Genomic DNA, 111778 nt, shown 5'->3' with positions numbered 1-111778 from the left:
CGCCATCACGCCCAGCCTGTATAGCCTGGATGACTACGATTTTCGCAAGCCGCGCGCGCGGTTGCTGGAGGCCCGGCAAAATCCCGCCTCATTCGCGCAGGACAAAGCCGAGGTGTTCGACTGGCCCGGCCGTTATACCGATCACGCCCATGGCCAGTTTTACGTCAAGGTTCGCCAACAGGAGTTCGAAGCGCAGCATGAGCAGATGAGCGGCGAAGGCAATTCGCAGGGCATTGCGCCCGGCTATCGTTTTCAACTGACCCAGGCGCCGCGTATGGAAGACAACCGCACCTACCTGGTGGTCAGCGCACATTACTTCATGCAGGAGAACAGCTACACCAGCAACGATAACGATGTCGGCGAACAGCGAACCGAATTTCAGGTCGTTCCGGCGGATATCAATTGGCGCCCGGCGCGCACCACGCCCTGGCCGAAAACCCATGGCCCGCAAACTGCCGAAGTGGTGGGCCCGGAAGGCGAAAGCATCTGGACCGATAAATATGGCCGGGTGAAACTCAAATTCCGTTGGGATCGCCACGGCAGCGGCAACGAAACCAGCTCCTGCTGGGTGCGCGTCTCCAGCGCCTGGGCCGGCTGGAAATACGGCGGGATCCAGATCCCGCGCGTCGGTGAGGAAGTGGTGGTCGACTTTATCAACGGCGATCCGGATCGCCCCATCATCACCGGCCGCGTTTACAACGAAGACAGCATGCCACCGTGGGATCTGCCCGGCGACGCCACCAAAATGGGCTTTATGAGCCGCAGCAAAGGCGGCGGCGTCGACAACGCCAGCTTCCTGTTCCTGGAAGACTCGCCCGGCAACGAATCTTTCGACATGCACGCCGAACGCAACATGAACATGACGGTGGAGAACGACAAGAACGTCAATATTGACGGCAGTCGCACCACCACCATCGGTCGCCAGCAGGACGACACCGTCACCGGCGACGCCACGTTCCTGTACAAAGCGAAACGCACCACAACGGTCAATGGGCTGGAAACCGCCAACCTGAACGCTCACCAGACGGTGAACATCAAAGGCGGCCGCGACCTGACGATTATCGACGGCGGCGATAAAATCGACATCACCGGCAATCAGTCCTTCAAGCTCGACGGCGCGCAGACGCAAAACATTACGCAAACCCAGCATGTCACGGTGAAAGGCAACCAGACCCTCGACATTACCGAGGGGCAACAGACCAGCACCATCAAGCAAGGGCAGACGGTCAACATCACCTCCGGCGGGCAGCACACCACCATCACCGCCGGCGGGCAGGAATTGACGATTAAAGGCGGCGGCCAAACCGCCACCGTAACCGGGGATGTCACCGAGACCTACAAAAACGATCAGAGCACCACGATCACCGGCACGCTGACCATCAAGGCGAAAACGATCAATATCACCAGCGCGGACGGCGTATCGGTGCAAACTCCGAGCTGGAAAGATAACTGCCACGGCTTGAAATGGGTGGCGACCGGAGCCAACTTCGCCTTTTACGGTTCAAATCTTGCGTTGACAGGAGCCAGCCTGAAACACACGATGCTGGATATCTCGCACAACCCGCTGTCGATCAGCAAAACCAATTTCAAGCTCAGTAATGATCCCATGACGTTCACGCAGCTTGGCGCGCTGGTGACCAACGGTGCCTTACGATTGAGCACCAAGGCGCTGGCGATCTTCTTGTAAAGGGACTCCCATGTCGAAGGCCAAAAATGTTTTCACCGTTATCGGTTTGATTTTATTGGCTCCCATTCTCAGCCTGGTGGGCTTTTTCAAATTCATCACGGTCGATATCTGGGGTTATTTCAAACATATCGGTTCTTCCCTCAGCGTGATGGAGAACGGTATTTCCGCCTCAGGGCAAATCGTCAGCATTCGCCAGACCAACCTGTGGGACGGGAATCGGCCGGTCTGCGAAGTCGAAGTCAAGTACATCGCCCAAGATGGGAAAAACCATACGGCCGTGGCGAAAGGCCCGATCAGCGTCGTGGATCTGCCGCGTTATCAGCCGGGCCATTTCATCGCGATAAAGTACGATCCGAAGAATCCCAAAAAAGCGGTGATCGAAGAGCTTTCCCGGCTTTGAGCGAAAAGCATCCCTTCAATCACGCGATCCGATTTCAACGTTCCGTAAACGGCTTACCGTTCATCAGTTCGCGAAATCACCTTGCATAAGGAAGTGTCACGATGGGCACGTTCATTGCCTTTTCGACGCAGGACAGCCTCTGGGGACAAGTCCTGTTTACCTTCTTTGGCATCCTGGTTGGCTGCGTATTGCTCGCTGCGATCGGCAAAACCTTTTTGTCGGCCAACCGAGCGGCCACGTTGCCTGTGCGGCTGCTGATCTTTGTCGCGCTGATGCTGGCGCTCCTGAAATACAACCAGCAGGTGATGTCTGCGGTAAATGCCCCCGCAGAACTGATCGGATTGCTGATTTTTCCCGGCTTTTTGATGAGTTACCTGGGTGCGGCGCCCACCGGCAGACTGGCGCTGGCGATAGAGCTGCCCTGTTTTGCGGCGCTCGCCGCGCTGCTGATCCTGGGCACCAATGACATCGGCTTCTTTGCGCCCTATCACCTGGAGAGCGCCGGCCAATTGATCGCCAAGGCGATCGCCGCGGCGTTGTCCGTGGCCGCCGTGCTGCTGGCTCGTGGAATAAGCGGAAAGGACAACGCACTGTCCTCTTGATCATCCATTTCGAAGCGGGGCGCTCCCCGCATTGGCGATCGGCTCTGAACGCCGCATCGTTTTCTTCATCTGTTGTGACATAGCCTGATATCTATTAAACCGAAAAACGGATTGTTTTTGAGCAAGCAGCCTGGCTGCCGGCTGATATCCACAGGAAGCTTTACACACACAATGAAAGTCGTAAAACCTCTGCGCCTCAGCGCGCTTCATCGTCCCTTCTCTTGGCAAGGGCAAAACCATCTGGGCGTTTCCGTTTTGGCCTTGGCCGACATGGGGGCAGCCCCGCGCCTGCGTCCCGAACCGGAGTTGTGGCAGTTGGCCGCCGACGAACTCACGTTGAGCGGCGGCGTGCTCGATTTGGCTATCCCAAAAGCCTGCGCGGAGTTTCTCGCCACCGGCAATGCCTACACCCATCATCAACAAGACAAAACCGCTTGCGCCGTGAAGATCCAGCTTGATTCGCTGGAAAAAACGCTGGTGGTTTTCGGCGATCGCCATTGGATCAACGATCGTCCCTCTACTCCCCTCCCTTTTTCAGAAATGCGTCTGGACTGGCGCCGGGCTTACGGCGGCGCACAGTTCGCCGATAATCCGCACGGCATCGGCGCCACCCCAGAAACATTTCCGCAAGGCCGCATCCATCGTCTACCCAATGTTGAACCCCTGCAGGGGCGCCTTGCGTCTTCTCGGCAAAGCGCGCAACCGGCAAGCTTTGACGCGTTGGATATCACCTGGCCGCGCCGCTTCTCCCGCATCGGCAAAAACTACGACGCCGACTGGTTGAAAAACGGCTTTCCCGGCTTCGCCAACGATATCGACTGGCGCCTGTTCAACATGGCGGAAAGCGATCAGCAGTTTCCTCAACGCGACAGCTTGCCGCCCCGGGCCGCCTATCGGATTTGGAACATGCACCCTTCAGACCCGGTGCAGCAAGGGCATTTGCCGCCGTGGCGCGCACGCTGCTTCATCAACCGGCTGCGCGGCGGCGAAACGCATTTCGAAGAGATCGCGATGCGCCACACCACCGTCTGGTTCTTCCCCCATCGGGAACAGATGCTGCTGATTTATCAGGGCAGCACGCGCATCAATGAAGACGATGCGGCCGACGTGATGCAGCTGATGCCGGCCCTGGAAACCGAAGGCGAGCCCCGCTCCACCGCGCATTATCGGCAGGTATTGGCCCAGCGGCTGGATAAAGAACGGGGTGCTCTGCACGCTTTTCGTGAGCAAGAGTTGCTGCCGGAGGCGTGCATCGGCGCCTGGCTGGATACGGAAACGCCGACGCAGCAAAGCCCGATGGCGGAAAATATCGCCGCCTACGAGCACCAGCAACGCGAAGAGCATCGCCAGCGTCTGCTGCGCGAGGGGCAAGACATTGATGAACTTTTCCCGCACCCGTCGCAAGAGGCGCCGCCGAAGCTGGACCAGCTCGCCGAATTCGTCGAGCGTCTGGAAAGCCAGGCCGAGGCGCAGTATCAGGACATGCTCAAGCTGACGCAAGCCGAGGGTATCGATCCGCTCAATCCCGGTGGGGATCACGTGCCGCCATCCGGTGCGGAAAGCTACCAGCAGCAACGCGATCTGCTGTTCCAGGAGGCACGCCGGCATCCTGACGCATTTAGCGATAAACAGCGTGGGGAAAGCGAACGCGCGCTGCACCAAATGTATTTAATGTCGGCACAGGCGCAAAGCCCTGCACTGCGCCTGCGTGGCGATCTGGCGCAAATCATTCGCCAACGCGTCGCCGCCGCCATGCTGCGCGATAAGGATCTCAGCGGCCTGGATCTCACCGGCGCCGATCTGTCCGGCATGGATCTCTGCCAGGCTAACTTGCGCGGCGCTTTGCTGGAAAACGCCAATCTGCGCCAAACCCAATTGGTGGGTTGCGATCTTCGCGAGGCGATGTTGGCGCGCGCCGATCTCAGCGGCGCCGTCTTACAGCAGGCCGATTTGAGCCACGCCTCCTTAGCCCTGGCGAAATGTGAAGCGACGGATTTCGGCGGCGCGCAGTTGCACGAAACCAACATCCAGCAAACGTTGTTTCAACGCTGCGATTTCACTATGGCGTCGTTACGCGACTTGCTGGGGTACGAAACCCTGCTCGGGCAGTGTGACTTCAACCGCGCCACGCTGGCCAACATTACGCTGATGGAGCTGCAACTGGAGCAGCTGACATTCAGCCACGCCCGGCTCGACAAAGTCAGCTTCGTCAAATGCCGGCTGCTGGCGGTGAACTTCGATCGGGCGCGGCTAGAGAGCTGCGCCTGGGTTGATACCGAGACGCAAAGCCTCAGCTTCCGCGCCGCACGCCTCACCGCCTGCGCCTTCGCGGCAAAGACGCTGTTGCCGCAGGCGGATTTCAGCGACGCGACGCTGAACCAGTGCAATTTGCGCCAGATGCCGTTGCAGCGGGCTAATTTCAGCCGTGCGCGCCTCGACAACTGCGACCTGTCGGAAGCCCGGCTGAACGAGGCCGATTTCCGTCAGGCCAACGGCAGCGGCAGCCTGTTCATTCGCTGCGATCTGTCCAAGGCCAACCTGCGCGACGCCAATTTCATCGCGGCGATCCTGCAAAAATGCGTGCTGTCAGGCGCCGACCTGCAGGGCACCAATCTGTTCCGGGCCGATTTGTCGCAGTCGCAAGTGGATCAGGCGACCCGGCTCGACGGTGCCTATACCGCCAGGGTGAAAACCTTGCCTCGCCACAACGGGAAGGAAGTATGACGTCAAAACCTGAGCAGATACGCCAGCGCGTGAAACGCGGCGAGCTGATTGCCGGTGAGGATTTGCACGGCCTGTCATTCGCCGGTATGGATTTGGCCGGCGGCATGTTCAACGAACTGAACCTGAACGGCGTGAACTTCTCCGATTGCGATCTGCGCGACAGCGTCTTCAGCGATTGTCGGCTCGAACACGCTCAATTTGCGCGGGCGAACCTGAAGCAAACGGCCTTCAATCAGTGCGCCATGGCGGGCGGCCGCTTCAGCGAGAGCCATATCGAACTGACGATGTTCAACGACTGCCGGCTTGAACAGAGCGACTTTAGCCGGCTGTCGCTCAACCAAAGCCACTGGATGTCATGCCAATTGGCCGGCGCGAATTTTTCCGCCACTCAGCACGATCGCACCACCTTTTACGAAAGCCCGCTCGACGGCGCAGATTTAAGCCATACGAGGCTGTCACTTGTCACGTTATTTCGATTAAATCTATGTGAAACTAGGTTTGAAGGGGTTGATTTCGACCGCGTCACGTTTTTCGAATGTGATCATCGCGGCAAAAGTTACGCCGGGCAGCGTCTCATCGCCTGCCAGTTTACCGATAACCAACTGGACGACGTCGATTTCAGCCAGGCGACATTGCGTCAAAGCAACTTCAAGGGCGCTTCGCTGCTGCGCGCCAACCTGACGGGCGTGCAAGCGCAGCAGTCACTGTGGCTGGAGGCCAATCTGACCCACGCGCAGTGCCGCAACGGGCAGTTCGATCAGGCGATCTTCAGCGAAGCGACGCTGGACGCCGCCAACTTTAGCCAGGCGCGCCTGTATCAATGCGTGTTCCAGCGCAGCCGCGCGGCGCGCTGTGATTTCAGCGACAGCGACCTGACCTACGCCGACTTCTGTTACGCCGACATCGGCGCCGCCGATTTCCGGCGCGCGCGTTTTATGCGCACCCGCATGCACCGCGCCCACCAGCAGCAAACGCGCTGGGGCGATCGCAGCGGGATCCTCGAGCGCGACGAAGAACTGTACGCCGCCGAAACCTGGAGCGCACAGCGCCAGAGCCGAATCTGAATGCATTGACCACTTCACGAGGGGATCACCATGAGCGTTGCCAACACAACTCGCGCCGTCAACATCGCACCGCCCCAGCAGGCCGCCGGCCAGGTCGTCAACCTGTTGCCGGACGGCAGCCTGGTGGTGGAGTGCGAAGGCCGCGGCTGGCATTGCCGCCGGGCGGCGAGCTGCCTGCTGACGCCGGCCCTCGGCGATAACGTGCTGGTCGCCGGCTGCGGCCATCAGCTGTGGGCGATCGCCGTCCTTGAGCGCGCAGAGCCGCAAAGCGCGGCGCGGCTCTGCGTCGCAGGCGATCTGCACATTGAAACGCCGAACGGCTCTCTGTCGCTGCACGGCGCGCAGGCGCTGAACCTGAGCGGCGACGCCATGACGTTGCAAGCGAACAGCGGCGACTGCCACGTCGACAAGATGAAATACAGCGGCGAAGAGCTGTCGGCCTTCGTCAGCCTCAGCCGCCTGGTCGGCAAACGCTGCGAGTCGCTGTGGCATTCGGTCAGCCAGATCAGCCATTCGCTGTTCCGCAAAGTGCGCCAGACCGAGCACGTGCGCGCCGGGCAGCTGGATTACCAGGCGGAAGATTACGCCCGCATTCATGCGCGCAACACGCTGATTACCTCGAAAGACATCACCAAGCTGGATTCGGAACAAATCCACGTCGGATAACCTGCGGAGGCCTTTATGTTTGCCAACAGCCAAATGATCGGCGTGGACCTGGCGTTTCCCGACGTCTGTCTGACGCCAAGCCCGGCGCCGGTGCCCGTGCCTTACCCGGATATCGCCCTGGCGCCGACCGCCATCCCGAATGCGTTCAACATTCTGTTCGTCGGCACCCCGGCACACAACATGGCGACGGTGACGCCCCTGACCAACGGCGACAACCCCGGCGTGGCCACCGGCGTCGCTTCCGGCACGGTGATGGGGCCGTCCCGCCACCTGACCGGCGCCTTTACCGTGCTGCTCAAAGGCACCCCGGCCACCCGGTTGACCAGCCTCAGCCTGCAGAATTCCACCAACGCGCTCGGCATGCGCATCGTGCCGAGCCAATTAAAAGTGTTGCTGCTTGCGCCCTGATGACGGCGCCTTATTACACAGCCATTCAATCAAGAAAAAGAGGACATTGTGAAAACACGGATTACCCTGACGCTGCTGACCGCCCTGACGCTTGCCGGTTGCTCCACCCCGCCGCCACCGCCGCCGGCGCTCAATAACGACGCCATCGTCAGCAGTGAAGTCAATGGCGTCACGCTAAAGCACCGCGCCGCGGTGAGCGCGCCGAAACAGTTCAAGCCGATCGGTGAGGAATACCGCAGCCTGTACGCCGCCAGCATCATGAGCAGCCCCGATTATACCGGCACCGCCGTCGGCAGCCTGGACAACGCCGCCGCGTTCTACGCGCTGGGCGAAGTGGAAAACAACTGGCTGGCGATCTCCGCCATTCGTGGCGGCGACCTGGTGGGTTATATCCAGGCCAACGCCGGCGTGCCGGAAGCGCGCTACAAATCAACGCTGCGCAAAGATCTGCCGCGCCGCGCGCGCGCCGCCAAACAGGACTGCGTCAAAGTCGGCGGCGACAGCAAGGCGTGTAAAAACGCCGGCTCAGCCACCTGGATCCTCCAGTAGTCAGTACGCCTGCGGGCGACGAGATTCCCATGATGACGACCCCTATCGCTTCCCGCTGGTGCGGGATGCTATTTCTGCTGCTGGGCGCGTTGGCGCTCGGCGGTTGCATGTCTTCCGCCAAAAGCGTGCCGTCGCGCTACAGCCTGGTGTTCGATGCCGATCGCCAGGTCAACGCCGCCGCCGGCGCGCAACCGGCGCCGATAAAAATTCGCGTGCTGCTGCTGCGTTCGGATGCGGAATTCATGGATGCCGACTTCTTCAGTCTGCAAAACGACGCCAAAAGCGTGCTCGGCAATAGCCTGCTGGACAGCGATCAGTTCTTCCTGACGCCGGGCCAGACCGGCAAGACGCTCGGCGGGCAAAGCGCATTGGACGCACGTTACATCGGCGTGATCGCCGAGTATCAAAACCTGGACGGCAAGGCCTGGCGCATTTCGCTGCCGCTGCCGGAGCCCACCGAAACCAATTTCTACAAGGTATGGCAATTCTCGCCGGATGAGCTGGAAGCGCATATCGTCGCGGGCGTGAATGGCCTGCGCCCCGTAAAAAAGGTCGACTGATCTACCGCTGCGCTGAAGCGAAGTAACTATAGGTGTGATGATGAAAGATGCTCATAAGGTTGTCTGGACAGAGGGGATGTTTTTACGCCCTCACCATTTCCAGCAGGCGGAAAACTATCTCGAAGGCTATATGCGCAACTGGGGCCAGGCCCACAGCGGCTGTTTCTGGGGGTTCCTGACCCTGGATCTGGACCAAACGCTGCTGCGCCAGGGCAAGATTGCGCTCAACGCCGCCAGCGGCATCATGCCGGACGGCACGCCGTTTCGCTTTGCCGGTGCCCAGCAGGCGCCCGCGCCGCTGAGCATCGCCGAAAACAAGACCGGTGAAAACGTGGTGCTGGCCCTGCCGACTTACCGCGCAGGGCGTGAAGACGTGATCTTTCAGGAAAGCCCGGAAGCGCTGGCGCGCTATCTGGCCTACGAGAACGAAGTCGACGATCTCAACGCCGTCTCGGTGGGCAGCGCGGCGCTGCAGTTCGGCCGCCTGCGCCTGCGGCTGATGCTGGAGAGCGAGCTGAACGCCGAATGGACGGCGCTCGGCGTCACCCGCGTGCTGGAAAAGCGCGGCGACAACAGCCTGCGTCTCGATACGGCGCAAATCCCGCCGATGCTGAACTGTCAGAGCAACCCGGTACTGAAGACCTTCATCAACGATCTGCAGGGCCTGCTGCAACAGCGCAGCCAGCAGATGAGTCAACGCCTGCTGCAGCCGGGCCGCGGCGGCAGTTCCGAAATGGTCGATTTCATGCTGCTGCAGCTGATCAACCGCCATCTCGGTCAGGTGAGCCATGCCTACCACCTCGACCATCTGCACCCGGAGCGCCTGTTCGCCGATTGGCTGCAGTTCGCCACCGAACTCGCCGGCTTCTCGGCGCAGCGCACCCCGGAAGGCCGCCTGCCGGTGTACGACCACGACAACCTGGCGCTGTGCTTCGGTAAGCTGATGCTGTTGCTGCGTCAAGGATTGTCAGTGGTGCTGGAAGACAACGCCATTCAGCTGACGCTGGTCGAACGATCCCACGGGTTGAACGTCGCCACCGTGCAGGACACCAAAATGATGCGCGACTTCGGTTTCGTCTTGGCAGTGCGCGCCGACGTGGCCGCCGAGGTGTTGCTGACCCACTTCCCGGCGCAAATGAAGATCGCCCCGGTCACGCGCATCCGCGATCTGGTGCAGCTGCAGCTGCCGGGCATCGGTCTGCGCACCATGCCCGTCGCGCCGCGCCAGATCCCTTATCACGCCGGCTATACCTATTTCGAGCTGGAAAAAGGCGGCGACCTGTGGAGACAGATGGAAAAATCCAGCGCCTTCGCCCTGCACCTGGCCGGCGAATTCCCGGGGCTGGACATGGAATTTTGGGCGATTCGCAGCCATACGGACCGGTAACCTATGACTCAGGAAAATAGCATGGCGCCGGCGGCCAATCCGCTGGTGGACGCCGCCAACCCGCTGCTGAACGCCATTTCGCAGATCCGCCAGTCGGCCACGCACGCCAACCCGGCGCAGCTGCGCCAACAGCTGATCGACGAAATGCGCCGCTTCGAGATCCGCGGCCAACGCGCCAATCTGCCGTACGAAGTGATCATCGGCGCGCGTTATTGCCTGTGCACCGCGCTGGATGAAGCGGCGGCGCTGACCCCGTGGGGCAGCAACAGCGTGTGGTCCGGCAGCGGGCTGCTGGTGACCTTCCATAACGAAACCTGGGGCGGCGAAAAGTTTTTCCAGCTGCTGGCCAAGCTGTCGCAGAGTCCGCGTGAGCACATCAACCTGCTGGAACTGATCAATTATTGCCTGCTGCTGGGCTTTGAAGGCCGCTATCGGGTGATGGAAAACGGCCGTTCTCAGCTGGAAACCATGAAACAGCGCTTGCTGCAGCTGATCCGGACGGTGCGCGGCGGCTACGCCCCTCCCCTGTCGCCTCATGCGTTGGATCTGCCGGTACAGCAAAAACTGTGGCGCCCGCTGGTGCCGCTGTGGGCCTGCGTGGCGCTGACCGGCTTCCTGGCTTCGCTGCTGTTCATCGCCCTCAACTGGCGGCTGGGCGACAACACCAGCCCGGTGCTGGCGGCGATTTACCAAACCAATCTGCCGCAGGTGGCGATCGGTAACCCGGCGCCGGCCGCGCCGCCGACGCTGAGCCTGAAAAGCTTCCTGCGCAAAGAGATCGCCGAAGGGCTGGTGGTGGTGCGCGACGAAGCGCAGCAAAGCGTGGTGATCCTAAAAGGCGACGGGCTGTTCGACTCCGCCGCCACCACGGTGCGCGCCAACTATATCCCGGTCATCGACCGCATCGCCGCCGCCATGAACGGCGTCAGCGGCAAGATCCTGGTCACCGGCTACAGCGACAACCTGCCGATCCGCAGCGCCCGTTTCGCCTCCAACTGGGAGCTGTCGCTGGCGCGCGCCGAAGCGGTCAGCGCCCGCTTGCAAAAACACCTCGCCAACCCGCAGCGGGTCAAGGCCGAGGGCCGCGGCGAGAGCAACCCCGTCGCGCCGAACGATAACAAAGTGAACCGCGCGTTGAACCGCCGGGTAGAAATTACGCTGTTGGTCGCCCCGGAAAACACCCAGGCGGAAATCAACGGCTTGCCGCAAGGAACCGGAAAGTAATGCTCAGTACGTTATTCTCCATCATCACCAGCCGCCTGCTGTGGGGCTTTGTCGGCATTACCGCGCTGGCGTTCATCATCTGGATGATCGGCCCGCTGGTGGCCATCGGCGACTATCGCCCGCTGGAGCCGGAACTCAACCGCCAGATCGCCATTGGCGTCATCTACCTGATCTGGTTCCTGTGCCGCCTGATCCCGCGCCTCTACAGCGCCTGGTTCAACAGCCGCCTGCTGAGCAACCTGCGCGCCGCCGAAACGGTGCCGGCGGAAGACGGCAAGCCCGAGGTTAAACAAGACGATCAGCTGGCGCAGCGCTTCGACGAAGCGGCGCAGCTGCTGAAAAAGGCGCGCTTCGCCCCGGGCCAGGGCGACGGCAAACACCGCTGGATGACCCGCTTTAGCCGCCAATACCTGTACCAACTGCCGTGGTATGTGATCATCGGCGCGCCCGGCGCCGGCAAGACCACCGCGCTGGTCAATTCCGGCCTGCACTTCCCGCTCGCGGATCGCTTCGGCAAATCCGCGCTGCGCGGCGTGGGCGGCACCCGCAACTGCGACTGGTGGTTTACCAACGACGCCGTGTTGCTCGACACCGCCGGCCGCTACACCACCCAGGAAAGCCAGCGCGAAGAAGACGCCGGCGAATGGCAAAGCTTCGTCGCGCTGCTGAAAAAATATCGCACCCGCCAGCCAATCAACGGCGTGATGGTCACCATCAGCGTCGCCGATCTGCTGAGCGACAGCGCCGAAGCGCGCGCCGCCCAGGCCAGCGCGCTGCGCAAACGCCTGATCGAACTGCACGAACAGCTGGGCATTCACTTCCCGGTCTATGTGCTGGTGACCAAAACCGACCTGCTCAACGGCTTTATGGCCTATTTCGGCAGCTTCGACAAAGCGCAGCGCGACCAGATCTGGGGATTCACCTTCCCTTACGAACGCTCGCGGCAGCCGGACTTCAACCTGAACGCCGCCTTCGAACAGCAATATGCCCTGCTGCAACAACGGCTGGATGCGGCGCTGCCGGATACGCTGCTGATGGAGCACGACGCGCGCCAACGCGCCGAAAGCTATCTGTTCCCGCAGGAATTCGCCGCGCTGCGCCCGCTGCTCGGCCACTATCTGGAACAGGTGTTCGCCACCTCCAGTTTTGAAACCCGCTTTACCCCGCGCGGCATCTATTTCACCAGCGGCACCCAAGAGGGGCTGCCGTTCGACCGGGTGATGGGCGAACTGAACCGCTACCTGCAGCTGCCGACGGCCAACTCAGGGGCGCAGGCCAACGCGGCCTGGGACAGCGTGGGCCAGGAAACGCCGATCCCGGCGGCCAAGGGCCAGAGCTTCTTCCTGAAAGAGACGCTGGAATCGGTGATCTTCCAGGAGTCTGGGCTGGCGGGCAGCAACCGCTGGTGGGAATACCGCAACCGCGCCCTGCACTGGGCGGGTTACATCGCGCTGGCGGTGGTCCTGGCGGTGCTGGCGATGCTCTGGTTCACCAGCTACGGCAACAACAAGGCCTACCTGGCGGAAGTGGCCGCCAAGGTGCCCGGCGTCGAGCGCCAGGGGCAAAACCTGACGCAGGTGGGCAACGGCGACATGTTCTCGCTGCTGCCGTTCCTCAACAGCCTGCTGCACCTGCCGGACAGCCAGAACTTTTCGCTGGACGATCCGCCGTTCACTTACCGTATGGGGCTGTTCCGCGGCGATCAGGTCGGTGACGCCGGCAATGCCCTGTATCAAAAAGCGCTGAAAGAGCTGCTGCTGCCGCAGGTGGCGCAACAGATCGCCACCACGCTGCGCAACGATAACCACGGCGACGCGGACTTCAGCTATGAAGCTTTGAAGGCCTACCAGATGCTGTATCTGCCGAAGCAGTACGACGGCAAATTCCTGCGCGCCTGGGTGATGCTCAACCTGCAGCGCAACCTGCCGCAGGGCAGCACCCAAAAACAGCTGCAGCAGATCGAATGGCACCTGAGCCAACTGCTGGATGCGCAGATCCAGGCCTCGCCCTACGCCAAAGATGAACAGCTGGTGGCGCAGGCGCAGGCCGCCATCAATCGGGCGCCGCTGTCGCAGCGCGTCTATGGCCGCCTCAAGCGCTTGCTGCTGAAACAGACCGACATCAAGCCGGTCAGCCTGGTCGATTTGGCCGGCCCGCAGACCGAGCTGGCGTTCAGCCGCAAAAGCGGCAAACCGGTCACCGACGGCGTGCCGGGCCTGTTCACCTCGCAAGGGTACTGGAAAGCGTTCAACGACAACATCGATCCGGTGACCGATACCCTGCGCAAGGAAGACGTCTGGGTGTTGAACAGCCAGACGCCGGAGCAGAAGAGCGCCGATTTGACCAAGACCATCCGCCAGCTGTACATGCAGGATTTCATCAGCGCCTGGGATGAGCTGCTGGGGGATATCCAACTGGCCAACATCGGCAACCTGACCCAACGCATCAGCAGCGCGCGCCTGCTGTCAGGCAACCCGTCGCCGATGCGCAACCTGCTGGTCAACGTCAGCAAAAACGTTACCCTGCGCGACGAGAAAAGCGATGCCGATTCCCGCTCGCTGCTGGCCAAAACCGAAGACAGGCTGAATCAAAACGCCAACCGCACGCTGGAGGCGCTGTTCACCAACCGGCCGGCCAACGCCGACGGCGACGTGTCGGCCCAGCCGGAACAGCTGGTGATGGCGCACTTCGCGCCGCTGCTGGAGCTGGCGCAAAGCCAGGGCGAAGGCAATAAGGCGATCCCTTTCGACAGCGTGCTGAAACAGGTCGATGAGCTGTACAGCTACCTGACGGCGGTGCAAGGCGCGGCCAACAGCGGCATGTCGGCGCCGCCGAGCGACATCATCCCGCGCCTGCAGGCCGAGTCCGGCCGCTTGCCGGTGCCGTTCAAACAGATGCTGCTGTCGCTGGCGATCGGCGCCAGCAGCGACACCCAGCGCAAAGAGATGGAGAACGTGAAAAAACGCATCAGCTTCGAGGTCGGCAGCTTCTGTCGCCAGGCGATTGCCGGGCGTTATCCGCTGGTGGCCCGGGCGCGCCAGGAAGTGACGCCGGACGATTTGGCGCGCATGTTCGCGCCGAACAGCGGGCTGATGGACAGCTTCTTCCGCGACAACCTGCAGGGCAAGGTCGACACTACCCGCGCCAACTGGCGCTTTACCCCCGGCGTGGACGGCAAGACGCTGCCCGGCGGCGAAGGCATCCTGCGTTCGTTCCAGCAGGCGCAGCGCATCCGCGACGCCTTCTTCGCCAACGGTACCGCGACGCCCTCGTACCGCGTGACCGTGCGGCCGGTGCGGATGGATAACGACATCCTCAACCTGACGCTGGATATCGACGGGCAGCTGTTCAAATACAGCCACGGTCCGCAGGTGCCGCTGGTGGTCAGCTGGCCGGGCACCCGCAATACCAACCAGGTGCATCTGCAGCTGGCGCTGGCCAACGGCACCACCGCCAGCCTGGTGACCAGCGGGCCGTGGGCGCTGAACCGCCTGGTGGATATGGCGCAGTCTTCGGGCACCGGCGGCCTCGGCCGTCAGGCGACGTTCAATCTCGACGGCCACCGCGTCACGCTGGAGTTCACGCCCAACAGCATTCGCAATCCGTTCCAACTGCCGGCCTTCTCGTGCCCGTAGCCCCGAAAGGACATGACCATGAGCACTGATTCAAGCGCCCCGACGAGCATCGGCTGGTACGGCAAACTTCCTTCCGCCGGTGACTTCCTGCAACGCCGTTTGCCTGACCCGGTGATCAACAACTGGGCCCACTGGTTCCATAACGGGCTGGTGAATTTGCAGCGCGATGCGCAGGGGCCAAACGATCACCCGTTCAGCAACGCGCCGGTGTGGAACTTCGTGATCCCCGCCACGCTCGGCAGCCAGTACGTGCAGATGGGCTGCCTGTTGCCGGCGCGCGACCGCGTCGGGCGGCGTTACCCCATCTGCGCGCTGCGCCTGTTCAGCCAACAGGATTGGCGCCCGCAACAGCTGAACATGGCGGCGAGCTGGTACCAACAGCTCGGCCATACCCTGCTGAACGGCGTGCGCAACGGCTTCTCCGCCGAACAGATCGACCGCACGCTGCAGGCGATCCCGGCGCTGCCCAGCCCGCCGGCGGAAGCGGACTCCGAGATATTGTCGATTATCGGGTTCCAGCATCCGGACGTACCGGGCCTCGGCTGGCAACAGGCCGCCGACTGTTTCGATCCGGCGCAGTACACCAGCTTCTGGTGGACCAATCAGGCCGACGGACACCCGCTCTACACCCACGTGCACAGCGGCAACCTCACCGTGCAGCTGTTTTCACTGCTGTTCGAGCCCAACGGCTGGGCGCGCCCCGGCCGCGGCGGCCAGTACCCGCAAATGTTTGATTAACATCGCTCGTTGAAGGAAATTTTATGGCTATCGACACCGATACCCTGCTGGCCCCGGTTGACGCGGACACGCCCTGCGGCGACAACCTGGAATACGACGCTGACTTTCTGGCCATGGCGCGCGCCGCCACCGGCAAAGCCGAACAGCAATTCGGCAGCACCATCATTCCGGAAGAAGCGCCGGATTGGGTGCAGGTCGAGCGTCTCGCAAGCTCGCTGCTGGCGCGCACCAAAGACCTGCGCGTCATGCTGTATCTCACCCGCGCCTGGACCCAGCTGCGCGGATTGCCGGGCTATGCCGACGGGCTGACGCTGATCCACCAGGCGATACTCCGCTACTGGGATGCCCTGCAGCCGCCGCTGGAGTTCGACGGCGAGGCCGACCCGCTGTTTCGCATCAACGCGCTGGCCGACCTTGGCGACAAGGCCGCGCTGGCCGCCAGCGTGCGCGCCGCGCCGCTGCTGAAAAGCGCCGCCGGTGAAATCTCGTTGCGCGATGCCGGCGCCCTGCTCGACGGCAGCAAGCAAGAGTGCCCCAACTTTCCCGGCGGCCGCGCACGGCTGCAGGATGAGCTGGCGCAACAGGATCGCCCCGAAGGCGCGCTGGTGATGCACATCGCCAACACCCTGGCCGCCATACGCAGCGAAGTGACCCGCCATCTGGGTGAAAGCGCGCTGCCGGAAATGAGCGCGCTGACCAAGGTCTTTTCGTTGGTGGCGCTCGCCGGCCAGAGCGAGGCCCCGGCCGCCACCGAAGCGGACGCCACACAGGACACCGCCGCTGAGCAGCCACCGGCCGCCGTGCAGAGCGCCTCTGCCCCACTCAACTGGCGCAGCGCGCAGATCCAGTCGCGCGACGACGCTCAGCTGATGCTGGACAAGGTGAAAAACTATTTTCGTCTTCATGAGCCAAGCCACCCGGCGCCGCTGATGATCGATCGGGTCCAGCGACTGATTACGCTGGACTTTATGCAAATCGTCCGCGATTTGGCGCCCGATGGGCTTAACCAACTGGAGACCATTCTCGGTCGCCCCGACCACGAGGAGAACAGCTAGCCGCCGACTTTTGTTCTCTTGACGACACCCGATACCGTCTGCCCCTGCGCAGACCCGAATCAGAACCTGACTCTCCCAGCCGGACGAGGCGCGTTCCCAATCGCCATTAGATGGAGTAAATCATGTCAAACTCGAAATCCCGCAGCGGGCAGAAATTCATCGCCCGCAACCGCGCGCCGCGCGTACAGATTGAATACGATGTCGAAATTTATGGCGCAGAGCGCAAAATCCAGCTGCCGTTCGTGATGGGCGTGATGGCGGATCTGGTGGGGAAAGCGGTCGATCCGCAAGCCAGCGTGGAGGAGCGCAAGTTCATGGAAATCGACGTCGACAACTTCGACGAGCGCATGAAATCGCTGAAGCCGCGCGTCGCTTATCAGGTTGACAATACCCTGACCGGCGAAGGCAAGCTGAACATCGATCTGACCTTCGAAAGCATGGAAGACTTCTCCCCCGCCGCTATCGCCCGCAAGGTCGACGCGCTGGACAATCTGCTGGACGCCCGCACCCAGCTTTCCAACCTGCTGTCCTACATGGACGGTAAAAACGGCGCCGAGGAGCTGATCTCCAAGATCCTGCAAAACCCGGCGCTGCTGAAATCCCTGACCGACGCGCCGAAGCCGGCGGTTAACGATGACAACAACGAGCGTGAGGATTAATCGATGAGCAACTCGCCTCAGCAACAGAATGCGTTGCAAACCACCGAGACTTTTTCCAGCGATGAGTTCAGCGCGCTGTTGAACAAAGAGTTCCGGCCGAAGACCGATCAGGCCAAAGAAGCGGTCGAGAACGCGGTGAAAACGCTGGCGCAGCAGGCGCTGGAAAATACCGTCACCGTTTCTTCCGACGCCTACCGCACCATCCAGGCGCTGATCGCGGAAATCGACGAAAAGCTGTCGCAGCAGATCAACCAGATCATTCACCACGACGATTTCCAGAAGCTGGAAGGCGCGTGGCACGGCCTGCACTACCTGGTCAACAACTCTGAAACCGACGAGATGCTGAAGATCCGTTTCATGAGCATTTCCAAGCAGGAGTTGGGCCGCACGCTGAAGCGTTATAAAGGCGTGGGCTGGGATCAGAGCCCGATCTTCAAGAAAATCTACGAAGAAGAGTATGGCCAGTTCGGCGGCGAGCCGTTCGGCTGCCTGGTGGGCGACTACTACTTCGATCACAGCCCGCAGGACGTGGAGCTGCTGGGCGAAATGGCCAAGATCGGCGCCGCCTCGCACTGCCCGTTCATCGCCGGCACCGCGCCAAGCGTGATGCAGATGGAGTCCTGGCAGGAGCTCTCCAACCCGCGCGATCTGACCAAGATTTTCCAGAACACCGAGTACGCCGCCTGGCGCAGCCTGCGCGAATCGGAAGACGCGCGCTACCTGGGCCTGGTGATGCCGCGCTTCCTGGCGCGCCTGCCGTATGGCATCCGCACCAACCCGGTGGACGAGTTTGACTTCGAAGAAGATACCGACGGCGCGACCCACGGCAACTACACCTGGACCAACGCCGCCTACGCCATGGCCGCCAACATCAACCGTTCGTTCAAAGAGTTCGGCTGGTGCACCGCCATTCGCGGGGTGGAATCCGGCGGCGCGGTGGAAAACCTGCCGTGCCACACTTTCCCGAGCGACGACGGCGGCGTGGACATGAAGTGCCCGACCGAGATCGCCATCAGCGATCGCCGCGAAGCCGAGCTGGCCAAGAACGGCTTTATGCCGCTGGTGCACCGCAAAAACTCCGACTTCGCCGCCTTTATCGGCGCGCAGTCGCTGCAGAAGCCGGCGGAATACTACGACGCCGACGCCTCCGCCAACGCCCAGCTTTCTGCGCGCCTGCCGTACCTGTTCGCCTGCTGCCGCTTTGCGCATTACCTGAAGTGCATCGTGCGCGACAAAATTGGCTCCTTCCGCGAGCGCGACGATATGGAGCGCTGGCTGAACGACTGGATCATGAACTACGTGGACGGCGATCCGGCCAACTCCTCGCAGGAAACCAAGTCGCGCAAACCGCTGGCCGCGGCGGAAGTGCAGGTGGAAGAGATTGAAGACAACCCGGGCTATTACAGCGCCAAGTTCTTCCTGCGCCCGCACTACCAGCTGGAAGGCCTGACCGTCTCCCTGCGCCTGGTGTCGAAGCTGCCTTCGCTGAAACAAAACGACGCGTCCTGATGGACTGAAGTCAGGCCGCGATCGCGCGGCCTGGCTGATGTATCAACCTCATCGTCAGCCTATCGCAGAAAACCCGGATCGCATGTGGAACCAAGATAACGCGAAATAATTAAGCATTGAGCCATTAGCACTTAATAGTGGCTCGGTAACCCGTACCGATAGTTTTCGGTATTTAAGAAGGTGCATGGCACAAGGATATAAATTGGTAATGCATTACCACACTTGCAATTCCTGCTGCTATTACCTGAGTTTTTCAACGTAACGTTAATACTACTGTTAACCCTTAATAAAGAGTGAAGAAACTATGGCTATTGATATGTTCCTGAAAGTTGAAGGTGCCAGCGGCGAATCCAAAGATTCGAATCACAAAGGCTGGACCGACATTACTTCTTTCTCCTGGGGCGCTTCTCAACCGGGCAATATGGGCGTTGGCGGCGGCGGTGGCGCCGGTAAAGTGTGCTTCAACGATCTGCACGTCAACGCGCTGATCGACAAGTCAACCCCGGCCTTGCTGAAACACTGCTCAAGCGGCAAACACCTGACCAAGATTGAGCTGTCGGTTTGCAAGGCGGGCGGCACCCAGGTTGAATACGCAAAAATCACTCTGGAAGACGTGCTGGTCACCGCCGTGCAGTACACCGGTGCAGGCGGCGAAGACACCGTGGGCGTCACCTACTCCTTCCAGGCGGCGAAAGTGAAACAGCAGTACTGGGAGCAGAGCGACAAAGGCGGCAAAGGCGCCGAAAGCAGCGCAGGTTGGAACATCAAGGAAAACCGCGAAGCTTAATTTGTCTGCCCCCGGCTACGGCCGGGGGTTCATAACATGGATACAATGGAGAGTCAGGATGAAAAAACCTCTATTTGGACCCGCATGGATTCGTTTTTCTGAAGTCAATATCAATGTAAAAAAAGTGGGTGCATTGATTGGTGGAAAAGTAGAAAGCAATATTGAAAACGGTATTTTTGAAAATGCTTGTCCTATACGAATGAGTTATGTACTCAACTATACAGGCATACCAATTCCCTCTAACTCCGGTTATGCGACTGTGTCTGGTAAAGATAAAAAATGGTATCTTTATCGTGTTAACGATATGATTCTCTTTTTAGAAAAGAACTTCGGCAAGCCTGATATCACGGTGAAATCCCCTACCCCAGCTAAATTCTCAGGTAAAAAAGGGATAATGGTTATACAAGGAAATGGCTGGCGAAATGCCAGAGGACATGTCACATTATGGAACGGTGACATTTGCTCTGACTCTTGTCATTTCATGGGGGATCCTGAGAATGGATCTTTTGTTCCTGAAGTAGCATCACTTTGGATATTAAAATGAAGACTACCCACATCGCCCTTGCTCTTCTTCTCGTTTCTCCTATGTTGCTGGCGGAAGATATAAAAATAGAAAACTTACCTCAAAGCGAAATTTATGAAAATTGGCTGATTAGCCGCTGTATTGGGAAATCTACTGACTCAGAAAAAACCAAGCAAGATGCCTTCCGTTCCGCTTCCGCCTATTTAGAATTCAGTAAACTCCCCATGGATGCATTCGAACAAGGCGAAAAACTGGCTGAACAGTACGCAAATAAAAATAGTCAAGGCTCAGTTAAAGGAAGTTATCATACTTTAGATTGCCTTTCGCTGCAGAGTTCCAGTGAGGCTAAAGCCATCTTCGAACGTTACTCTAATTAATAATTAATATTGTAAGTTGCAATTTTATAAAACCATCAACTTAAGAAAATTAGAGTTTTATTAATTATTTTCACTGGGTATTCGCCATCAAGCATTGAGATACTCATGCGCTGGTTATGTATTACTCTGCACAAACCATACGGATTTTGGAGTGTTGAGATGAAAAAAATCCTTATCTCCTTTTTTTGTCTATATGCCACTTGTGCTATAGCGCAGAAAAATCAAGAAGAGTCGATTGAAAATTGGCCGCCGCAAGCGGCATACAGAAGCTATTTGCAAAACTACAAGGATATTGCTCTAACCTACTGCATTTCCGTCGCTTATAAGACATCACCAGAGGCTAGCAAAGATGCAATTGCCTCATCGAATGGTATCGATGCTTGGTCATACTATGCAATTCGTGATGAAGAATCCCCTATCATCAAGCTGACAAAGCAGTATTTGCAAAAGAATTACAATGCTAAGGATGGGAAAAGCCGCTTAGACTTAATGAAGTGCATGGATATGTACCATAGTGAAGAGCTTGATAAACTTGCGAAAGATTATGTACAGCGCCCTAATGATAATTGGGTGAAAGACAATCCGGACAGAGTAAATGAAAATCCTCCTCGGAAATAATCAGTGAAAAAAATCTCACTGACTGTGGCCATCGCCGCAACGTTGAACGTCAATGCAGCGACAGAAATTGACTATTCCCCTGCCGAGTACCTCAAAAACTACGCGCTTAGCGTTTGTATCGCCGAGGGGTACTCAGCCAAAGAAGTCAAAAACGATGCCGCCGCCGCTCGGGGTTACATGGAGTTCGGCGATTATTCTCTGGAGGCGCATACCGCCGTCAGGGCGCTGGCAAAAGAATTTCTGGCAAAGCCCTATGACAGCATGTCTGGGGAGCCGATGACGATGGCCAAGTACATTGATCTTGTACATAGCCAAGCGTTACAAGCCATCATCAAGAAGTACCAAGGGAAAGACGACAACTGATAATAAATACGCATCCTTACATATAATAAATGTTAGTTTAGAAAAATAGGAAAGGAATCCTGATGCAATACAAAACAAAAGCAGATCTGGATAGATCTGTCGATGAACTCAAAAAACTATCAAGAACGTTTTCACGACAGTATCTATACACCAACGAATCAAGAGCTAATTTCTCACTGGAAATAGACCAACTTATTCAGTTTGCACAAAGGGATATCAGTATACACTGCACATCCTACTCTGGAGCAATCAGTATAATTGAAGAGGAAATCAACAACCTCAAACAACAAGAATTCAACATTAATACAGGTAAAGCCAAGCTCTTTGTCGCAATAAAAAAAGAAAAAAGAGAAAGATTTTCAAACCTGGTGATGAAACAAGTTGGTTTTGTCAGCGGCGGCTCTCAGATATTTGCCGGAATCGGAACCTGTGCACTTTCTGCAGGCATGGCCTGCGGGGGCGTTGGCGTACCGTTAATGGCTCAAGGAGCAAATAATGTTTACGAAAGTGGCTATTATTTACTTTTCAGAAAAGATAAGATTGGCAGTATAAGAGAGGCATACCACTACGAGGAAACAAAACAGTGATCGATGACGTCACGCTTTCCACCTACTCTTACTCATTTGTGTTTTTATACTTTTTCCTGTCAGTCTTAGTATTTGTCGGGCTTTATCACCTAAAACAAAAAACCAACAATAAAAAATCCTATTCTCTTTTTGTGATGGCTACCATAGTGAATTTATTTGCAAGCATCATCCAGGGTTTAGTGTTTAACTATGGTTCTGAGATACTGGATCCAATGCTCAATATAAAATTTCAAGACTATGATGAGGTGTGGTACACCAGTATTATATTCGCCCTTACTTACCTGTCTCAATTACCAACTAATCTCTATTACAAAAGAAAGGCTAAGAATAATGCGAATAATAGCAATGACATCACCTGACATATACAGCCTCACGTTATTATATTGAAGTTTTCGACCATATAATGCGTTAACCCAAAAAATTAGTCACTCACATTCAAAGATCTCTCTTAGGAAAGAAATTAAGTCAAACTCATCCAGTTATCGAGTTCCACTGTCTGGCCATAAGATCTAATCAGCAGGAATGCCTTATGCGATTTTCCATTGTAAAAAATAAAAGCGGCCAGGTTCCGCCGCAGAGCAGTTGCGATTTTCTGCCGCCGGGCGGCACCATCGGCCGCAGCGTGGACAACAACCTGGTGCTGCCGGACGAAGAGCGCGCCATTTCCCGCCTGCAGGCGATCGTGCATATTTCCGCTGACGGCGAATGCCGCATCACCAACCGTGGCAACGTCACCCGCGTGCTGCTGAACGACATTCCGCTGGAGCGCGGCCGCCAGGTTGAACTGCAGGACGGCGACGTGCTCGGCATCGACGATTACCAGATCGAAGTCAGCGCACTGCAGCAACACGCCGCGCCGCAGGCTCAACCGGTGGCCAAGGTCGCCGCCGTTGCTGCGGCGGCAGCCCCTGTTGCCGCTGCCAAAGAACCATCCGCCGCGCCAATCCCCAACGAAATCTGGGACAGCCTGGTGGAAGAATTTACGCCGAACGCGCCGGCCGCCGTCACACCGCCGCCGATCGCCAATCCGGACAATCATCCGCTGCTGGATACCCCCGCTCGCGAGCTGAACCCGGCCGATCCGCTGGCGCAGCTGGCGGGCGATGTCGATCTGCGCCAACTGCAGCAACAGCAAACCGATCCGGCCGCCTTATTCAACACCGACTCCACTTTTGAGCGTGAGCATATCCTGGCCGATACCACCCCCAGCGCGCTGCTGGCGGAGCAGGCTGCGCCGCCGCGCCCGGCCCCCGCCGTCCAGAATGCGCAGCAACCGGAACAAGAGCTGGATCCGCTGGCGCTGTTCGGCGGCTCATCCGCGCCCGCTTCGCCAGAGACGCTGAACAGCAACGATCCGCTGGGGCTGTTGATGGGCGGCGCCGTGCCGCTGGCTCAGCCGGAAGAACCGGCACAACCGCCGTCCCCACCACCGGCGCCGATCGCCGCACAACCGCAAGCGCCGCGCCCTCAGCCGACGCCGCCGCCCGTGCAGAGACCCGAGCCGCAACCCCAACCCGCGCCGCAGTTCAGCCAGCAGGAACCGCCTGCGCAGCCGCCGCGTCCGCGCCAGGGCAACCGCCTGGGCATCGATCCGGTTGCCTACCAGTCCGCTCAGCGGCAGCACGCCGCCGCGCCGAATGGCGACACCTTGGAGGGGCCGCTGCTGACGGCGCTGCTGCAAGGCGTCGGTCTTGACGATCTGCAGCCGCAGCCACATTTCGACGAACAACAGATCCGCCTGGCCGGTCGCCTGCTGAGCCTGTTCTCGCAAGGCACCGTCGCCCTGCTCTCATCCCGCTCGATCCTCAAGCGCGGCGTGAAGGCGGAGATGACCATGATCCTCGACGAGGCCAACAACCCGTTCAAGCTGCTGCCTTCGGGCAAAACGGTGCTGATGCAGATGTTCGGCAGCCAGATGCCGGGCTTTATGCCGCCGGAACAGGCGGTGCGCGATGCGCTGATCGACCTGCAGGCGCACCAGCTGGGGATGATCGCCGGCATTCGCGCCATCATCGCCGCCATGCTGCAGTCGTTTAACCCGGAACGTCTCGAAGAAGAAGCGCGCAAGGAAGGCGTGGCGCCGCGTCTGTCGCTGCCCGCCAACCGCAAGGCCGCGCTGTGGGACTACTTTGTGAAGAACTATCAGCAAACCTCCGGCGAAATCGAGGACGATTTCCACACCCTGTTCGGCGAAGCCTTCCTGCACGCCTATGACGTTGAAGTGAATCAATACAAAGACTCACAGACCAAACCGGACGCGTAATGAATATCACCATAGCCTCTACCTCCAACCAGGGCGGCCGCGCCTCCAACCAGGATCAGACCGGCGAAGTGCTCGGCAACCGCGCCGCCTGCTTCGTGGTGTGCGACGGCATCGCCGGTTTTCCGGGCGGCGATATCGCCGCCAAACTGGCGCGCGACACCATTTTGCAAAACTTCGACGGCGAAAAGCACCTGAACGCCCAGAGCATTCGTCAGCACATCACCAGCGCCAACGCCGCCATCCACCAGCAGCAGCGGCAGTCGGACGAATACAGCAAGATGGGCACCACGCTGGTCAGTCTGTTTATCGATCGCGATTACCAGCTGGCCTACTGGGCGCACGCCGGCGACAGCCGCCTGTACCTGTTCCGCCGCGGCTACCTGCATGCCGTCACCACCGACCACAGCCTGATCCAACAGATGCAGGACGCCGGCTACCAGACCAACGGCATCAACAGCAACCTGCTGTATTTCGCGCTGGGGCTCAACGAAGAGCGCGACGCCACCTACAGTGACGTGCTGCAGCTGGAAGACGGCGACGTTTTCCTGCTGTGCACCGACGGCTTCTGGCACAGCTTCAGCCAGGCCGAACTGGAACAGTCGCTGCACATGGTCAACTCCCCCAGCGAGTGGATCGCCCTGATGCAGCAGGCATGGAAGAAAAACAATAACAGCGATAACTACAGCGCTATCGCCGTCTGGATTGGCTCACCGCAGGAAACCACCCTGCTGCATTCGCTGGCGGATGCGGAGCGGTTTCTGAGCCGCGACTGAGCAGCGCACATTCACAGCAAGGTTCACTATGAAATATTGGATGCCGGGGCTCGTCGCCCTGATGGCGGTGCCGACCGCGCAGGCGATGAACTATCGCCTGGTTTACTCCCCCAGCCAGAAGCTGGAAGTGTTTATCGATGACGTCAAAAACAGCAATCCGGCAAGCTGGTGCGGCAAAAGCATCCCGCTGCGTATCGTCTCGGCGCAAAGCCAGGATCCGACGGTGCTGAACGACTTTCTGCCGCGCGTCGGCAATCTGTTGGAAAAGCAGTGCCCGAAAGCCGGCCACCTGCCCTGGACGCTGACCGACAAGCGCGGAGAGAAACTGGCCAGCGGCGAAGCCGCCAAAGCGCGCGGCTGGAAACCGGTGGTCAAACAAGAGGCCTCCGAGCCGCCGGAAACCCCGCCGCAACCGGCGATCCCTGCGGCGGTGGCCGTGACTTCTCCGCAGGCGGACAGCGCGCCGGCTCAGCGTTTCAGCCTGCCGCAGGGCTGCCACTTCCGCACCTTCTGGCGTGACGAGGCCAACGGCGGCGCGCTGTTCATTCCCGCCGGCGCCGCGCTGCGCTGCGGCGAGGACGGCTGGCTGCAGGGCAACGGCGCGGTCACGCTGCAACAGGGCGGCCAAACCCTCTCGCCGACGCTGTGGTTCCTGCAAGGTTACCCGCTGGCGCAGGTTAACGGCGGCGATCGCGCGCTGACCGTCGTCAGCGCCAACGCCCAACGGCTCATTTTGGGCGGCAACCCGCAGGCGCCGGGCAGCTTCCTGCTGCTGAACTTCGAACCGAAGCTGCACGCCTGGGCGTTCAACGGTGAAGCGATCGTTGAAATGCCGCGTGTCGACGCCGCCGACGAGACCAAGATCAAACAGCGCGTGCAGCAGGCGCAAACCGCCTGGCAGCCGCTGCTGAGCGCCCCCGCCCCGCTGACCTTCAAGCTGGTGGAAAAGCTGGCCGCAGACCGGGTCGATCCCGCCAGCGGCAGCTACCTGTCGGTCAACGGCGCCACTCACTGATTATAAGGAAAGCCTGTGAAATCATTAGCAAGCATGCTGCAAGGCCAGTCGATCGCCGCGGCCATCACCGCCGTCGAAAACGATATCAAGGCGAAACCGGCGGATGCCGACCTGCGCGCCGCGCTGGTGCAACTGCTGTGTCTGAGCGGCAACTGGACGCGCGCCAACGCGCAGCTGAAATCCTGGCAGGCGCTGAAACCTATCGCCCAACCGACCACGCTGCTGCTGATGCAGTCAGTCAACGCCGAGCTGCAACGCCAGGCGGTGTTTGCCGGCACGGCCGCGCCGGCGCTGCTGCGGCAGGATCAGCCTTGGCTGAAACTGATGGTGCAGGCGCTGCATCAGGATGCGCAAGGGGCGGCCGAACAGGCCCAGGCGCTGCGTGATGAAGCGCTGGAGGCCGCTCCGGCCGGCGCCGGGCGGTTAACGCTGGCCGAAGGCGAACAAGAACGGCAGCTGCGTTTCGACTGGCTGACCGACGGTGACGGCCGCCTCGGGCCGGTATGCGAACTGGCGCTGAACGGCGTTTACTACTGGCTGCCGTTTGCCGACATCGCCGCGATCCAGTTCCAGGCGCCGCAGAGCGCCATCGACCTGGTGTGGAGCCATGCGCTGGTGCGCCTGACCGATGGCCGCGAACAGGTATGCCAACTGCCCGCCCGTTACCCGCTGGCAGAAGGCAGCGACGACGCGCTGCTGCTCGGCAAGCGCACCGAATGGCAACCGCTGGGCGACGGCACCCACTATGCGGGGCTGGGCCTGAAAACCTGGCTCAGCGAAAGCGATGAATTCCCACTGCACAGCCTGCGGCAGCTGAGCTTCGACGCGAGCGCCTGACCATGAACGATAAGCGCCCACCCCACTACGACGGCGGCGATCTGCGCCACCAGGGCTATCGCTATCGTCAGGACAGCGAACGCCTGACCTCGCGCGACAAAATGCAGCCGGTGCTGCTCGATATGCTGACCGACGACGAACCGCAGAAAAAGCAGGAGGCGCAGGTGCGCAACCTGGTGTCGCACAGCGAGCTGCGCCGCCGGGTATTGCGCGATCTGCAGTGGCTGTTCAACTGCGTCAACAGCGAATCCAATCTGGATCTCGGCGATTTTCCGCAGGTGCGGCGCTCCACCCTGAATTACGGCATCGCCTCGCTGGCGGGCAAGCGCATGTCGGACATCGAATGGCTCGACATTCAGCGCGCGCTGACCGAATCCATTCTCCATTTCGAGCCGCGCATTTTGCCCGAGGGGCTGCAGGTGCGCTGCATCTCGGATACCGGCTCGCTGGAGCTGCACAACGTGCTGTCGATCGAAATCAAGGGCCGCCTGTGGTGCGTGCCCTATCCGCTGGAGTTTCTGTTCCGTACCGACGTGGATCTGGAAAACGGCCACTTCGATCTGAAAGACATAGGGTAAGGCGATGGACAGTAAACTGTTAGATTATTACAACCGCGAGCTGGCCTATCTGCGTGAGATGGGCGCCGAGTTCGCCGAACAGTACCCGAAAGTCGCGGGCCGCCTCGGCATGCGCGGCATCGACGTGGCGGACCCTTATATCGAGCGCCTGATGGAAGGCTTCGCCTTCCTCACCTCGCGCGTGCAGCTGAAAATGGACGCCGAGTTCCCGCGCTTTTCTCAGCGCTTGCTGGAGATCATCTACCCCAACTACCTGTCGCCGACGCCGTCGATGGCGATCGCCGAGCTGCAGCCGGACAGCAGCAAAGGCGACATCAGCAACGGCTTCGTGGTGCCGCGCGGCACCATGATGGACAGCCAGACGCTGAAGAAAAGCGGCATCACCTGCAGTTACACCACGGCGCATGACGTCACGCTGCAGCCGGTGCGCATCGCCGGCGTCGAGCTGGGCGGCATTCCGGCCGATATCCCGCTGGCCTCGCTGGGGTTGCAGCACAGCGGCTGCGTCAGCGCGCTGCGCATTCGTCTTGAGTGCTACGAAAGTGTGACGCTCAACAACCTGCAGTTGGATCAATTGATGTTTTACCTGGCCGGGCCGGACATGCAGGCGCAGCAGTTGCTGGAGTTGCTGATGCAGCACAGCGTCGGGCTTGTCTGCCAAACGGTGGAGGCTCAGCCGCAGCGGCGGGCGCTGGCGTTGGACGGGCTGCGACAGGAGGGCTTCGCCGCCGATCAGGCGCTGCTGCCCAACGATCTGCGCAACTTCGAAGGCTACCGGCTGCTGCAGGAGTATTTCGCCTTCCCGGCGCGCTTCCAGTTCTTCAGCGTCAACGGCCTGCGTCCGCTGCTGCAGAGCGTGCGCGAAGGGAAAAAGGGGCTGCGCCAGTTCGAAATCGTGGTACTGCTGGATCGGCATGATGCCGCGCTGGAACGGGTGGTCGACGCCGCCCACCTGGCGCTGCACTGCACGCCGGTGATCAACCTGTTTCCGAAGGTCGCCGAACGCATCGCGATCAACGAAAAAAACCACGAATACCATCTGGTGGTCGACAATATCCGGCCGCTGGATTACGAAGTATTCTCAGTGCAGCGGCTCGGCGGCAGCGCCAGCGAAAAACGCTACGAGCAAGAGTTTCGGCCGTTTTACAGCACCCTGAGCGCGGACGACGGCAACTATGGCGCCTACTTCTCGCTGCGGCGCGAACAGCGCACGCTGTCGGAACACGCCCGCCGCTACGGCACCCGCACCGGTTATGCCGGTTCAGAAGTGTTCGTGTCGTTGGTGGACGAACGGCAATCGCCGTGGCACAGCGATCTGAAATACCTCACCGCCGACGTGCTGTGCACCAGCCGCGACCTGCCGTTGATGCTGTTGCAACAGGATCAGGGCAACTTCGTGATGCCCGATTCGATCCCGATCAAGCAGGTCTCGCTGCGCAAAGGCCCCACCCCGCCGCGCCCGGCGCTGGCCGAAGGGATGATCACCTGGCGGCTGATCAGCCAGCTGCAGCTGAACTACCTCAGCATGATGGACGGCGATCCGGAACAGGGCGCCGCCAGCCTGCGCCAGCTGCTGGGGCTGTACGGCAACCTGAGCGAGCCGGCGATCGCCAAACAGATCCAGGGCGTGCGCCACTGCAACCTGCGGCCGGTCTATCGGCGTGTGCCGGAGCCCGGCCCCATCGTATTCGCACGCGGCATCGCCATCGATCTGACGGTCGATGAACAGGCGTTCTCCGGCAACAGCCCTTACCTGCTCGGCAGCGTGTTGGAGCGCCTGTTCTCGCGCCTGGTGGCGATGAACACCTTCACCGAGATGACGCTCTCCAGCCAGCAGCGCGGCGAAATCGCCCACTGGCAGGCGCGCATGGGCAAAAGGACGCTGATATGAGCGCGGAAATGATCGCCACCGAACTGGCGCCGCCGCAGATCAACGCGCTGTATCGCCTGCCGGACGACTTCTGGCCGCGGCTGCGCAGCGCGCCTTACAAACACGATCTGTTTCAGCTGCTGCGGCGCATCGACGCCCAGGGCGGCCAACCCTACCTGCTGGGGCGCGCGCCGCTGCCGCGCCACGAGATGCTGCGCCTGGGCCAGGAGCCGTCGCTGTCGTTCGCGCCCTCCACGCTGGCGCAGGTGACGCCGCGCGCCAACGGCTCGCTGCACGACGTTTCGATCTTCAGTTTCGGCCTGTTCGGCCCCAACGGGCCGCTGCCGCTGCACCTGACCGAATACGTGCGCGAACGGGTGTATCACCATCAGGACACCACCCTGCTGGCGTTCACCAACCTGTTCCATCACCGCCTGACGCTGCTGTTTTACCGCGCCTGGGCCGACGCGCAGCCGACGGTATCGCTGGATCGCCCGGACAACCGGCGCTTCGACGAGTACCTGTCGAGCCTGATCGGCATCGGCCAGCCGGCGCAGCAAGAGCGCGACAGCATCAACGCCCACGCCAAGCATTTTATGGCCGGTCATCTGATTCGCCACAGCCGCGATCCGGAAGGCCTGAGCAAGATTTTGCAGCAGTATTTCAAGGTGCCGGTGCGCATCGTCGAAAACGTGCCGCACTGGCTGCGGGTAGAACCGCGCGAGCAGGCGCGGCTCAAGGCCGGACGCGGCGCGCCGCGGCTCGGCGAGTCGGCCTTTCTCGGCATCGCGGTGCGCGATATCCAGCACAAGTTCCGCATCGAGCTGGGGCCGATGCCGCAGCAGGACTATGACCGTTTCTTGCCGGGCGCCGATCTGTGCCGGCAACTGCGCGACTGGGTGCGCCAATATCTGGGCATCGAGTTCGTCTGGGAAGTGCGCCTGATCCTGGCGAAGGAACAGGCGCACGGCATCCAGCTCGGCGGCGCGCAGCGATTGGGCCTGAGCAGTTGGCTGGCCGACCATCGGCGACAGCGCGATCTCGACGATCTGATCTTCAGCCCTGAACCGCTGGAAAACCCGTTCTGACCCTATTTCGGCTGGCGCCCTGCGGCGCCAGGCCACCCTGAGACCTGAGGAAAACCATGTCTGAAATCAGCCGCTCGGTATTATTTGGCAAACTGGATAGCCTGTTATTCACCTCTCTGGAAAGTGCGACGGCGTTTTGCAAGCTGCGCGGTAACCCCTACGTCGAACTGGCGCACTGGCTGCATCAGCTGATGCAATCGCCGGACGGCGATCTGCAGCAGATCGTCCGCCACTTCGCGTTGGACGAGGCGCAGCTGGCGCGCGACATCGTCGAGGCGCTCGATCGCCTGCCGCGCGGCGCCAGCGCCATCTCCGATCTGTCCGAGCACATCGACAGCGCGGTAGAACGCGCCTGGGTCTATGGCTCATTGAAATTCGGCGCGGCGCGCATCCGCGGCGGCCACCTGCTGCTCGGCATTCTGAAAACCTACAGCCTGCGCCATCTGCTGAAGGCCATTTCCCCGCAGTTCGAGCGCATCAACGCCGATCTGTTGATGGAGCAGTTCGCCGCCATTACCGCTCACTCGGCGGAAAACGCCGAGGATGCGCCGGCGGAAAGCCGCGCCGAGAACGCATCCGGCGCGGCGCGCAGCGGTGAAAGCGTGCTGACGCAGTATGCCCAGGATCTGACCGCCAGAGCGCGCGACGGCGAGATCGACCCGGTGGCCGGCCGCGATGAAGAGATCCGGCAAATCATCGATATCCTGATGCGCCGCCGCCAGAACAACCCACTGCTGACCGGCGAGGCCGGCGTCGGCAAAACCGCGGTGGTGGAGGGCCTGGCGCTGCGCATCGTGGCTGGCGACGTGCCGCCGCAGCTGCGCGACGTGAAGCTGTGCCTGTTGGACATCGGCATGCTGCAGGCCGGCGCCGGCGTTAAGGGCGAGTTTGAAAAACGGCTGCAGGCTGTGATCGACGAAGTGCAGTCCAGCCCGACGCCAATCATCCTGTTTATCGACGAAATTCACACACTGATCGGCGCCGGCGGCGCCCAGGGCACCGGCGACGCCGCCAACCTGCTGAAACCGGCGCTGGCGCGCGGCCAACTGCGCACCATTGGCGCCACCACCTGGTCGGAATACAAGAAATACATCGAGAAAGACCCGGCGCTCACCCGCCGTTTCCAGGTGGTGCAGGTGCACGAACCGAGCGAAGACAAAGCGCTGCTGATGCTGCGCAGCACCGTCAGCCCGCTGGAGCAACACCACCGCGTGCTGCTGCTGGATGAAGCGGTGGATGCCGCGGTGCGGCTGTCCCATCGCTATATTCCGGCCCGCCAGTTGCCGGACAAGGCGGTGGCGCTGCTGGATACCGCCTGCGCGCGCGTGGCGGTCAGCCAACACGCCGAGCCCGCCCAGGTTGAAGACTGCCGCCATCGCATCGATGCGCTGCAGATCGAATTGGATATCGCCCGCCGCGAGGCCAAGGTCGGCATCGGCGATCCCCTGCGCCCGCAGGAGATTGAAGCTCAGCTGACCGCGCTGCGCCTGGAGCTCGAACAGCTGACCGAGCGCTGGCAGCAAGAGCTGACGCTGATCCAAGAGATCATCACGCTGCGCGCCCAGCTGCACCGGCAGGAAGCGGAGGAGCCTGCCGGCGAAGAAACGGAGGCGCGCCCTGATGCCGACGCGCTGCGCGCCCAACTGGGCGAACTGCAGCAGCAGCTGAGCGCGCTGCAGGGCGAAGCGCCGCTGATCTTCGCCGCCGTCGACGCCAACATCGTGGCGGCGGTGGTGGCCGACTGGACCGGCATCCCGCTGGGCCGCATGGTGAAAAACGAGATTGAAGCGGTGCTGCAACTCTCCGACACCCTGAACCAGCGCGTGATCGGCCAACGCCATGCGCTGGATCTGATCGCCCGCCGGGTGCGCACCTCACGGGCGCGGCTGGACGATCCGAACAAGCCGGTCGGGGTGTTCCTGCTGGCCGGGCCCTCCGGCGTCGGCAAAACCGAAACCGCGCTGGCGCTGGCGGAAACCCTGTACGGCGGCGAGCAGAACGTCATCACCATCAACATGAGCGAATTCCAGGAGTCGCACACCGTTTCGACGCTGAAAGGCGCGCCGCCCGGCTATGTCGGCTACGGCGAAGGCGGCGTGCTGACCGAGGCGGTGCGCCGCCGTCCTTACAGCGTGGTGCTGTTGGACGAGATCGAGAAAGCGCACCCGGACGTACATGAAATCTTCTTCCAGGTGTTCGACAAGGGCTGGATGGAGGACGGCGAAGGCCGCCATATCGATTTCCGCAACACCATCATCATTCTGACCTCCAACGTCGGCACCGATCTGATCGCCGGACTGTGCAGCGATCCGGAGCTGCTGCCGGAGCCGGAGGCGCTGAGCGGCGCGCTGCGCCAGCCGCTGCTGTCGGTGTTCCCGGCCGCCTTGCTCGGCCGCCTGCTGGTGGTGCCGTATTACCCGCTGACCGACGCCACGCTGGGCAACATCGTGCGCCTGCAGTTGGGCCGCATTCAGCGCCGCCTGGCGGAGAATCACGACATCGTCTGCACCTTCGACGACGCGGTCATCGAGCAGATCGTCAGCCGCTGCACCGAGGTGGAGTCCGGCGGCCGCATGGTCGACGCCATCCTGACCAACACCCTGCTGCCGCAGATCAGCCACACCCTGCTGACCGGCAGCGCCAACGACCAGCGCTATCGCCAGCTGCATATCGCGCTGCAGAACCACGAATTCATTTGTCAATTTCAGGCATAACGCCGCGGCCGCCGAGACGGCGGCCCTTTGAACACAGAGAGTCATCACTATGTCGGGAACCGGGATAACCAAACCGAATTCGAACAGCCTGCCGAGCGGCTATCGATTCAACGAATTCGAGATCCAGGAAGCGATCGGCGAAGGCGGCTTCGGCATCGTCTACCGCGCCTACGATCACCAACTGGAACGCACCATCGCCATCAAGGAGTACATGCCGACCTCGCTGGCGAAACGCAACGACGATCTCAGTATCGGGCTACGCGGCGAGCGCTTCGGCAAAACTTTCCAGGCCGGGCTGAACAGCTTTATTCAGGAGGCGCGTCTGCTGGCGCGCTTCTCGCACCCCGGCCTGCTGCACGTGTTGCGCTTCTGGGAAGAGAACGGCACCGCCTATATGGGCACCCAGTTTTACAGCGGCACCACGCTGAAAAACCTGCAGGCGCAGCAGCCGGAGAAAATCGACGAGGCGTGGATCCGTCGGCTGCTGCCGCCGCTGTTCAGCGCCATCAACACCATCCATCAGGAAGGTTATCTGCACCGCGACATTTCGCTGGATAATATCCAGATCCAGGAGAGCCAGCTGCCGGTGCTGCTGGACTTCGGGTCAGCGCGCAAAGAGATCGGCAACCTGTCGGACGAAACGGAGATCATGCTCAAACCGGGCTTCGCGCCGATCGAGCAGTACACCGAGAACAGCGACGGCGAACAGGGGCCGTGGACCGATATCTACGCGCTGGGCGCCGTGCTGCACACGCTGATCGTCGGTTCGCCGCCGCCGGTCAGCGTGGTGCGCAGCATCGAAGACAGCTACCAGCCGCTGACCGAGCGCCGCCCCGCCGGCTACTCGCCGGAGCTGCTGCGCACCGTCGATCGCGCGCTGGCGCTGAAGCCGGAAGACCGCCCGCAGACCATCGACGAAATGGCCGAGCTGTTGCACCTGCCGATCGCCGATGAAAACGAAATCATCAGCACCCCGGCCGCCGCGCCGGAGAACTTGCTGGTCGCCGCCAACCCGGCCGCCGCTGCGGCCGCCGCCGGCGCCGTTACCGCGCGCGGTACCCAATTCTCACGCCCGATGATGGCCGGCGCCGGGGTCGCCGCGCTGCTGGTGATCGGCGCGATCGCCTGGCTGAGCGGCGGCAAGGACGACGCCCAGGCCGTCGCTCAAAACAGCGAGGCGTCACCGGCGCAGAAAACCCTGACGGAGCAGGCGAGCGCGCCGCAAACCGCGCAGCCTGCGGCGGCGGAACCTGAAAAAGCGGCGCCGCCGGCGCAACCGGTGGCGTTGGTGTACTTCAAACTGCAACCGGGTGAGCAGGTCAGCCTCGACGGCAAGCCGCAGCAGGTGACGCCGGGCGAAAACGGCTTCGCCAGCCTGAACCTGGCGCCAGGCCGTTATCAGTTGGAGATCCGCCACAACGATCGGCTGCGCCGCCAACAGCTCAGCATCGACACCGCCGGCACCTGGCTGGTCAACCCGGCCACCGCCGGTTAATCCCGTTCTGAAACTCCGCCACGGCGGGGTTTTCCCTATTTCATGAGACTGACGAGCAACTGCCCCCTCATTGGCCGCGCGGCAAGGCCGCTGCAACGCCGGAGTATGCAGGGCATGACGTCAATCACAGAGGATGTTCTCATGTTGGATCGCATTATTGCGCACACGCCGCTGGGCCAGGAGCAACTGCTGTTCCGCTCGCTGGACGGCATCGAAGCGCTTTCCACTCCTTTCGACTTCTCTATTGAATTGCTGAGCACCGACGCGCGGCTCGATCGCAAAGCGCTGCTCGGCCAACCGCTGACGCTGGAGATCCCTACCCAGGGCTTTCTCAGCGCCCCGCGCTACCTGAACGGCAAGATCACCGCCATCGCCGTCAGCAGCGAAGAGATCGGCGGCACGCGCTACGCGGTGTATAACCTGCACGTGCAGCCGGATCTGTGGCCGATGACCAAAGACCGCAACTTCCGCATCTTCCAGGAACAGACGGTGCCGCAGATCGTCAAGACCCTGCTGGCGGAGCACAACGTGCAGCTGGAAGATCAGCTGACCGGCGACTATCGCCTGTGGGGCTACTGCGTGCAGTACAACGAAAGCAGCTTCAACTTCATCAGCCGCCTGATGGAGCTGGAGGGCATCTATTACTATTTCAAACACGAGATGGGCAAGCACACGCTGGTGCTCGGGGATGCGCCCCACCACCACCAGCCTTATCCCGGCTACGAGATGATCCCCTACCATCTGACGCCGTCCGGCGGCAGCACCAGCGAGGAAGGCATCAGCCAGTGGACATTGTCCGATCGCGTCACGCCGGGCATCTACAGCCTGGACGACTATGATTTTCGCAAACCGAACGCCTGGCTGTTCCAGGCGCGGCAGAACCCGGTCTCCCCCACGCCGGGGCAGATCGACGTTTACGACTGGCCAGGCCGCTATACCGAACATCAGCAGGGCGAGTTCTACGCCCGCGTGCGCCAGGAAGCCTGGCAGGCCGAACATCAGCAGATCCGAGGCACCGCCACCGCCATGGGCATTGCCCCCGGCAGTACCTTCACGCTGTATAACGCCCCGCATGCCGACGACAACCGCGAGTACCTGACGCTGCAGGCCAACTATCACCTGAAAGAGAACCGCTACGCCAGCGGCGACGATCAGAGTAGCGAACACCGTATCGACTTCACCGTGCTGCCGGCGGACGTGCCCTGGCACCCGCCGCAGCAGGCCAGCTGGCCGAAAACCCACGGGCCGCAGACCGCCCGGGTGGTCGGCCCGGCCGGCGAATCGATCTGGACCGATAAATACGGCCGCATCAAGGTGAAGTTCCACTGGGATCGCTTCGGGCCGAAAGACGACGGTAGCTCCTGCTGGGTGCGCGTCTCCAGCGCCTGGGCCGGCCAGGGCTACGGCGGTGTGCAGATCCCGCGCGTCAACGACGAAGTGGTGGTGGACTTTATCAACGGCGATCCGGATCGGCCGATCGTCACCGGGCGCGTCTATAACGAAGCCAGCATGCCGCCGTGGGCGCTGCCGGCCGCCGCCACCCAGATGGGCTTTATGAGCCGCACCAAGGACGGCACCGCCGACAACGCCAACGCCCTGCGTTTTGAAGACAAGGCCGGCGCCGAGCAGGTGTGGATCCAGGCGGAGCGCAACATGGACACCCAGGTGAAAAACGATGAAAGCCACACCATCGCTAACGACCACACGCATCTGGTGGGCGGTAACCAGATCAAACGGGTGGTGCTCAATCAGGCGACCGGCGTCAAAGGCGAATCCTCCGCGCTGACCGGCAAAACGCGCAGCGACGCCGTGGTCAATGCCTTTACCCTCGGCTCCGGCGAATCGCTGCGGCTCGAGTGCGGCGAAAGCGTGATCGAACTGCTGGCGGACGGCCAAATCAACATCACCGGCACCAGTTTCAATATCACGGTGAAAGAGGATGGCGCGATCAACACCGGCGGCCAGCTGGATCTCAACCAGCCTGGCGGCGCCGCACGCACCGCCGCACCGGGTGGCGGCCATCAGGCGGCAATCCAGAGCGCCGTCGATCAGTTGTTCCCTAAAGAGTAGGTAATTGGTACGCCGGGAAAGCCGGTTAACGCCGCCCCCCGGGCGGCAGTACCGGCAAAAACGCCGTCCGCTGTAACCCCTTTTGGCAAGGAGATGAATAGGCTGGCGGCAAAATCACTGACGTTAAGCCAACACAACGGGCTGAATCTGTACCGCCCATCGATTCAGCCTTCTTTATCATTTCCCCTTCACCACTTCTTCACCGTCTGGTAAATCTCGAGGTCGAAATAGCCGTCGGCTTCGCAGTCGTTGAGATAGTGTTCATAGCTCACCCCCTCAACCGGCTGGTAGCCGCTGGCCGGCAGCAGCTTCTGATAGAACTCGCCCCACACCCGCTCGAAATCGCCATCGCTGATGCGCACGTGGTAGACCGCATACTGCCCGGCGGGCAGCGTCTGCACGGTGACGCCCTCGCTGCCCGCCGGCAGCGCGAAATCGTCCGCCACGCTCATCACCACGTCGGCGCGCAGCTTTTCCGGCGTCACTTCCGCCGGATCGTCCCAATACAACACCAGCCATTTGCCGAACGGCACGTCGTGGCGCTGCCGCCATGCCAACAGTTGCTGCGAGCCCTGCGGGATGGTCTGCGGATACGGCCCCACGACTCTCACTCCCACCACCTTCTCCGCCGCCTTATCGATAATCCTCACGCTCATCGCCCTTCCCCCTCACAATGTCTCAGGCGCCGATTTCGGTACGCACGTCCAGCAACTCGGGGAAAAAGGTCAGATCCAACGCCTTTTTCAGGAAACTGACGCCGCTGGAGCCGCCGGTGCCCGACTTAAAGCCGATGATCCGCTCCACCGTTTTCATATGGCGGAAACGCCACAGATGGAAACTCTCTTCGATATCCACCAGCTTCTCCGCCATTTCATAGGCTTCCCAGTAGGTTTGCGGGTTGTCGTAGATCACTTTAAACGCCGGCAGCAGATCCGGGTTGCGCTGGTAGGGCTGCGTCCAGTCGCGCTCGAGACACTCCTGCGGGATCGGCAAGCCGTGGCGCGCCAGGTACAGCAAGTATTCGTCGTACAGGCTCGGCGCTTCGAGGATCGCCTTCAGCGCGGCGTGCTTTTCCGCGTCGTTGCTGAACACCGCCAGCATGGCGGCGTTCTTGTTGCCGAGCAGGAATTCGATCGACCGGTACTGGTGCGACTGGAAGCCCGACGAACTGCCCAGCACGTCGCGAAACTCGACGTATTCCGACGGCGTCAGCGTTTCCAGCACCGCCCACTGTTCGAACAGCAGCCGCTGGATCTGTTTGACGCGCGCGAGGATTTTGAAACAGTGGCTGAGTTTGTCCTGCTGCACCAGCCGCAGCGCCGCCTGCAGCTCGTGCAGCATCAGCTTCATCCACAGTTCGGAGGTTTGATGCTGTATCACGAACAGCATTTCGTCATGATGCGGCGGGTTGGAGAGCGGGTGCTGGCAGTCCAGCAGTTGGTCCAGGCACAGGTAGTCGCCATAGCTCATGCGTTTGGAAAAATCGGTGACAATCGCGCTTTCTAATTCCCGTTTGTTCATCTGTGATCTCCGTTGCGCCCAGCGCCCCATCGGCCTGGAACGTGCCGCAAAGAGAAAACAATAGTACAGAACCCGCCGCCCCGAAGGGCGATAAACGAGAGATGCTTCGCAGATCTCACTCATCTGCGTTAACACAGTGCCCCCACCCCCGTTGTTGTTTAGTAAACAACACGGCAGCCGCCTGACGACTCTCACAAATGCGCGATCCCATGCACGCGGCGCCCCGGTTGCAGCTTGCCTGCGGCCGGCTTCCCTTATAGATTGCAGGCTAACGGCAGGCAGCAAGGTATCGGCAAATGGCAAATATTCGTGATGTGGCGCGGTTGGCCGGCGTGTCCATCAGCAGCGTGTCGAACCTGCTGAATAATCGCAGTCACCAGATGAGCGCGCAGACCCGTGAGCGCATCGAACGAGCGATGGCGACCCTGGGCTACCCACCGGCCCGAGCGGCGGTGCCCGCGCCGCAGGCGAAAATCATCGGCCTGCTGCTGCCGTCGATCGTTAACCCGAGCTTTTCGGCGCTGGCGCATGCGGTCGACGGCGCGGCGCGGGCTCACCGTTACCGGGTCTTGCTCGGCAACGCCTACCGCCAGGAGCAGGAGGAGGCCGCGTTTATCGACGATATGTTCCTGCATGGCGTGCGCGGCATCATCGTGGCGGCGAGCGACATTCGCCAGACCCATTTTGTTCGGGCCGCCGAGCGAGGCATGAAGATTGTCAGCTACGACAGCCCGTTTGCCGAGCAGATGGCCACCGATAGCCGGCTGTTCGACAGCGTGTCGATGGACAATATCGCCGCCGGGCGCCTGGCCGCACAGCACCTGCTCGAACGCGGCTGCCGACACATCGTGTTCGCCACCGAAGCGACGCTGACCGTGGGGCGCAGCCACAAGATCGACGGTTTTCTGAGCGCCCTGGGGCACAGCCTGAGTGAACGCCAACGGGTGATCGAAGGCAAGGCCACCAGCGCCTACGGCGACACGGAAATGTTCGAATTGGGGCTGACGCTGGCGCCGCGCGTTCTCGCGTTGGCGCCGCGCCCGGACGGCATCGTGGCGATTAACGATGCGTTAGGCATCGGGCTGATGGTGGGCCTGCGCGCCGCCGGCGTCCAGGTGCCCGCAGACATCTCAGTGATCGGCATCGACAATATCGCGCTGGCCGGCCTGGCCGAACCGGGGCTGACGTCCGTGCGGCCGCCGCTGGCGGAGATGGCGCAGCTGATGGTCGAACGCCTGATCGGCCGCATCAACAATGATTCGCAACCGCCCGGCGAGTTTCTCTTCCCGCCGACGGTCATCAGCCGGCGCTCGGTCAAAACCGCCGGTTAATAGAGTAAAAACGGCTTTACCAAACGATGTGCAGCCGGGCATCGTTCGGCTCGGCGCAGCCAAAATCAGAGAAATAGAATCGTCGCAATAAATAAACGGCGCGACGCTTTTATGCACGCAACGTCGTTATTCAGCTCTCCGCTCATTGCTTTGGGCCGGGCCGCTATTATTCCGATTAACCACATGGGAAAAACCATGATGAAAAAAATAATGCCAAAGGATATTGAACGCAGCGCCATCAGGAAATTGACGCTGCATATTGTGCCCCTCATGATATTGTTGTATTTCCTGGCCTTTCTCGACCGCAACAATATGGCCTACGCCGCCAAAGCGCTGGAAGATAACCTGGGATTGACCGCCTCGGCTTTCGGCTTCGCCTCCGGGATTTTCTTTATCGGCTATTTCCTGTTTGAAATACCCAGCAACGCCGGCACCATTAAATTCGGCCCGCGCATCTGGTTCGCCAGAATATTAATTTCCTGGGGCATCTTCGCGACCCTGCTCGGTTTTGTGCGCACGCCGATGGAGCTGTATATTTGCCGTTTTATGCTGGGCGTGTGCGAAGCCGGTTTCTTTCCCTCGGTGGTGTATTACTTCACGGTGTTCTTCCCGGAAAAGTACCGCACTAAAATTCTCGGCATGTTCATCATCGTCCAGCCGCTGTCCAACGCGGTCGGCTCGCCGATTTCCGGCTTTATTCTCAATATTCAGCATGACTGGTTCGGGTTCGCCCCCTGGCAGCTGCTGTTCATCCTCGAAGGGCTGCCGCCGATCGTCATCGGCCTGCTGATCCCCTTCCTGATCAAGAACTCGCCCAAGGACGTCGGCTATCTGAACGTGGAGGAAAAAGCCTGGCTGATGAGCAACGCCGGCCGCTCCAAATCCGGCTCTAAAATCACGCTGGGCGACTTCCTCAAGGGCATTAAAAACAAGAAATACCTGCTCTACGCGCTGCTCAACTTCGGCATGGTGTGCGGCATTTACGGCTTCGGCACCTGGCTGCCGTCGATCATCAGCGCCATTTCCGGCGGCGATATCTTCCGCGTCAGCCTGCTGGCGCTCATTCCCTACGGCCTGGCCGCGCTGCTGGTCTATCCGTGGAGTCTGTGGGCCAGCAAAACCAAAAAACTCGGCGTGTTCGCCGGCCTCAGCATGGTGATCGCCGCCATCGGCCTGATGGGCGCGGTGACATTTTTTAAATACGACCCGTTCGTCGCGCTGTCATTCCTGTGCATCGCCGCCATCGGCATCTACACCGCCGTGCCGCCGTTCCTATCCATGCCCGCCAACATATCCACCGGCGCGGCCGCAGCAGCCGGGCTGGCGGTGGTGAGCTGCATCGGCAATATCGGCGGTTTCGTCGCTCCCTATGCGGTGGGCGTGCTGAACGATCTGACCGGCAGCAGCGCGCCGGGGCTGTTTTTCCTGGCTTCGTGCCTGCTGGCCACCGGCTTGATCTGCATTTTCTACTGCGCCAAACAGCGTGAAGGCGTCATCAATTCTTAACGAACCAATAAGGAGTCAATCATGGGCGATCTTGCGGGCAAAAAGGTCTTTATCACCGGGGCGGAACAGGGCATCGGCCGCGCCACCGCGGAGCGGCTGATCAAGGCCGGTTGCGACATCTATTTTCACTATCACAGCGACGAAAGCGGCCCCAAAGCGCTGGTGGCGCTGGCCCATTCATTGGGGCAAAAGGCCGCCTACGGCTACGCCGATCTCATCGATACCGATGAAACGCTGCGCTGCGTCTCGGCCGGCGCCGAGTTGCTCGGCGGCATCGATATCCTGATCAATAACGTCGGCGGTATCGTCGGGCGCAAATGGCTGGGCGAGATCGACCGCGCCTTCTGGCAAACCGTGATCGACGTGAACATGACCACCATGCTGAACGTCACCCAGAGCGCGCTCCCACACCTGAAAGCGGCGCCGGACGGCGCCAGCATCGTTAACCTGGCCTCACAGGCGGGCCGCGCCGGCGGGCACGCCGGCTCGCTGGTCTATTCCGCCACCAAGGGCGCGGTACTCACCTGGACGCGCTCGCTGGCGGCGGAGCTCGGCGAGCACGGCATCCGGGTGAATGCGGTGGCGCCCGGCCTGATCCTCGGCACCCGTTTCCACAATCGCCACACCACCCAGGCATCGGCGGAGGAAACCGTTCGCGCCATCCCGCTGGGCCGCGCAGGCACACCGGACGACGTGGCGCGCGCCATCGCCTTCCTGGCGGCGGAATACGACGGCTTTATCTCCGGCGCGACTCTCGACATCAACGGCGGCATCTACCGCATGTAATTCAGCTGCGGGCGGCGCGCTTGCCGCCCGCCCATTCAGGAATCGCTTTATGATCAAATCCGCCATCACTCACCCGCCGCTGCTCGCCGCACTGGCGCAATGCGGGCATAAAACCCAGGTGTTGATCGCCGACGGCAACTACGCCTGCATGACGCATGCGCCGAAAGACGCCACCGTGGTCTATCTGAACCTGGCGCCCGGCACGCTCGCCGCCCCGCCGATCCTGGAAAAACTGCTGGCCTGCATCAACGTGGAAAGCGCGGCGCTGATGGCCTGCCCGCCGGACTTCACCAACACTATCGAAGCCGAATACCGGCAGTTGCTGCCGGCACATTGCCCGGTCGAACACCTGCCGCGCGAGGCGTTTTACGCCGCGGTCAAATCGGATCGAACGCTGCTGGTGATCGCCTCCGGCGAACAGCGCCGTTTTGCCAATCTGCTGCTGACGGTGGCGCCGGTGGTGTGAAAGAGGTAGAGGGTGTGAGGGGTAAAATGAGGGGGCCAGCCCCCTCATGCCGTTACAGGTCAGCGACCCACTTCTCCAGCTCCCCCGCACGTTCCGCATCGATATAGCTGGTGGCCCAGCCAAACAGGTAAGCGAAGGCGAAAATGCCCACCGTCGACGACACCAGCGTCGGCGCGAAAAACGCGGCGATAGCGGAGAGCGTATACCCTGCGCCGATTGACAACCCGAGCGCTTCGAGCTGGTTGCGGAACGCTTTCCAGTTGCCGGTTGAGAAACCTTCAATCGCGGCGTTTACCAGATCCGCGCCTTTGATCGCCCAATCCACCCCGGTGAAGACCTTGCCTAATACCCGCGCATTGCGGGCATACTGTTCCGCATCGATCATTTTCAGCCAGGTGACAATCGCCGCTTTGTCCTGCGCCTTAAGCTTTTTGTTCAGGCCCTTCGTCAATTGCTCGTAGGTTTTCTCCGCATCTTGCACGTTGCGAATATATTTTCCTTGAATTCCCGCCTCCAAATCCTTGGCGAGTTTGGCGTATTTCGCGCCGATCTTTTCCGCGATATCTTTATTGATACCTGCGGCCAGGCTGACGCCATCCTTGATGGCTTTTAATTCCGCATTTTGATATTCGACGAATTCCTTAACGATCGTTTTTACCGAGCCGGGCGATTTTACCGGTTTGCCGTTGGCATATTTCACCTCCATGGCATTCAGGTTATCCCCTCTCACCACGGCGATAAACGCGGGCCGGTTCTTATTGGCCTTATAGTAGAGGTTGTAGGTCGCCACTCCGTCTTGCTTTTCCACCTTCAAATGATGAAAACCGTAGTAACTCCCGGTCGTGCGGGTCGTCGAGAATTCGCCGGTTTTGCCGTTGCCATGCCAGCCGCTGACGGGCCGATCGCGATGCGAGTCTGTCACGAAACTGCCTAACGAAGAGGCGCCGATCTGCCCGGCATTCAGGCCATTGTTGCCGCCTTTGCCAGGAGTTGAGGGCTTGCGCGCATGGCCGGTTTCGATATCCCCGAGCGCCACTGTCACCCCCTTGGCGTTGACCCCCATCACCAGCCCCCCCAGGCCAATGTGCTTCGCCTGCTCGGCCGTCAAACCGGTGGCGGAAAGGCTCAGCGTGCCGGATGGGCTGACGCTTTCAATATGCAATTTCGCATCCGGGTTAATTCTGCGCGCCGCCTTAATCACCGCCTCCAGCTTCATGCGCAGCGCCGGATCGTTTTGGATCGCCGCTATCTGTTGCTGTTCCGGGCTGTTGCCAACGCCGGCGCCGCCGCGATCGCGATCGCCGGAATGGCCTTTATCGCCGCCCCCCGGCTCAGGGCCCGTACCGCGTTCAGAACTCCAGTTAGTCCCATCTCCTTTACCGCCATAATTAAATCCAGGCATATGCTTTCATCCTTATTTCGTTTTATTTTTAAGATGCCGATATTCTCGTTTAACGCGGATTGACACACGCATTATCCCTATCGGCAAACCGTTTTTAGCTGCCCGTCATTTATAAAAAACTGCAGAAATAAGGACAACGGATGGCGGCTGTCTGGTCGGTGAAACAAATAGGATCGCGTCTGCAGAACCTGAATATATCGCCGCGGGACACACCTGGATGGCTGCGACCTGTTCAGAAGTCATTGGCACACGCCATGAATTGCAATTACAATCATCGCACTTGCAACTTAAAGAGAATGCTCCGCATGTCGCCTCAACGTATAACACTGCCCGCCGCCTCGGCCAGAACCCAAACCCTGGCCGAAGCCTGTATCCGCAAGATGACCTCCGCCAGCCAAAAAGCCGGCGCTTCGCGCCCTTCTGCCAGCGCCTGGACGGCACAAACTCTGGGCGAACTCAACGCCAGCGGCGACATCTGGCTTATCGACGGCAGAAGGCGCGCCGAGCCGCCGATTTCCCGCTACGCCACCGCCTGGCCGCTCTGGTTTGGCCATCAATCAGAGCGTTATGAGAAGCCGCTGTTTTACTTCGTCAACACGCCCTCGGTGGACATGCTCCGCGGGCTTGAGCCGGAAACCAATCGCAAGGGGATTTTCATCAGCGATGCAGATACCGGCAGTGCCGATTTGCCGAAAGGCGTTCAGGCCTGGTTCCCGCTTCAGCTCACGGCCATGCCGGGCTGGTTGCCTTTCGATCCGGCCAATGCCAGAGAAACCGGCGCGATACTCCATCACGCCCTGCGCGCGCTCTATCTGGAGGGAACGAGAAAGATGGTGTATCTCGCGACCAACGCAGACAATGGCCCCCTCTCTTCAGGGGAGCCGTTTGTCGCAGAACAGGCGTTCAGGGGAATGTATCGCGTCGCCACCGCGGCAGACTCACCGTTGCAGGTTCGTCTGTGCGGCGCCGGCCGTGCGCTCGCCCGCGTTCAGCAGGCGGCCGAGGTATTGAAAAACTGGGGGATTGCGTCTGAAATCTGGAGCTGCCCCAGCTACACGCGGTTGGCGCAGGACGCCGAACTCGCCGACATGCAGCGCCAGGACAGCGGCGGCAAATGCCATCTGAAAACGTGCCTGGGTGCCGGGAATGCCCCCGTCGTCGCCGTCACCGACTATTCGCACCTGATTGCCAATCAGCTCAAGCGATTCATTCCCGCACGCTTTGCCGCGGTGGGCTCAGATTCACGGGTGCGCGGCGAAATCCACTACCCGCAGGCGGAATGGATTGCGCTCTGCGCCCTCAAACTGCTGGCCGACGAGCAGAAAATCCCTTCGGCGCTGATCGCCGATGCGCTGCGCGTTCTGCACATCACACCCGATGCCTGATCACTCTCTGGCCAGCTGCATCGCGTTGTCCAACGCGTCGGAGAAGCGTGCGATCTCTTCTTCGCTGAACTGGTTGAGAAAATGGGTGTTGACCACCGTGCGGTAGATCTCCCACATCTTTTTCCGCAGGGCCTTGCCTTCCTCGGTGATAGTCGCGAAGGAGGCCCGGCGATCGTCATCCGATCGAAAACGCGTGACCAGCCGCTCTTTTTCCAGGCGATCCATCAGGCGGGTCAGGTTGTAACGCTCAATCACCAACACGTCCGCCAGCTCATGCATGCGGCGTGTGCCGTTTTCCCCGCTTTCCAATCCCCATAACACGTCATACCAGGCGTAAACCGGCAGCCCCGCTTCCGACAACTTCGCCTCTATCTTTCTGATCATCGCCCGATGCGCGCGCACAAAGGAGAACCACAGGTCAGGTTGTTTATCTGTCATGTCATTTTTCTCGTCAAAAGCGGTGAGTTGCAATTGCAATTGTAAAGGGATAGAGTGGCTTTCGCCATTATTGCATTTGCAACTCTTGCACTTGCAATTCAATAAATCCCTGTATCGCTCAGCGCCTTATCAGGTAAGTACATTTGGAGCTTTTATGAACCAACCCGTGGTTAAAGCAGATCTTGACCCGCAAGAGACGGCTGAATGGCTTGAGGCATTTGAAGGCGTCACCGATATCGACGGCCGTGAGCGCGCGCATTTTTTACTGGAGAAAATGGCCGAAGCCGATCAGCGAAAACACGGCGATTTCTTCAGCCTGGTCACCACGCCCTACGTGAACACCATTCCGGCTTATAAGCAGCCGACGTATCCCGGCGATCTGGCCGCTGAAGCGCGCATCAATGCGTTTATTCGCTGGAACGCCATGGCGATGGTGCTGCGCGCCGGCAAACATTCCAACGTTGGCGGGCATATCGCCACCTACCAGTCGGCCGCAGTGCTTTACGATGTGGGATTCACGCACTTCTTCCGTGGGCGCACCGATGATTTCGCCGGCGACATGGTGTATATCCAGGGCCACTCCGCCCCCGGTATTTATGGCCGTGCCTATCTCGAAGGCCGCATCGACGAGGAGCTGCTCGACAACTTTCGTCGCGAATCCGCGCGCCGTGGCCTCTCCTCCTACCCGCACCCGCGGCTGATGCCGGATTTCTGGCAATATCCCACCGTTTCGATGGGGCTGGGGCCGCTGACCGCCGCCTACCAGGCGCGCTACATGCGTTATCTGGAATACCGCGAGCTGAAACCTCACCAGGGAAGAAAGGTGTGGGCGTTCCTCGGCGACGGCGAGATGGATCAACCGGAATCGCTGGCGGCGATTGCGCTGGGCGGGCGAGAAAAACTCGATAACCTGATCTTCGTCGTGAACTGTAACCTGCAGCGGCTGGATGGCCCCGTGCGCGGCAACGGCAAGATCATTCAGGAACTGGAGGGCACCTTCAAAGCCGCCGGCTGGCAGGTAATCAAGGTGATCTGGGGCAGCGGCTGGGACAAACTGCTGCAAAAAGACCGCTCCGGACTGCTGATGCAGCGGATGATGGAGTGCGTCGACGGCGATTACCAGACCTTCAAATCGCAAAGCGGCGCCTATGTGCGGGAGCATTTCTTCGGCAAGTACCCGGAATTGCTCGAGCTGGTCGCCGACCTGAGCGACGATGAGATCTGGGCGCTGCACCGTGGCGGCCACGATCCGCAAAAGGTGTACGCCGCCTACCATCAGGCGGTGCATACCACGGGCAGACCGACGGTGGTGCTGGCCAAAACCGTCAAAGGGTTTGGCATGGGGGAAGCCGGTGAAGGGCAGAACATCAACCACCAGCTGAAAAAAATGAGCCAGGATGCGGTGAAAGCCTTCCGCGACCGTTTAGGGCTGACAATCTCCGACGCCCAACTGGCAGAGATCCCTTACCTGAAGCCTGAACCCGACAGCGCGGCGGCGAAGTACATCACCGCGACGCGCACTGCGCTGGGCGGCTACATCCCTGCCCGCTTCGGCCAATCCGCTCCGCTGGCGATACCGGAACTATCGCGCTTCGACGGCCTGCTGAAGGGCAGCGGCGAACGCAACATGTCGACCACCATGGCTTTCGTCAATATCCTCGGCACGCTGCTCAAAGACGCCAACATCGGCAAACTGATTGTGCCCATCGTGCCGGACGAATCGCGCACGTTCGGCATGGAAGGCCTGTTCCGCCAGATTGGCATCCATTCCTGGCTCGGCCAGCTGTATACCCCGCAAGACGCCGGGCAGCTCAGCTACTACAAAGAGGCCAAAGACGGCCAGATTTTGCAGGAAGGCATCAACGAATCCGGCGCGATATCGACCTGGATCGCCGCCGGCACCGCCTACAGCAACCACGATGTCGCGACAATCCCGTTCTATATCTTCTACTCCATGTTCGGGCTGCAGCGGGTGGGCGATCTCGCCTGGGCAGCGGCAGACGCGCGCACCAAGGGCTTCCTGCTCGGCGCCACCTCCGGCAGAACCACTCTGATGGGCGAAGGCTTGCAGCATGACGACGGCCACAGCCACGTGCTGTCTTCCGTCATTCCCAGCTGCGTCTCCTACGATCCGACCTATGCCTATGAACTCGCAGTGATCGTTCAGAGCGGCATGCGCAGGATGTTCGTTGAACAAGAGGATATTTACTACTACATCACCTTGCTCAACGAAGGATACCCGCAGCCGCCGATGCCGGCGGGCGTGGAGGACGGGATTATCCAGGGCGCCTATTTGCTCAAACAGAACGAAACGGCAAACCAAGAGAGCCCGCGCGCTCAGTTGGTCGCCAGCGGCGCCATCATGCGCGAGGCGCTGGCGGCGGCGGCGCTGTTGGCCGAGGACTTTGGCGTCGCCAGCGATATCTGGAGTGCCACCAGCCTGAGCGAACTGCGCCGTAACGGCATGGCGGCCGAACGCTGGAACCTGCTGCACCCGGAAGACCCGCCGAAAGTCCCTTATATACAGAGTCTGCTGGCGGCGCATCCTGGCCCGGTGGTGGTGGCGACGGACTATATGAAGATCGTCGGCGATCAGATCAAACCGTTCTTGCCGGACCGCGCCTTTATCACCTTGGGCACCGACGGCTTTGGCCGCTCGGACACCCGCGAGGCGCTACGTGAGTTCTTCGAGGTCAACCGCCATTTCATCGCGATCGCCGCGTTGAAACTGCTGGCTGACGAAGGCCGTATCGCCCGCAGCGAGGTCAACCGCGCCATGGTGCTGTATGGCATCACCCCCGATAAGCCGGACCCGGCAGCGGTGAAGTAACGCATAGCCTACCCACGCCGCCGGCTGTCACCCGCGGCGTTTTTCCTCCTTCGGCTCGGCGGCGCGCGGCTCCCGCTCCCCCAGCCGCACCAGCGGGATATCCGCCAGCCGGGTGGTGTAAGCCGGCGACAGCATTTCGCGCTTCATTTGCCACGGTTTGACGATCCCCTGCCCGGCGAACCATACGCGCCCGCGCCCTTCCTGATTCAGGCGATCGAGGGTCGCCATCAGCCGCTCGCTGTTGCGGCGCGGCGGGCAGTCGTCGAACAGGTCGATCTGCGCCATGGCGGCGGCGCTGAAATCCCCCAGCACCACGCCGCCCTTCAGGTAGCGTCGCCCTTCCTGCCAGATGCTCTCCAGCGCGCGCACCGCCATGGCGATAATGTCGCGGCTGTCGTTGCTCGGCGTTTGCAGCCGGGCGGTGCCCATATTGCTGTAATACCCTTCGCCCGCCGAATGCGGGCTGGTTTTGATAAACACCGACACATTGCGACAGTAGCGCTTTTCCTGCCGCAGCTTCTCGGCGGCGCGTTCGGCGTAGCTGCAGATCGCCTCGCGCATGTGCGGGTAATGCGTCAGGCGCTGGCCGAACGAACGGGAACAGATGATCTGCTCTTTGGCCGCCGCTTCATCCTCCCATTGCAGGCATGACTCGCCGCGCAGCTCTCGTATCGTGCGCTCCAGCACCACGCTGAAGGTTTTACGCGCCAGCCGGGTATCGCAGTCCGCCAGCTGCAGCGCGGTGTGAATGCCCATCGCCTGCAGCTGACGGGTCAGGCGGCGGCCCACGCCCCACACCTCCTCCACCGGGATTAACGCCAGCAGCTTGCGCTGGCGCGCCGGATCGGACAAGTCCACCACGCCGCCGGTCCCCCGCCATTTCTTGGAGGCAAAGTTAGCCAACTTGGCCAGCGTTTTACTCGGTGCAATGCCGACCCCGACCGTCAAATGCAGCTCGCGCCGGATGCGATCGCGCACCCGATGACCGAACGGTTCCAGCGCCTCGCAGTGCGCCACGCCGTCCAGCCGCAGAAAGGCTTCGTCCAGCGAATAAATCTCCACCGCCGGCGCCATCTCCTCCAGCGTGTCCATCACCCGGCGGGACATATCGGCGTACAGCGCGTAGTTGGAGGAGAACACCGCGACGTTGCGGCGGCGCATCTCCTCTTTGATCTTGAAATAAGGCGCGCCCATCGGCACGCCCAACGCCTTCGCCTCGGCGCTGCGGGCGATCACACAGCCGTCGTTGTTGGACAGCACGATCACCGGCCGCCCCCGCAGATCGGGCCGAAAGATGGTTTCGCAGGAGGCGTAGAAGCTGTTGACGTCTACCAGGGCAAACATGGTTACAGCGCCGCGTAGACGATAAAGGTCACCACGCCGAAGATCTCCAGCTGCGCCTCGTCGTTGAACACGATTGGCGCATAGGCGGGGTTCATCGGCAACAGCCGCACGTCGGGGTAGCGCTGCAGTTTTTTGACGGTGAATTCACCGTCCACGGCGGCGATCACAATATTGCCGTGTTCCGGCGTCAGGGCACTGTCGACAATCAGCAGATCGCCGTCCTGAATATTGCCGTCGATCATCGACTCGCCGCTGGCGCGCACGAAGTAGGTGGCGTTGGGATGCCGCACCAGCAGCTTGCCGATATCCAGCCGGCTCTCGACATAGTCCTGCGCCGGGGAAGGAAAGCCGCAGGCCACGCGATCGGCAAACAGCGGTAACGTCAGAGACTCACCTGGTGAAAAAGCATACAACCTTGAATTGCTCAGCATAATCATAACCAAACTGTATATTTATACAGTAAAGCATAAACAAAACGCGAACGCGCGCAACCCCAAATTCCCCTGCGGATCGCGCTTTGCCGCGTAATATAATAATTTTCTGAGTGATTTTTCCTGCAGATTTTGGCGTTCTTCACGTATGTTTGCACACATGATACCCACCAAAACTGTGGATAATTCGGCACTCAGACCGTTGGCGTATCGATGGGCAGGATGAGTGAGGGATTGTCATTGCGAACGGCGCCGACGGCGGGCGATACCGGACGCGCGGCCGTCGGTCTCTGCTGCGTACAGCGCCGCAAAGAACAGCAGCAGGCCTTGCCTCAGCAAGATCCCACGGGAGGAACGGCGGACGGCCTTACAAAATGACGCCAATAAAATTGCGACTGGCAATGGCATCAATGGGACGGCCAGAGACGAAAGTCAGTACGTTATGCCAGGAGCTTGGGATCACCCGACAAACGCTGTACCGCCACATTTCCCCTGATGGTCCACTGCGAGCTGACGGTATAAAGCGGCTCAACCGGGGATAATTTCAGCGGACGGAAAAATCTGGGGTTCCGGCGTAGAACCCCGAATAAGGAATAATCCTTAATTCATTTCAGGATTATTAATTCCATCTAAAACCTCTTGGCAATATTCTTTTTTATAGGCTTCATCATTACTTAATGACTTAACCAAAAAATCAGCATTTTTCCAACCATTATCCCAATGCGTATCGAATCCTGACTGTTCATACTTTAATGTTCTAGTTAATGAGTCTTTTATTTGTTTTTTATATTTATCAATTTTCTCATTGGTTGCCCCACAAACATCATGTGCAACACGAGCATTTGAGCCAGAAAAACCTATTGCTGAAATTGCCATCGCTTCATTTGATTTGTCGAAATCATTCGCATATGCCACAGCATTAGATAAAGCGAATATGACAAGAGCAGGTATGGTTTTTTTGTATGAAATCATCTTTCACCTCTAACTCATTGATTGTTCATGGGGTCAGTTTGGATATAGAAAATTATTGTACATTAAGGCTGCTTTTTAATCAGTCTCAACTTCTTTATAGAAGGCCTGAATGCGACAAACTTGGGAAGTACTGCAGCCTGTCGCGTCTGCTGTTTCTCGGATGCTCAGTTTCTTAATCTGTCGGTAGTGCCTGATCCATCCTGCTCGCTCCATCTCACCGCTGGCGCGCACGAAATAAGTGGCATTAGGATGGCGCACCAGCAGCTTGCCGATATCCAGCCGGCTCTCGACATAGTCCTGCGCCGGTGAAGGAAAACCGCAGGCCACACGATCGGCAAACAGCGGTAACGTCAGGGGCTCACCTGGTGAAAAAGCATACAACCTTGAAGTGCTCAGCATATTCATAACCAAACTGTATATTTATACAGTAAAGCATAAACAAAACGCGAACGCGTGAACCCCCCTATCCCCCGTCAGAACACAGTTTGACGCGTAATATAATAATTTTCTGAGCGATTTTTTTTTACGCCTGCTAACGGTTTCACTCTGCCTTGCACACACGTTATCCACTAAAACTGTGGATAACATGCTGAGCTGCAGTGGCGTCTTCAGAACATGCGCCGTCGCCTCACCGCTCCGCCGCGGCCAGGCAAAAACGATGCACCGCTTCAACCATCTGATCGAGGCCCGGCTGCTCGAGGGGATAATGCCCGGCGTTCTCGAGCATCACGGTGGTCACCGGCACCCGCCGAATGCGCCGCAGAAACAGTTCACTCAGGTGCAACGGCGTCCAGCGATCCTGCGCCGGTTGCGTCAACAGAACCGGGCAAACGTCGAACGCTTCCGGTTCAATGGCGGGTGCATACTCCGCGTACGAGGCCAAAAACCGCATCGTCACCCAGGCTCCCGCCGAGGTGTTGTCCGCCAGGCACGCCTTGAGCGCCGCCTTGTCATTGACCAGCGCATGCATCTTGCTCGCCAGCGCCATCGGCATCGCCATACCCGCCAGCGGCGTGGCGGCCGTCAGTCGCGCCAACGGAATGCCCAGGCGACTCATCAACAGATTCAATGCCGTCTCGTCGCGCACCTGCTGTTCACGCTGATCGAGAAACGTCATGCCGACAATGCCTTTCACCTGCCGGTTCAACGCCGCCACGTGGTAAGTCTCCATCCCGCCGGCGCTCAGGCCGTACAGCACAATCGGCCGCGCATCCTTCGCCCGTTCCGCGTCGATCAGATCGCTGCCGATCTGCACCCAGTCGTCGTAACGCACGCGCCGCCGTTGGCCGCCCATCTGCGTCATTCCGTACCCCGGCATGTCGACGGCGATCGTCTCTATCCCCCGGCGCGCCAGCGGCGCTCCCAGGATGGTCGACATCTGTCGGCCGTTGGTGCCCACCCCATGGAACAGGATCACTTTCACCGGCGCCTCCGGGCGGCGATAGCAGTCCAGATGAATACGGTGCTGCCGCCAGGGCCACCACACCTCGGTCGGTTCTTCCCCCGGCCGCAGCCGAAAATTTTCCGGTAGGAATCGTTGAATCTCCTGCCAGTGAGATTGATTGGCGTAATTCTCCATACGAAACCTCTGGCGTTATGGCGCTTGGTTGACGGGTTCAATTTCAGTATAATCCAACAAATGTCGGATCATTAAAATACAACTTATGTCGGAAAAAGCGATGCCGCAAGCAAAAAAAAATGTGCGCGTGCCGATTCAGGAACGCGCGGCGGCGCGCATGGCCAAAGTGCTGAGCGCCGCCGAACAGATGCTCGCCACCCTCGGGCCGGAAAAAACCTCCATTCCCGCTCTGGCGGAAGCGGCCGATGTGCCGCGCGCCGCGATCTACCCGTTCTTCCCGGACAAATACGCGTTGTTTTCACACCTGGCTCAGAGCCATATGGCGCAACTGGCGCAGGCGCTGCGTGAAGCGGAGCTCGAGAGCGCCGACACCCTGCACGATTGGGTGGATGCCGCCGTGGCGGCCACCGCCCGCTACTACAACGCGCATCCGGCGGCGAGCGTCTTGCTGCTACGCGGCGCGTTCACCGAACCGGAGCAAGAGGCGCACGCCGCCAAGAACCTGACGATCGGCGAGATGTTCCGCGCCAAAGTGCGCGAGCTGCCCGAACTTGATGCGCTGCCGTCAGATCCCGACGTCGTCTTGATCGCCATAGAATTGGCGTTCGCCTGCATGAAATACGGCTATGCGCGGGAAGGCACCGTTTCGCCGGCCATTTGCCGCGAGGCGACGCGGGCGGTCACGAGCTATCTCGGGCAGTGGCGCGCCGCGCCGTAAGGCGGTGGCAAAGACGCCCCGTTTCGCCCTGTTCAAGCACGCCATCTATGATAAAATCGGCTATCACTCATCAGACTCTATCTGACGCCGGCGCTGTATCCGCCGGCGCCGCGAAACCATCATGAACAAGCATTTGATTCTCGACGAACCCGGCGATGCCGACTCGGCCTGCCTGTCGCGCCACGCAGTCTGGCAGCGCAACGATCTGGCTCAGGCGCAACAAGACTGGCTGGCGGAAGAAGTGCCGGTTGCCCTGGTATACAACGGCATTTCCCACGTGGTGATGATGGCGACGCCGAAAGACCTGGCGGCCTTCGCCATCGGTTTTTCGCTGTCCGAAGGCATCATCGCCTCCCCCGACGATATCTACGACATCCGCCAGCAACCGGCCTGCAATGGCATTGAAGTGCATGTGGAACTCTCGAGCCGCCGCTTTATGCAACTGAAAGAGAAGCGCCGCAGCCTGGCCGGCCGCACCGGCTGCGGCGTCTGCGGGGTCGAGCAACTGCAGGAGGTCGCTCAGCCCATCGCGCCGCTGCCTTTCACGCAGCGTTTCGATTTGGCGCTGCTCGATCGGGCGTTGGCGCAGCTGCAGGAAGTGCAAACGGTGGGGAAACTGACCGGCTGCACCCACGCGGCGGCCTGGATCCAGCCGGACGGCGCGCTCAGCGGCGGATGTGAAGACGTCGGCCGCCATGTGGCGCTCGACAAACTGCTGGGTTATCGCAGCCAACAGGCGTGGTTGCAAGGGGCGGCGCTGGTGTCGAGCCGCGCCAGCTATGAAATGGTGCAAAAATCCGCCATGTGCGGCGTCGAGATCCTGTTCGCCGTTTCCGCCGCCACCCGCCTGGCGGTGGAGGTGGCCGAGCGCAGCAACCTTACGCTGGTGGGCTTCAGCAAGCCGGGGCGCGCCACCGTCTATACGCACCCGCAGCGGCTCTGGCAATCGACAACGGCGGCCTAACGCCGCCGGATAAGAATCGACTATTCTCAATAGCAGGACACCAGGAAGCGCCCACGTTATGATAATCCGCCCGCACCAGAACTGGTTTTTTCGCCTGTTCGCCTGGCACGGATCCGTGCTGTCAAAAATTACCTTTCGCCTGTCGCTGAACGTGCTGATGTCGATAGTGGCGGTGATCAGCTACCAATGGTACGAACAGCTCGGCGTGCATTTGACTATCGCGCCGTTCAGCCTGCTGGGCATCGCCATCGCGATTTTTCTCGGCTTTCGCAATAATGCCGGCTACAGCCGCTTTGTCGAGGCGCGCAACCTGTGGGGCTCGCTGCTGATTACCGAGCGATCCCTGCTGCGCCAGATCAAAAGCCTGCTGCCGGACGAACCGGCGGTGCAGCAAAAGGTCGCCAAGCTGCTGATCGCCTTCAGCTGGAGCCTGAAGCATCAGCTGCGCGCCACCGATCCCACCGCCGATCTGTACCACAATCTCAGCAGCAAAGAGCTGGCCGAAGTGATCGCCAGCCCGATGCCGACCAACCGCATCCTGCTGATGCTGGGCCAGGAGATCGGCAAGCTGCGCCGACGGGGGCTATTGAGCGACATCACTTTCGAGCTGCTCGACAACAAGCTGAGCGAGCTGTCCCACGCCCTCGGCGGCTGCGAACGGCTCGCCAGCACCCCGGTGCCGTTCGCCTATACCCTGATCCTGCAGCGCACCGTTTACCTGTTCTGCAGCCTGTTGCCTTTTGCCCTGGTGACCGATCTGCATTACATGACACCGTTTGTTTCGGTGTTCATTTCCTATACCTTCTTATCCTGGGACTCACTGGCCGAAGAGCTGGAGGATCCGTTCGGCGTGTCGGCCAACCATCTGCCGTTAAACGCCATTTGCAACACCATTGAGCGCAACCTGCTGGAAATGAATGACCAAAGCCCGCTGCCACCGCCGATGAAACCCGACGAGCACTTTAATTTGATCTGAGCTATTTCACCCGAACACACTGGAGCCGAATGCAATGAATGCAAATACCCCCCTGCCGCAAGCCGTATTCACGCCGGTGACGCGCCATGCCATCTTTATCGTCGCCACCCTGTCGCCCGTTCCCGCCCATCTGGCGGCGGTGCGCGCCTGGTGCGGCGACATCGCCGCCGTGGTGCGTTCGGTCGGCAAACGCGCGCCGGCGGGCAACCTCACCTGCGTCTGCGGCTTCGGCTCCGAGGCCTGGGATACGCTGTTCGGCGCGCCGCGCCCTCGCCAGCTGCATCCATTCAGCCCGATCGGCAGCGGGGAACGCGTCGCCGTCGCCACGCCCGGCGACATTCTGCTGCATATTCGCGCTGATGAAATGGATCTGTGTTTTGAACTGGCCTCTCAGCTGATCGGCAAGCTCGGCGACGCCGTGGCGGTGATCGAGGAGGTGCACGGCTTCCGTTACTTCGATCAGCGCGCCATGATCGGCTTCGTCGACGGCACGGAGAACCCGGAAGGGCATGAAGCCTTCGATTACACGGTGATCGGCGACGAAGACGCGGCGTTCAGCGGCGGCAGCTATGTGCTGGTGCAGAAATACCTGCACGACATGCAGGGTTGGAATTCGCTCAGCGTGGAAACGCAGGAGAAGATCATCGGCCGCCATAAGCAGTCCAACATCGAGCTGGATGAAGCGGTCAAACCGTCGTCGTCGCACAGTTCGCTGACCACCATCACCGACGAGCAAGGCAACGAGGTGAAAATTCTGCGCGATAACATGCCGTTCGGCCGCCCCGGCCTGCGCGAGTTCGGCACCTACTTTATCGGCTATGCGCGCTCCCCGCAGCCGATCGAGCAGATGCTGGAAAACATGTTTATCGGCCGCCCGGCCGGCAACTACGATCGGCTGCTCGATTTTAGCCACGCGGTGACCGGCACCCTGTTCTTCGTGCCTTCCGCCCCGCTGCTGGAAGCGCTGGCCGATCGCAGCGGCGCCGAACTGCATTAATCCGTTCTCCCTACAGCAGCAGCGCCAGCTCCATCGCCGTGCGCTGCAGCTGCGGCAGCACTCGTTCGCGCAGCTCCGCCGCCGAGATCTGCGACGCATTGACGCCAACGTTCATTGCCGCCACAACCCCGCCTTTGCGTGAATGCATCGGCACCGCAATGGAACGCAGGCCGATCTCTAACTGTTGATCGTTGATGGCATACCCCTGTCTGCGAACTCTGGCTAACTGTTCCTGCAGCTGCTCCGCACTGGTGACGGTAAACTCGGTCAGCGGTTCGAAAGTGACCCGCGACAGATAATCCTCCAGCTCTCCCTCGTCCAGCGCGCTAAGCAACACCAGCCCCATCGATGTCGCATAGGCCGGCAGACGGCTGCCGCGCCCCAGATCGATAGTCATGATGCGTTTAACCGAGGCCCGGGCGATATACAAAATGTTATCGCCATCCAGCGTCGCCACCGAGCAGGATTCATTAAGCAATTTGCTGAGATAGTCCAGCGAGTTTTGCGCCGCCTTCGCCAGCTCGGAAGAGGAAAGATAAGCGTGACCGATAGTTAGCACACGCGGCAGCAAGCGATAGTGGCGCCCATCGGGACAATGCACGAATCCCAGCGCTCGTAGGGTATACAAACAACGGCGCACCGCTGCGCGCGGAATGCCGGTTTGTTGACTGATCTCTGACACCGACATCTGCGAATACTGTGGCTTGAAGGCCTGTAACACCTCCAGCCCTCTGGCCAGCGAGGCCATAAAATTAGGATCGCCCTTGTACTGGTCGTTGCTTAAATCACCGATCTCCTGCAGCCGACGCAGTTCTTCGGTGCCAAATTCAGGAACTTCACTCATTCAGGCCTCCCATTAGTATCTGCTCTCAATTTACACGCTCAATACGGCAGCAAAGCCCTGCGTATCACATCCGATGCCAATTTAGCCGCCTGCATCACAAAATGCAGACCTAAAACCTCAATGCACCGATAATCGCACAATGTTCTGATATTCGCACTTGCTGATGCTTTTTTCATCCTCTAGGTTAATTTCAAACCCGCTGGTTGTTGGCGCAACGTCCTAACCGAGCCTTGAGGAGAACTGATGATCGATAAAAGCATGGCGTCCGCAGACGCCGCCGTCGCAGATATTCCGGATGGCGCCACCCTTATGGTCGGAGGATTCGGTCCGGCCGGGCAGCCCTACGCACTGCTGGATGCGCTGATCCGTCGCCGGCCACGCGCGCTTACGCTGATCAGCAACAATGCCGGTAACGGCGATTTTGGCCTGGCGGCTCTGCTGAAAGCCGGCTGTGTGCGCAAAGTGGTGTGTTCTTTCCCACGGCAGGCAGATTCTTGGGTGTTTGACAACCTCTACCGCCGCGGCGAGTTGGAACTGGAGCTGGTTCCGCAAGGCAATCTGGCGGCGCGCATCCAGGCCGCCGGCGCCGGGATCGGCGGTTTTTATACCCCGACCGGCTATGGCACCCAATTGGCGGAAGGAAAGGAAACCCGCGAGATCGACGGCCGCCGATACGTTTTCGAACTGCCGCTGAAGGCCGACTTCGCGCTGATCAAGGCTGAACAAGCCGACCGTTGGGGCAACCTCCGCTATGACAAAACCGGGCGCAACTTCGGGCCGATTATGGCGATGGCCGCCAACTGCACCATCGTCGAAGTCAACCATATGGTGCCGTTGGGCGAACTGGATCCGGAAAACATCATCACGCCCGGCATCTTCGTGCAGCGTCTGGTGCCCTCTTCTCCCCGTGCAGCCCAGCTTTCGGCTTAAGGAACGCATCATGAGCAAACTGACCCATCAACAGCTGGCTGAGCGCATCGCGCGCGATATTCCTGAAGGCGCCTACGTCAATCTCGGTATCGGCATTCCAACCCAGATCGCTAACTATCTGCCGGCCGATAAAGAGATCTTCCTGCACAGCGAAAACGGCATTCTCGGCATGGGCTCGGCGCCAACGCCGGGCGAAGAGGACCCGGAATTGATCAATGCCGGCAAACAACCGGTTACGCTGCTGAAAGGCGGCTGCTTTTTCCACCACGGCGACTCTTTCGCCATGATGCGCGGCGGCCACCTGGATATTTGCGTGCTGGGCGCCTATCAGGTCTCCGAACGCGGCGATCTGGCGAACTGGAGCACTGGCGCACCGGGGGCGATTCCGGCGGTCGGCGGCGCGATGGATCTGGCGATCGGCGCACGTCAGGTGTTTGTGATGACCGAACACCTGACCAAAACGGGTGAATGCAAAATCGTCCGCCAATGCAGCTATCCGTTAACCGGCATCGGCTGCATCGACCGCATCTACAGCGATCTGGCGGTGATGGACGTCACTCCCCAGGGACTGGTGGTGCGTGAAATATTTGCCGGCCTGACCCCGCAACAACTGCAGGACGTCACCCCGGTCGGACTGACTTTCACCCTTCAACACGGGGAACCGCGCCATGAATCCAGCTTATCTGTGTGACGCCGTCCGCACGCCCTTCGGTCGCCTCAATGGGAGCCTGGCCGGCATACGCGCCGACGACTTGGCCGCTCTGCCGTTGAAAGCGCTGCAGGCACGCCATCCGACGCTCGACTGGAGCCAGGTGGACGACGTGTTGTTCGGCTGCGCCAATCAGGCGGGGGAAGACAACCGCAATGTCGCGCGCATGGCGCTGCTGCTCGCCGGCCTGCCGGTGCAGGTGCCCGGCTGCACCATCAATCGCCTGTGCGGATCCAGCCTGGATGCGGTAGCAGCTGCGGCGCGCGCCATCAGAACCGGCGAGAGCGAGCTGATGATCGCCGGCGGCGTGGAAAGCATGTCGCGGGCGCCTTATGTGATGGGCAAGGCGGAAAGCGCCTTCAGCCGCACGATGAAGATTGAAGACACCACCATGGGCTGGCGTTTTATCAACCCACAGATGCAGGCGCTGTACGGCGTGGACACGATGCCGCAGACCGCCGAAAACGTGGCATCGCAATTCGGTATCAGCCGTCGCGATCAGGACGCCTTCGCCCTGCGCAGCCAGCAACGCACCGCCGCCGCGCAGGAAAGCGGCTTTTACAGCGACCAACTGATCGAAGTGCTTATCCCGCAGAAGAAAGGCGAGCCGCTGACCTTCAACCAGGACGAACATCCGCGCGCCACCACCTTAGCCGCACTGGAAAAACTCAGGCCGGTGGTCGCCCCGCAGGGCAGCATTACGGCCGGCAACGCATCCGGCCTGAACGACGGCGCCTGCGCGCTGCTGCTGGCCGGCGAGCGCAGCGTGGCTCGCCATGGCCTGCGGCCAATGGCACGCATCGTTGCCAGCGCCGTCACCGGCATCGAACCGGCGATCATGGGCTTTGCACCGGCGGCGGCGGTGCGCAAAGTGTTGCATATTGCCGGCCTGACCCTCGAACAGATGGACGTGATCGAACTGAACGAAGCCTTCGCCGCGCAAGCGCTGGCGGTGACCCGCGAGCTGGGACTGCGCGACGATGCGCCGCAGGTGAACCCGAACGGCGGCGCGATTGCGCTCGGCCATCCTCTGGGCGCCTCCGGTGGCCGGCTGGTGATGAACGCCGCCTGGCAACTGCGAAAAACGCGCGGGCGCTACGGGCTGTGCGCCATGTGCATCGGCGTCGGCCAGGGCATTGCACTGATTATCGAACGGGTATGAGGTCAATCATGGATATTGAATATCGCCTCGACGGCCCGGCCGACGCACCGCTACTGGTGCTGTCCAACTCGCTGGGCACCACCTTCGAGATGTGGCAACCGCAGTTGGCGGCGCTGACCGAACGCTTTCGCCTATTGCGCTACAACCAGCGCGGCCACGGAGCCACCCCGTTGGCGAAAGCGCCGCTGCAACTGCAGCAGTTGGCTGAAGACGTCATCACCCTGCTCGACCATTTGGATGCGCCGAACGCCCATTTTTGCGGCATTTCGATGGGAGGATTGACCGGGCTCTGGCTCAGTCGTTATCACCCCGAGCGCATCGGACGGCTGGTGGTCGCCAATACCGCCGCCCGCATCGGCGGCGCCGAAGGCTGGCGACAACGCGCGCAGCAGGTACGGGAACACGGGTTGGCGCCGATCGCCGCCGCCTCACCCGCGCGCTGGTTCTGCGCGGCATTCGCGCAGCGCCACCCCGAGCAGGTGGCTGCGCTGGTGGCGGCCCTGGCGGCCGGTAATTCGCAGGGATACGCCGCCTGCTGCGAGGCGCTGGCGCGGGCCGACCTGCGCGCCGAGATTGCCTTGATGACGCGGCCGATGCGGGTGATTGCCGGTGAGCAAGATCCGGTCACGACGGTGGCGGACGCCGAGTTTTTAGTCGCCAATGCGCCACTCGCCGATCTGCGGCGGTTGCCGACATCGCATATTTCCAACATCGCCTGTCCGGATCTCTTCAACCGCTGCGTTGTCGAGTTTCTTACTGAAAAGGAATGAAGCATGGAACTTCGCATTGAACGCATCGACAGCTGGCTGGTGGATATTCCCACTATTCGGCCACACAAATTGTCGATGGCCACGATGGGCTGCCAAACGCTGACGCTGGTGCGCATGACCTGCGCCGACGGCCTGATCGGCTGGGGGGAAGCCACCACCATCGGCGGGCTGAGCTACGGCCCGCAAAGCCCGGAGGGGATCAAGTCGGCGATCGACGGCTACCTCGCGCCGCTGCTGAGCGGCAAAAGCTTCAGCGGTCTGGCGCCGTTGGTTGCGTTGATGAATGGCCAGGTCCAGGGCAATACCTTTGCCAAGTCGGCGCTGGAAACCGCCTTTCTCGATGCCCAGGGCAAACGCCTCGGCCTGCCGGTCAGCACCCTGCTCGGCGGCGCGCTCAGCAACACCCTGCCGGTGCTGTGGACGTTGGCCAGCGGCGATACGCAGCAAGACATCATCGAAGGGCAACGCCTGTTGGCGGAAGACCGTCATCGCGCCTTCAAGTTGAAGATCGGCGCCCGGCCGCTGGAGGAAGATCTGCGCCACACCCAGGCTATCAAGCAAGCGCTGGGGCCGGAGATCAGCATTCGCGTCGATGTTAACCAGGCCTGGGATGCCGCCACCGCCGTACGCGGAATGGCGGCGCTGCAGCAGATCGGCATCGATCTGGTCGAACAGCCGGTGCCGCAATGGGATCGCACGGCGTTAATCCGGCTCAGTCAGCGCTTCACTCTGCCGATCCTGGCCGACGAAGCGGTGGCCGACGCTCACGACGGTTATGCATTGGCTGCGGGCGGCTTTACCGGCGCCTACGCGCTGAAGATAGCCAAGGCCGGCGGCCCGGCGCAGGCGCTGAAACTGGCGCAGGTCGCACAGGCCGCCGGCGTCGGCGTCTATGGCGGCACCATGCTGGAAGGCACGCTGGGCACCGTCGCCTCGCTGCACGCCTGGTCGACGCTGAAGCTGGACTGGGGCAGCGAGATGTTCGGCCCGCTGTTGCTGAAAGACGACGTGGTCACCACGCCGCTGCGTTTCGCCAACGGTCACGTCAGTCTGCCGTCAGGCCCGGGCCTGGGGGTCGATATCGATGAAGACAAACTGCGCTTTTATCGACGCAAATAACTACGAGGGACTACGCCATGCTATTCAAAGTTGAAATGGTCGTGAAATTACCGCTCGATATGCCTAAAGCGCTCGCCGACGAAATAAAAACGCGCGAAAAAGCATATTCGCAAACCCTGCAGGCGAGCGGAAAATGGCGACATCTTTGGCGCGTAGCCGGTAGCTACGCCAATGTCAGCATTTTCGATGTGGAAAGCAATGCCGAGCTGCACGAGCTGTTATTCGCCCTGCCGCTTTACCCTTATATGAAAATTCGCGTAACGGCGTTATGCCGACACCCGTCATCGATCCGCGACGATGACAAATAAAATACCGGGATAATAACCCGCAAGGTTAGCTGTTAATTCCTGTTCTCTGTATAACCTACATTATAAGCAATGAGGAATTCGCAATGTCTATATCCTTCAATCAACGTCAAGACATTATCAAATTGCTGGAAATCAGCAGCGGTTTTACTAATGATAACGGAGATCCGCGTTTCAAAAAAATCATGCATCATCTGCTGGGCGATATTTGTCAGCTCATCGATCGCTATGATATTTCCCCTGAAGAATTCTGGCAGGCGATCAACTATCTGCACGTCTTGGGCGAACGTCAAGAGGCGGCGCTCCTGGCCGCCGGCTTGGGGCTGGAACACTACCTCGATCTGCGCGACGACGAGCGCGAGCGCCAACAGGGGCTGAGCGGCGGTACGCCACGCACCATCGAGGGGCCGCTGTATGTGGCCAATGCGCCAGTGAGCGCCGGCTTCGCGCGGATGGATGACGGCGACGACGACGGCGAGGTGATGTGGCTGCACGGCCAGGTCAAAGGCGCCGACGGCAAGCCGCTGGCGGGGGCGGTGGTTGATATTTGGCACGCCAACACGTTGGGCAACTACTCTTTCTTCGATAAATCGCAGAGCGGCTTCAACCTGCGCCGGCGGATAACCACCGACGCCGATGGCCGCTACGCGGCGCGCAGCATCGTGCCGTCGGGCTACGGCTGTCCACCCGACGGGCCCACCCAGGCTTTGCTCAATCGACTGGGGCGCCACGGCAACCGTCCGGCGCATATTCATTTCTTCGTCTCCGCACCGGCGCATAAACACCTGACGACGCAAATCAATCTCAATGGCGACCGTTATCTGTGGGATGACTTCGCTTTCGCTACCCGCGATGAGCTGATCGCCAACCCGGTGAAAATCACCGATCCGGCGCTGGCGGCCAAACGCGATCTGCCCGGCCCGCATACCGAAGTGCAGTTTGATTTTACGCTTTATGCCGCGGCGGACCGCATCGAGCAGAACAGAATAAATCGCCCTCGCGCGCTGCAAGATTAATATTTTTCACACAAAAGAATAGCGACGCTAATAACGGGCAATCGGTTATTGATTGCCCACTACCCCGTCTATCCATTTTCTATGAGGCCATGAACATGCATTCATTATTGAATCCGACAATATCTAAGCTGAAAGAAAAAATAAATCACGCTTTAATTATTGATAAAGAAAATGGCATATATCAGTGCAATCGCGGCATTTTTACCGACGAAGCGTTATTTGAACTGGAAATGAAAGCCATTTTCGAAGGCAATTGGATTTATCTGGCGCATGAAAGCCAAATCGCAGACTCAGGCGATTATTACACGCTCACCGTTGGGCGTCAGCCGGTGATCATCACGCGCGACAAAGACATGCAGCTGCATGCCATGATCAATAGCTGCTCGCATCGGGGCGCAATGTTGGCCAGCCGCAAGGCCGGCAATAAAAGTACCTTCACCTGTCCCTTCCACGGCTGGACCTTCAATAACGCCGGCAACCTGCTGAAAGCCAAGGACGAGAAAACCGGCGCCTATCCTCCCTGTTTCAAGCGGGACGGCTCACACGATTTGAAACAGCTGCCGCGTTTTGAATCTTATCGCGGATTTCTGTTCGGCAGCCTGAGCGATGAGGTGCAACCGCTGGAGGAGTATCTGGGTGAAACGCGACAGATCCTCGATCTCATCGTCGATCAGGCTGAGAGCGGGCTGGAAGTTCTGCGCGGCTCATCCTCCTACACCTTCGACGGCAACTGGAAACTGCAGATGGAGAATGGTGCGGACGGTTACCACGTCAGCGTGGTGCACTGGAACTATGTCTCCACCATGGCGCATCGGGATGCCGCCAGCGGCATCCAAACCATGGACGCCAACTGCTGGTCATCAAAAAACGACGGCGGCGCCTATGGCTTCAAGAATGGTCATCTGCTGTTGTGGACCCGGGTGCTGAACCCGGAGTCCCGCCCCATTTATCGGCACTTCACCCGTTTGAACGATGCCTTCGGCGCACACCGTGCCGACCTGATGGTGAACCAAACCCGCAACCTGTGCCTTTACCCCAATCTGTACATCATGGACCAGCTTTCCAGCCAGTTGCGCGTAGTGCGCCCGATTGCCGTCAATAAAACCGAAGTGACCGTATTCTGCTTTGCGCCGAAGGGCGAAAACGCCGACGAGCGAGCCTTGCGCATTCGCCAGTATGAGGATTTCTTCAACGTCAGCGGCATGGGTACGCCGGACGATCTGGAGGAATTCCGCGCCTGCCAGCTCGGGTTCAACGCCGGCAACATGCCCTGGAGCGATCTGAGCCGCGGCGCTACCCGCTGGCTGGAGGGCCAGGCTGACGACAATGCCAAAGCGCTGGGGATCGTGCCTGACATGACCGGCCCGCGCCCGGAAGATGAGGCCCTGTATCTCAGCCAGCATCATCATTGGCAAAACATTCTGCTGCGCCAGCTGGAGCGCCAGCAACGAAACGACGAGGTGGCGCAATGAGTACATTTAACCTGCAACAGCGGGTGGAACAGTTCCTGTACCGCGAAGCACGCCTGCTGGATGACCGGCAATGGGATGACTGGCTGGCCTGTTACCATCCGCAGGTCGAATATTGGATGCCGGCCTGGGCTGACGACGATCGCCAGACGACGGACCCTCATAGCGAGATTTCGCTGATTTATTACGCCAATCGCGAAGGACTGGAAGATCGCGTTTACCGCATAAAAACCGAACGTTCAGCCGCCAGTAGCATGCCGGAGCCGCGCACGGTGCATCTTATCAGCAACGTGGAGCTGTTATCGTCCGGCGCGGAACAGGCCGAGGTGAACTACCACTGGGCCACCTTCTATCACCGCTACAACCACACGGACACCTATTTCGGCTCAACCCGACTGTGGATAGATCTTAGCGGGGAGGCGCTGCAAATTAAGCGCAAGAAAATTCGTCTGGATAATGACTATATCAATCATGTAATTGATATTTATCATCTTTAATGCAGGAGGTGAGGTATGTCTTTTACCGTGGCCCTTAATTTTGAAGACGGCGTCAGCCGCTTTATTCAATGCAACCCGAATGAAAAAGTACTCGACGCCGCCTACCGACAAAAGATCAACCTGCCGATGGACTGTTCGGACGGCGTATGCGGCACCTGTAAATGCCACTGTGAACAAGGAGAATATCAGCTGGGCGATGACTATCTGGACGAAGCGCTGTCAGAGCAGGAAGCCGCACAGCGGCGAGTGTTGACCTGTCAGATGGTGCCGCTCTCGGACTGCGTCATCGAGGTGCCGATGCCTTCGACGATGTGTAAAACCGCCAGCGAAATGTTTACCGCCACCGTCGCCTCCGCCACCGCTCTGTCGGACAGCGCCATCGAGTTCTGCCTGACGCTGGATGATGAACGCGGCATCGCGTTCCTGCCGGGACAATATGTGAATATCGACGTTCCCGGCAGTGCGGCCAGCCGCGCCTATTCGTTCAGTTCGCCGCCCGGCAGCCGGCAGCTCTCTTTTCTGCTGCGCAACGTGCCCGGCGGCATGATGAGCCGTTATCTGACAGAACGGGCGAGCCCCGGCGACGCGATCCGTCTGCGCGGCCCACAGGGCAGTTTCTATCTGCGTGCGCCGGTGCGGCCGATGTTATTTTTGGCCGGCGGCACCGGGCTGGCGCCGTTCCTTTCCATGCTGGAATATCTGGCGCTCGGCGGCAGCGAACAGCCGGTGCATCTAATCTACGGCGTCACCCATGACCACGATCTGGTCAAGCTGGAACAGCTGGAAAGCTATCGCCGGCGTCTGCCGAATTTCAGCTACCTGACCTGCGTGGCCAGCGAAGCGTCGCTGTCGCCGCACAAGGGCTACGTCACGCAGCACCTCGACGAAAATCTGCTCAACGACGGCGATCTGGACGTGTACCTGTGCGGGCCGCCGCCGATGGTGGAAGCGGTGCTTGGCGATTTCCAGCGACGCGCCTTTATCCCGCATAGCTTCCATTATGAGAAGTTCGCCCCCAGCCAGGCCGATGGGAGGAGTTGACCATGGATAAATCACGTTTCAGCGGCCAGGTGATGGCGATAACCGGCGCCGCTCAAGGCATCGGCAAAGCGGTGGCCGAACGCGCAGCTCGGGAAGGGGCCCGTTTGGCGCTGATCGATCGCTCCCCCTATCTGGAAGAGGTCGTGGTCGTTTTACGCGAACGCGGCGCCGATATCATCGCCCTGCAGGCCGATTTGGAGCATTGGGAAGAAGCGCGCGATGCGCTGGATCAGGTGCAACAGCACTTTGGGCGCGTAGATATTATGGTAAACAACGTGGGCGGCACCATCTGGGCGCGACCGTTTGCCGACTATGCGCCGCAACAGATTGAGGCGGAGATTCGGCGCTCGCTGTTCCCGACGCTATGGGGTTGCCGCGCCGCGTTGCCGCATATGCTGGCGCAGGGGAGCGGAGTGATCGTCAACGTCTCTTCGGTCGCCACGCGCGGCGTCAATCGCGTTCCCTATTCCGCAGCCAAAGGCGGCGTCAACGCCCTGACCCAATCACTGGCCTTTGAATACGCCGGCGCCGGCATTCGCATCAACGCCACGGCGCCGGGCGGCACCGAAGCGCCGCCGCGGCTGACGCCGCGCAATCGCGAATCCCCGACGCAGCAGGAGGAACGTTGGTATCGGCAGGTGGTTGAGCAAACGCTCGACAGCAGTCTGATGCACCGCTACGGCAGCGTCGATGAACAAGCCGCCGCTATTCTGTTCCTCGCCAGCGCCGAAGCCAGTTACATTAACGGAACGGTGCTGCCGGTCGCCGGCGGCGATTTGGGGTAAAACAGGCGCCGGGGGATCAGCGTACAATCCGCCGGCCCTGCGCATCAATCACCGGCTCCCCGTCCTCTTTGCTGAAGGCGCCGCGCTGCGGAGCCGGCAGAATCTCCAACACCGCCTCCGACGGACGGCACAGGCGCGTGCCAAGCGGCGTCACCACGATGGGGCGATTGATCAGGATCGGCTGTTGCACCATGAAGTCGATCAGTTGATCGTCGCTCCAGCCGGCTTCATCCAGCCGCAGCTCGGTATAAGGCTCGACGTTTTTACGCAACAACGCGCGCGGCGTCATGTTCATGTCGGCCAGCAACGCAATCAACAGTTCGCGGCTGGGGGGCGTTTCCAGATACAGAATCACCTCCGGCTCAGCGCCGCTGTTGCGGATCAGCGCCAACGTATTGCGCGACGTGCCGCAGGCGGGGTTGTGATAAATTTTGATGTCGCTCATGTCAGTTGCTCCGGTTATGGCAAAACGGACAGCCGCAGCACCAGCGCGGCCAGGGTGACGAACAGAATTGGCAGCGTCATCACCAGTCCCACGCGGAAATAATAGCCCCAGGTAATGACGATGTTTTTCCTTGCCAACACATGCAGCCACAGCAACGTGGCCAGGCTGCCGATCGGGGTGATTTTGGGGCCGAGATCGCTGCCGATGACGTTAGCGTAAATCATCGCCTGCCTGATGACGCCTTCCGCGCTGCTGCCGTCGATCGACAGCGCCCCTACCAACACCGTCGGCATGTTATTCATGACGGAAGAGAGAAACGCGCTCAGGAAGCCGGTGCCGAGCGTCGCCGCCCACAGCCCCTGCCGCGCCAGCGCATCCAGCACGCCGGACAGCAGATCAGTCAAGCCGGCATTGCGCAGCCCATAGACCACCAGATACATGCCCAGCGAGAAAATCACGATCTGCCAGGGCGCCCCGCGCAGCACTTTGCCGGTATCGATCGCCCGCCCGCGTTTCGCTACCGCCAGCAGCACCAGCGCGCCGCAGGCGGCGACCAAACTCACCGGCACGCCGAGCGGTTCCAGGGCGAAAAAGCCGATCAGCAACAGCGCCAATACCGCCCAACCGGCTCGAAACGTCGCGCGATCGCGGATCGCTTCCCGCGGTACCGGTAAACGCGTCAACGCGTAGCCCGGCGGAATATCCTTGCGGAAGAACAAATGCAACATCACCAGCGTCGCCGCCACGGCGACGAGGTTGACCGGCACCATCACCGCCGCATACTCCGTAAAGCCCAAGTGGAAGAAATCCGCCGAAACGATATTCACCAGGTTGGACACCACCAGCGGCAGGCTGGCGGTATCGGCGATAAAGCCCGCCGCCATGACGAAAGCCAGCACCGCCGCAGGACGAAAACCGAGCGCCGACAGCATGGCGATCACGATCGGTGTGAGGATTAACGCGGCGCCGTCATTGGCGAACAGCGCCGCCACCGCCGCGCCCAACAGGAGCATATAGGTAAACAGCCAGCGGCCCTTGCCGTTGCCCCAGCGCGCGACGTGCAAGGCGGCCCAGGCAAAAAAGCCGCTTTCATCCAGCAACAGGCTGATGATGATGACGGCGATAAAGGTCGCAGTCGCATTCCAGACTATCTGCCATACCACGGGGATGTCGCCGACGTGCACCACGCCGCTCAATAATGCCAATCCCGCCCCGATCGACGCACTCCAGCCAATACCCAGCCCCTTCGGTTGCCAGATGACCAAGATCAACGTCAGAATAAAGATCGCCCCTGCCACTATCATCGCTGTCCTTCCGCCCCTTTAAGTTTACATATTCGATTTTTCATATGTGTTTGCGTAAATTTTTTACCGTTACGGGCAACCTTTCGCCACGCGTTGCGCTAACTCCGTCATCTGTTCTGGCCGGCACTGATAAGCCTGCTCAATAATCGCCGCTGCCCAGGCCGGCATATGCGGCGACAGGCGATAATGTATCCATTTACCATCGCGCCGATCGAGCAGCAGCCCGCTTTCACGCAGCATCCCCAGATGCCTTGAAATCTTGGGTTGCGGCAGCGCCAGTGCGCCCGACAGCTCGCACACGCACAGTTCACCGGCGTGGCGCAACAGCAGCACCAAGGTCAGACGCGTCTCGTCAGACAGGTTTTTAAACAGCTTCAGCGGCGTCAATGACGGCATGTCACACTCCCGTTAACCTTTCTCTTCACCACAACTCGCTCGTGAAGATACCAGCTTCACATGCGAAAAAACAAATATAAAATGCAAAACGTTGCCCCCCTCACCGAGACATATACTTATCTTTATGCCGTTCTTGCAGGAAGGAGGTACCATGCCGCTCACATTCAAACGTTCGGAAAGGCTCTCCATCGGCACCGAAATAGAGTTACAGCTGGTCGATGCCGAGCACTACGATCTTACGGATCGAGCCGATCGGGTGGTCAGCGCGGTCGGCGACCGCCGGCGCGTCAAGCATGAGCTCACCAAATCGATGGTGGAGCTGAACAGCTCGGTGCACCGCGATCTCGATGAGCTGCACACCGAGCTGCGCGCCCTGACCCATACCGTCCGGCGCAGCGCGCAGCGCCTGGGCTGTGACGTCTGCGGCGGTGGCCGCCACCTGAGCAACGACTGGCGCAAGCAGGTCATCAGCGACAACGCGCGCTACAGGCAGCTGGCCAGCCGTTTTGGCTATCTCTCCAAGCTGGCCTGCGTGTTCGGCCAACACATTCACCTCGGCGTCAACGACGGGGACGAAGCGATGTACCTGTGCCATGCGCTGACGCCCTACTTTCCGCAATTGATCGCGCTCAGCGCCTCGTCGCCGCTGTATCAGGGGGTCGACACGTGCTTTGCCAGTTCCCGCTTCAGCGCCCAGAACTCCTTCCCCAACTACGGATGCCTGGAACACATCTACAGCTGGCATGAATTCAACGCCTACTACGAACGGTTGAATGCCGCAGGCGTGATTGAAAGCGTCAAGGATATTTACTGGGATGCGCGGCCAAAACCGGAGCTGGGCACGGTAGAGATCCGCATCTGCGATACGCCGCTGCGCCTCACCCACGCCGTGCTGCTGGTCGGTTACTGCCGCCTGCTGGCCGATTTTCTGTTGCAGCACCGCTCACCGATCGCGCCGGAATACGATGCCTTCACCAATTACAACAAGATCAACGCCTATCGCAGCGGCTTTGCCGCCGAATACGTCGATCCCGCGACGCTGCGCCGCAGCAGCCTGACCGCCCACATCCTGCACACTCTCGAAGCGCTGAGCGGTTTTGCCGAGCGACGGGAGGATCGTGCCCTGCTGCAGGCCGTCGAGCGCCATGTCCGCCAGGGCATCAGCGATTCGGAGCATATCCGCCAGATGTTGCACAACGGCCTGCCGCAAGCTCAGGTGATCAAGCGCCTGTGCGATGAGCTGTTGCAGCCTGCAAGTTAAGTTTCGGCTATCGATTCCATACGCCAAAGCCGCTGTTCATTATGTGCTCTTTCGCTACAATCGTGAGCACTGACATTCACCGTATCGAGGACACCATGTACAACTTCTCCCGCTATCAGGCAAAAGAACTGGCGCTGGCTTACATGAGCGGCAAAAAACACGATCTGTCGCCGCAGGAATTTTTGCAGCAGCTGAAAAGCAGCGAGCGATCGTTTGAGCATCTGCTGAAACACGGCAGCGAAATGCCGCGTGACGTGCTGGTTAAAAGCTTCTGAACAGCCGGTTGCCGGCCATTTTCCCTCTACGTCGCCGGTGGCGAGCCTGGCAGGCCCGCGCATTCCCGGCCGTTCATCCCACGTTCCTCATCCTGCCCGTTTCGCCCTCACAGGCGAAAACCCCATAAATTCGCACCTAGAGGCGAATTATTGACATATTCGTATCCAGGTGCGAATTTATAGTCATCCCTCCGCAAATAATGGAACACGCCATGCCGACGCCAATCAGCGTAATCAGCGGCGATCTGGTCGATTCCCGCCGATCAGACACCGTCAACTACCTCAATGGGCTGCATAACCTGCTCGATCGGCTGCGGCGTGACGGGCGGCTGCATCAGGTGGAAATCTTTCGCGGCGATGCCTTCCAGGCGCAGGCCGCGCCGGAGGACGGGCTGTTGCTGGCGGTGTACATACGCCTCGCGCTGCGGGCGATGGGCGCCGCGCACTGGGATGCGCGCATCGCCGTCGGGCTGGGTAGCCAACGGCCCGACGCCGCCGGTTACGGCAGCGCCTTTATCAACTCCGGCAGCGCGCTGGACGCCATGGCAAAAAATTGCCGGCTGGCTCTGAAAACCGACAACGATCGGACAAACGCCATTGTCAGCGATCTGCTGCCGATGTTAGATCATGTAATTGGCCGCCTGTCACAGGCCGAAGCGCGCATCGTTCAGGCGAGAATGTTCGCCGACAGCGGCGCCGCCGTGGCGGACCAGCTGCAAAAAGCCGCCTCCACGGTCTCCGCCGCGCTGAAACGCGCGGCCTATGAGGAAATCATGCGGTTTATTCACGCCATTAACAGGATCGTCTGACCATGGATCTGACCTATGCGCCTTTGCTGGCCTGGCTGTTGCTCGTCCATCTGCTGGCGGATTTTCCGCTGCAGCCGCTGAGTTGGGTGGAAGATAAAATCCAACATCGCGCGCGTTCGCGTTTTCTGCTGTTGCACGCGTTGCTGCACGGGGTGCTGGCCGCCTGGGTAGTGGCCGGTTTCGGCCTGCTGCACGGCGGACTGTCTTCACTGCAGGTGCTGGCCAGCCTGCTGGCCATCGCCGTCAGCCACTACCTGATCGATTTGCTGAAAGTCACCGCGATGAACCGCCTGAGCCCGGCCCGCAGCTTTCTGCTCGATCAGGGATTGCATCTGGCGGTGATCGCCTTACTGTGGCTGGGGCTGACGCCGAATGCCGGTGAACTGCTCGCCGCGCTGGGGCGGCAGCTGGGGCGTTGGCAAACCGGCCTGGTGCTGGTGGCCTACAGCCTGATTTATCTGCCGATGAGCCTGCTGATTGGGCAACTGCTGGCGCGCTGGACGCCGCAAATGCCGCCTTCGGCCAAGGCCGACAACGACTCGCTGCTGCGCGCGGGCAAACAGATTGGCTACCTGGAAAGAACGCTGATCCTGACCTTCGTGCTGCTGGGGCAAATTCCGGCGATCGGTTTTTTACTGGCGGCCAAATCTATCTTCCGTTTCGGCGATCTGCGCCAAAGTGACGATAAGATGCGTACCGAGTATGTGCTGCTCGGCACGCTGTTTTCCTTCACGCTGACCATCATGCTCGGCCTGCTGGTCAACAAACTGCTGTAGCGGTGCGGGGGCGAAAAATTTCGCCCCCGAAGTGAACGCCGAGGCGGCTTACAGCCACTCGCCGAAGCGGCGGATATAGAAACGCTTCATCAACTGCGCGACCACGCAGTAGCTGACCAGCGTTGCGGCCAACCACGGGAAGTATTCCCACGGCAGCGGCTGCAGGCCAACCAGGGCGCCGAGCGGCGAGAACGGAATGTAGATGCCGAGCGCCATCACCAGCCCGGTGGTCAGCAACACCGGCAGCGCCGCGGTGCTCTGAATGAACGGGATCTTCTGGGTGCGCAGCATATGCACCACCAACGTTTGCGACAGCAGCCCCTCAATGAACCAGCCGGACTGGAACAGCGCCTGGTGTTCTACGCTGTTGGCGGCGAACACGTACCACATCAGCGCATAGGTCGTAATATCGAAGATCGACGAGGTCGGCCCAATCCACAGCATAAAGCGCCCGATGTTTTTGGAATCCCACTTGCGCGGCTTGCGCAGGAACTCTTTGTCCATCTTGTCCCACGGCAGCGACAGCTGGGAAATGTCATACATCAGATTTTGAATCAACAGGTGGATCGCCAGCATCGGCAAGAACGGGATGAAGGCGCTGGCCACCAGCACCGAAAACACGTTGCCAAAGTTGGAGCTGGCGGTCATGTTCAGGTACTTGATGATATTGCCGAAGGTCTCGCGCCCTTTGATCACCCCCTCTTCCAGCACCATCAGATTCTTTTCCAACAGGATGATGTCCGCCGATTCCTTGGCGATGTCGGTGCCGGTGTCGACCGAAATGCCGACGTCGGCATCGCGCAGCGCCGGCGCATCGTTGATGCCGTCGCCGAGGAAGCCGACGGTATGGCCGTTGCTCTGCAACATTTTCAGCACCCGCGATTTTTGCAGCGGCGTCAGCTTGGTGAAGACCGTGCGTTGTTCCACTTCGCGCGCCAACTCTTCGTCATCCATCTGTTCAATCTGCAGCCCGGAGAGCGGCTCGCCCGGCTCCAGCCCGACATCGCGGCAAATCTTGCAGGTGATCACCGGGTTGTCGCCGGTCAGCACCTTCACCGTCACGCCGTTTTCCTGCAGTGCGGCGATCGCCTGCTGCGCGCTCTCCTTCGGCGGATCGAGGAAAGTCAGCAGCCCTTGCACCACCATGTCGCGCTCGTCGGCCACGCTCAGCGGTTCGGCCGGGCGCTGCGTATCCAGCTCGCGCGTCGCCAGCACCAGCACGCGGAAACCGTCTTCGTTATACTCGCGGGCCAGCGCCTGCAGCGCCGCACGGCGCGCGTCGTCCAGTTCCAGCGTTTTGTCGCCTTCGCGCACGTGGGTGGCGATCTCGAGCATCTCCTCTACCGCGCCCTTACAGATCAGCTGCTGCTTGCCATTTTCGTCCGCCACCACGATCGACAAACGGCGGCGCACGAAATCGAACGGCAGCTCATCCACCTTGCTGAAACGGCCCAGGGCTTCGATCCCCGGTTTGCCGCGCCCGAAACGGATCACCGCCTGGTCCATCAGGTTCTTCATGCCGCTCTGATGGAAGCTGTTCAGCCAGGCCAGGTGCAACACCTCGTTATCCCTGGCGCCAGTGACGTCGATGTGGTGCTCGAGAATGATGCGATCCTGGGTCAGGGTGCCGGTCTTGTCGGTGCAGAGCACGTCCATGGCGCCGAAGTTCTGAATGGCGTTCAGGCGCTTCACCACCACCTTGCGGCGCGACATGGCGATCGCCCCTTTCGCCAGGTTGGAGCTGACGATCATCGGCAGCATTTCCGGCGTCAGGCCGACCGCCACCGCCAGTGCGAACAGCGCCGCCTCGCTCCAGTCACCCTTGGTGAAGCCGTTGATCAGCAACACCACCGGCACCATCACCAGCATGAAGCGAATCAGCAGCCAGCTGACGCTGTTCACCCCGCGATCGAACGCGGTTTGCGCCCGCGAACCGACGATCGACTTGGCCAGCGAGCCGAAGTAAGTGCGCCCGCCGGTTGCCACCACCACCGCCGTGGCGGTGCCGCTGGCGACGTTGGTGCCCATCAGGCAGATATTGGACAGCTCAAGCAGCGCGTTCTCGCTGGACACTTCCCCTTCGCTCGACTTCTGCGCCACGTTGCCCATCGCATCGTATTTCTCGATAGGGATCGCCTCGCCGGTCAAAATCGCCTGGCTGATGAACAGATCGCGCGAGGCGATAAGACGCACGTCGGCCGGCACCATGTCACCGGCGGAGAGCTGAATGATATCCCCCGGCACCAGTTCGCGGATCGGCACTTCCAGCGTCAGCGGATGCGCGCTGTAGCTGCTGCGGCGCAGTACAGTAGCGGTGGTGCGCACCATCGACTTCAACGCTTCCGCCGCTTTGTTGGTGCGGTATTCCTGCCAAAACCGCAGCAGCCCGCTCAACGTGACCATGGTCAGAATGATAATGACGCCGGTGAGTTCAGTTTCTTCACCGCTCTGGAGCGGCAGCCAATAATCGGTAAAGAAACTGATCGCAGCCAGCACCATCAGCACGAAGATAAACGGGTTGTTAAAGGCCTTGATCAACTGAATCAAGGCATGCGGCGCCTTGTCGTGGGCGACCTGGTTGGCGCCGAACTGCTCCAGCCGCTCATCGGCATCGTCCTGGGTCAAGCCGTTGCGGTTGCACTTCAGGTTCGCCAGCGTTTGGGCGATGCTGTTGGTCGCCTCTTGCGCAATGGCGTAGGTCACCGCGTCTTTATCACGGCGACGCATTCTTTCATTAATCTGAGTCATAACGCTATTCTCTTATTTTCGTTCTGCGCACAGGGAGATCCCGCCCGATAAACAGGTGACTCTGCGCAGAGTGGAATTTTTTAATTAGCGTGACTGAATAGCGTGATTACCCTGTCAGCCACGCAAAAATCATTTCCCTTCCGGGGTCATCGTCCATAACGCCTCCTTAATGCTCCGCGTTATTCAAGGCACTCATGAATAAAACCGAACATATAATCAAGTTAATCAATATTTATATTATTACTCAGACCGGTAATTCGGACGCGACGCGCCAACGCACGGCGCTCACGCTTTTTTCCAGACTGACGCGGCAAACAATACCCTCAATTTCTTTTTGCGCGGCCGGCGTAGCGGTAATTTCCGCACACACTTCCAATTGCCCCGGACTGGCAATATCGGCGCTGCGCAAGGATTGCAGCCGCAAGGCGACGCCGTTCAGCGCCTGCAGAATCAGGGTGCGCACCAGAATTTCATCCTGCTCGCCGCAGGTCACCTGAATGCGATAGCACAGTTCCAGATCGGTCGCCTGCTGGTGCGGCTGCAGGTTGATGCGCTGCGCGGCCTCGCGCAGCAGGATATTGGCGCACAGGATCACCAGCGTGGCGACCACCGCATCCCAATGCTGGCCCAGGCCGCACAGGACGCCGATCCCCGCCGAACACCACAGAGTGGCGGCGGTGTTGAGGCCGCGAATGTTCAGCCCTTCACGCATGATTACGCCGGCGCCGAGGAAGCCGATACCCGAGACGATCTGCGCGGCCACCCGGCCGGCGCTGGCCGGATCGGTGGACATGGAGCTGAGAATGAAGACCGCCGCACCGGTCGCCACCAGCGCATTGGTGCGCAGGCCGGCCATGCGTTGGCGCCACTGGCGCTCGGCGCCAATCACCGCGCCCAGGCACATCGCCAGCAATAAATTTAAAACGAAAGGAGTCATAGCCATGACTTTCCCCTTAATTAACCACAGGAGATAAAATCATGTGCTGTTTAGCACACGCGAAAACGCGCTGAAAATAAATCAGCGAATCAGCGTGTCATGCCTGGAGGGAAAAGGCTGTGGCTGCAGAATACCATAATAACGTCCAACTCAATTCGCCTGAAGCCACCTGGCATCAGGAAACGTTTTCTTATTCGGGTATGCACAGCTCAGAAATAACTGGAGAGGGGTGCTGCCCGCCGATAACGGCAAGCAACAAATCAGAAGAGAATTGGTCAGCTTGCCTTATTTATTTTATTACAACTACAACTGTCCAATTGGGTTTCTCCACCGAAATTTTGGCTGAGTATAGTGACGTCGGGTAATGAAGTAAAGGCCAATTTATTAAACGAAAAATAAACTGGAATACCGCAATGATATTCCAATGTCACAAATAGAAGATGGCGACATTGGGCGCCGACGCCGCCTTCCGGCCGCTGCATCAGGCCCTGTGGGACAAAGCGCTGACCGCCAACTTCAGCGCGCAGCCATTCGCCGGCGTAGCGGCCCGCAGCCTGCGCGCCAAACTGGCCGATGGCCGTACGTTCGACGTTGCACCTTAGCAAGGTCGCCGGCGGTGGGCTACGCTAGGCTATATTTCCGACGACCCGCAAGGAGTGGCCGATGACGCCTCTGATCCACACTCTGCTCGACGAAATTTGGCAAAGCCTGGGACAGCGCCCCGCCCCCGCCGACCGGCTAACCGTAAGCGGCACCGGCGCATTGCCTTCGGCTTTTCCCGTCACCGAATTGGCTACCGCCGCCTGGAGCGCCGCCGGTTTGGCCTGCGCCGAGTTGCTTCGCCGCGAGGCAGCCAACGCGCCGCAGGTCTGGGTCGATCAACGCCTGGCCTCGCTCTGGTTCGGCTGGACGCTGCGTCCGCTGGGGTGGACGCTGCCTGCGGCCTGGGACGCGCTGGCCGGCGACTATGCGACGACGGATGGCTGGATACGCCTGCATACCAATGCGCCGCACCATCGGCGAGCGGTGGAGCAAGTGCTGGGTTCGGCATCGGATAAAGGCACGCTGGCGGAACGCGTGCTGGGCTGGAAAAAAAGCGAGCTGGAGGAAGCGGTGATCGAAGCCGGCGGCTGCGCGGCCCAAATGCGCTCGGCGGCCGCGTGGCGACAACATATTCAGGGCAAAAGCGTAGCGCTCGAACCGCTGATCCACGCCTCGCTGCAGCCGGAAGCGCCACCTCCGGGCTGGGCGCTTCCCGTCGCCCGGCCGCTGCACGGCGTACGGGTGCTGGATCTGACGCGCATTCTCGCCGGGCCGATCGCCACGCGTTTTCTTGCCGGTTTGGGTGCCGACGTGCTGCGCATCGATCCCTACGGTTGGGATGAGCCCGGCGTTGAACACGAAGTCATGCTGGGCAAGCGCAGCGCGCGCCTCAACCTGACCAATGCGCACGATCGCCATACGTTTGAACATCTGCTGAGAAACACCGACGTGATCGTGCACGGCTACCGTGCCGGTGCGCTGGAGAAATTGGGTTATGGCGCGGAGGAAAGGCGCGCGCTGGCGCCGGGCCTGATAGACGTCTGCCTGAATGCCTACGGTTGGAGCGGGCCGTGGCGCACCCGGCGCGGTTTCGACAGCCTGGTACAGATGAGCTGCGGGTTGGCGGAGGCGGGCATGGTTTGGCGTAGCGCCAGTTTGCCGGTGCCGTTGCCGGTACAGGCTCTGGATCACGCCACCGGCTATTTGATGGCGGCGGCGGTGCTGACCGGTATGGCGCAGCGCCTGAGCCGCGGCACCGGCTACCACGCGCGGCTGTCGCTGGCGCGTACGGCGCAGCTGCTGCTGGCGCATCCCTGTTCGGCAGATTATCGGCCGGAACCGCTGGCGCCGGCCGGCCCCGCCGACGAGAACCCGGAAACGGAATTGACTTACTGGGGGGGCGCGCAACGCCTGCGCGCCCCGTTAAGCCTGCAGGGTACGACGCTGCAATGGGCGCTGCCGGCGACCACGCTCGGCACCTCGCAACCGGAATGGCTGCGCCGTTAAACCGCCGCCAACTGTTGCTGCAGCCACTGCAGCAAGCGGGTGACCGCCGGCGTCAGCCCGGCGGTCTGCGGCCACACCAGATAAACGTCGTCATCGCTCAGGCGACAGGGCGCGGCCAACGCCACCAGTCTCCCGGCGTCGAGGGCATCCTGCACCAGCAGCTTTTTCACCAGCGCGATGCCAAACCCTTGCTCCGCCGCGCGAATCAACAATCCGGCATCGTTGAACAACGCCTGTTGCCGCCCGCACAGCGAGCGCCCTTGCGCATTGAACCAATCGCGCCAGGGACTGACGTCGTGCTCGAGCAACGGAATATCGCCACCGTTCTCGAACGCCGCCCCCCATTCTCGCGCCATATCCGGCGAAGCGACCGGCAGCACGTCACCCGACGCGATGCGCTGCGCCTGCAGCCCCGCCCATTGACCGCTGCCGATGCGGATCGCCGCATCGAACCCTCGCTGCGACAGATCCTGCAGCGCCAGCGACGCATCGATATCCAGCGCAATATCGGCGCAGGCCTCATGAAAAGCAGGCAGACGCGGCAACAGCCAATAATGGGCAAAAGACGGCAACACGCTGATGCGCAGCGTCTGGCTTGTCGCCGCACGTCGGGCGCGGGCGACGCCCTGCTGCAGCGCCTGCAGCGCCGGTTCCACCGCCGCCAGCATCTCTTTCCCGGCCGCATTCAGGCGCACGCCGCGCCCGCGCCGTTCAAACAGCGGATAGCCGACCGCCTGCTCCAGCAACTGAATTTGCTGGCTGACCGCACCGTGCGTCAAATGCACCTGCTGCGCCGTGGCGCGCAAATTTTCCAACCTGGCGGCGATCGCAAAGGTCGGCAAGACATGCAGGGGAATGCGTTCATTCATCATTGGTTAACCAGGCTATCCAAAAAGGTTATTTTTCATCGATTTTGACCGGCAGGCAAATGTTCTATGTTTACCCCATCATCCCTGACGCTTTCGGAGCCGCCATGCACCCACGTTTACAACAAGACCTCGCACAGTTTCCGCAGATCCTCGACCACACTCGCCAGTTGGCGGAAGATTTTCTGACCGGGCTGCAGCAACGCTCGGTCTGCCCACCGCGCGATCAACAGCAGCTGCATCCGGGAGACGATCGGCTGGCGGAAAACGGCGAAGGCGCCCTGGCGGCGCTGGATAACTTTTGGCAACGCTATCAGGCCGGCATTTCCGCCAGCGCTGGCCCGCGTTATTTCGGCTTCGTCACCGGCGGCGGAACCCCGGCAGCGGTAGCGGCGGACTGGCTGGTTAGCGTGACAGACCAAAATAGCCTGCTCAGCCATGATACCATCGCAGCCACGATCGAGCTGGCGGCTGTGACACAGTTGAAATCACTGCTGGGCCTGCCGGAAACGTTCAGCGGCAGCCTGGTCAGCGGCGCGACCATGGCCAATTTCACCGGGCTGGCCATTGGCCGGCAGTGGCTGGGACAACAGCATGGCGTGGATATCGCCCAACAGGGCCTGGCGGCGCTGGGTTCCATCCGGGTATTGTCGGCCAATCCACATTCCAGCAGCGTGAAGGCGCTCAGCATGCTCGGTATCGGCCGCGAGGCGCTGACGACCGTCGCCAGCCTGCCGGACTCGGAAGCCATGGATATGGAAGCACTGGAACGGCAGCTCGCCGCCGGCGCCGGCCAGCCAACGTTGGTGCTGGCCAGCGCCGGTACGGTCAACACCGTCGCGTTCGACGATCTGCCGCGTCTGCTGACGTTGCGGGAGCGTTATCCGTTTTGGCTGCATGTCGATGCGGCATTTGGCGGCGTGGCGGCATGCTCACCGCTATACGCTCCAAGGCTTGAGGGTTGGCAGCATGCCGATTCCATCACTGTCGACGCACACAAGTGGCTGAACGTGCCTTATGACAGCGCGATCCAATTTACCCGCCATTTGGATCTGCAAATGCAGGTATTTCAGAACCATTCGGCCTATCTGGAAGCACCGACATTGCGGCCAGACAACTATCTGCATCTGACGCCGGAGAATTCGCGCCGCTTCCGCGCCCTGCCGCTCTGGCTGACGCTGAAAGCCTATGGCCGCAGCGGCATACGGGATATCGTCGAGCGCAACGTCCGATTGGCGCAGGCGCTGGGGGCGGCGCTGGCAGCCGATGACGGTTTCCAGCTGCTGGCGCCGGTGAATTTGAACGTGGTCTGCTTCGCACTCAGCCATCCACAGGGCGACAGCGAGGCGGCGCGCGATCGTTTTCTCGAGCGCCTGAGCCGGCACGGCGTGGTGTGCTGCACCCCTACGCGTTATAACGGTCAGCCGGGGATCCGCGCCGCACTGGTCAACTGGATGACGGAAGAACAGGACATCAGGCTGGCGTTGGACTCGTTGCGCCATTGCCTGGCGGAAACGGCCTAACGCGCGCGGCGTATTACCCGAGTTGGAAGGCCTGCAAACGCCGTTCTTGCCGCCCGTCATCGCCGATATTATCCGGCGACAGCCAGGCGGCAAACGCCGCGCGCCGCGCCGGCCATTCCCCGTCGACGATCGACAGCCAGTCGGTGTCGCGCGTGCGTCCTTTGACGACGACGGCCTGGCGGAAGGTGCCTTCATAGCGGAAACCCAAGCGCTCGGCGGCCTGGCGTGAAGGAAGATTGAGGCTATCGCATTTCCATTCGCAGCGCCGGTAGCCAAGATCGTCGAACAGATGCCGCAGCATCAGGAAAATCGCCTCGCTACCCAGCGCGCTGCGCTTCATCAGCGGCGACCAGTTGATAGTGCCCAGTTCGGCCACGCCGTTGGCAGGATCGATGCGCAAAAAAGCGCAGCTTCCCACCGCACGCCCGTTTGACTGATCGATCACTACCATCGTGTTTCTGTCAGCGCTGGACGCCTGAGCCTGAAGATAACGCTGGAAATCTGCGCGCGACTGCGGCCGCTCCCAAAACAGATAAGTCCAGTCGCGATCGTCCTCGGCGGATTGATAAGCCTGATAAAGCGCCTCCCCCCAGCGCTCGAGGTTAAGCGGTTCGAGGCGGCAAAACCGCCCTTGCAGTGGCGAGTGCCCGGGCATGCCTGCCGGCTGCCAATGAGGGAGGGCTTCGCCTATCGGCTGCCCATACTGATTCCGTCTCACCGCGACATCCTGTTTTTGAAAGGTGGAGAGGCAAGTTAAAACCAACGCGGGCCAGAGACAACTCCGACCTGCCATTCCTCCCCTGCGGATCGGGCAGCAGGATGATAGTTTAGAGAAATCACTCAATCACCGTTAAACATTCACGAAAATTATTTCATTTAAAATAAATATCCAGATAACTCATTGTAAAACGGTGATTTATAGCAACAAATAAGCTACACATTCCGGCCATAATGTTAACTTTCGTTTGCCGTTATGATAAAAAAAGAAGTGCTAATCATTAGCATGGAAAGCATGAAATCAACACAAATTAATGATTTTTAAACAAAAAAATAAAACAACCTCAGAGAGGGTATTTTTTAATCACTCAAAAAATGCGCTGAAAGACTTCAAAAAAACGACACATGAATTTTTTTTAAGACTTTTCCTAGCAAACTAAAATTTTGTTTCGTGACATGATGAACAGATTCGCGGCAAGCAATGCCGGCAGGCGCGGGCGCCAAGCGCAGATCAGGCTCAACATGCCGAAGCTGGACGAGCAGCAGATCGCTCTGACTTAAGCCAAACTTATAGATTCATGCAATTAATAAGTTTAGTATGAAAATATCATTGAGTGACGCCGTGTTTATTGATAGAACACTCGCTACACTGAATTATTGCTCCATTTTGCCTTTCGGCTTTTTAGGCTTTTTTCATATTACCGCAGTAAAACGGATTTAAGTGGGGGTGCGATATGCCAACGATTATCATGGATTCATGCAGCTATACCAGATTGGGGTTAACCGACTATCTGACTTCGCATGGCGTGAAGAAGCGCCATATTAATGCCATCGAGGACATTGACAGCCTGCATGAAAAATGCAGCAAGTTGAATCCGAGCCTGGTGTTTATTAACGAGGACTGCTTCATCCACGAAGCAAACGCCACCGAGCGAATAAAACGGGTGATTTCACTGCACCCGGATACGTTATTCTTCATCTTCATGGCCATTACCAACGTACATTTCGACGATTATTTATATGTTCGCAAGAACGTCATCATATCGTCAAAATCCATCAAGCCAGAGACTATGAATCAGCTACTTAGCCACTATCTCGAGAGAACGTCCCTCCGTACGGAGAAATCCTCTCTGGATCAAACGCCGGTAACGCTGAGCCAGACTGAATCAAACATGTTACGCATGTGGATGTCCGGTCAAGGCACCATCCAGATATCAGACCAGATGCAAATAAAGGCCAAAACGGTCTCTTCCCACAAGGGAAACATCAAGCGGAAAATAAAAACGCACAACAAGCAGATCATTTATCACGTTGTTCGTTTGACCGATACATTGACCAGTGGAATATTCGTCAATAGCCGCTGAACCACAGAGAACGCCCCCGCTCTGTTTTACCAGCCGTTAAATACCCGATGATAATGTCATCTGGATAGCAGCCGCTGGAACCACAAAAAAATACCTGTTGCGTTATCCCCCGCTAGCGCAACGGGTATTTTTTTGCCGTCGATAAAAAAAATCTTACCGCAATGAAATAATCTCAAAATGGACAATTTCATTAGCAAATTAATGAGATTAGCCTAAGTTACTGCCCGTGCTCGCGACAGGGCTCCACAAACGTGCCGTCACGGCTGTCGATCTCATTAAAAAACCATACGCCCGCCGGGTAGTCGTCAAGAGAAACCAGGTACATGGTGCCTTCGTTGAACACCTCTACGGCCAGAATGACGCCTTCACGCCGCGGGCCGCCGTCTGTTTTTACCGTCACTCGATCGTTAACTTGCATACCCTTCTCCCTTATTTACGATTGCCGTCAGTGTATTACAAAACCGGAGGCGATGGACACCGCTCCAGCCCTGCCGGCCTCTGCTATCAGCGTAGCAGCCGCCTGGATTTTCACTTTCTTAACGGTTTGGCCGCAGAATCTTAAGCCGGCCTCGCGTAGCCTGTCTTCAGGCGTTTCCCCCCCAGAGAAGCGCTCGCAAATGAAGAAGTAACAAGGAACTTTTGCCCGCAGACTTGCGGGCTTTTTTTTGCGCGCTGCCAAATTGCAGGCATAAAAAAACCCGCCGCAGCGGGTTTTTTTCAATCAGCGCCAGGCGCCAATTAGATAGCGGTAACGTTAGCCGCAGATGGACCTTTCGCACCGTTCTCGATAGAGAACTGTACGTTCTGGCCTTCAGCCAGGGTCTTGAAGCCTTGATCCTGGATAGCAGAGAAGTGTACGAATACGTCTTTGCTGCCGTCTGCTGGGGTGATGAAACCAAAACCTTTAGCTTCGTTGAACCACTTCACTTGACCTTTGATCATGTTAGACATGTCTAATTTCCTTCAATAATAAATGTAAGCCGCCATGGGCGAGGTAGCCGGTCATCAGTTACTTATGGAGGCACTGGAAAGGAAATTCGTCAGAGAAGGGCTATCCGGGATAACGCTTTAAATTTGAACTACTTTACTCAAAATGTCGTGCATAAATAGGTCTGTACCACAGGCCGACATCATTAACTCATGAGCGAGCGGCAATAGCAACCTTTTTCGCCGCGATGGGACGCTAATCTCGGCTAAACGCACAGGATTTGACCCTGTCTGCCGATAGGGCCGCCGCCTGGCTCGCCCGTAACGCCCAAGGCAAATGATAGTAATTCTCGTTCTGCTGTTTTATAGTTGCCTGACGAAATCATTCAGGGAGATTCACCATGCCGAGATGGCTTACATTACCGGCTGTCAGTGCCGCCGCCCTGCTGGCCTTTGCCGCTTACAGCGCTCCGCAGAGTGCACTGGAGCTCAATTATCAAGCCCCCGACCCCAGCATGATTCCCGCGCCCAAGCCGCCTGCCCCCTCAGGGCCGGCCCCCAAAACGGGAAAACCGCCGATTGCCTGGACAGAGGCGAGAAATAAAAGCGGTTTTCGCGTCGATATTGAGTGCGATCATCCTGGCTGCAGCAAACCGCGCGCCAAACCTTATCCCGCGTATGAAGGCCCGGTGAAGAAAACCGATCGCCGCCGCCAGTCTGATCCCTATTCCACCAATAAGGATCCCGATTACAACATTCAGTTGGGGTATGAGTGGTAGTGGCGCTTTCGGAGTAATGCCTATATCAGCCTCCTTTGCCGCTGCATAGAATATGCCTCAGTTCACCACTCCTCCTGGTGTTGAACACAACAAGCTGTGTTGCAAATCTTTATGCGCCTCCCTATAGGCGCTTTTTTTTTGCCTATCCCTCAAAGCGTCTTCCGATTACAGATTGCTCTCATTGCCCCACAAAGTGATGAATGTCACAAATACGCCTCCTTGCCATTCTTATTCGGAGGTAACGTTCATGGCCACAGGATCCCTTGCCCTCCTGGCCGTCTTGGCCGGCATTGCGGGCTTCGCCCTCTACAAGCATTTAAAATCTCAGAAAAAAAGCACACTCGTCCGCCCGCACGATCGGTAACCGACAACGCGCTTTCACCGCGAAGGCCCGGCACATCGCGCGCCGCGCCTTCGCGGGCCGTCATGCTTTCATCACAAAATTGTCACATTATGGCCATATGATGATTCGCGTTTATCCGCTCTGGCTTAACACCAAGGATTTCGCCCATGACCATAATTAAAGCTGCAAACCATCAGGAAGCAGAAAAACTCATCCGCGCCGGCACCGCCAAGAAAATCGAACTGGCTTACGATATCGGCAGCGACGACTTCTTCCAGCTTGCCAGCCTGTGGTGCGATAAAGGCGCCAAAATCTCCAAAGGAAAAGAACACTTCATCGTCTCGTTAAAAGGGTTCCGCATCCCGCCTAACGATTAATGCCCTGCCGCCCATCGCGGCGGCTTCGCCTCTTCCTCGCAAAACCGCTCTATTCAACCACGCGCGCCTCATTCGATTTCGCTAAGCTAACAGCAGACTTTATTGCGGACGTTTCGCCTGATAACCACGTCCGCCACGATGAGGAGAGTAACCATGTCAACAAATGCAGCGCTGCCCGGCACGATGAAAGCGATTGAAATCAGCGAACCGGGCGCTCCCGACGTTCTGGTCGTTACCGAACGCCCGGTGCCCGCTCCGCAAGCGGGCGAACTGCTGGTGAATATCGCCGCCGCCGGCGTTAACCGCCCCGACGTGCTGCAGCGCCAGGGGAACTATGCGCCGCCGCCAGGCGCCTCGGATATCCCCGGCCTGGAAATTGCCGGCGAAGTGGTGGCCATCGGTGAAGGCGTGACCCACTTCGCGCTCGGCGATCGGGTTTGCGCCCTTATCGCCGGCGGTGGCTATGCGGAATACTGCACCGTGCATGAAAGCAATGCGTTGCCGGTGCCGGCGGGGCTGAGCCTGACCGAGGCCGCCGCGCTGCCGGAAACCTTCTTTACCGTCTGGGTCAACGTGTTCCAGCGCGGTCATCTCAAAGCCGGCGAAACCGTGTTGATCCATGGCGGCACCTCCGGTATCGGCACGGTCGCCACCATGCTGGCGAAGGCCTTCTGCGCCCAGGTGATCACCACCGTCGGCTCCGAAGAGAAACGTCAGGCCAGCCTGGCGCTGGGCGCCGACGTGGCGATTAATTACCGCAGCGAAGACTTTGTCGCACGCACCAAAGACGCCACCAACGGTAAAGGCGCCGACGTCATCGTCGACCTGATCGCCGGCGATTATGTCGCCAAAAACTATCAGGCCGCAGCGATGGAAGGCCGCATCGTGCAAATCGGCACGCAAAACGGCGTGGTGAAAGAGCTCAATCTGATGCCGCTGCTGTTGAAACGTCTGACCCATACCGGGTCGACGCTACGCTCGCGCAGCGTGGCGGACAAAGCGCAGATTGCCGCCGATCTGCGCGAAAAGGTTTGGCCGCTGCTGGAGCGTGGCGTGCTGAAACCGCAAATTTTTAAAACCTTCCCGCTTGAGCAAGCCGCCGCCGCGCATACGCTGATGGAGTCCAGCGAGCACATCGGCAAGATCATGCTGACGTTCTGAGCCCATTCCCCGCGGCCGGTGCTGCGGGGAAACCAATGCCACGTTCAGGGAATGATGCCGCGGCGGCGGAACTCATCGAACAGTGAGAAAAACATGGCTTCGGTTTCGACAAACTGGTGGAAACCGAAGCGCCGCGCCTTGCTGCCATCCGCGAACATGTCATAGTCCCAGGAAAAGACGAAATCGGCGAAACGCCAGCCGGCCACCGCGCGATAGTCAGGTTCGGCCAATTGGTGCCGCTGCGCCAGCTCCCGCCACAGCGACGCTTTGTCCGTCATCATGATCTCCAGCGACATCGGCAGCGGCGGCGCGCATTCCAGCCCAAAGTAAGCGGCGATTTTCGGCCACATCTCGCTCCAGCGAAACAGATCGCCGTTGTTGATATTAAACGCCTGATTGGCCGCCGCAGGTTCGGTCGCCGCCCACAGCGTGGCGCGCGCCAACAGCCCGGCGTCGGTCATTTCCAGCAGGCTGTGGTAAGCGCCCGGTTTACCCGGGAAGCGCAACGGCAGCCCGAGCGCTTTGCTGATCGACGCGTAAACCGCGATGCTTAACGCCAGATTCATCGGGTTGCCGAGGGAGAAGCCCCCCACCACGCTTGGACGGATGGCGCTCCAACGCCAGCGTTTGCCGGCCTGCCGCTGCGCCAGATACTGCTGCTGCGCCGCGTTAAACTCCGGCGGCATATGCCCGACATCGCTTTCGCGCGCCGGCGTTTTAAACGGCCCCAAATGCGCGCCATACACCTTATAACCCTGCATCAAACTGATGTGCTCCAACGCCGGCGCGATCGGCTCCAGCCCTTCGACAACGTGTTGCAACATCTGCAGGTTCGGCGCCACCAGCCCCGCCCAGTCCGGCGCATCCTGATAGGCGGCATAGAAAACGTGACTAATCGCGCTCAGCGGCCGCAGCGCGTCGCGCGTCGCCGCCGCATCCAGCAGATCAACCTGAAGGTGGCGCACCCCCGGCGCCGATTGTCCCCCCCGGCGCGAGACGCCCACCACTTGCCAGCCCTGACCGGTCAGCTCCTCAATCAATCGGCGCCCAATCACGCCATTGGCGCCGATCACCAATGCCTGTCGCTTTGTATCCATCTTGCCACTCCTCAGGTTGTCGATACCCTGAGTGTCATTGATTAGTAATACTTGCGGTAGAAGAGACCTTCCACTAACACTTATAAGAAAAATCTATAGGCAAGATCGACATGGATAAGCTGAACGCAATGAAAACCTTTATGCGGGTGGCGGAGCTGGGCAGCCTGTCGGCCGCCGCTCGCGATCTGCGTTTGACGCAGCCGGCGGTCAGTCAGCAAATCGCCGGTCTGGAGCAGCAACTGGGGGCACAACTGCTGTTTCGCAGCACCCGGGCGGTCACCCTGACCGATGCCGGCAGCAGTTATTATCAGCGCCTCAAACCGATTCTGGCGGCGATCGATGAAGCGGAAGAAGCGCTGCACGGCCAGCACCACCAGTTACAGGGCAATCTGCGCATTCATGCCCCGACCGGGTTCGGGCAGTTGCACGTCACGCCGCTGGCCATCGCTTTCCAGCAACGTCATCCGAACCTCACCATCGAGCTGCTGCTGGACGATCGTCGCGCCGACGTGATCGGCGAAGGCATCGACGTGGCGCTGCGTTTCGGTGAACTGCATGCGCCCGGCATGGTGGCTAAACGTTTGGGCGAGCTGCAACGCCTGCTGGTGGCGTCACCGGCCTACCTGGCCAAGTATGGCGCTCCACGTTCGCCGGCGGAGCTGGCTAAACATGCGCACATTCGTTACAGCGGTTTGAACGACGGCGATACGCTCACTCTGTTCGGGCCGCACGGCCCCGAGATGGTCGCTCTGCGGCCCACGTTCCGCGCCAACAATACGCTATCGCTGCTGGCCGCCATTGAGGCTGGAGCCGGTATCGGCGGCGCCCAACGGCCTTTAATCGCCCAGCAGCTGGCGACGGGGGCGCTGGTGCCCGTTTTGCCGGAATACCGCTACCCGCCCATGGCGCTGCACGCGGTCTATCCCGCTTTACGTTTTATTCCGGAGAAAGTGCGCGCCTGGGTGGCGCATCTGCAGCAGGCGTTGACGGCGATCGAGGGAATTAGCGGAGTGAATGCTCCCGGCCAGACGCCGGGAGCCTAATCATTATTTGAACAGTTTACCGACCATATCGCCCAGCTCGTTGCTGTCTTGCTGCACTTCACCGTTTGGTGAGGCGGCATCCGCGACCGTTGGCAAGAACTGTGCAATGGTGCTGGACGCCTGTGCAGGATCGATGCCCAGCTTTTCAGCCAGTTGGTTGATGGCGTCGCTACCCAACGCCTGCTGCACATGGTCGCCGGTAATCGGCTGATTTTCGCCATTGCCGAGCCAGGAACCGACGATATCGCCGAACTGCCCCTGACGGAACTTGTCCAAAATGGCCTGCAGGCCGCCTTGTTGCTCGACCCACTGCATAATGGCGATGTAGTCGATACCTTTACCACCGTTGGCGCCGCCGCCCAGAATGTTACCCAATACGCTATCGAACAGACCCATGATATTCCCCTTTCAGCGGGTACGGCCCGCGCCGCACCGCCGGATTGATTTCACGAAAAAGGGCCGCCGCGGCGACCCTGTTGAGCAACGGCTGCTTAGCCTTTGATCTTCCTGTAGACAAAAAGCACCACCAGGGCACCGATGACCGCCACCACAAAGCTGCCCAGGTTAAAACCGTCAACGCGGCCCATACCGAAGAAGGTGCTGATATAGCCGCCGACGACGGCGCCCACGATCCCCAATATAACGGTCACAATAAAGCCGCCGCCGTCTTTGCCCGGCATAATCCACTTGGCCAGGATACCGGCGATTAAACCAAAAATGATCCAGGAAATGATGCCCATCTTTACTCTCCCTATTACCTTTTGCCTAACAGAAATCCTATTACCAGGCCCACGACGGCGCCGGCGCCTATCCCCGCCCAAGGGTTATCCTTGAGGCAGGCACATGATTGCTCGAGCGCTGCTTTTACACCGCTGCTCACTTCGCAGGCGGTGGTTTTCACGTAGTCGCTCGGTTGCTCAACACCGTTTAGATCGTCATTTTCATATGACATGTCAAATCCTTACAGACCAACCCTCTGAGAATTTCGTCACATGTTTCGCGCCAGGCGCCGTCCGCTCCGCGATCTTGCTCTGGGCAATCTGCCCGCTGCCGCTCAATGCGGAGGCTTCCGGCGGCAAACGCACAACTTCACACTATGACTATAGTAAAAAATCAGCGGTTTACCTATTTCCGTCCGTCTGAATTTCACCATACAAAAAACGATCTGATTTCATCCCGCTGTCATCTTGCAAGGCTAAACTTTAAACATATCCTCCGGGAGGAAACGCCGATGTTCAATGCACCTTTTGTCCTGATCCTCGCGCTACTGTACGCACTGGCCGCCGCTTGGGACGGTTCCGTAGCGTTACTGTTTCATTAAGGTTACATAGCCGTTGTCACTTTTGCGATGCGCTTAATTGTGTCTTTATTTTTCAATTTCGCCAGCCGATTGAAATAGCGGAAAACATCCCCTCCTCCCTCGGTAAAAATCCTATTTCGCTTCGTTTTTCGCCTGCGTTTAAATAAAGCGTAAAAAAAGCATTAATGGAAAATTCTGTTTAGCACAAAATATTCTATCATCTTCCTCATGACAATTTGGGTTAAGGTCCCATTGGCAAAGAAAAGGAATGACAGGAAAAATGCTTTATAACCAACGCTTTGAGCGCGAATTCTTGCGCCCTCGTTATTGGTTGTTGTGGATAGGACTGGGAATACTCTATCTCTTGGTATTACTGCCCTACCCGCTCATTTATCGGCTCGGACACGGCCTTGGCAGAATAGCCATGCGCCTAATGAAACGCCGGGTAAAAATAGCGCGCCGCAATTTAGAACTCTGCTTCCCCGCAATGCCCGCCGCCGAGCGCGAGGCGCTGATCGTCAAAAATTTTGAGTCCGTCGGCATGGGCCTGTTCGAAGTCGGCATGGCCTGGTTCTGGCCCGACTGGCGCATCGCCCGCTGGTTCAAGGTGAGCGGCATGGAAAACATGCGGCTGGCGCGTCAGGACGGCAAAGGCGTTCTGCTGATCGGTCTGCATTTCCTGACGCTGGAACTGGGCGCACGCATTTTCGGCATGCAAAACCCCGGCATCGGTGTGCATCGCCCGCACAACAACAAGCTGATGGAATGGGTACAGACCCGCGGCCGGCTGCGCTCAAATAAATTCATGATCGATCGTAAAGATATCAAAGGTATGATCCGCAACCTGAAACAGGGCGAAATCCTGTGGTACGCGCCGGATCACGATTATGGGCCGCAAAGTAGCGTATTCACACCGTTCTTCGCCGTGGAAAATGCCGCCACGACCACCGGCACCTTTATCCTGGCGCGCATGGGGCGGCCGTCGATCGTGCCTTTCGTGCCGCGCCGCCTGCCAAATGCTCAGGGCTATGAGCTGATCGTGCAGCCGCCGTTGACGGACTTCCCGCTGGATGATGAAACGCGCGCGGCGGCCAAGATGAACCGCGTGGTGGAAGAACAAGTGCTGCTGGCCCCCGACCAATACATGTGGCTGCACCGCCGCTTTAAAACCCGCCCACCCGGCGAACCGTCGCTGTATTGACCCCTTCGCGCCTTTGCCCGTCACACCGCCGGCGAAGGCGCGCTCACCTCGCACAAGCATTCTGCGCCAGGGGAACTACACTAGTAAGTCACCGACGGCAATTATTGCCGCCAGCAATCATTTCGTCCGCCCGAGAGTCGGTCGTTGCCTGTCGGGCCATAATCGAGGTCAATGTCATGCTGGTACAACCCTATCTGTTTTTCAGCGGTAACTGTGAGCAAGCGATTAACTTCTACGTACAGCAGTTGAATGCCAAAGTTGAAATGGTCATGCGCTTTAAAGACATGCCCGAAGAAGCCCGGCAAGGCGGATCGCAGGACGTCAATCCGGAAGCGATCATGCATGCGCGCCTGCTGATCGGCGAAGGCGTGCTGATGGCCTCCGACGGCTGTCCGCAGGATGACAGCGGCGGTGCTTCTCACAAAGGTTTCTCGCTGTCGCTGAACCCCAGCGATGCGGAACAAGGACGCAAACTGTTCGACAATCTGGCGCAGGGCGGCCAGGTGACGATGCCTTACCAAGCCACCTTCTGGGCCAAAGGTTTTGGCATGCTGACCGACAAATTCGGCGTCAACTGGATGATCAACGTCGAATAACCCCGCATGGCGCCGCTAGCCATAGCGGTGCCAGTCATACGCCGCCTTGGCGAACAGCACGAACAGCAGCGCCAACAGCACCAATCCCAACCGCCAATAGGGCGACCGGCGGCGGCGCCAGGCGAAGTACATCATCACCGCCAGCGTTCCCAGCGTAAGGGGGTAATACACCGCCAGCGTCAGTAAAGCGATAATGATGTAATCAGACATGGCTCTTTCACTCCGAGGTGTTCACACCGCCGCTGATGCGGGCAGCGATCGACCTTTCGCCTTATCGCCTCGTTAAAGGCTAGAGGTCTGGCGCATTTATGCATAAAATATAAGATTGCTCTTAACTCAAACTGAATAGTAATCAAACAACAAGGGTGACATGACTCAGCAGCAACCCATACAGGATGCCGTGCCGGCGCGCAGCGTTAAAAGCTCCCCATTATTATTTCAGGCCGGCGTGTTTGTCATCATCGTTGCCGCCACGCTGATCCTCTTTAACAGCTGGCAAATCTGGAACGCACACCAGCGCGATCTGCGCAGCGCCGAGCATGAATCCGCCAACCTCGCCCGCTCGCTGGCACAGCATGCCGACGATACTTTCATGCAGGTGGACGGCAATCTGCTCGATCTGACCGAACGTCTCCAGAACGACGGACTGGGGCCATCGCAATTGACCCGGCTGCAGCGGGTGATGCAAACCCAGGTCGGCAACCTGCCGCAGCTGCATGGGCTGTTTCTCTACGATGCGCGCGGCCGCTGGCTGGCGACCTCCTCGGGCAAGTTCATCAAGAACGCCAACAACGCCGATCGCGAGTACTTCATATACCATCAAAACCGCGACGACGGCGGCCTGTACATCGGCAAGGTGATCCGCAGCCGCACCACCGGCGATCTGATCATTCCCGTTTCGCGGCGTTTCAACAACCCGGACGGCAGCTTTGGCGGCGTGGTGCTGGCGACGCTGTACATCGATTATTTCCGCCAGTTTTACGATAGCTTCGCCCTCAACACCGACGCCTCACTGAACCTGCTGCTGGCGGACGGCACCATCCTTTACCGCCGCCCTTACTCGGCGGCGTCGATCGGTAAAAACATCGCCAAGGGTGTGCTGTTCAGCGAAATTTTGCCGCATTCGGAATTCGGTAACGCCACCATCACCTCGCTGTACGACAAAGTGGAGCGCATCTACGGCTATTCGCGGGTCAACCGCTTTCCGCTGGTGATCGCCGCCGGGCTGTCGAAACGCGACGCGTTGGCGGACTGGCGCACCGACGCCGGCCTGTTCGCCGTCGGCGGCCTCTCGCTGCTGATGATCCTGTTGGCGATGGGCATGGTGCTGCTGCGGCAAATCAAGCACAGCATGCAAACCGAAGCCGAGCTGATGCGCACCCGCGATCAGCTGACCAGCATCAACCAGATGCTCGAAGAGTTGGCGCTGCTGGACGGCCTGACCGGGCTGGCCAACCGCCGCCAGTTTGATATCGCGCTGAAGAACGAGCTGGCACGGGCTTCGCGCAACTACCGCAGCGTGGCGCTGCTGATGCTGGATATCGACTATTTCAAACAGTACAACGACAGCTATGGCCACGTCGCCGGTGACCAATGCCTGCAGCAGATCGGCCAAACGCTCAAAGGGTTGGCGTGCCGCAGCAACGACGTTCTGGCGCGTTACGGTGGCGAAGAGATGGGAATTATCCTGCCGGATACCGACGTCCAGGGCGCACTGATTTTCGCCGAACGCGTCATCAACGCGGTGCGCGATCTGAAAATTCCGCATCAGGGTAATCCGCACGGCATCGTCACCATCAGCATCGGTATCTGCGCCAAAGTACCGCATATGTATAACGATACGCCGATCAGCTTTATCAATGAGGCGGACAGTGCGTTGTATCAGGCCAAGAAAAAAGGCAAAAATTGCATTTACGGCGCTTAATCATCAATCGGGCCACCAAATTTTGGCGGCCCGATTTATTACCAACCAAAATGAAATAATTCCTCTCCGCAACATTATTTTCCCGGGTTACCCTGCGCTCTGAATAAAATAACGCCAATAATAAGCATAATATTTATTTCCATTAAAATTCAACAAGATAAAAAATCGCCCTTCCACAGACAATTCGTGCCATTTTTGATTATTCGTGCCTACGCGCAGCCCCGTTTAGCCCTCGTTTACTTTTCATTGGTATTGCCGGTGATATCCTTATCAGGACTATTCTCTATATCAGGAAGCCATCGCACGCTTCGGCGCACTGCGCCCTGCTGATACATCCATAATAGAACCCACAAATTTCACGTTGCAATTGAGCGGCCTGTTGACGCCGCTCCAGCCAGCCACTGCGCAAGCCAGTGCAGCCAATCACGCGGCAACCTGAAAGACGGGAATAAAGCGATATAGATTTGCGAGGAGATCTCATGCCTACTGGCGATATTATGCGTGAACAGGCCGTCCTGACGCTGCCGTTGCGACAATGGGCGGCAGCGGAAGCATCCAGCGCGGTCAGCGAACTGGAACAGGGCAAGGTACTGTTTCTGCCCGAACTGGCCTTCCCCCTGTCTGAACAGGAAATGCCGCTGCTGGATCCGACGTTGGTCGATCCGAAGCGCAAAAACATCAGCTATCAGCCGCTGTCCGGCAAACTGAGCGGCGTCGCCGTTGCGGAACGCCGGCAACAGGTTCAGCAACTGCTGGAGCGCTATTATCAATCTTGCCGCCAGCTGATCGCCGGGCTGTTGCCCGAGTATCAGGAGGCGCTGCACCACCCGACCGGCAGCCTGCGTTTGCACCCGGTTTCCGCCTGGCGGGCGACCAGTTCCTGGCGCAAAGACGACAGCCGCCTGCACGTTGACGCTTTCCCGTCGCGCCCGAACTACGGCGAACGCATTCTGCGCATTTTCACCAACATCAACCCGCACGGCGAGCATCGCCAATGGCGCGTCGGCGAGCCGTTCCCTGAGCTGGCGGCACGCTTTATGCCGCGCCTCGCACGCTACTCCGCCCTCAGCAGCTGGCTGCAGCATCAGGTGCGCATCACCAAGACCCGCCGCAGCCATTATGACCACCTGATGCTGCAGTTGCATGACGCCATGAAGGCCGACGGCGATTATCAGCAACGGGGTCCGCAGCTGGCGCTGGAATTCCCACCGGGCAGCAGCTGGATTTGCTTCTCGGATCAAACGCCGCACGCCGCAATGGGCGGCCAGTTTATGCTGGAACAGACCTTCCTGTTGCCGGTGAACAAGATGCAGGATCCGCAGCGTTCGCCGCTGAAAGTGCTGGAACAGCTGCGCGGGCAGCCGCTGATCTGAATGGCTCGCCGCCGCCGGGATGCCGGCGGCGGCGAAACGCGCATTATGCCTCGAAGTCCCCTTGCTGGCGCGCCACCAGCGTCAGAATGCTGTAGAGCGCCACCGGTTGCTGTTCCTGATTCAACACCTGAACATCCCACACCACCACGCCGTGCGGCCGATCTTCGGCGGTTTTTTGCGGCTTGCGGATTTTCTTTTTGCAGGTCAGCCGCACCTGAATGGTGTCGCCGATCTTCACTGGTTCGATAAAGCGCAGATTCTCCATGCCATAGTTGGCGATCACCGGCCCGACGGCGGCGTCGACAAACAGCCCGGCCGCAGCGGACACCACAAAGTAACCGTGCGCCACCCGCTCGCCGAACAGCGAATCGGCGGCGCCGATCTTGTCCATGTGCGCGTAAAAATGGTCGCCGCTCAGGCAGGCGAAGTTGACGATATCCGCTTCGGTCACGGTGCGGCGCGCGGTCAACAGGCTGTCGCCCAGCTGCAGCTGCTCGAAGTATTTCCGGAACGGGTGCACCGGATGTTCGGCGACCGGCGCACCGCGCACCCATTCGCCGCCGATGGCCGCCAGCATCGCCGGGCTGCCCTGGATCGCCGTGCGCTGCATATAGTGCTTCACCGCGCGCAGTCCACCCAGCTCTTCACCGCCGCCGGCGCGCCCCGGGCCGCCGTGCACCAGCATCGGCAACGGCGAGCCGTGGCCGGTGGATTCCGCCGCCGCCTGCTCATCCAAAATCAGCATACGTCCGTGAGCGCAGGCCGCCGCGCGGATAAAGCGCTTGGCCACTGCCGGATCGGCGGTCACCAGCGATCCCGCCAGGCTGCCCTGCCCCAGCAACGCCAACGCGATCGCCTGCTCGGTATCCGCATACGGCATCAGCGTCGCCACCGGGCCGAAGGCCTCAGTGCCGTGCACCGCCTGATGGGTGAACGGATCGGCGCAATACAGCAGGGTCGGCGGATAAAACGCCCCACCGCGCGCGCCGTCGCCCATCACTTCCAGCTTATCCAACGACGCGCCGCACAGCGGTTCGCAGCCGTTGCGCAGCAGGAACTCCACCTTGCTTTGCACATCATCACGCTGCTCGTGGCTGACCAGCGCCCCCATGCGCACCTGCTCCAGCTGCGGGTCGCCCACCGTCACCCCCGCCAGACGCTGCAACAAGGCCTGACGCACCGCCGCCACCTGCGCCGCCGGCACGATGATGCGGCGGATCGCGGTGCACTTCTGCCCCGCCTTGGCGGTCATTTCACGGCACACCTCTTTGATAAACAGCGCAAATTCCGGCATCTCCGGCGTCACGTCTTCCGCCAGCACGCAGCAGTTGAGCGAATCCGCCTCCATGGTGAACGCGATCGATTTTTCCAACAGGCGCGGATGCGCCCGCAGCCGCTGGCCGGTCTGCGCCGAACCGGTGAACGTTACCGCATCCTGATAATCCAGGTGCGCAAACATGTCGCCGACGCCGCCGCATACCAACTGCAGCGCGCCTTCCGGCACCAGCCCGCTGTCGACGATCAGCCTGACCATCGCCTGCGTCAGCTGCGCGGTGGCGGTGGCCGGCTTGATGATGGCCGGCATGCCCGCCAGCCAGGTCGGCGCCAGTTTTTCCAGCATGCCCCAGCAAGGGAAGTTGAAGGCGTTGATATGCAGCGCCACGCCGGGGCGCGAGGTCAATACGTGGCGGGCGGCGAACTGCGCCTGCTTCGACAGCGGGATCAGCTCATCTTCCGGCCACAGCGTATCGTCCGGCAGATCGCGGCCGGCCATGCCGGCATAGGCGAACAGCGTGGCGATGCCGCCTTCGATATCGACCCAGCCGTCGCTGCGCGTCGCCCCGGTTTGATAGGAAATCTGATACAGCGCCTCTTTATGCGCCAGCAGGTGTTTCGCCACCGCTTTCAGCATCTGGGCGCGCTGCTGGAATGTCATGTGCGCCAGCGCCGGGCCGCCGTGGCTGCGGGCATAGCTCAGGCTGGCCGCTAACGGCAGGCCGTCGGAGCAAACCTGGTACAGCGCTTCGCCGGTTACGGCGTGACGGATCTCGCGCGCCTCTCCCTGCCCGTACACCCAGGCGCCAGAAAGATAACTGTGTAACTGCTGCATGTGCCCTCCGGAATTCATAAATTTTCACCATACAGCTTAATTACGTATCACATAAATGCCAGTCGACGCCAAACTGAATTTTAACAAAAACAGAACAAGAAGCGCTTTCAAGCCGTTTACCCTGGCATTAATACGGAGTCACTTTTTATATTTATAAAATAAAATCAAATGATTAACAAAAACACTTGTGAGTGCGCTCGCAAAACCACATAAATCTCGTTTGATCTTTTTGTTATCAGTTTGTAGCCTTATGGTTAGTTAAAGTGATTCACATTTTTATATTTAATGTGAAAAATACGAATCACCAAGAGGCAAGCATGACAACTGACGCACAGTATCAGCAGCATTTCGACGACAAGATCGCGGCGGATATCGCCATTGAGGCTAAAGACTGGATGCCGGACGCCTATCGTCAGAACCTGATTCGGCAGATCGGCCAACACGCCCACTCGGAAGTCATCGGCATGCTGCCGGAAGCCAACTGGCTGACGCGTGCCCCCACGCTGCGCCGCAAGGCGGTGCTGCTGGCCAAAGTGCAGGATGAGGCCGGCCACGGTCTGTACCTCTACAGCGCCGCCGAGACCCTCGGCTGTTCGCGCCAGGACATCTACCAAAAGATGCTCGACGGCAAGATGAAATACTCCTCTATCTTCAATTACCCCACGCTCAACTGGGCGGATATCGGCGTGATCGGCTGGCTGGTCGACGGCGCCGCCATCGTCAACCAGGTGGCGCTGTGCCGCGCGTCCTACGGCCCCTATGCGCGGGCGATGGTGAAGATCTGCAAAGAGGAGAGCTTCCACCAGCGCCAGGGCTACGAGGCGGTGATGGCGATGGCCAACGGCAGCGACACGCAGCGCGCCATGCTGCAGGACGCCATCGATCGCTTCTGGTGGCCGGTGCTGATGATGTTCGGCCCGAGCGACGCCGACTCCCCCCACAGCGCCCAGAGCATGGCGTGGAAAATCAAACGTCACAGCAACGATGAGCTGCGGCAGAAGTTCGTCGACAACACCGTACCGCAGCTGGAAGCGCTGGGCATGACGGCGCCGGATCCGGATCTGCACTGGGATGCCGCTGCCGGCCACTATCGCTTCGGCGAGATCGACTGGAGCGAGCTGCATGAGGTGATCAAAGGGCGTGGCCAATGCAACCACGAACGCCTGCAGGCCAAACGCCGCGCCTGGGAAGACGGCGCCTGGGTGCGCGACGGCGCCATGGCCCACGCCGCGAAAAACGCCGCTTCCGCCGCATAGCCAACATAAGGAACCGAGATCATGAGCCACGTTGAATGGCCGCTGTATGAAGTGTTTATCCGCAGCAAACAAGGGCTGGCGCATCGCCACGTCGGCAGCCTGCACGCCGCCGACGACCAAATGGCGCTGGAAAACGCCCGCGACGCCTACACGCGCCGTAATGAAGGCTGCTCGATTTGGGTGGTGCAGTCGCGCCATCTGATCGCCTCGCAGCCGGAAGATCGCGGCGCGTTCTTCGATCCTTCCGAAGACAAGATCTACCGTCATCCGACGTTTTACACCATTCCCGACGGCATCAAGAACATGTAGAGGCGACCATGACGGTTAACGATCCGCGCATCAGCTATTTGCTTCGCCAGGGCGACACGCCTCTGATCCTCGCCCAGCGCCTGTGCGCCTGGTGCGGCCACGCGCCCGAGCTGGAGATCGATCTGGCGTTGGCCAACATCGGGCTCGATCTGCTCGGCCAGGCGCGCAACTTCCTGGGCTACGCCGCCGAACTGGCCGGGCCGCCCTGCAGCGAAGACAGCCTGGCCTTCGGGCGCGACGAACGCCAGTTTCATAACCTGCTGCTGGCGGAACAGCCGAACGGCGGTTTCAACGACACGTTGGTGCGCCAGTTCCTGCTCGACGTCTACCACGTGCAGCTGCACCAGGCGTTGAGCCGCAGCGGCGATGCGCAGATCGCCGCCATCGCTGCCAAGTCGTTGAAGGAGGCCGATTACCACCTGCGCTTCAGCCGCGGCTGGATGATCCGCCTCGGCGACGGCAACGACATCAGCCACCGCAAGATCCAGCAGTCGCTGGATAACCTGTGGCGCTTCACCGCCGAGCTGTTCCACGCCGACGCGCTTGAGCTTGAGCTGGCGGAACAGGGCATCGCCGTCGATCCGCGCGAGCTGCAGGCTCCCTGGCAAGCGCAGGTGGAAGAGACACTGCGCCAGGCGACATTGACGCTGCCCGCCGAGCAGGCGTTCCGTCACGGCGGCAAACAAGGCCGACACAGTGAACACCTCGGCCCGCTGCTGGCGGAGATGCAGTTCCTGCAACGCGCCTATCCAAACGGCCAATGGTAGGAGGCCGCGATGAACGTCACTCGTTTGCAACCCGCTGAAATCCCGCAGATTTGGCACTGTCTGCAACAGATCAGCGATCCCGAGCTGCCGGTGCTGTCGATCACCGATTTGGGCATGGTGCGCGACGTGGCGCGCGACGGCAACGGCTGGCGCGTGACCTTCACCCCCACCTACTCCGGCTGCCCGGCCACCGAATTTCTGCTCAACGCCATCGAGCAGCGGCTGACGGCCGCCGGCTTCAGCCCGGTGCAGGTGGACATTCGCCTCAGCCCGGCCTGGACCACCGATTGGATGAACGCCGACGCCCGCGAGCGGCTGCGGCAATACGGCGTAGCGCCCCCGCAGGGCCACACCTGCGATCGGCCGCACGCCCACGGCCCGGTCGCCTGCCCGCGCTGCGGCAGCACCCACAGCGAGAAGATCAGCGAGTTCGGCTCCACCGCCTGTAAAGCGCTGTACCGCTGCTGCGACTGCCGGGAACCGTTCGACTACTTCAAATGCATATAGGAGCGCTGACACCATGACGGTCTTTCATCGCCTGAACGTCGCCGCCATCGAGCGCGAAACGCCGGACGCCGTAGCCATCACCCTGCGGGTACCCGAAGAGCTGCAAAACCAATACCGCTACACCCCTGGCCAGCACCTGACGCTCAAGGCGCTAGTCAACGGCGAAGAGCTGCGGCGTTGCTATTCCATCTGCAGTTCGCCGCAGGAAGGCCTGCTGCAGATCGGCGTAAAAGCGATTGATCAGGGCCGTTTCTCCGGCTTCGTCAACCGCATGCTGAAAGTCGGCGATGCGCTGGAAGTGATGGTGCCGCAGGGGCGCTTCGGCTATCAGCCGCAGGCGGAGCGCAGCGGCAACTATCTGGCGATCGCCGCCGGCTCCGGCATCACGCCGATGCTGTCGATCATCAAGGCGACGCTGCAGCTCGAACCGGGCAGCAGCTTCACCCTGATCTACGGCAACCGCAACAGCCGTTCAATGATGTTCAAAGAGGCGCTGTCGGATCTGAAAAACCGCTATCCGCAGCGTTTTCAGCCGCTGTACCTATTCAGCCAGGAGAGCCTCGACAGCCCGCTGCTCAGCGGCCGCATCGACCGTGAACGCCTGGCGGCGATCGGCGGCGCGCTGCTGGATTTCCGCGACTATGACCACGCCTTCATCTGCGGGCCGGAATCGATGATGGACGACGCGCAGACCGTGCTGGAACAGGCCGGCGTACCGGCCAACCACATCCACAGCGAACGTTTCAACACCAGCGGCCTGGTCGCCCGCCCGCGCCACAGCGGCGATCGCAATGCCACCCGGGTGGCGATCCTGCTCGACGGCCGCCGATTGGATATCGAGGTCGGCGAACAGGACGACAGCATTCTCGATGCCGCGCTGCGCCAGGGCGCCGATCTGCCCTACGCCTGCAAAGGCGGCGTGTGCGCCACCTGCAAATGCCGGCTGAAGGCCGGCCAGGTGGAGATGGGCGTCAACTACAGCCTGGAGCCGGATCAGCTGGCGGCGGGCTACGTATTGAGCTGCCAGTCGTGGCCGAAAGGCGACGGCGTGGTGTTGGACTTCGACGTCTAGGAGCCGCGATGGATACCCCCTTTATTTTGCATCAGCAGCAACACCGCGTGGTCACGCTGACGCTGCATCGCCCGGAGGCGCGCAACGCCCTGAGCACGCCGTGCCTGGAACAGCTGGTTACCCGGCTGGAGCAGGCTGACGCCGACAGCGGCGTGGGCGCCGTGGTGATCGCCGGCGCGGCGCGCTTCTTCGCCGCCGGGGCCGATCTGCGCGAACTGCAACAACAGGATCTGCCGGCCGCGCTGGCGGACAGCCGTCCGCAGCTGTGGCAGCGGCTGGCGCAGTTCAGCAAGCCGCTGCTGGCGGCGGTGAACGGCTATGCCCTGGGCGCCGGCTGCGAGTTGGCGCTGGCCTGCGACATCGTTATCGGCGGCGAAAGCGCCCGCTTCGGCCTGCCGGAGATCACCCTCGGCCTGATGCCGGGCGCCGGCGGCACCCAGCGCCTGATCCGCTGCGTCGGCAAGGCGCGCGCCAGCCAGATGGTACTGACCGGCGAAGCCATCGACGCCCGCACCGCGCTGCAGGCCGGCCTTATCAGTGAAGTATGCGTCGATGCTCTGACGCTGGAGCGCACGCAGCAGATTGCCGATCGCATCAGCCGTCAGGCGCCGCTGGCGCTGCGCGCCGCCAAACAGGCGCTAAAACAGGCCGAGGAAATCGGCCTTAGCCAGGGGCTGGCGATGGAGCGTCAGCAATTTGTCACCCTGGCCGCCACCGACGATCGCCGCGAAGGCATCGCCGCCTTTTTCGAAAAACGTACGCCAAACTATCAGGGGCGCTGATTTATGGATAACGCATTGATTCTCAGCCATCTCGACGCCGGCGTGTTGACGCTGACCCTCAACCGGCCGGATCGGCTCAACAGCTTTAATGACGAGATGCATCGCCAGCTGAGCGAAGCGCTGACGCAGGCCGAGCGCGACGACAGCGTGCGCTGCCTGCTGATCGCCGGCGCCGGGCGCGGTTTCTGCGCCGGGCAGGATCTCAACGATCGCAACGTCAGCGCCGATCAACAAGCGCCGGATCTCGGCCTGTCGGTCGAACGTTTCTACAACCCCCTGATCCGCCGCCTGACCGCCCTGCCGAAACCGGTGGTATGCGCGGTCAACGGTGTGGCGGCCGGCGCCGGTGCCGCGCTGGCCCTGGCGTGCGATATCGTCATCGCCGCCGACAACGCCAGCTTTATTCAGTCGTTCTGCCGTTTGGGGCTGGTGCCGGATTCCGGCGGCAGCTGGTTCCTGCCGCGGCTGGCCGGCCACGCCCGCGCGATGGGCATGGCCATGCTGGGCGACAAAATCAGCGCCCAACAGGCGCTGGAGTGGGGCATGATCTGGCAGGTGGTGCCGGCGGATGAATTGGCCGACCGCACGCAAACGCTGGCTCGCCATCTGGCCACCCAGCCGACTTACGGTCTGGGGCTAATCAAGAAAGCCATCTACAGTTCGGCCACCAACAGCCTCGATCAACAACTCGATCTGGAGCGCGATCTGCAGCGATTGGGCGGCCGCAGCGACGACTACCGCGAAGGCGTCAGCGCGTTCTTCGCCAAGCGCACGCCAAACTTCAGCGGGAAATAGCCATGAACGCGTCCCTTCTTAACGGCCAGGTGGCGGTGATCGGCGCCGGCACCATGGGCATCGGCATTGCGCAGGTGGCCGCCGCCGCCGGTCACCCGGTGCGGCTGTTCGATATCGCGCCCGCCGCCGCCCAGCGCGCGATCGATGAACTCACTCGCCGCCTGCGCCAGCGGGTCGACGGCGGCAAGGCCGACGCCAACGCCACCGAGGCGCTGCTGGCGCGCCTCGAACGCGCCGATTCGCTCGAGCAACTGGCCAACAGCGCGCTGGTAATTGAAGCGGTGGCGGAAAATCTGGCGATTAAGCAGAGCCTGTTCCGCGATCTGGAAGCGGTCTGCTCGCCCACGGCGCTGTTCGCCAGCAATACCTCTTCGCTGTCGATCACCGCCATCGCCGGCGCCTTGCAACACCCGGCGCGCATGGCCGGGCTGCACTTCTTCAACCCGGCGCCACTGATGAAGCTGGTGGAGATCGTCAGCGGTCTGGAGACCGGGGCAGAGACCCTCGCGGCGCTGCAGGCTCTGGCGCAGCGCTGGGGTAAGCAAAGCGTCGTGTGCCGTTCAACGCCGGGATTCATCGTCAATCGCGTGGCGCGGCCGTTCTACGCCGAAACCCTGCGCGCGCTGGAGGAACGGGTGGCCGACGTCGCCACCCTGGATGCAGTCATGCGCGACGCCGGCGGCTTCGCCATGGGCCCGCTGCAGTTGACCGATCTGATCGGCCAAGACGTCAATTACGCCGTGACCGACTCGGTGTATCAGGCCTTCTACCAGGATCCGCGCTTCACCCCCTCTCTGGTGCAGCAGGAGTTGGTGGCCGCCGGACATCTCGGCCGCAAATCCGGCCGCGGCTTCTACCGCTACGACGCGCAACGCCCCGCCGCAGAGATGATCGCCTTTGCGCCGCCGGCGCAGGCCGCGCCGCCGCAACGCGTCACGCTGCACGGCGACTGGTCTTCGCTGGCCGATTTAGCGGAACTGTTGATCGAAAATGCGGGGGCGATCAAACAACCTGGCCAGACCAGCCCGTACCTCACGATCGACGACGTTACACTGATGTTAACCAATGGTAAAACCGCCGGCCAACTGGCCGACGAACGTGGAACGCCTGTGGTGCTGTTCGATCTCTGTGCCGACTATGCGCATGCCTCCGCCATCGCCATCAGCTGCGCGGCGCAAAACGGTGCGCAACACAATGCCAACGCGATTCGCCTGCTGCAGTCCCTCGGCAAGCAGGTCATTCAACTGCCGGATTATCCCGGCCTGCTGACGATGCGCACCCTGGCCATGCTGGCCAACGAAGCGCTCGACGTGGTGAACAAAGGCGTCGCCGGCGCCGAAGATACCGATCTGGCGATGCTGCGCGGCGTCAACTATCCGCGCGGCCCGCTGGCCTGGGGCGCCGCACTCGGCTGGCGTCACATTCTGACGACGCTGGAAAACCTGCAACGCTATTACGGCGAAGCGCGCTATCGCCCGATGCCGCTGCTGCGCCGCTACGCTTCCCCCGCCTCTTTCCCAGGAGCCGAACGATGAACGCCAATACGCCGCGCGCGCTGGCTCAGCGCTGCGCCGAACAGATGTTCCAGCAAGATACCTGCGCTCAGGCGATGGGGATGCACATCGATGCCGTCGACGTCGGGTACGCGCAGGTCAGCATGACCGTCGGCCCGCAGATGCTCAACGGCCACCAAACCTGCCACGGCGGCCAACTGTTCAGCCTGGCGGACACCGCCTTCGCCTACGCCTGCAATAGCCAGGGGTTGGCGGCGGTGGCCTCCGGCTGCAGCATCGACTTCGTCCGCCCGGCGCTGGCCGGCGATCGCCTCACCGCCAGCGCCCAGATGCGCCATCAGGGCAAAGCCACCGGACTGTATGACGTCGAAATCGTCAATCAACAGGGCAAAACCGTCGCCTGGTTTCGCGGCCGCGCGCACCGCCTTGGCCACAGCATTTTAGGAGATCAGGCATGAATCAGGCATTTATCTGCGACGGCGTGCGCACCCCGATCGGCCGCTACGGCGGCGCGCTGGCGCAAGTGCGCGCTGACGACCTCGCCGCCCTGCCGCTGCGCGTGCTGCTGGAGCGCCATCCGCAGGTGGATTGGGCACAGCTGGACGACGTGATCCTCGGCTGCGCCAACCAGGCCGGGGAAGACAACCGCAATCTGGCGCGCATGGCGCTGCTGCTGGCCGGATTGCCGGTCGGCGTTTCCGGCACCACGGTGAACCGCCTGTGCGGTTCGGGCCTGGATGCGTTGGCAATGGCGGCGCGCAGCATCAAAGCCGGCGACGCCGGGCTGCTGCTGGCCGGCGGCGCGGAGTCGATGACCCGCGCGCCGCTGGTGATGGGCAAGGCCGACAGCGCCTTCAGCCGCCAGGCGCAGCTGTACGACACCACCCTCGGCTGGCGCTTCGTCAACCCGCGCATGCAGGCCGAGTTCGGCACCGATTCGATGCCGGAGACCGCCGAAAACGTCGCGGCGCAGTTCAATATCAGCCGCGCCGATCAGGACGCCTTTGCGCTGCGCAGCCAGCAGCGCGCCGCCCGGGCGCAGGCGCTGGGCCACCTGGCGCAGGAGATAGCCCCGGTCAGCCTCACCGGTAAAAAAGGCGTGGTCACCCTGTTCAGCCAGGATGAACACCCGCGCGCCGACACCACCTTCGAGCAGCTGCAGGCGCTGAAAACCCCATTCCGTCAGCCCGGCAGCGTCACCGCCGGCAACGCCTCGGGCCTGAACGACGGCGCGGCGGCGCTGATCGTCGCCTCCGAAGCAATGGCGGTGCGCCAGGGGCTGACGCCGCGCGCGCGCATCGTTGCCACCGCCACCTGCGGCGTGGAGCCGCGGCTGATGGGCATCGGCCCGCTGCCGGCCACCCGCAAGGTGCTGGAGATCGCCGGGCTGAGCCTGGCGCAGATGGACGTCATCGAACTGAACGAAGCGTTCGCCGCCCAGGCGTTGGCGGTGATGCGCCAGCTTGGCCTGCCGGACGATGCCCCGCAGGTTAACCCCAACGGCGGCGCGATCGCTCTGGGGCATCCGCTGGGCATGAGCGGCGCGCGCCTGGCGCTGGCCGCCCTGTTTGAACTGGAACGGCGAGCCGGCCGCTACGCGCTTTGCACCATGTGCATCGGCGTCGGCCAAGGCATCGCCATGATCATTGAGCGTGTCTGACCCCTGAGGCTAACCATGACAATAAATCCACAGCCCCTCGAAACGATCGAATTCGCCTCGCGCGATGAGATTGAAGCGTTGCAGTTGGCGCGTTTGAAGTGGACGCTGCACCACGCCTACGAAAATGTGCCGATGTACAAGCGCAAGTTCGATCAGGCGGGCGTACACCCCGACGATCTTAAGCAGCTGAGCGATCTGGCGCGCTTCCCCTACACCACCAAGCAGGATCTGCGCGACAACTACCCGTTCGACACCTTCGCGGTGCCAATGGAGCAGGTGGTGCGCATCCACGCCTCCTCGGGCACCACCGGCCGCCCGACGGTGGTGGGCTACACCCAGCGCGACATCGATAACTGGGCCGATATCGTCGCCCGCTGCCTGCGCGCCGGCGGCGCCACCGCCAAAGACAAGGTGCACGTCGCCTACGGCTACGGCCTGTTCACCGGCGGCCTGGGGGCGCACTACGGCGCGGAGCGGCTCGGCGCGACGGTGATCCCGATGTCCGGCGGGCAGACGGAACGCCAGGCGCAGCTGATCCTCGACTTCAAACCCGACATCATCATGGTGACGCCGTCCTATTGCCTGACGCTGATCGACGAACTGGAGCGCAAGATGGGCGGCGACGCGCGCGGCTGTTCGCTGCGGCTCGGCGTGTTCGGCGCCGAACCCTGGACCGAAGCCCTGCGCCACGAAATCGAATCCCGCATGGGCATCAAGGCGCTGGATATCTATGGCCTGTCGGAAGTGATGGGGCCGGGCGTGGCGATGGAGTGTCTGGAAAGCGGCGGCGGCCCCACCATCTGGGAAGACCACTTCCTGCCGGAGATCATCTGCCCGGAGACCGGCGTCGCCCTGCCGGACGGCGAGCACGGCGAACTGGTGTTTACCACCCTGACCAAAGAGGCGCTGCCGGTGATCCGCTACCGCACTCGCGATCTCACCCGGCTGCTGCCGGGCGACGCGCGCCAGATGCGCCGCATGGGCAAGATCACCGGCCGCTCCGACGACATGCTGATCATTCGCGGCGTCAACGTCTTCCCGTCGCAGGTGGAAGAGCAGATCATGCAGTTCGAGCAGCTGTCGCCGCACTATCAGCTGCAGGTCAGCCGCAGCGGGCACCTGGACACGCTGGCGGTGCGCGTCGAGCTGAAAGAATCGGCGCTCAGCCTCAGCCACCAGCAGCGTTGCGACATCTGCCACCAGCTGCGCCACCACATCAAATCGATCGTGGGCGTCAGCACCGACGTCAGCATCGCCAACTGCGGCGATATCCCGCGCTCGGAAGGCAAGGCGCAGCGCGTGGTCGATCTGCGGCCGCGCTGAGGCGCACGGCGTCACGGATGACGCCGCCCCAAATTATGTTAATGTTGTGGCTCATCGAAGGCTAACCCATGGAAAAATATGGAACATAAACTGGATGAGTTCATTCGCCACGCCGTCGACGCGCAGCCGATCAGCGGCACCTCGCTGATCATTTCGCTGTACGGCGACGCGCTCAGCCACCGCGGCGGCGAAGTGTGGCTCGGCAGCCTGAGCGCGCTGCTGGAGGCCTTCGGCTTCGGCGATCGTTTCGTGCGCACCTCGGTGTTCCGCCTGCAAAAAGAAGGTTGGCTGGCGGTGGAGAAAATCGGCCGCCGCAGCTTCTACCGCGTGACCGAGCAGGGGATGCGCCAGTTCCGCCACGCCGAATCGAAGATCTATCTGCGCGAGCAGCCCGCCTGGGACGGCAAATGGGAGCTGTTGCTGCTGGAATGCGCCGAAAAAAACGCGCGCGCGCGGCTGAAAAAAGAGCTCGGCTGGCTCGGGTTCGGGCAGATCGCCAACAACCTGATGGCCGCCCCCACCCATGCGCAGACCGACGTGACGGCGCTGCTCGGCGAACTCAACGCCAGCGAACAGGTGATCTACTTTCGCGCCGATTACCCCTACAACCGCTCCGAGCAAACCCTGCAGAAACTGGTGGCCGACTGCTGGTCGCTCAGCGACGTGGCGGCCGGCTATCACGAATTTATCGTCTCCTTCCGGCCACTGATGGCGCTGCTGCGCGAAGTCGACCCGGCGGCGCTGACGCCGCTGCGCTGTTTCCAGATTAAGCTATTATTGATTCACTTCTTCCGTCGCGTGGTGTTGAAAGATCCGCTGCTGCCGGACGCGCTGCTGCCCGCGCAGTGGGAGGGCCAAATCGCCCGCAACCTGTGCATCAATCTCTACCAGCAGGTCGATCGCGCTGCGACGGAGTACGTCAGCTCGCTGGCGGAGACCACCATCGGCGCCCTGCCCGCGCCGGCCGCCGGTTACTATCGGCGCTTCGGCGGCCTGCCGCGCGACCCTACATATTAAGGAACTCACGCTATGCCTGTGTATCAGATTGACGGCCTGACGCCGGTCGTTGACCCCAGCAGTTACGTGCACCCGACGGCGGTGCTGATCGGTGACGTGATCGTCGGCAAACACGTGTATATCGGCCCGAATGCCAGCCTGCGCGGCGATTTTGGCCGCCTGGTGATCTGCGACGGCGCCAACATTCAGGACAACTGCGTGATGCACGGCTTCCCGCAGCAGGACACGGTGGTGGAAGAAGACGGCCATATCGGCCACGGCGCCATCCTGCACGGCTGCCGCATTCGCCGCAACGCGATGGTGGGCATGAACGCGGTGGTGATGGACGGCGCGGAGATCGGCGAGAACACCATCGTCGGCGCGATGGCGTTCGTCAAAGCCGCGGCTACGATCGAAGCCAACAAGCTGGTGGTGGGCAGCCCGGCGCGCGTGCTGCGCGATCTGACCGAACAGGAGCTGGCCTGGAAGATTGCCGGCACCCGCGAGTATCAGGATCTGGTGCAGCGCTGCAAATCCTCGCTGCACGAAGTGGCGCCGCTGACCGAAATCGAACCGGGCCGCCAGCGCCTGAGCTTCGGCGATCACCTGATCCCGAAAAGCCAGCTTTAATCCCCAGGGCTGAGGTGCGCCTCAGCCCCTCCCCCCATTACTCCACTTCCGGCGCCTTGAGCGGCGACGGCGCAGCCGCGCGGCGGCTCTGGAAGTGATAAGCCACCACCAGCAGCAGGGTGAACGGAATACCGAACCACAGCGTCATGCGGAAAAATTCGGTAAACGCGGTCGAGATCATCAGCGCCGCCATCAGCCCGCCACCCAGTAAGGTGGTATAGGGGAATCCCCACATGCGGAACTTCAGATGGGTCTGCCGGTGCCGGCGGCGGAAGAACAGATGGGTGACGAAGATCATCAGCCAGGTAAAACAGGCGCCATACACCGAAATGGACATCATGGCGGCGAACGACGTTTCCGGCGCCACCAAGCTCAGGACGATGGACACCACGATACCGATGCACGACATCGCCAGCGCATTGACCGGAATGCCGCGCCGGCTGACGCGCCCCAGCGCCGCCGGCGCTTGCCCGGCGCGCGACAGCGAGAACATCATGCGGGTGGTGATGTACAGCTGGCTGTTCATCGCCGACAGCGCCGCCACCAGCACGATAAAGTTGAAAATACCGGCGGCGGCGGGCAGATGGATCACGTTCATCGCCATCAGGAACGGGCTTTCGCCGGTGCCGGACTGGCGCCAGGGCACGATGGCCAGCATCAGGGCGATCGACAGCATGTAGAAGATGAACAGCCGCACGATGGTGCCCTTGAACGCCGCCTTCACCGCAATCACCGGATTTTTCGCCTCGCCGGCGGCCACCGCGATCATTTCAATGCTCAGGTAGCTGAAGATGGACACGATCACCGCGAACCACATGCCCTTGACGCCAAACGGCATGAAGCCGCCGGCGGTCAGGTTGCGCAGGCCATAGGCCGGGTTGCCCGAGAACGCCAGAATGCCGATGCCGATCAGAATAAACGCCACGATAGCCGTTACTTTGACGGTGGACAGCGCGTATTCCACCTGGCCGAACGATTTCACGCCGATCACGTTAACGACGATCACCGCCGCCGAGAACAGCAGCACCCACGGCCAGGTCGGCGTCGCCGGGAACCAGAACTGCATGTACATGCCGATGGCGGTGACTTCGGTGCCCACCGCCAACACCACGCAGGACCAGTAAGAATAACGCACCAGAAAACCGAACAGCGGGCCGAGATAGAATTCGGCGTAGTCGCCGAACGAGCCGGGCGTCGGGTGTTCGGAGGTCATTTCCGCCAGGCTGCCCATCAGCAGCAGCGCAATGACGCCGCCGATCAGGTAGCTCAGCAATACCGACGGCCCCGCCATCTGAATGGCGTAGGCGCTGCCGAGAAACAGCCCGGTGCCGATGGCGCCGCCAATCGCCAGCATCGACATCTGCCCGGCGGTAAGATGCTTGTTCAACCCACCCTGACGGCGGGCGATATGCTCAAAATCATTCATCTGTGGCATGGCTGGGTTCCCGAGCGGAGTTAGGGGGTGCGAGTGACGTCGAGGATCGCGGCGGTCACATAGTCGATGTTGCCGGGGTTAAGCCCCGGCAGACACATGCGGCCGGGCGAGACCAGATAGATGGCGTAGCGCTGCCGCAGGGTCTGCAGCTGCGCTTCGTTCAGGCCGGTATAGCTGAACATGCCGCGCTGCTCGAGAATGCGCCGGTGATCCAGCGAAGAGCCGCCCTGCGCCAGCCCGGCGGCCAGCTGTTCACGCATTTGCTTGATGCGCGAGCGCATTTCCGCCAGCTCATTGCGCCAAAGCTCGCCGAGTTCGGCGTCGCCGAGCAGGGTTTCCACGATCTGGCTGCCGTGCGTCGGCGGGCAGGAGTAGCTGCGGCGGATCAGCGTTTTTAACGCCCCTTTGACGTTGGCGGCATTTTCCGCGTCGGCGCAGCGCACCGACAGCGCGCCCAGACGCTGGCCGTACAGCGCGACGTTTTTGGAAAACGAATTGCAGACCAAAAACGGCAGATCGGTTTTCAGCGCTTGGCGCAATGCAAAGCAGTCCTCCTCCAGCCCGTCGCCGAAGCCCTGATAGGCGATGTCGAACAGCGGCAGCAGGTTACGCCGCTGCAGCACGGCGAGCGTGGCGCGCCATTGCTCCGGCGTCAGATCGGTGCCGGTCGGGTTATGGCAACAAGGGTGCAGCAAGACCACGCTGCCCGGCGGCAGGCTGTCCAGCGCATCGAGCATGGCGGCGAAACGCAGGCCGCCCGCCGCTTCGTCAAAGTAGGGATAGGTTTTCACCCGCAGCCCCGCCCCTTCGAAAATCGCCCAGTGATTGGCCCAGGTGGGATCGGACACCCAAATTTCACCGCGCGTCAGAAAGTGGCGCAGAAAATCCGCCGCCAGCTTCAACGCGCCGGAACCGCCGACGGTCTGCACCGTGGCGATCTCGGCCGCCTGTTGCTCACCGAACAGCAGCGACTGCACCTGGCGAGCGAACTGCGGCGAACCTTCGATCGGCGGATAACCGTGCGGGCGACGCAGCGCCAGCAGCCGCTGCTCGGCGGCCTCAACCGCCTGCATCAGCGGAATATTCCCCTGCCGATCGTAATACAGCCCAATGCCTAAATTCACTTTTTTCGGATTGGGATCCTGCAAATAGGCTTCCATCAGCGACATAATAGGATCGGCGGCGGAAGGTGCAATCTGTTTAAACATGACGCATCCTTAACTCGTTATTGAATTAATATGAAGACTGACTTAAGAAGAAATTAAATCAGGCGATGGCGCTGACGGTAATTTCTATTTTCATTCCCGGCACCACCAATTTTTCGACAATGACCGTGGAGCGATTGGGATAAGGATAATTAAAGTATTTCCGGTAAATATCATCGAGTAATTTAACGTCGTTGACGTCGGTGAGATACACGATCACCTGCAGCACCTTATCGCTGTGGCTGCCCGCCGCCTTCAGCGTCTGCGCCAGATTATCGAAGGTCAGCGTAATCTGTCGCTCCGGCGCGCCGGTGTCGATGCTGCCGTCCGCCCGCACCGGGCCGTGAGCGGTAAACAGCATGCCGCCGCCCCGGGTGGCCCAGGAAAAAGGCTGGCCGATCTCCGGCAGCCCGGTCTCTACGATCTCGCGCATGTCAGTGGTTCCCGTGGTGGTTAAGTTGGTGAAGCAACACGCCGTCGGCGGCGAACAACGCATCCAGAATGGTAAAATGATTGGCGCCGGGCACCGCGACCAGATCGGCCGGCAGCCCGCGTTGGCGCAGCGCCGCATGATAGTGTTGCGACTGACCTCTCAGTTCCGGCAGCTCCAATGCGCCGTAATACAGCGTAAGCGGTTTGCCGCGCGTCGGCAGGCGGCGTGCCGGGCTGAGCGTTTCAATCTGCCGCGCGCTCAGTTGCAGCGCCCGA

Annotated in this window: 111 protein-coding genes and 1 pseudogene (2 of these 112 cut by a window edge); 82 read left to right on the top strand and 30 right to left on the bottom strand. The window is 60.4% G+C overall.

All coding sequences use genetic code 11. From position 1 onward, the window contains the following. The 32 genes from AC2CGQ_RS04695 to AC2CGQ_RS04540 form a co-directional block, all read left to right on the top strand. Positions 1-1687, top strand: partial view of a type VI secretion system Vgr family protein gene (locus tag AC2CGQ_RS04695; protein ID WP_015378271.1) — the 3' portion only. It extends 653 nt beyond the left edge of the window; the window shows 1687 of its 2340 coding nt (coding positions 654-2340); the start codon falls outside the window, past its left edge; the stop codon is at positions 1685-1687. A gap of 10 nt (positions 1688-1697) precedes the next feature. Continuing rightward, positions 1698-2087 (top strand): DUF3592 domain-containing protein, encoded by a 390-nt coding sequence (locus AC2CGQ_RS04690; protein ID WP_004934914.1) that lies wholly within the window; start codon positions 1698-1700, stop codon positions 2085-2087. 101 nt (positions 2088-2188) lie between these two features. Next, on the top strand, positions 2189-2689 hold the full coding sequence (locus AC2CGQ_RS04685; RefSeq protein WP_015378272.1) for a hypothetical protein: 501 nt from the start codon (positions 2189-2191) through the stop codon (positions 2687-2689). 171 nt (positions 2690-2860) lie between these two features. Beyond that, the gene (locus tag AC2CGQ_RS04680; protein WP_166445205.1) at positions 2861-5413 is read left to right on the top strand and encodes a DUF2169 family type VI secretion system accessory protein; all 2553 of its coding nucleotides are present in this window, start codon (positions 2861-2863) and stop codon (positions 5411-5413) included. Beyond that, positions 5410-6477 (top strand): pentapeptide repeat-containing protein, encoded by a 1068-nt coding sequence (locus AC2CGQ_RS04675; RefSeq protein WP_075684511.1) that lies wholly within the window; start codon positions 5410-5412, stop codon positions 6475-6477. Before AC2CGQ_RS04680 ends, AC2CGQ_RS04675 begins: the two co-directional genes overlap by 4 nt. 30 nt (positions 6478-6507) lie before the next feature. Next, on the top strand, positions 6508-7143 hold the full coding sequence (locus AC2CGQ_RS04670; RefSeq protein WP_015378275.1) for a DUF3540 domain-containing protein: 636 nt from the start codon (positions 6508-6510) through the stop codon (positions 7141-7143). A gap of 15 nt (positions 7144-7158) precedes the next feature. Next, positions 7159-7551 carry a DUF4150 domain-containing protein gene (locus AC2CGQ_RS04665; RefSeq protein ID WP_004934933.1) on the top strand — a complete coding sequence of 131 codons (393 nt, stop codon included), beginning with the start codon at positions 7159-7161 and terminating at the stop codon, positions 7549-7551. Positions 7552-7599: 48 nt separating this feature from the next. Further along, a complete protein-coding gene (tagV, locus tag AC2CGQ_RS04660; RefSeq protein ID WP_033632731.1) occupies positions 7600-8100 on the top strand; it encodes a type VI secretion system accessory protein TagV in 501 nt (166 codons plus the stop codon). 29 nt (positions 8101-8129) lie between these two features. After that, entirely contained in the window at positions 8130-8660 is a 531-nt protein-coding gene (gene tssJ / locus AC2CGQ_RS04655; protein ID WP_015378277.1) for a type VI secretion system lipoprotein TssJ, read from the top strand. Positions 8661-8700: 40 nt separating this feature from the next. Next, positions 8701-10047 carry a type VI secretion system baseplate subunit TssK gene (tssK, locus tag AC2CGQ_RS04650; protein ID WP_484593498.1) on the top strand — a complete coding sequence of 449 codons (1347 nt, stop codon included), beginning with the start codon at positions 8701-8703 and terminating at the stop codon, positions 10045-10047. A 21-nt stretch (positions 10048-10068) separates the two neighbouring features. After that, the gene (locus tag AC2CGQ_RS04645) at positions 10069-11271 is read left to right on the top strand and encodes a DotU family type VI secretion system protein (protein WP_004934945.1); all 1203 of its coding nucleotides are present in this window, start codon (positions 10069-10071) and stop codon (positions 11269-11271) included. Then, positions 11271-14906, top strand: coding sequence for a type VI secretion system membrane subunit TssM (gene tssM, locus AC2CGQ_RS04640; protein WP_015378280.1), 3636 nt, complete (start codon positions 11271-11273; stop codon positions 14904-14906). Before AC2CGQ_RS04645 ends, tssM begins: the two co-directional genes overlap by 1 nt. A gap of 18 nt (positions 14907-14924) precedes the next feature. Then, positions 14925-15644 carry a type VI secretion system-associated protein TagF gene (gene tagF / locus AC2CGQ_RS04635; RefSeq protein WP_004934950.1) on the top strand — a complete coding sequence of 240 codons (720 nt, stop codon included), beginning with the start codon at positions 14925-14927 and terminating at the stop codon, positions 15642-15644. Positions 15645-15667: 23 nt separating this feature from the next. Beyond that, on the top strand, positions 15668-16699 hold the full coding sequence (gene tssA / locus AC2CGQ_RS04630; RefSeq protein ID WP_166445207.1) for a type VI secretion system protein TssA: 1032 nt from the start codon (positions 15668-15670) through the stop codon (positions 16697-16699). A gap of 122 nt (positions 16700-16821) precedes the next feature. Then, a complete protein-coding gene (tssB, locus tag AC2CGQ_RS04625) occupies positions 16822-17358 on the top strand; it encodes a type VI secretion system contractile sheath small subunit (RefSeq protein ID WP_015378282.1) in 537 nt (178 codons plus the stop codon). Positions 17359-17361: 3 nt separating this feature from the next. Further along, positions 17362-18867, top strand: a complete 1506-nt coding sequence (gene tssC / locus AC2CGQ_RS04620; protein ID WP_004934958.1) for a type VI secretion system contractile sheath large subunit — start codon at positions 17362-17364, stop codon at positions 18865-18867. Between the two features lie 304 nt (positions 18868-19171). After that, entirely contained in the window at positions 19172-19654 is a 483-nt protein-coding gene (locus AC2CGQ_RS04615; protein ID WP_004934962.1) for an Hcp family type VI secretion system effector, read from the top strand. Between the two features lie 58 nt (positions 19655-19712). Then, positions 19713-20198, top strand: coding sequence for a type VI secretion system amidase effector protein Tae4 (locus tag AC2CGQ_RS04610; RefSeq protein ID WP_071796739.1), 486 nt, complete (start codon positions 19713-19715; stop codon positions 20196-20198). Next, positions 20195-20554: a T6SS amidase immunity protein Tai4 family protein gene (locus AC2CGQ_RS04605; protein WP_033643555.1), complete on the top strand. Its 360-nt coding sequence runs from the start codon at positions 20195-20197 to the stop codon at positions 20552-20554. The genes AC2CGQ_RS04610 and AC2CGQ_RS04605 overlap by 4 nt, the downstream gene beginning before the upstream one ends. 159 nt (positions 20555-20713) lie before the next feature. Beyond that, on the top strand, positions 20714-21172 hold the full coding sequence (locus tag AC2CGQ_RS04600; RefSeq protein WP_031299756.1) for a T6SS amidase immunity protein Tai4 family protein: 459 nt from the start codon (positions 20714-20716) through the stop codon (positions 21170-21172). A 12-nt stretch (positions 21173-21184) separates the two neighbouring features. Further along, entirely contained in the window at positions 21185-21535 is a 351-nt protein-coding gene (locus AC2CGQ_RS04595) for a T6SS amidase immunity protein Tai4 family protein (protein ID WP_484593714.1), read from the top strand. A 62-nt stretch (positions 21536-21597) separates the two neighbouring features. After that, positions 21598-22122 (top strand): DUF4225 domain-containing protein, encoded by a 525-nt coding sequence (locus AC2CGQ_RS04590; RefSeq protein WP_021504107.1) that lies wholly within the window; start codon positions 21598-21600, stop codon positions 22120-22122. A gap of 529 nt (positions 22123-22651) precedes the next feature. Then, positions 22652-24385 (top strand): type VI secretion system-associated FHA domain protein TagH, encoded by a 1734-nt coding sequence (gene tagH / locus AC2CGQ_RS04585; RefSeq protein ID WP_099982179.1) that lies wholly within the window; start codon positions 22652-22654, stop codon positions 24383-24385. After that, positions 24385-25158 carry a PP2C family protein-serine/threonine phosphatase gene (locus AC2CGQ_RS04580; protein WP_004934976.1) on the top strand — a complete coding sequence of 258 codons (774 nt, stop codon included), beginning with the start codon at positions 24385-24387 and terminating at the stop codon, positions 25156-25158. Before tagH ends, AC2CGQ_RS04580 begins: the two co-directional genes overlap by 1 nt. Positions 25159-25186: 28 nt before the next feature. Continuing rightward, a complete protein-coding gene (locus AC2CGQ_RS04575) occupies positions 25187-26173 on the top strand; it encodes a type VI secretion system-associated protein (protein WP_484593497.1) in 987 nt (328 codons plus the stop codon). A 15-nt stretch (positions 26174-26188) separates the two neighbouring features. Beyond that, entirely contained in the window at positions 26189-27010 is an 822-nt protein-coding gene (locus tag AC2CGQ_RS04570; RefSeq protein WP_071796813.1) for a type VI secretion system accessory protein TagJ, read from the top strand. A 2-nt stretch (positions 27011-27012) separates the two neighbouring features. After that, a complete protein-coding gene (locus tag AC2CGQ_RS04565; protein ID WP_004934985.1) occupies positions 27013-27588 on the top strand; it encodes a type VI secretion system baseplate subunit TssE in 576 nt (191 codons plus the stop codon). A gap of 4 nt (positions 27589-27592) precedes the next feature. Continuing rightward, positions 27593-29479, top strand: a complete 1887-nt coding sequence (gene tssF, locus AC2CGQ_RS04560; protein WP_049188373.1) for a type VI secretion system baseplate subunit TssF — start codon at positions 27593-27595, stop codon at positions 29477-29479. Then, on the top strand, positions 29476-30546 hold the full coding sequence (gene tssG, locus AC2CGQ_RS04555; protein ID WP_033632720.1) for a type VI secretion system baseplate subunit TssG: 1071 nt from the start codon (positions 29476-29478) through the stop codon (positions 30544-30546). The genes tssF and tssG overlap by 4 nt, the downstream gene beginning before the upstream one ends. A gap of 56 nt (positions 30547-30602) precedes the next feature. Beyond that, the gene (tssH, locus tag AC2CGQ_RS04550) at positions 30603-33260 is read left to right on the top strand and encodes a type VI secretion system ATPase TssH (RefSeq protein WP_484593496.1); all 2658 of its coding nucleotides are present in this window, start codon (positions 30603-30605) and stop codon (positions 33258-33260) included. Between the two features lie 49 nt (positions 33261-33309). After that, the gene (locus AC2CGQ_RS04545; RefSeq protein ID WP_118891930.1) at positions 33310-34755 is read left to right on the top strand and encodes a serine/threonine protein kinase; all 1446 of its coding nucleotides are present in this window, start codon (positions 33310-33312) and stop codon (positions 34753-34755) included. Positions 34756-34896: 141 nt separating this feature from the next. After that, positions 34897-36825 carry a type VI secretion system Vgr family protein gene (locus AC2CGQ_RS04540; RefSeq protein WP_015378296.1) on the top strand — a complete coding sequence of 643 codons (1929 nt, stop codon included), beginning with the start codon at positions 34897-34899 and terminating at the stop codon, positions 36823-36825. A gap of 188 nt (positions 36826-37013) precedes the next feature. Here the strand turns inward: AC2CGQ_RS04540 and sbmC are convergent, their stop codons facing one another. Both sbmC and kynA read right to left on the bottom strand, forming a co-directional pair. Then, positions 37014-37481, bottom strand: coding sequence for a DNA gyrase inhibitor SbmC (gene sbmC / locus AC2CGQ_RS04535; RefSeq protein WP_099981981.1), 468 nt, complete (start codon positions 37479-37481; stop codon positions 37014-37016). A gap of 22 nt (positions 37482-37503) precedes the next feature. Beyond that, the gene (gene kynA, locus AC2CGQ_RS04530; protein WP_015378298.1) at positions 37504-38346 is read right to left on the bottom strand and encodes a tryptophan 2,3-dioxygenase; all 843 of its coding nucleotides are present in this window, start codon (positions 38344-38346) and stop codon (positions 37504-37506) included. A 296-nt stretch (positions 38347-38642) separates the two neighbouring features. On the opposite strand from kynA, the gene AC2CGQ_RS04525 reads away from it, so the two are divergent. The 4 genes from AC2CGQ_RS04525 (at position 38643) to AC2CGQ_RS04510 (ending at position 42435) form a co-directional block, all read left to right on the top strand. Next, entirely contained in the window at positions 38643-39677 is a 1035-nt protein-coding gene (locus AC2CGQ_RS04525; RefSeq protein WP_261125657.1) for a LacI family DNA-binding transcriptional regulator, read from the top strand. Positions 39678-39947: 270 nt separating this feature from the next. Then, positions 39948-41183 carry an MFS transporter gene (locus AC2CGQ_RS04520; protein ID WP_021505752.1) on the top strand — a complete coding sequence of 412 codons (1236 nt, stop codon included), beginning with the start codon at positions 39948-39950 and terminating at the stop codon, positions 41181-41183. A gap of 21 nt (positions 41184-41204) precedes the next feature. Further along, complete coding sequence (locus AC2CGQ_RS04515; protein ID WP_021505753.1) at positions 41205-41969, top strand: SDR family NAD(P)-dependent oxidoreductase; 765 nt, start codon at positions 41205-41207, stop codon at positions 41967-41969. Positions 41970-42018: 49 nt separating this feature from the next. Then, on the top strand, positions 42019-42435 hold the full coding sequence (locus AC2CGQ_RS04510; RefSeq protein WP_049188354.1) for an RbsD/FucU domain-containing protein: 417 nt from the start codon (positions 42019-42021) through the stop codon (positions 42433-42435). A gap of 52 nt (positions 42436-42487) precedes the next feature. On the opposite strand, the gene AC2CGQ_RS04505 is transcribed toward AC2CGQ_RS04510, so the two are convergent. Then, a complete protein-coding gene (locus AC2CGQ_RS04505) occupies positions 42488-43837 on the bottom strand; it encodes a colicin-like pore-forming protein (protein ID WP_118891927.1) in 1350 nt (449 codons plus the stop codon). A gap of 305 nt (positions 43838-44142) precedes the next feature. Between AC2CGQ_RS04505 and AC2CGQ_RS04500 the strand changes: the two genes are divergently transcribed. After that, positions 44143-45222: a transketolase-like TK C-terminal-containing protein gene (locus tag AC2CGQ_RS04500; RefSeq protein ID WP_015378304.1), complete on the top strand. Its 1080-nt coding sequence runs from the start codon at positions 44143-44145 to the stop codon at positions 45220-45222. Here the strand turns inward: AC2CGQ_RS04500 and AC2CGQ_RS04495 are convergent, their stop codons facing one another. Further along, a complete protein-coding gene (locus tag AC2CGQ_RS04495) occupies positions 45223-45660 on the bottom strand; it encodes a MarR family winged helix-turn-helix transcriptional regulator (protein ID WP_015378305.1) in 438 nt (145 codons plus the stop codon). 154 nt (positions 45661-45814) lie between these two features. On the opposite strand from AC2CGQ_RS04495, the gene aceE reads away from it, so the two are divergent. Beyond that, the gene (gene aceE / locus AC2CGQ_RS04490; protein WP_484593495.1) at positions 45815-48490 is read left to right on the top strand and encodes a pyruvate dehydrogenase (acetyl-transferring), homodimeric type; all 2676 of its coding nucleotides are present in this window, start codon (positions 45815-45817) and stop codon (positions 48488-48490) included. A 27-nt stretch (positions 48491-48517) separates the two neighbouring features. Here the strand turns inward: aceE and umuC are convergent, their stop codons facing one another. From umuC to AC2CGQ_RS04460, 6 genes and pseudogenes are all read right to left on the bottom strand, one after another. After that, positions 48518-49834, bottom strand: a complete 1317-nt coding sequence (gene umuC, locus AC2CGQ_RS04485; protein ID WP_015378307.1) for a translesion error-prone DNA polymerase V subunit UmuC — start codon at positions 49832-49834, stop codon at positions 48518-48520. Between the two features lie 2 nt (positions 49835-49836). Next, on the bottom strand, positions 49837-50271 hold the full coding sequence (umuD, locus tag AC2CGQ_RS04480; RefSeq protein WP_015378308.1) for a translesion error-prone DNA polymerase V autoproteolytic subunit: 435 nt from the start codon (positions 50269-50271) through the stop codon (positions 49837-49839). 188 nt (positions 50272-50459) lie between these two features. Next, positions 50460-50540, bottom strand: a pseudogene (locus AC2CGQ_RS04475) (SOS response-associated peptidase family protein); the annotation flags it as partial. Positions 50541-50865: 325 nt separating this feature from the next. Next, positions 50866-51237, bottom strand: a complete 372-nt coding sequence (locus tag AC2CGQ_RS04470; protein ID WP_126181107.1) for a hypothetical protein — start codon at positions 51235-51237, stop codon at positions 50866-50868. A gap of 75 nt (positions 51238-51312) precedes the next feature. Next, a complete protein-coding gene (locus AC2CGQ_RS04465; protein WP_158497934.1) occupies positions 51313-51642 on the bottom strand; it encodes a helix-turn-helix domain-containing protein in 330 nt (109 codons plus the stop codon). A 223-nt stretch (positions 51643-51865) separates the two neighbouring features. Continuing rightward, positions 51866-52816 carry an alpha/beta hydrolase gene (locus AC2CGQ_RS04460; RefSeq protein WP_019453527.1) on the bottom strand — a complete coding sequence of 317 codons (951 nt, stop codon included), beginning with the start codon at positions 52814-52816 and terminating at the stop codon, positions 51866-51868. A 100-nt stretch (positions 52817-52916) separates the two neighbouring features. Here AC2CGQ_RS04460 and AC2CGQ_RS04455 point away from each other — a divergent pair, with 100 nt between their 5' ends. The 4 genes from AC2CGQ_RS04455 to AC2CGQ_RS04440 all read left to right on the top strand — a co-directional run bounded on the left by AC2CGQ_RS04455 (position 52917) and on the right by AC2CGQ_RS04440 (position 56471). Then, positions 52917-53534: a TetR/AcrR family transcriptional regulator gene (locus AC2CGQ_RS04455; protein ID WP_015378310.1), complete on the top strand. Its 618-nt coding sequence runs from the start codon at positions 52917-52919 to the stop codon at positions 53532-53534. A 121-nt stretch (positions 53535-53655) separates the two neighbouring features. Next, complete coding sequence (gene fdhD, locus AC2CGQ_RS04450; RefSeq protein WP_021505762.1) at positions 53656-54498, top strand: formate dehydrogenase accessory sulfurtransferase FdhD; 843 nt, start codon at positions 53656-53658, stop codon at positions 54496-54498. A 58-nt stretch (positions 54499-54556) separates the two neighbouring features. Continuing rightward, positions 54557-55474, top strand: coding sequence for a bestrophin family protein (locus AC2CGQ_RS04445; protein WP_004935069.1), 918 nt, complete (start codon positions 54557-54559; stop codon positions 55472-55474). A 34-nt stretch (positions 55475-55508) separates the two neighbouring features. Beyond that, the gene (locus tag AC2CGQ_RS04440; RefSeq protein ID WP_021505763.1) at positions 55509-56471 is read left to right on the top strand and encodes a Dyp-type peroxidase; all 963 of its coding nucleotides are present in this window, start codon (positions 55509-55511) and stop codon (positions 56469-56471) included. A 10-nt stretch (positions 56472-56481) separates the two neighbouring features. Here AC2CGQ_RS04440 and AC2CGQ_RS04435 read toward each other — a convergent pair whose 3' ends face one another. Further along, entirely contained in the window at positions 56482-57315 is an 834-nt protein-coding gene (locus AC2CGQ_RS04435) for an IclR family transcriptional regulator domain-containing protein (protein WP_015378314.1), read from the bottom strand. Between the two features lie 243 nt (positions 57316-57558). Between AC2CGQ_RS04435 and AC2CGQ_RS04430 the strand changes: the two genes are divergently transcribed. The 11 genes from AC2CGQ_RS04430 (at position 57559) to benD (ending at position 67118) form a co-directional block, all read left to right on the top strand. Further along, complete coding sequence (locus AC2CGQ_RS04430; RefSeq protein WP_484593494.1) at positions 57559-58245, top strand: 3-oxoacid CoA-transferase subunit A; 687 nt, start codon at positions 57559-57561, stop codon at positions 58243-58245. Positions 58246-58255: 10 nt separating this feature from the next. Continuing rightward, positions 58256-58936 (top strand): 3-oxoacid CoA-transferase subunit B, encoded by a 681-nt coding sequence (locus AC2CGQ_RS04425; RefSeq protein WP_484593493.1) that lies wholly within the window; start codon positions 58256-58258, stop codon positions 58934-58936. Next, a complete protein-coding gene (gene pcaF, locus AC2CGQ_RS04420) occupies positions 58914-60116 on the top strand; it encodes a 3-oxoadipyl-CoA thiolase (RefSeq protein ID WP_088381711.1) in 1203 nt (400 codons plus the stop codon). The genes AC2CGQ_RS04425 and pcaF (AC2CGQ_RS04420) overlap by 23 nt, the downstream gene beginning before the upstream one ends. A gap of 8 nt (positions 60117-60124) precedes the next feature. Continuing rightward, positions 60125-60886: a 3-oxoadipate enol-lactonase gene (gene pcaD / locus AC2CGQ_RS04415; protein ID WP_088381712.1), complete on the top strand. Its 762-nt coding sequence runs from the start codon at positions 60125-60127 to the stop codon at positions 60884-60886. A gap of 3 nt (positions 60887-60889) precedes the next feature. After that, positions 60890-62005, top strand: a complete 1116-nt coding sequence (locus tag AC2CGQ_RS04410; RefSeq protein ID WP_015378319.1) for a muconate cycloisomerase family protein — start codon at positions 60890-60892, stop codon at positions 62003-62005. 17 nt (positions 62006-62022) lie between these two features. Further along, positions 62023-62313 (top strand): muconolactone Delta-isomerase, encoded by a 291-nt coding sequence (catC, locus tag AC2CGQ_RS04405; protein WP_015378320.1) that lies wholly within the window; start codon positions 62023-62025, stop codon positions 62311-62313. An 83-nt stretch (positions 62314-62396) separates the two neighbouring features. Next, a complete protein-coding gene (gene catA, locus AC2CGQ_RS04400) occupies positions 62397-63326 on the top strand; it encodes a catechol 1,2-dioxygenase (protein WP_021505768.1) in 930 nt (309 codons plus the stop codon). Positions 63327-63421: 95 nt separating this feature from the next. Beyond that, positions 63422-64798, top strand: a complete 1377-nt coding sequence (locus AC2CGQ_RS04395) for a Rieske 2Fe-2S domain-containing protein (protein WP_118891918.1) — start codon at positions 63422-63424, stop codon at positions 64796-64798. Further along, complete coding sequence (gene benB, locus AC2CGQ_RS04390) at positions 64795-65292, top strand: benzoate 1,2-dioxygenase small subunit (RefSeq protein ID WP_063918582.1); 498 nt, start codon at positions 64795-64797, stop codon at positions 65290-65292. The genes AC2CGQ_RS04395 and benB overlap by 4 nt, the downstream gene beginning before the upstream one ends. Positions 65293-65307: 15 nt before the next feature. Further along, entirely contained in the window at positions 65308-66333 is a 1026-nt protein-coding gene (gene benC, locus AC2CGQ_RS04385) for a benzoate 1,2-dioxygenase electron transfer component BenC (RefSeq protein WP_166730118.1), read from the top strand. Between the two features lie 2 nt (positions 66334-66335). Then, the gene (gene benD / locus AC2CGQ_RS04380) at positions 66336-67118 is read left to right on the top strand and encodes a benzoate diol dehydrogenase BenD (protein WP_380691883.1); all 783 of its coding nucleotides are present in this window, start codon (positions 66336-66338) and stop codon (positions 67116-67118) included. Between the two features lie 16 nt (positions 67119-67134). On the opposite strand, the gene arsC is transcribed toward benD, so the two are convergent. From arsC to AC2CGQ_RS04365, 3 genes are all read right to left on the bottom strand, one after another. Continuing rightward, entirely contained in the window at positions 67135-67563 is a 429-nt protein-coding gene (gene arsC, locus AC2CGQ_RS04375) for an arsenate reductase (glutaredoxin) (RefSeq protein ID WP_261438053.1), read from the bottom strand. A gap of 14 nt (positions 67564-67577) precedes the next feature. After that, positions 67578-68867: an arsenic transporter gene (locus AC2CGQ_RS04370; protein ID WP_004935077.1), complete on the bottom strand. Its 1290-nt coding sequence runs from the start codon at positions 68865-68867 to the stop codon at positions 67578-67580. Between the two features lie 69 nt (positions 68868-68936). Further along, positions 68937-69263, bottom strand: a complete 327-nt coding sequence (locus AC2CGQ_RS04365; RefSeq protein WP_166730120.1) for a metalloregulator ArsR/SmtB family transcription factor — start codon at positions 69261-69263, stop codon at positions 68937-68939. 151 nt (positions 69264-69414) lie between these two features. Here AC2CGQ_RS04365 and AC2CGQ_RS04360 point away from each other — a divergent pair, with 151 nt between their 5' ends. From AC2CGQ_RS04360 to AC2CGQ_RS04345, 4 genes are all read left to right on the top strand, one after another. After that, positions 69415-70524: a YbdK family carboxylate-amine ligase gene (locus AC2CGQ_RS04360; RefSeq protein WP_004935083.1), complete on the top strand. Its 1110-nt coding sequence runs from the start codon at positions 69415-69417 to the stop codon at positions 70522-70524. A gap of 95 nt (positions 70525-70619) precedes the next feature. Further along, positions 70620-70799, top strand: a complete 180-nt coding sequence (locus AC2CGQ_RS04355) for a hypothetical protein (protein WP_004935085.1) — start codon at positions 70620-70622, stop codon at positions 70797-70799. Positions 70800-71011: 212 nt separating this feature from the next. Then, positions 71012-71608, top strand: coding sequence for a hypothetical protein (locus AC2CGQ_RS04350; protein WP_015378329.1), 597 nt, complete (start codon positions 71012-71014; stop codon positions 71606-71608). A gap of 2 nt (positions 71609-71610) precedes the next feature. Next, positions 71611-72384 (top strand): DUF3307 domain-containing protein, encoded by a 774-nt coding sequence (locus AC2CGQ_RS04345; protein WP_164044850.1) that lies wholly within the window; start codon positions 71611-71613, stop codon positions 72382-72384. 48 nt (positions 72385-72432) lie between these two features. Here the strand turns inward: AC2CGQ_RS04345 and mgtA are convergent, their stop codons facing one another. Both mgtA and AC2CGQ_RS04335 read right to left on the bottom strand, forming a co-directional pair. Then, entirely contained in the window at positions 72433-75132 is a 2700-nt protein-coding gene (gene mgtA, locus AC2CGQ_RS04340; RefSeq protein ID WP_166445219.1) for a magnesium-translocating P-type ATPase, read from the bottom strand. A gap of 244 nt (positions 75133-75376) precedes the next feature. Continuing rightward, positions 75377-76075: an MgtC family protein gene (locus AC2CGQ_RS04335; protein ID WP_004935097.1), complete on the bottom strand. Its 699-nt coding sequence runs from the start codon at positions 76073-76075 to the stop codon at positions 75377-75379. A 434-nt stretch (positions 76076-76509) separates the two neighbouring features. On the opposite strand from AC2CGQ_RS04335, the gene AC2CGQ_RS04330 reads away from it, so the two are divergent. After that, complete coding sequence (locus AC2CGQ_RS04330) at positions 76510-76671, top strand: hypothetical protein (protein WP_162837997.1); 162 nt, start codon at positions 76510-76512, stop codon at positions 76669-76671. Positions 76672-76732: 61 nt separating this feature from the next. Further along, positions 76733-78118, top strand: a complete 1386-nt coding sequence (locus AC2CGQ_RS04325) for a CoA transferase (protein WP_166445220.1) — start codon at positions 76733-76735, stop codon at positions 78116-78118. Here AC2CGQ_RS04325 and AC2CGQ_RS04320 read toward each other — a convergent pair. Then, a complete protein-coding gene (locus AC2CGQ_RS04320; RefSeq protein WP_166445221.1) occupies positions 78115-78990 on the bottom strand; it encodes a LysR substrate-binding domain-containing protein in 876 nt (291 codons plus the stop codon). The two genes, AC2CGQ_RS04325 and AC2CGQ_RS04320, sit on opposite strands and share 4 nt — an antisense overlap. Before the next feature lie 101 nt (positions 78991-79091). On the opposite strand from AC2CGQ_RS04320, the gene AC2CGQ_RS04315 reads away from it, so the two are divergent. Then, the gene (locus AC2CGQ_RS04315) at positions 79092-80507 is read left to right on the top strand and encodes a pyridoxal phosphate-dependent decarboxylase family protein (RefSeq protein WP_015378335.1); all 1416 of its coding nucleotides are present in this window, start codon (positions 79092-79094) and stop codon (positions 80505-80507) included. 13 nt (positions 80508-80520) lie between these two features. On the opposite strand, the gene AC2CGQ_RS04310 is transcribed toward AC2CGQ_RS04315, so the two are convergent. Then, entirely contained in the window at positions 80521-81162 is a 642-nt protein-coding gene (locus AC2CGQ_RS04310; protein ID WP_079007628.1) for a GNAT family N-acetyltransferase, read from the bottom strand. Positions 81163-81958: 796 nt separating this feature from the next. On the opposite strand from AC2CGQ_RS04310, the gene rcsA reads away from it, so the two are divergent. Next, positions 81959-82588: a transcriptional regulator RcsA gene (gene rcsA, locus AC2CGQ_RS04305; RefSeq protein WP_004935115.1), complete on the top strand. Its 630-nt coding sequence runs from the start codon at positions 81959-81961 to the stop codon at positions 82586-82588. 217 nt (positions 82589-82805) lie between these two features. On the opposite strand, the gene dsrB is transcribed toward rcsA, so the two are convergent. Then, positions 82806-83006 (bottom strand): protein DsrB, encoded by a 201-nt coding sequence (dsrB, locus tag AC2CGQ_RS04300; RefSeq protein WP_004935117.1) that lies wholly within the window; start codon positions 83004-83006, stop codon positions 82806-82808. A gap of 320 nt (positions 83007-83326) precedes the next feature. Then, on the bottom strand, positions 83327-83539 hold the full coding sequence (gene cspE, locus AC2CGQ_RS04295; RefSeq protein WP_004935122.1) for a transcription antiterminator/RNA stability regulator CspE: 213 nt from the start codon (positions 83537-83539) through the stop codon (positions 83327-83329). Between the two features lie 377 nt (positions 83540-83916). Between cspE and AC2CGQ_RS04290 the strand changes: the two genes are divergently transcribed. The 3 genes from AC2CGQ_RS04290 to AC2CGQ_RS04280 all read left to right on the top strand — a co-directional run bounded on the left by AC2CGQ_RS04290 (position 83917) and on the right by AC2CGQ_RS04280 (position 86175). Then, positions 83917-84294, top strand: coding sequence for a hypothetical protein (locus AC2CGQ_RS04290; protein WP_099981967.1), 378 nt, complete (start codon positions 83917-83919; stop codon positions 84292-84294). Positions 84295-84804: 510 nt separating this feature from the next. Continuing rightward, positions 84805-85014 carry a hypothetical protein gene (locus AC2CGQ_RS04285; protein ID WP_004935132.1) on the top strand — a complete coding sequence of 70 codons (210 nt, stop codon included), beginning with the start codon at positions 84805-84807 and terminating at the stop codon, positions 85012-85014. A gap of 153 nt (positions 85015-85167) precedes the next feature. Then, positions 85168-86175 carry an NAD(P)H-quinone oxidoreductase gene (locus AC2CGQ_RS04280; protein ID WP_484593492.1) on the top strand — a complete coding sequence of 336 codons (1008 nt, stop codon included), beginning with the start codon at positions 85168-85170 and terminating at the stop codon, positions 86173-86175. Positions 86176-86219: 44 nt separating this feature from the next. Here AC2CGQ_RS04280 and AC2CGQ_RS04275 read toward each other — a convergent pair whose 3' ends face one another. Continuing rightward, on the bottom strand, positions 86220-87272 hold the full coding sequence (locus tag AC2CGQ_RS04275; protein ID WP_099981966.1) for an SDR family oxidoreductase: 1053 nt from the start codon (positions 87270-87272) through the stop codon (positions 86220-86222). 110 nt (positions 87273-87382) lie between these two features. Between AC2CGQ_RS04275 and AC2CGQ_RS04270 the strand changes: the two genes are divergently transcribed. Then, the gene (locus tag AC2CGQ_RS04270) at positions 87383-88315 is read left to right on the top strand and encodes a LysR family transcriptional regulator (protein WP_075686727.1); all 933 of its coding nucleotides are present in this window, start codon (positions 87383-87385) and stop codon (positions 88313-88315) included. Positions 88316-88318: 3 nt separating this feature from the next. On the opposite strand, the gene AC2CGQ_RS04265 is transcribed toward AC2CGQ_RS04270, so the two are convergent. The 3 genes from AC2CGQ_RS04265 to AC2CGQ_RS04255 all read right to left on the bottom strand — a co-directional run bounded on the left by AC2CGQ_RS04265 (position 88319) and on the right by AC2CGQ_RS04255 (position 89267). Further along, complete coding sequence (locus AC2CGQ_RS04265; protein ID WP_004935144.1) at positions 88319-88711, bottom strand: YidB family protein; 393 nt, start codon at positions 88709-88711, stop codon at positions 88319-88321. Between the two features lie 95 nt (positions 88712-88806). Beyond that, positions 88807-89055, bottom strand: a complete 249-nt coding sequence (locus tag AC2CGQ_RS04260; RefSeq protein WP_004935146.1) for a GlsB/YeaQ/YmgE family stress response membrane protein — start codon at positions 89053-89055, stop codon at positions 88807-88809. Positions 89056-89069: 14 nt separating this feature from the next. Then, positions 89070-89267, bottom strand: coding sequence for a glycine zipper domain-containing protein (locus AC2CGQ_RS04255; RefSeq protein WP_004935148.1), 198 nt, complete (start codon positions 89265-89267; stop codon positions 89070-89072). Positions 89268-89895: 628 nt separating this feature from the next. Here AC2CGQ_RS04255 and AC2CGQ_RS04250 point away from each other — a divergent pair. Together AC2CGQ_RS04250 and yjdN are read left to right on the top strand one after the other, a co-directional pair. After that, a complete protein-coding gene (locus AC2CGQ_RS04250) occupies positions 89896-90816 on the top strand; it encodes a Kdo(2)-lipid IV(A) acyltransferase (protein WP_076740706.1) in 921 nt (306 codons plus the stop codon). A gap of 176 nt (positions 90817-90992) precedes the next feature. After that, complete coding sequence (yjdN, locus tag AC2CGQ_RS04245) at positions 90993-91412, top strand: VOC family metalloprotein YjdN (protein ID WP_021505787.1); 420 nt, start codon at positions 90993-90995, stop codon at positions 91410-91412. Positions 91413-91427: 15 nt separating this feature from the next. Here yjdN and AC2CGQ_RS04240 read toward each other — a convergent pair whose 3' ends face one another. Then, positions 91428-91622 (bottom strand): hypothetical protein, encoded by a 195-nt coding sequence (locus tag AC2CGQ_RS04240; RefSeq protein WP_015378344.1) that lies wholly within the window; start codon positions 91620-91622, stop codon positions 91428-91430. Positions 91623-91782: 160 nt separating this feature from the next. Here AC2CGQ_RS04240 and AC2CGQ_RS04235 point away from each other — a divergent pair, with 160 nt between their 5' ends. Both AC2CGQ_RS04235 and kdoO read left to right on the top strand, forming a co-directional pair. Beyond that, positions 91783-93336 carry a sensor domain-containing diguanylate cyclase gene (locus AC2CGQ_RS04235; RefSeq protein ID WP_015378345.1) on the top strand — a complete coding sequence of 518 codons (1554 nt, stop codon included), beginning with the start codon at positions 91783-91785 and terminating at the stop codon, positions 93334-93336. A gap of 479 nt (positions 93337-93815) precedes the next feature. After that, a complete protein-coding gene (kdoO, locus tag AC2CGQ_RS04230; RefSeq protein WP_015378346.1) occupies positions 93816-94709 on the top strand; it encodes a Kdo hydroxylase KdoO in 894 nt (297 codons plus the stop codon). Between the two features lie 43 nt (positions 94710-94752). Here kdoO and paaZ read toward each other — a convergent pair whose 3' ends face one another. Continuing rightward, positions 94753-96819, bottom strand: coding sequence for a phenylacetic acid degradation bifunctional protein PaaZ (gene paaZ / locus AC2CGQ_RS04225; protein WP_015378347.1), 2067 nt, complete (start codon positions 96817-96819; stop codon positions 94753-94755). A gap of 317 nt (positions 96820-97136) precedes the next feature. On the opposite strand from paaZ, the gene paaA reads away from it, so the two are divergent. The 13 genes from paaA (at position 97137) to paaY (ending at position 108430) form a co-directional block, all read left to right on the top strand. After that, on the top strand, positions 97137-98075 hold the full coding sequence (gene paaA / locus AC2CGQ_RS04220) for a 1,2-phenylacetyl-CoA epoxidase subunit PaaA (RefSeq protein ID WP_015378348.1): 939 nt from the start codon (positions 97137-97139) through the stop codon (positions 98073-98075). A gap of 21 nt (positions 98076-98096) precedes the next feature. After that, a complete protein-coding gene (gene paaB / locus AC2CGQ_RS04215) occupies positions 98097-98384 on the top strand; it encodes a 1,2-phenylacetyl-CoA epoxidase subunit PaaB (protein WP_004935173.1) in 288 nt (95 codons plus the stop codon). An 8-nt stretch (positions 98385-98392) separates the two neighbouring features. Then, positions 98393-99151: a 1,2-phenylacetyl-CoA epoxidase subunit PaaC gene (gene paaC, locus AC2CGQ_RS04210; protein WP_015378349.1), complete on the top strand. Its 759-nt coding sequence runs from the start codon at positions 98393-98395 to the stop codon at positions 99149-99151. 9 nt (positions 99152-99160) lie between these two features. Beyond that, complete coding sequence (gene paaD, locus AC2CGQ_RS04205; protein WP_015378350.1) at positions 99161-99658, top strand: 1,2-phenylacetyl-CoA epoxidase subunit PaaD; 498 nt, start codon at positions 99161-99163, stop codon at positions 99656-99658. 13 nt (positions 99659-99671) lie between these two features. Further along, complete coding sequence (gene paaE / locus AC2CGQ_RS04200; RefSeq protein ID WP_416604410.1) at positions 99672-100730, top strand: 1,2-phenylacetyl-CoA epoxidase subunit PaaE; 1059 nt, start codon at positions 99672-99674, stop codon at positions 100728-100730. Positions 100731-100738: 8 nt separating this feature from the next. Continuing rightward, on the top strand, positions 100739-101512 hold the full coding sequence (paaF, locus tag AC2CGQ_RS04195) for a 2,3-dehydroadipyl-CoA hydratase PaaF (protein WP_322192883.1): 774 nt from the start codon (positions 100739-100741) through the stop codon (positions 101510-101512). Positions 101513-101515: 3 nt separating this feature from the next. Further along, the gene (gene paaG / locus AC2CGQ_RS04190; protein ID WP_004935188.1) at positions 101516-102307 is read left to right on the top strand and encodes a 2-(1,2-epoxy-1,2-dihydrophenyl)acetyl-CoA isomerase PaaG; all 792 of its coding nucleotides are present in this window, start codon (positions 101516-101518) and stop codon (positions 102305-102307) included. A 2-nt stretch (positions 102308-102309) separates the two neighbouring features. Beyond that, on the top strand, positions 102310-103842 hold the full coding sequence (locus AC2CGQ_RS04185) for a 3-hydroxyacyl-CoA dehydrogenase (RefSeq protein ID WP_414160198.1): 1533 nt from the start codon (positions 102310-102312) through the stop codon (positions 103840-103842). Then, complete coding sequence (paaI, locus tag AC2CGQ_RS04180; protein ID WP_033643614.1) at positions 103839-104279, top strand: hydroxyphenylacetyl-CoA thioesterase PaaI; 441 nt, start codon at positions 103839-103841, stop codon at positions 104277-104279. Before AC2CGQ_RS04185 ends, paaI begins: the two co-directional genes overlap by 4 nt. Beyond that, entirely contained in the window at positions 104276-105481 is a 1206-nt protein-coding gene (pcaF, locus tag AC2CGQ_RS04175; protein WP_021505792.1) for a 3-oxoadipyl-CoA thiolase, read from the top strand. Before paaI ends, pcaF (AC2CGQ_RS04175) begins: the two co-directional genes overlap by 4 nt. Positions 105482-105496: 15 nt before the next feature. Then, a complete protein-coding gene (paaK, locus tag AC2CGQ_RS04170; RefSeq protein WP_484593491.1) occupies positions 105497-106804 on the top strand; it encodes a phenylacetate--CoA ligase PaaK in 1308 nt (435 codons plus the stop codon). Positions 106805-106882: 78 nt separating this feature from the next. After that, on the top strand, positions 106883-107821 hold the full coding sequence (gene paaX, locus AC2CGQ_RS04165; RefSeq protein ID WP_044030933.1) for a phenylacetic acid degradation operon negative regulatory protein PaaX: 939 nt from the start codon (positions 106883-106885) through the stop codon (positions 107819-107821). A gap of 12 nt (positions 107822-107833) precedes the next feature. After that, complete coding sequence (paaY, locus tag AC2CGQ_RS04160; protein ID WP_004935205.1) at positions 107834-108430, top strand: phenylacetic acid degradation protein PaaY; 597 nt, start codon at positions 107834-107836, stop codon at positions 108428-108430. Positions 108431-108467: 37 nt separating this feature from the next. On the opposite strand, the gene AC2CGQ_RS04155 is transcribed toward paaY, so the two are convergent. The 4 genes in view from AC2CGQ_RS04155 to AC2CGQ_RS04140 are tightly spaced (at most 58 nt apart) and all read right to left on the bottom strand, a layout consistent with a single transcriptional unit that may run on beyond the window. After that, positions 108468-109865 (bottom strand): amino acid permease, encoded by a 1398-nt coding sequence (locus AC2CGQ_RS04155; protein ID WP_004935209.1) that lies wholly within the window; start codon positions 109863-109865, stop codon positions 108468-108470. A gap of 20 nt (positions 109866-109885) precedes the next feature. Then, positions 109886-111073, bottom strand: coding sequence for an amino acid aminotransferase (locus tag AC2CGQ_RS04150; RefSeq protein ID WP_076740700.1), 1188 nt, complete (start codon positions 111071-111073; stop codon positions 109886-109888). Between the two features lie 58 nt (positions 111074-111131). Then, a complete protein-coding gene (locus tag AC2CGQ_RS04145) occupies positions 111132-111503 on the bottom strand; it encodes a RidA family protein (protein WP_033639957.1) in 372 nt (123 codons plus the stop codon). A 1-nt stretch (position 111504) separates the two neighbouring features. After that, positions 111505-111778, bottom strand: partial view of an alpha/beta hydrolase gene (locus tag AC2CGQ_RS04140; RefSeq protein WP_088381725.1) — the 3' end only. It continues 524 nt past the right edge of the window; 274 of the gene's 798 nt are visible here — the last part of the coding sequence; the start codon falls outside the window, past its right edge — the gene reads right to left on this strand; the stop codon is at positions 111505-111507.

It is taken from the genome of Serratia sp. DFXYC6, from assembly GCF_057196085.1.
This window is presented reverse-complemented; position numbering and strand designations above follow the sequence as displayed.

What these genes read in the sequence shown, in the direction of transcription:
- AC2CGQ_RS04525 (WP_261125657.1), top strand. Translation starts at nt 38,643, where the DNA reads ATGGCAAATATTCGTGATGTGGCGCGGTTGGCCGGCGTGTCCATCAGC.
- paaE (WP_416604410.1), top strand. Translation starts at nt 99,672, where the DNA reads ATGACGGTCTTTCATCGCCTGAACGTCGCCGCCATCGAGCGCGAAACG.
- AC2CGQ_RS04310 (WP_079007628.1), bottom strand. Translation starts at nt 81,162, where the DNA reads ATGCCCGGGCACTCGCCACTGCAAGGGCGGTTTTGCCGCCTCGAACCG.
- AC2CGQ_RS04470 (WP_126181107.1), bottom strand. Translation starts at nt 51,237, where the DNA reads ATGATTTCATACAAAAAAACCATACCTGCTCTTGTCATATTCGCTTTA.
- AC2CGQ_RS04250 (WP_076740706.1), top strand. Translation starts at nt 89,896, where the DNA reads ATGCTTTATAACCAACGCTTTGAGCGCGAATTCTTGCGCCCTCGTTAT.
- AC2CGQ_RS04290 (WP_099981967.1), top strand. Translation starts at nt 83,917, where the DNA reads ATGCCGAGATGGCTTACATTACCGGCTGTCAGTGCCGCCGCCCTGCTG.
- arsC (WP_261438053.1), bottom strand. Translation starts at nt 67,563, where the DNA reads ATGAGCGACATCAAAATTTATCACAACCCCGCCTGCGGCACGTCGCGC.
- paaD (WP_015378350.1), top strand. Translation starts at nt 99,161, where the DNA reads ATGAACGTCACTCGTTTGCAACCCGCTGAAATCCCGCAGATTTGGCAC.
- AC2CGQ_RS04600 (WP_031299756.1), top strand. Translation starts at nt 20,714, where the DNA reads ATGAAAAAAATCCTTATCTCCTTTTTTTGTCTATATGCCACTTGTGCT.
- benC (WP_166730118.1), top strand. Translation starts at nt 65,308, where the DNA reads ATGTCTTTTACCGTGGCCCTTAATTTTGAAGACGGCGTCAGCCGCTTT.
- AC2CGQ_RS04515 (WP_021505753.1), top strand. Translation starts at nt 41,205, where the DNA reads ATGGGCGATCTTGCGGGCAAAAAGGTCTTTATCACCGGGGCGGAACAG.
- AC2CGQ_RS04520 (WP_021505752.1), top strand. Translation starts at nt 39,948, where the DNA reads ATGATATTGTTGTATTTCCTGGCCTTTCTCGACCGCAACAATATGGCC.
- tagF (WP_004934950.1), top strand. Translation starts at nt 14,925, where the DNA reads ATGAGCACTGATTCAAGCGCCCCGACGAGCATCGGCTGGTACGGCAAA.
- AC2CGQ_RS04680 (WP_166445205.1), top strand. Translation starts at nt 2,861, where the DNA reads ATGAAAGTCGTAAAACCTCTGCGCCTCAGCGCGCTTCATCGTCCCTTC.
- pcaD (WP_088381712.1), top strand. Translation starts at nt 60,125, where the DNA reads ATGGATATTGAATATCGCCTCGACGGCCCGGCCGACGCACCGCTACTG.
- AC2CGQ_RS04235 (WP_015378345.1), top strand. Translation starts at nt 91,783, where the DNA reads ATGACTCAGCAGCAACCCATACAGGATGCCGTGCCGGCGCGCAGCGTT.
- AC2CGQ_RS04610 (WP_071796739.1), top strand. Translation starts at nt 19,713, where the DNA reads ATGAAAAAACCTCTATTTGGACCCGCATGGATTCGTTTTTCTGAAGTC.
- AC2CGQ_RS04365 (WP_166730120.1), bottom strand. Translation starts at nt 69,263, where the DNA reads ATGCCGTCATTGACGCCGCTGAAGCTGTTTAAAAACCTGTCTGACGAG.
- catC (WP_015378320.1), top strand. Translation starts at nt 62,023, where the DNA reads ATGCTATTCAAAGTTGAAATGGTCGTGAAATTACCGCTCGATATGCCT.
- kynA (WP_015378298.1), bottom strand. Translation starts at nt 38,346, where the DNA reads ATGAACAAACGGGAATTAGAAAGCGCGATTGTCACCGATTTTTCCAAA.
- dsrB (WP_004935117.1), bottom strand. Translation starts at nt 83,006, where the DNA reads ATGCAAGTTAACGATCGAGTGACGGTAAAAACAGACGGCGGCCCGCGG.
- AC2CGQ_RS04505 (WP_118891927.1), bottom strand. Translation starts at nt 43,837, where the DNA reads ATGCCTGGATTTAATTATGGCGGTAAAGGAGATGGGACTAACTGGAGT.
- paaI (WP_033643614.1), top strand. Translation starts at nt 103,839, where the DNA reads ATGAACGCCAATACGCCGCGCGCGCTGGCTCAGCGCTGCGCCGAACAG.
- tssC (WP_004934958.1), top strand. Translation starts at nt 17,362, where the DNA reads ATGAGCAACTCGCCTCAGCAACAGAATGCGTTGCAAACCACCGAGACT.
- catA (WP_021505768.1), top strand. Translation starts at nt 62,397, where the DNA reads ATGTCTATATCCTTCAATCAACGTCAAGACATTATCAAATTGCTGGAA.
- AC2CGQ_RS04425 (WP_484593493.1), top strand. Translation starts at nt 58,256, where the DNA reads ATGAGCAAACTGACCCATCAACAGCTGGCTGAGCGCATCGCGCGCGAT.
- paaX (WP_044030933.1), top strand. Translation starts at nt 106,883, where the DNA reads ATGGAACATAAACTGGATGAGTTCATTCGCCACGCCGTCGACGCGCAG.
- AC2CGQ_RS04315 (WP_015378335.1), top strand. Translation starts at nt 79,092, where the DNA reads ATGCACCCACGTTTACAACAAGACCTCGCACAGTTTCCGCAGATCCTC.
- AC2CGQ_RS04155 (WP_004935209.1), bottom strand. Translation starts at nt 109,865, where the DNA reads ATGCCACAGATGAATGATTTTGAGCATATCGCCCGCCGTCAGGGTGGG.
- AC2CGQ_RS04335 (WP_004935097.1), bottom strand. Translation starts at nt 76,075, where the DNA reads ATGGCTATGACTCCTTTCGTTTTAAATTTATTGCTGGCGATGTGCCTG.
- AC2CGQ_RS04675 (WP_075684511.1), top strand. Translation starts at nt 5,410, where the DNA reads ATGACGTCAAAACCTGAGCAGATACGCCAGCGCGTGAAACGCGGCGAG.
- AC2CGQ_RS04260 (WP_004935146.1), bottom strand. Translation starts at nt 89,055, where the DNA reads ATGGGCATCATTTCCTGGATCATTTTTGGTTTAATCGCCGGTATCCTG.
- AC2CGQ_RS04670 (WP_015378275.1), top strand. Translation starts at nt 6,508, where the DNA reads ATGAGCGTTGCCAACACAACTCGCGCCGTCAACATCGCACCGCCCCAG.
- AC2CGQ_RS04240 (WP_015378344.1), bottom strand. Translation starts at nt 91,622, where the DNA reads ATGTCTGATTACATCATTATCGCTTTACTGACGCTGGCGGTGTATTAC.
- AC2CGQ_RS04185 (WP_414160198.1), top strand. Translation starts at nt 102,310, where the DNA reads ATGAACGCGTCCCTTCTTAACGGCCAGGTGGCGGTGATCGGCGCCGGC.
- AC2CGQ_RS04575 (WP_484593497.1), top strand. Translation starts at nt 25,187, where the DNA reads ATGAAATATTGGATGCCGGGGCTCGTCGCCCTGATGGCGGTGCCGACC.
- tssG (WP_033632720.1), top strand. Translation starts at nt 29,476, where the DNA reads ATGAGCGCGGAAATGATCGCCACCGAACTGGCGCCGCCGCAGATCAAC.
- paaC (WP_015378349.1), top strand. Translation starts at nt 98,393, where the DNA reads ATGACGGTTAACGATCCGCGCATCAGCTATTTGCTTCGCCAGGGCGAC.
- tssJ (WP_015378277.1), top strand. Translation starts at nt 8,130, where the DNA reads ATGATGACGACCCCTATCGCTTCCCGCTGGTGCGGGATGCTATTTCTG.
- AC2CGQ_RS04435 (WP_015378314.1), bottom strand. Translation starts at nt 57,315, where the DNA reads ATGAGTGAAGTTCCTGAATTTGGCACCGAAGAACTGCGTCGGCTGCAG.
- paaZ (WP_015378347.1), bottom strand. Translation starts at nt 96,819, where the DNA reads ATGCAGCAGTTACACAGTTATCTTTCTGGCGCCTGGGTGTACGGGCAG.
- pcaF (WP_021505792.1), top strand. Translation starts at nt 104,276, where the DNA reads ATGAATCAGGCATTTATCTGCGACGGCGTGCGCACCCCGATCGGCCGC.
- AC2CGQ_RS04275 (WP_099981966.1), bottom strand. Translation starts at nt 87,272, where the DNA reads ATGGATACAAAGCGACAGGCATTGGTGATCGGCGCCAATGGCGTGATT.
- paaK (WP_484593491.1), top strand. Translation starts at nt 105,497, where the DNA reads ATGACAATAAATCCACAGCCCCTCGAAACGATCGAATTCGCCTCGCGC.
- AC2CGQ_RS04280 (WP_484593492.1), top strand. Translation starts at nt 85,168, where the DNA reads ATGTCAACAAATGCAGCGCTGCCCGGCACGATGAAAGCGATTGAAATC.
- AC2CGQ_RS04440 (WP_021505763.1), top strand. Translation starts at nt 55,509, where the DNA reads ATGAATGCAAATACCCCCCTGCCGCAAGCCGTATTCACGCCGGTGACG.
- tssH (WP_484593496.1), top strand. Translation starts at nt 30,603, where the DNA reads ATGTCTGAAATCAGCCGCTCGGTATTATTTGGCAAACTGGATAGCCTG.
- benB (WP_063918582.1), top strand. Translation starts at nt 64,795, where the DNA reads ATGAGTACATTTAACCTGCAACAGCGGGTGGAACAGTTCCTGTACCGC.
- AC2CGQ_RS04565 (WP_004934985.1), top strand. Translation starts at nt 27,013, where the DNA reads ATGAACGATAAGCGCCCACCCCACTACGACGGCGGCGATCTGCGCCAC.
- paaY (WP_004935205.1), top strand. Translation starts at nt 107,834, where the DNA reads ATGCCTGTGTATCAGATTGACGGCCTGACGCCGGTCGTTGACCCCAGC.
- kdoO (WP_015378346.1), top strand. Translation starts at nt 93,816, where the DNA reads ATGCCTACTGGCGATATTATGCGTGAACAGGCCGTCCTGACGCTGCCG.
- AC2CGQ_RS04360 (WP_004935083.1), top strand. Translation starts at nt 69,415, where the DNA reads ATGCCGCTCACATTCAAACGTTCGGAAAGGCTCTCCATCGGCACCGAA.
- AC2CGQ_RS04445 (WP_004935069.1), top strand. Translation starts at nt 54,557, where the DNA reads ATGATAATCCGCCCGCACCAGAACTGGTTTTTTCGCCTGTTCGCCTGG.
- AC2CGQ_RS04285 (WP_004935132.1), top strand. Translation starts at nt 84,805, where the DNA reads ATGACCATAATTAAAGCTGCAAACCATCAGGAAGCAGAAAAACTCATC.
- AC2CGQ_RS04150 (WP_076740700.1), bottom strand. Translation starts at nt 111,073, where the DNA reads ATGTTTAAACAGATTGCACCTTCCGCCGCCGATCCTATTATGTCGCTG.
- cspE (WP_004935122.1), bottom strand. Translation starts at nt 83,539, where the DNA reads ATGTCTAACATGATCAAAGGTCAAGTGAAGTGGTTCAACGAAGCTAAA.
- AC2CGQ_RS04590 (WP_021504107.1), top strand. Translation starts at nt 21,598, where the DNA reads ATGCAATACAAAACAAAAGCAGATCTGGATAGATCTGTCGATGAACTC.
- AC2CGQ_RS04355 (WP_004935085.1), top strand. Translation starts at nt 70,620, where the DNA reads ATGTACAACTTCTCCCGCTATCAGGCAAAAGAACTGGCGCTGGCTTAC.
- paaA (WP_015378348.1), top strand. Translation starts at nt 97,137, where the DNA reads ATGACAACTGACGCACAGTATCAGCAGCATTTCGACGACAAGATCGCG.
- umuD (WP_015378308.1), bottom strand. Translation starts at nt 50,271, where the DNA reads ATGATTATGCTGAGCAATTCAAGGTTGTATGCTTTTTCACCAGGTGAG.
- rcsA (WP_004935115.1), top strand. Translation starts at nt 81,959, where the DNA reads ATGCCAACGATTATCATGGATTCATGCAGCTATACCAGATTGGGGTTA.
- AC2CGQ_RS04430 (WP_484593494.1), top strand. Translation starts at nt 57,559, where the DNA reads ATGATCGATAAAAGCATGGCGTCCGCAGACGCCGCCGTCGCAGATATT.
- pcaF (WP_088381711.1), top strand. Translation starts at nt 58,914, where the DNA reads ATGAATCCAGCTTATCTGTGTGACGCCGTCCGCACGCCCTTCGGTCGC.
- AC2CGQ_RS04495 (WP_015378305.1), bottom strand. Translation starts at nt 45,660, where the DNA reads ATGACAGATAAACAACCTGACCTGTGGTTCTCCTTTGTGCGCGCGCAT.
- AC2CGQ_RS04345 (WP_164044850.1), top strand. Translation starts at nt 71,611, where the DNA reads ATGGATCTGACCTATGCGCCTTTGCTGGCCTGGCTGTTGCTCGTCCAT.
- AC2CGQ_RS04685 (WP_015378272.1), top strand. Translation starts at nt 2,189, where the DNA reads ATGGGCACGTTCATTGCCTTTTCGACGCAGGACAGCCTCTGGGGACAA.
- sbmC (WP_099981981.1), bottom strand. Translation starts at nt 37,481, where the DNA reads ATGAGCGTGAGGATTATCGATAAGGCGGCGGAGAAGGTGGTGGGAGTG.
- AC2CGQ_RS04370 (WP_004935077.1), bottom strand. Translation starts at nt 68,867, where the DNA reads ATGATAGTGGCAGGGGCGATCTTTATTCTGACGTTGATCTTGGTCATC.
- tssF (WP_049188373.1), top strand. Translation starts at nt 27,593, where the DNA reads ATGGACAGTAAACTGTTAGATTATTACAACCGCGAGCTGGCCTATCTG.
- mgtA (WP_166445219.1), bottom strand. Translation starts at nt 75,132, where the DNA reads ATGACTCAGATTAATGAAAGAATGCGTCGCCGTGATAAAGACGCGGTG.
- yjdN (WP_021505787.1), top strand. Translation starts at nt 90,993, where the DNA reads ATGCTGGTACAACCCTATCTGTTTTTCAGCGGTAACTGTGAGCAAGCG.
- AC2CGQ_RS04615 (WP_004934962.1), top strand. Translation starts at nt 19,172, where the DNA reads ATGGCTATTGATATGTTCCTGAAAGTTGAAGGTGCCAGCGGCGAATCC.
- AC2CGQ_RS04500 (WP_015378304.1), top strand. Translation starts at nt 44,143, where the DNA reads ATGTCGCCTCAACGTATAACACTGCCCGCCGCCTCGGCCAGAACCCAA.
- AC2CGQ_RS04605 (WP_033643555.1), top strand. Translation starts at nt 20,195, where the DNA reads ATGAAGACTACCCACATCGCCCTTGCTCTTCTTCTCGTTTCTCCTATG.
- paaG (WP_004935188.1), top strand. Translation starts at nt 101,516, where the DNA reads ATGGATAACGCATTGATTCTCAGCCATCTCGACGCCGGCGTGTTGACG.
- AC2CGQ_RS04145 (WP_033639957.1), bottom strand. Translation starts at nt 111,503, where the DNA reads ATGCGCGAGATCGTAGAGACCGGGCTGCCGGAGATCGGCCAGCCTTTT.
- AC2CGQ_RS04270 (WP_075686727.1), top strand. Translation starts at nt 87,383, where the DNA reads ATGGATAAGCTGAACGCAATGAAAACCTTTATGCGGGTGGCGGAGCTG.
- AC2CGQ_RS04255 (WP_004935148.1), bottom strand. Translation starts at nt 89,267, where the DNA reads ATGTCATATGAAAATGACGATCTAAACGGTGTTGAGCAACCGAGCGAC.
- tssM (WP_015378280.1), top strand. Translation starts at nt 11,271, where the DNA reads ATGCTCAGTACGTTATTCTCCATCATCACCAGCCGCCTGCTGTGGGGC.
- AC2CGQ_RS04465 (WP_158497934.1), bottom strand. Translation starts at nt 51,642, where the DNA reads ATGAATATGCTGAGCACTTCAAGGTTGTATGCTTTTTCACCAGGTGAG.
- AC2CGQ_RS04665 (WP_004934933.1), top strand. Translation starts at nt 7,159, where the DNA reads ATGTTTGCCAACAGCCAAATGATCGGCGTGGACCTGGCGTTTCCCGAC.
- AC2CGQ_RS04460 (WP_019453527.1), bottom strand. Translation starts at nt 52,816, where the DNA reads ATGGAGAATTACGCCAATCAATCTCACTGGCAGGAGATTCAACGATTC.
- AC2CGQ_RS04395 (WP_118891918.1), top strand. Translation starts at nt 63,422, where the DNA reads ATGCATTCATTATTGAATCCGACAATATCTAAGCTGAAAGAAAAAATA.
- paaB (WP_004935173.1), top strand. Translation starts at nt 98,097, where the DNA reads ATGAGCCACGTTGAATGGCCGCTGTATGAAGTGTTTATCCGCAGCAAA.
- AC2CGQ_RS04320 (WP_166445221.1), bottom strand. Translation starts at nt 78,990, where the DNA reads ATGATGAATGAACGCATTCCCCTGCATGTCTTGCCGACCTTTGCGATC.
- AC2CGQ_RS04580 (WP_004934976.1), top strand. Translation starts at nt 24,385, where the DNA reads ATGAATATCACCATAGCCTCTACCTCCAACCAGGGCGGCCGCGCCTCC.
- AC2CGQ_RS04325 (WP_166445220.1), top strand. Translation starts at nt 76,733, where the DNA reads ATGACGCCTCTGATCCACACTCTGCTCGACGAAATTTGGCAAAGCCTG.
- benD (WP_380691883.1), top strand. Translation starts at nt 66,336, where the DNA reads ATGGATAAATCACGTTTCAGCGGCCAGGTGATGGCGATAACCGGCGCC.
- AC2CGQ_RS04350 (WP_015378329.1), top strand. Translation starts at nt 71,012, where the DNA reads ATGCCGACGCCAATCAGCGTAATCAGCGGCGATCTGGTCGATTCCCGC.
- tagH (WP_099982179.1), top strand. Translation starts at nt 22,652, where the DNA reads ATGCGATTTTCCATTGTAAAAAATAAAAGCGGCCAGGTTCCGCCGCAG.
- umuC (WP_015378307.1), bottom strand. Translation starts at nt 49,834, where the DNA reads ATGTTTGCCCTGGTAGACGTCAACAGCTTCTACGCCTCCTGCGAAACC.
- tssB (WP_015378282.1), top strand. Translation starts at nt 16,822, where the DNA reads ATGTCAAACTCGAAATCCCGCAGCGGGCAGAAATTCATCGCCCGCAAC.
- aceE (WP_484593495.1), top strand. Translation starts at nt 45,815, where the DNA reads ATGAACCAACCCGTGGTTAAAGCAGATCTTGACCCGCAAGAGACGGCT.
- AC2CGQ_RS04410 (WP_015378319.1), top strand. Translation starts at nt 60,890, where the DNA reads ATGGAACTTCGCATTGAACGCATCGACAGCTGGCTGGTGGATATTCCC.
- tssA (WP_166445207.1), top strand. Translation starts at nt 15,668, where the DNA reads ATGGCTATCGACACCGATACCCTGCTGGCCCCGGTTGACGCGGACACG.
- AC2CGQ_RS04265 (WP_004935144.1), bottom strand. Translation starts at nt 88,711, where the DNA reads ATGGGTCTGTTCGATAGCGTATTGGGTAACATTCTGGGCGGCGGCGCC.
- AC2CGQ_RS04455 (WP_015378310.1), top strand. Translation starts at nt 52,917, where the DNA reads ATGCCGCAAGCAAAAAAAAATGTGCGCGTGCCGATTCAGGAACGCGCG.
- tssK (WP_484593498.1), top strand. Translation starts at nt 8,701, where the DNA reads ATGAAAGATGCTCATAAGGTTGTCTGGACAGAGGGGATGTTTTTACGC.
- AC2CGQ_RS04330 (WP_162837997.1), top strand. Translation starts at nt 76,510, where the DNA reads ATGGCGACATTGGGCGCCGACGCCGCCTTCCGGCCGCTGCATCAGGCC.
- AC2CGQ_RS04645 (WP_004934945.1), top strand. Translation starts at nt 10,069, where the DNA reads ATGGCGCCGGCGGCCAATCCGCTGGTGGACGCCGCCAACCCGCTGCTG.
- paaF (WP_322192883.1), top strand. Translation starts at nt 100,739, where the DNA reads ATGGATACCCCCTTTATTTTGCATCAGCAGCAACACCGCGTGGTCACG.
- AC2CGQ_RS04510 (WP_049188354.1), top strand. Translation starts at nt 42,019, where the DNA reads ATGATCAAATCCGCCATCACTCACCCGCCGCTGCTCGCCGCACTGGCG.
- AC2CGQ_RS04540 (WP_015378296.1), top strand. Translation starts at nt 34,897, where the DNA reads ATGTTGGATCGCATTATTGCGCACACGCCGCTGGGCCAGGAGCAACTG.
- AC2CGQ_RS04545 (WP_118891930.1), top strand. Translation starts at nt 33,310, where the DNA reads ATGTCGGGAACCGGGATAACCAAACCGAATTCGAACAGCCTGCCGAGC.
- AC2CGQ_RS04690 (WP_004934914.1), top strand. Translation starts at nt 1,698, where the DNA reads ATGTCGAAGGCCAAAAATGTTTTCACCGTTATCGGTTTGATTTTATTG.
- fdhD (WP_021505762.1), top strand. Translation starts at nt 53,656, where the DNA reads ATGAACAAGCATTTGATTCTCGACGAACCCGGCGATGCCGACTCGGCC.